The 115,343-nt window shown below is 75.4% G+C and carries 60 protein-coding genes (1 of these 60 cut by a window edge); 27 read left to right on the top strand and 33 right to left on the bottom strand.

Translation table 11 applies throughout. The features are described from left to right. From ACFCY1_RS01090 to ACFCY1_RS01055, 8 genes are all read right to left on the bottom strand, one after another. Nucleotides 1-860: the beginning of a DUF2264 domain-containing protein gene (locus ACFCY1_RS01090; protein WP_375873068.1), read on the bottom strand. The gene continues 1,201 nt to the left of window position 1, outside the view; only the first 860 of its 2,061 coding nucleotides appear in the window; it begins with the start codon at nt 858-860; its stop codon lies off the left edge, out of view. An 81-nt stretch (nt 861-941) separates the two neighbouring features. Beyond that, a complete protein-coding gene (locus tag ACFCY1_RS01085; protein WP_375873067.1) occupies nt 942-1,454 on the bottom strand; it encodes a GNAT family N-acetyltransferase in 513 nt (170 codons plus the stop codon). 93 nt (nt 1,455-1,547) lie between these two features. Beyond that, on the bottom strand, nt 1,548-1,751 hold the full coding sequence (locus ACFCY1_RS01080) for an MbtH family NRPS accessory protein (RefSeq protein WP_049649584.1): 204 nt from the start codon (nt 1,749-1,751) through the stop codon (nt 1,548-1,550). 80 nt (nt 1,752-1,831) lie between these two features. Then, the gene (locus ACFCY1_RS01075; protein WP_375873066.1) at nt 1,832-21,700 is read right to left on the bottom strand and encodes a non-ribosomal peptide synthase/polyketide synthase; all 19,869 of its coding nucleotides are present in this window, start codon (nt 21,698-21,700) and stop codon (nt 1,832-1,834) included. Nucleotides 21,701-21,713: 13 nt separating this feature from the next. After that, nucleotides 21,714-39,095 (bottom strand): non-ribosomal peptide synthase/polyketide synthase, encoded by a 17,382-nt coding sequence (locus ACFCY1_RS01070; RefSeq protein WP_375873065.1) that lies wholly within the window; start codon nt 39,093-39,095, stop codon nt 21,714-21,716. Nucleotides 39,096-39,237: 142 nt separating this feature from the next. Further along, the gene (locus ACFCY1_RS01065) at nt 39,238-40,605 is read right to left on the bottom strand and encodes a serine hydrolase domain-containing protein (RefSeq protein ID WP_375873064.1); all 1,368 of its coding nucleotides are present in this window, start codon (nt 40,603-40,605) and stop codon (nt 39,238-39,240) included. A 919-nt stretch (nt 40,606-41,524) separates the two neighbouring features. Continuing rightward, nucleotides 41,525-42,937 (bottom strand): glucose-6-phosphate dehydrogenase, encoded by a 1,413-nt coding sequence (locus ACFCY1_RS01060; RefSeq protein WP_375873063.1) that lies wholly within the window; start codon nt 42,935-42,937, stop codon nt 41,525-41,527. Beyond that, nucleotides 42,934-44,763, bottom strand: coding sequence for a glycoside hydrolase family 15 protein (locus tag ACFCY1_RS01055; RefSeq protein WP_375873062.1), 1,830 nt, complete (start codon nt 44,761-44,763; stop codon nt 42,934-42,936). Before ACFCY1_RS01055 ends, ACFCY1_RS01060 begins: the two co-directional genes overlap by 4 nt. A 251-nt stretch (nt 44,764-45,014) precedes the next feature. Between ACFCY1_RS01055 and ACFCY1_RS01050 the strand changes: the two genes are divergently transcribed. Then, nucleotides 45,015-46,061, top strand: a complete 1,047-nt coding sequence (locus ACFCY1_RS01050) for a lactonase family protein (RefSeq protein WP_375873061.1) — start codon at nt 45,015-45,017, stop codon at nt 46,059-46,061. A gap of 55 nt (nt 46,062-46,116) precedes the next feature. Here ACFCY1_RS01050 and ACFCY1_RS01045 read toward each other — a convergent pair whose 3' ends face one another. From ACFCY1_RS01045 to ACFCY1_RS01035, 3 genes are read right to left on the bottom strand one after another with little or no spacing between them, the layout of a single operon-like run. Continuing rightward, a complete protein-coding gene (locus ACFCY1_RS01045) occupies nt 46,117-48,864 on the bottom strand; it encodes an alkaline phosphatase family protein (protein ID WP_375873060.1) in 2,748 nt (915 codons plus the stop codon). A gap of 4 nt (nt 48,865-48,868) precedes the next feature. Further along, nucleotides 48,869-50,305, bottom strand: a complete 1,437-nt coding sequence (locus ACFCY1_RS01040; RefSeq protein WP_375873059.1) for an ABC transporter permease — start codon at nt 50,303-50,305, stop codon at nt 48,869-48,871. Next, on the bottom strand, nt 50,302-51,246 hold the full coding sequence (locus ACFCY1_RS01035) for an ABC transporter ATP-binding protein (RefSeq protein ID WP_117485993.1): 945 nt from the start codon (nt 51,244-51,246) through the stop codon (nt 50,302-50,304). Before ACFCY1_RS01035 ends, ACFCY1_RS01040 begins: the two co-directional genes overlap by 4 nt. Before the next feature lie 282 nt (nt 51,247-51,528). Between ACFCY1_RS01035 and ACFCY1_RS01030 the strand changes: the two genes are divergently transcribed. From ACFCY1_RS01030 to ACFCY1_RS01015, 4 genes are all read left to right on the top strand, one after another. After that, on the top strand, nt 51,529-52,287 hold the full coding sequence (locus tag ACFCY1_RS01030) for a trans-aconitate 2-methyltransferase (protein ID WP_049656014.1): 759 nt from the start codon (nt 51,529-51,531) through the stop codon (nt 52,285-52,287). A gap of 174 nt (nt 52,288-52,461) precedes the next feature. Then, nucleotides 52,462-53,973: a Y4yA family PLP-dependent enzyme gene (locus ACFCY1_RS01025; protein WP_375873058.1), complete on the top strand. Its 1,512-nt coding sequence runs from the start codon at nt 52,462-52,464 to the stop codon at nt 53,971-53,973. Then, nucleotides 53,970-55,304 carry a pyridoxal-phosphate dependent enzyme gene (locus ACFCY1_RS01020; RefSeq protein WP_375873057.1) on the top strand — a complete coding sequence of 445 codons (1,335 nt, stop codon included), beginning with the start codon at nt 53,970-53,972 and terminating at the stop codon, nt 55,302-55,304. Before ACFCY1_RS01025 ends, ACFCY1_RS01020 begins: the two co-directional genes overlap by 4 nt. A gap of 12 nt (nt 55,305-55,316) precedes the next feature. After that, nucleotides 55,317-56,516, top strand: a complete 1,200-nt coding sequence (locus ACFCY1_RS01015; protein ID WP_375873056.1) for an aminotransferase class V-fold PLP-dependent enzyme — start codon at nt 55,317-55,319, stop codon at nt 56,514-56,516. A 93-nt stretch (nt 56,517-56,609) separates the two neighbouring features. On the opposite strand, the gene ACFCY1_RS01010 is transcribed toward ACFCY1_RS01015, so the two are convergent. Beyond that, the gene (locus tag ACFCY1_RS01010; protein WP_375873055.1) at nt 56,610-57,452 is read right to left on the bottom strand and encodes a PIG-L family deacetylase; all 843 of its coding nucleotides are present in this window, start codon (nt 57,450-57,452) and stop codon (nt 56,610-56,612) included. A 175-nt stretch (nt 57,453-57,627) separates the two neighbouring features. Here ACFCY1_RS01010 and ACFCY1_RS01005 point away from each other — a divergent pair, with 175 nt between their 5' ends. Next, nucleotides 57,628-58,494, top strand: coding sequence for an SAM-dependent methyltransferase (locus tag ACFCY1_RS01005; RefSeq protein WP_375873054.1), 867 nt, complete (start codon nt 57,628-57,630; stop codon nt 58,492-58,494). An 11-nt stretch (nt 58,495-58,505) separates the two neighbouring features. Here the strand turns inward: ACFCY1_RS01005 and ACFCY1_RS01000 are convergent, their stop codons facing one another. Beyond that, nucleotides 58,506-59,585, bottom strand: coding sequence for an inosamine-phosphate amidinotransferase 1 (locus ACFCY1_RS01000; protein ID WP_375873053.1), 1,080 nt, complete (start codon nt 59,583-59,585; stop codon nt 58,506-58,508). Between the two features lie 308 nt (nt 59,586-59,893). Further along, complete coding sequence (locus ACFCY1_RS00995) at nt 59,894-61,747, bottom strand: ATP-binding protein (protein WP_375873052.1); 1,854 nt, start codon at nt 61,745-61,747, stop codon at nt 59,894-59,896. Between the two features lie 244 nt (nt 61,748-61,991). Between ACFCY1_RS00995 and ACFCY1_RS00990 the strand changes: the two genes are divergently transcribed. From ACFCY1_RS00990 to ACFCY1_RS00980, 3 genes are read left to right on the top strand one after another with little or no spacing between them, the layout of a single operon-like run. Continuing rightward, nucleotides 61,992-62,903 carry a CoA ester lyase gene (locus tag ACFCY1_RS00990; protein ID WP_117486016.1) on the top strand — a complete coding sequence of 304 codons (912 nt, stop codon included), beginning with the start codon at nt 61,992-61,994 and terminating at the stop codon, nt 62,901-62,903. 2 nt (nt 62,904-62,905) lie between these two features. Then, nucleotides 62,906-64,141: an aminotransferase class I/II-fold pyridoxal phosphate-dependent enzyme gene (locus ACFCY1_RS00985; RefSeq protein WP_199823146.1), complete on the top strand. Its 1,236-nt coding sequence runs from the start codon at nt 62,906-62,908 to the stop codon at nt 64,139-64,141. An 18-nt stretch (nt 64,142-64,159) separates the two neighbouring features. Continuing rightward, complete coding sequence (locus ACFCY1_RS00980) at nt 64,160-64,690, top strand: MaoC family dehydratase (protein WP_049655810.1); 531 nt, start codon at nt 64,160-64,162, stop codon at nt 64,688-64,690. A 108-nt stretch (nt 64,691-64,798) separates the two neighbouring features. Here the strand turns inward: ACFCY1_RS00980 and ACFCY1_RS00975 are convergent, their stop codons facing one another. Then, nucleotides 64,799-67,039: an MMPL family transporter gene (locus ACFCY1_RS00975; protein ID WP_375873051.1), complete on the bottom strand. Its 2,241-nt coding sequence runs from the start codon at nt 67,037-67,039 to the stop codon at nt 64,799-64,801. 279 nt (nt 67,040-67,318) lie between these two features. Between ACFCY1_RS00975 and ACFCY1_RS00970 the strand changes: the two genes are divergently transcribed. Further along, nucleotides 67,319-68,590 (top strand): sensor histidine kinase, encoded by a 1,272-nt coding sequence (locus ACFCY1_RS00970; RefSeq protein WP_375873050.1) that lies wholly within the window; start codon nt 67,319-67,321, stop codon nt 68,588-68,590. Nucleotides 68,591-68,599: 9 nt separating this feature from the next. On the opposite strand, the gene ACFCY1_RS00965 is transcribed toward ACFCY1_RS00970, so the two are convergent. Further along, nucleotides 68,600-69,580 carry a zinc-binding dehydrogenase gene (locus ACFCY1_RS00965; RefSeq protein ID WP_259316347.1) on the bottom strand — a complete coding sequence of 327 codons (981 nt, stop codon included), beginning with the start codon at nt 69,578-69,580 and terminating at the stop codon, nt 68,600-68,602. Further along, the gene (locus ACFCY1_RS00960) at nt 69,577-70,902 is read right to left on the bottom strand and encodes a peptide ligase PGM1-related protein (RefSeq protein ID WP_375873049.1); all 1,326 of its coding nucleotides are present in this window, start codon (nt 70,900-70,902) and stop codon (nt 69,577-69,579) included. The genes ACFCY1_RS00965 and ACFCY1_RS00960 overlap by 4 nt, the downstream gene beginning before the upstream one ends. Before the next feature lie 293 nt (nt 70,903-71,195). Here ACFCY1_RS00960 and ACFCY1_RS00955 point away from each other — a divergent pair, with 293 nt between their 5' ends. After that, nucleotides 71,196-72,239 carry an NAD(P)-dependent alcohol dehydrogenase gene (locus ACFCY1_RS00955; protein ID WP_375873048.1) on the top strand — a complete coding sequence of 348 codons (1,044 nt, stop codon included), beginning with the start codon at nt 71,196-71,198 and terminating at the stop codon, nt 72,237-72,239. A gap of 159 nt (nt 72,240-72,398) precedes the next feature. Here the strand turns inward: ACFCY1_RS00955 and ACFCY1_RS00950 are convergent, their stop codons facing one another. From ACFCY1_RS00950 to ACFCY1_RS00930, 5 genes are all read right to left on the bottom strand, one after another. Next, nucleotides 72,399-73,958, bottom strand: coding sequence for a carbohydrate binding domain-containing protein (locus ACFCY1_RS00950; RefSeq protein ID WP_375873047.1), 1,560 nt, complete (start codon nt 73,956-73,958; stop codon nt 72,399-72,401). 373 nt (nt 73,959-74,331) lie between these two features. Further along, a complete protein-coding gene (locus tag ACFCY1_RS00945) occupies nt 74,332-75,858 on the bottom strand; it encodes an FMN-binding glutamate synthase family protein (RefSeq protein ID WP_375873046.1) in 1,527 nt (508 codons plus the stop codon). Between the two features lie 351 nt (nt 75,859-76,209). After that, nucleotides 76,210-76,458, bottom strand: coding sequence for a hypothetical protein (locus ACFCY1_RS00940; RefSeq protein ID WP_049651741.1), 249 nt, complete (start codon nt 76,456-76,458; stop codon nt 76,210-76,212). 216 nt (nt 76,459-76,674) lie between these two features. Further along, complete coding sequence (locus tag ACFCY1_RS00935) at nt 76,675-78,108, bottom strand: M1 family metallopeptidase (RefSeq protein WP_375873045.1); 1,434 nt, start codon at nt 78,106-78,108, stop codon at nt 76,675-76,677. Between the two features lie 26 nt (nt 78,109-78,134). Further along, nucleotides 78,135-79,076 (bottom strand): M20/M25/M40 family metallo-hydrolase, encoded by a 942-nt coding sequence (locus ACFCY1_RS00930; RefSeq protein ID WP_375873044.1) that lies wholly within the window; start codon nt 79,074-79,076, stop codon nt 78,135-78,137. 142 nt (nt 79,077-79,218) lie between these two features. Here ACFCY1_RS00930 and ACFCY1_RS00925 point away from each other — a divergent pair, with 142 nt between their 5' ends. The 3 genes from ACFCY1_RS00925 to ACFCY1_RS00915 all read left to right on the top strand — a co-directional run bounded on the left by ACFCY1_RS00925 (nt 79,219) and on the right by ACFCY1_RS00915 (nt 83,262). Further along, nucleotides 79,219-79,968 carry a response regulator transcription factor gene (locus tag ACFCY1_RS00925; protein ID WP_375873043.1) on the top strand — a complete coding sequence of 250 codons (750 nt, stop codon included), beginning with the start codon at nt 79,219-79,221 and terminating at the stop codon, nt 79,966-79,968. After that, entirely contained in the window at nt 79,958-81,907 is a 1,950-nt protein-coding gene (locus tag ACFCY1_RS00920; RefSeq protein ID WP_375873042.1) for a sensor histidine kinase, read from the top strand. The genes ACFCY1_RS00925 and ACFCY1_RS00920 overlap by 11 nt, the downstream gene beginning before the upstream one ends. A 77-nt stretch (nt 81,908-81,984) precedes the next feature. After that, nucleotides 81,985-83,262, top strand: a complete 1,278-nt coding sequence (locus ACFCY1_RS00915; protein ID WP_375873041.1) for an alpha/beta hydrolase family protein — start codon at nt 81,985-81,987, stop codon at nt 83,260-83,262. A 30-nt stretch (nt 83,263-83,292) separates the two neighbouring features. Here ACFCY1_RS00915 and ACFCY1_RS00910 read toward each other — a convergent pair whose 3' ends face one another. Genes ACFCY1_RS00910 through ACFCY1_RS00895 form a run of 4 tightly spaced genes read right to left on the bottom strand, consistent with a single transcriptional unit; the run spans nt 83,293 to nt 89,494 of the window. After that, nucleotides 83,293-84,651 (bottom strand): protein kinase, encoded by a 1,359-nt coding sequence (locus ACFCY1_RS00910; RefSeq protein WP_375873040.1) that lies wholly within the window; start codon nt 84,649-84,651, stop codon nt 83,293-83,295. Beyond that, nucleotides 84,648-85,550, bottom strand: coding sequence for a tetratricopeptide repeat protein (locus tag ACFCY1_RS00905; protein WP_375873039.1), 903 nt, complete (start codon nt 85,548-85,550; stop codon nt 84,648-84,650). Before ACFCY1_RS00905 ends, ACFCY1_RS00910 begins: the two co-directional genes overlap by 4 nt. A gap of 31 nt (nt 85,551-85,581) precedes the next feature. Beyond that, nucleotides 85,582-88,881 (bottom strand): serine/threonine-protein kinase, encoded by a 3,300-nt coding sequence (locus ACFCY1_RS00900; RefSeq protein ID WP_375873038.1) that lies wholly within the window; start codon nt 88,879-88,881, stop codon nt 85,582-85,584. A 1-nt stretch (nt 88,882) separates the two neighbouring features. Beyond that, the gene (locus ACFCY1_RS00895; RefSeq protein ID WP_375873037.1) at nt 88,883-89,494 is read right to left on the bottom strand and encodes a hypothetical protein; all 612 of its coding nucleotides are present in this window, start codon (nt 89,492-89,494) and stop codon (nt 88,883-88,885) included. Nucleotides 89,495-89,725: 231 nt separating this feature from the next. Here ACFCY1_RS00895 and ACFCY1_RS00890 point away from each other — a divergent pair, with 231 nt between their 5' ends. From ACFCY1_RS00890 to ACFCY1_RS00875, 4 genes are read left to right on the top strand one after another with little or no spacing between them, the layout of a single operon-like run. Next, nucleotides 89,726-91,051 (top strand): alpha/beta hydrolase, encoded by a 1,326-nt coding sequence (locus ACFCY1_RS00890; RefSeq protein WP_375873036.1) that lies wholly within the window; start codon nt 89,726-89,728, stop codon nt 91,049-91,051. 50 nt (nt 91,052-91,101) lie between these two features. Next, the gene (locus ACFCY1_RS00885) at nt 91,102-92,160 is read left to right on the top strand and encodes a trypsin-like peptidase domain-containing protein (RefSeq protein ID WP_375873035.1); all 1,059 of its coding nucleotides are present in this window, start codon (nt 91,102-91,104) and stop codon (nt 92,158-92,160) included. 4 nt (nt 92,161-92,164) lie between these two features. Continuing rightward, nucleotides 92,165-93,274, top strand: a complete 1,110-nt coding sequence (locus ACFCY1_RS00880) for an effector-associated domain EAD1-containing protein (protein ID WP_375873034.1) — start codon at nt 92,165-92,167, stop codon at nt 93,272-93,274. Between the two features lie 5 nt (nt 93,275-93,279). Further along, entirely contained in the window at nt 93,280-97,374 is a 4,095-nt protein-coding gene (locus ACFCY1_RS00875) for an AAA family ATPase (RefSeq protein WP_375873033.1), read from the top strand. An 80-nt stretch (nt 97,375-97,454) separates the two neighbouring features. Here ACFCY1_RS00875 and ACFCY1_RS00870 read toward each other — a convergent pair whose 3' ends face one another. The 3 genes from ACFCY1_RS00870 to ACFCY1_RS00860 are packed head-to-tail and all read right to left on the bottom strand — an operon-like array spanning nt 97,455 to nt 99,903. Beyond that, entirely contained in the window at nt 97,455-98,141 is a 687-nt protein-coding gene (locus ACFCY1_RS00870; RefSeq protein WP_375873032.1) for a hypothetical protein, read from the bottom strand. 11 nt (nt 98,142-98,152) lie between these two features. Continuing rightward, a complete protein-coding gene (locus ACFCY1_RS00865) occupies nt 98,153-99,499 on the bottom strand; it encodes a DUF4062 domain-containing protein (RefSeq protein WP_375873031.1) in 1,347 nt (448 codons plus the stop codon). Next, nucleotides 99,499-99,903, bottom strand: coding sequence for a hypothetical protein (locus tag ACFCY1_RS00860; protein ID WP_375873030.1), 405 nt, complete (start codon nt 99,901-99,903; stop codon nt 99,499-99,501). Before ACFCY1_RS00860 ends, ACFCY1_RS00865 begins: the two co-directional genes overlap by 1 nt. A 677-nt stretch (nt 99,904-100,580) precedes the next feature. Between ACFCY1_RS00860 and ACFCY1_RS00855 the strand changes: the two genes are divergently transcribed. The 3 genes from ACFCY1_RS00855 (at nt 100,581) to ACFCY1_RS00845 (ending at nt 102,737) form a co-directional block, all read left to right on the top strand. After that, nucleotides 100,581-101,003 carry a BlaI/MecI/CopY family transcriptional regulator gene (locus ACFCY1_RS00855; protein WP_375873029.1) on the top strand — a complete coding sequence of 141 codons (423 nt, stop codon included), beginning with the start codon at nt 100,581-100,583 and terminating at the stop codon, nt 101,001-101,003. Next, nucleotides 101,000-101,947, top strand: coding sequence for a M48 family metalloprotease (locus ACFCY1_RS00850; protein WP_375873028.1), 948 nt, complete (start codon nt 101,000-101,002; stop codon nt 101,945-101,947). Before ACFCY1_RS00855 ends, ACFCY1_RS00850 begins: the two co-directional genes overlap by 4 nt. Before the next feature lie 208 nt (nt 101,948-102,155). Next, nucleotides 102,156-102,737 (top strand): MarR family winged helix-turn-helix transcriptional regulator, encoded by a 582-nt coding sequence (locus tag ACFCY1_RS00845; RefSeq protein WP_117486042.1) that lies wholly within the window; start codon nt 102,156-102,158, stop codon nt 102,735-102,737. A 48-nt stretch (nt 102,738-102,785) separates the two neighbouring features. Here ACFCY1_RS00845 and ACFCY1_RS00840 read toward each other — a convergent pair whose 3' ends face one another. The 4 genes from ACFCY1_RS00840 to ACFCY1_RS00825 are packed head-to-tail and all read right to left on the bottom strand — an operon-like array spanning nt 102,786 to nt 107,645. Then, nucleotides 102,786-104,264: an ABC transporter ATP-binding protein gene (locus ACFCY1_RS00840; RefSeq protein WP_375873027.1), complete on the bottom strand. Its 1,479-nt coding sequence runs from the start codon at nt 104,262-104,264 to the stop codon at nt 102,786-102,788. Continuing rightward, nucleotides 104,261-105,112, bottom strand: coding sequence for an ABC transporter permease subunit (locus tag ACFCY1_RS00835; RefSeq protein WP_375873026.1), 852 nt, complete (start codon nt 105,110-105,112; stop codon nt 104,261-104,263). The genes ACFCY1_RS00840 and ACFCY1_RS00835 overlap by 4 nt, the downstream gene beginning before the upstream one ends. After that, nucleotides 105,109-106,089 (bottom strand): ABC transporter permease, encoded by a 981-nt coding sequence (locus ACFCY1_RS00830; protein WP_375873025.1) that lies wholly within the window; start codon nt 106,087-106,089, stop codon nt 105,109-105,111. Before ACFCY1_RS00830 ends, ACFCY1_RS00835 begins: the two co-directional genes overlap by 4 nt. Continuing rightward, nucleotides 106,086-107,645 (bottom strand): ABC transporter substrate-binding protein, encoded by a 1,560-nt coding sequence (locus tag ACFCY1_RS00825; RefSeq protein WP_049651697.1) that lies wholly within the window; start codon nt 107,643-107,645, stop codon nt 106,086-106,088. Before ACFCY1_RS00825 ends, ACFCY1_RS00830 begins: the two co-directional genes overlap by 4 nt. A 375-nt stretch (nt 107,646-108,020) precedes the next feature. On the opposite strand from ACFCY1_RS00825, the gene ACFCY1_RS00820 reads away from it, so the two are divergent. The 6 genes from ACFCY1_RS00820 (at nt 108,021) to ACFCY1_RS00795 (ending at nt 115,236) form a co-directional block, all read left to right on the top strand. Beyond that, on the top strand, nt 108,021-109,010 hold the full coding sequence (locus ACFCY1_RS00820; RefSeq protein WP_375873024.1) for a TauD/TfdA family dioxygenase: 990 nt from the start codon (nt 108,021-108,023) through the stop codon (nt 109,008-109,010). Between the two features lie 59 nt (nt 109,011-109,069). After that, entirely contained in the window at nt 109,070-110,059 is a 990-nt protein-coding gene (locus ACFCY1_RS00815) for an ornithine cyclodeaminase family protein (protein ID WP_375873023.1), read from the top strand. Next, nucleotides 110,050-111,393 (top strand): Y4yA family PLP-dependent enzyme, encoded by a 1,344-nt coding sequence (locus ACFCY1_RS00810; RefSeq protein ID WP_375873022.1) that lies wholly within the window; start codon nt 110,050-110,052, stop codon nt 111,391-111,393. Before ACFCY1_RS00815 ends, ACFCY1_RS00810 begins: the two co-directional genes overlap by 10 nt. 49 nt (nt 111,394-111,442) lie before the next feature. Beyond that, nucleotides 111,443-112,474, top strand: coding sequence for a cysteine synthase family protein (locus tag ACFCY1_RS00805; RefSeq protein ID WP_375873021.1), 1,032 nt, complete (start codon nt 111,443-111,445; stop codon nt 112,472-112,474). Nucleotides 112,475-112,514: 40 nt separating this feature from the next. Beyond that, the gene (locus tag ACFCY1_RS00800; protein ID WP_375873145.1) at nt 112,515-113,957 is read left to right on the top strand and encodes an MATE family efflux transporter; all 1,443 of its coding nucleotides are present in this window, start codon (nt 112,515-112,517) and stop codon (nt 113,955-113,957) included. Between the two features lie 118 nt (nt 113,958-114,075). Further along, on the top strand, nt 114,076-115,236 hold the full coding sequence (locus ACFCY1_RS00795) for a CopD family protein (protein ID WP_375873020.1): 1,161 nt from the start codon (nt 114,076-114,078) through the stop codon (nt 115,234-115,236). Nucleotides 115,237-115,343: the final 107 nt, after the last annotated feature.

The raw sequence follows: 115,343 nt of genomic DNA, 5'->3' as shown, positions 1-115,343 counted from the left end.
AGCCAGCGGTACTGGGCGAGGAAGCGGTGCAGCCGTTCGCGGTACAGCGCCGCCCTGGCCCCGGCGCGTTCCCCGGCGATCCGCGCCCAGAGCAGCGGGTAGAGGTGGAACCCCCAGGCGTTGTAGTGGTCGAAGCGGCGGCCGGCGTCGTAGGCCGCTTCCGGGCCGACGGCGAACTCCCGCGGGCCGCCCGAACGGTAGTCGTGGCGGGTCTCCGGCCCGTCCAGGTACCAGCCGTCGCCGGAGTACCACGGCTCGATCCGGTCCAGCCGGTCCTCGATCTCGCCTCGGTCGTGCCCGGCGCCGACGGAGGCGAGGAACTCGCCGACCACCGCCTGGAAGAGCACGTGGTTGTTCTCCCGGACGCCCCGGCCGACCGTCCCGCCGAGCCAGCCCGCCACCTGCTCGCGCTGACCGGGGGTCAGCCGCTCCCAGATCCACGGGCGGGACTCGTGCAGGGCCACCGCGAGCGACGCGGCCTCGACGATCTGCTGGGAGTAGTCGGTGACGGCCGGCCAGCGCTCCGGCCCGCCGGGGTCCGTGCCGGCGAGCAGCCCGGCGGTGACCTGGTCGGCCAGCTCTCCGAGGCGGCCGCGCGCCGGCTCGTCGCCGGCCGCCAGCCGGACGGCGGCCAGCACCGCCGTCCGCGCGAAGCCCTCCAGGCCGTCGGTGTCGCCGCCCGACCAACTGCCGCGCCCCGGCGGCGAGATCCGCGCCCCGAGCGGGCTGCGGTAGGGCCGCAGGGACGCCAGCAGGTGGTCCGCGACGGCGATCCAGTGCCGACGGGTCCAGCCCGTCACCGGCGCGCCCGCCCGGTCCTCGGGCGGCAGGTCGAGCCCCGCGGTCGGTCGGTCCCGCATACGGCGGCCTCCTGGTGGCGACGGTGCCGGCGGCTCCGGCACCCTCACCGTACGGCCGGGCGTGCCGCGGGCCGGGGCGACTCAGGCCGGGTCGGCGGTGGAGACGGCGAGCAGCTTGGTCACCGAGCCGTCGTCCCCGACCACGTCGCGCAGGTGGCGGAAGCCGAGCCGGCGGCACATCGCCAGGCTCGGGGTGTTCTCCGCGCCGACCATGCCGTAGACCTCCTTGAGCCCCAGTTCGTCGCCGGCGTAGCGGATCAGGCCGCGGACCACCTCGGCGCCCAGGCCCCGGCCCCAGAACTCCGGGGCCAGCGCGGTGACCAGCTCGTGGCCGTCGACGTTCCCGGTGCGCTTGACCTCGGCGTGGCCGGCGTACGCGCCGTCCAGCCAGAGGCCCCAGATGTCGAAGAGGTGCTGCGGGTAGACGTCGGTCAGGATCGCGCGGAACAGCGTGCGGATGTCCGGCTCGGGCACGAGGTCCTGGCCCATCCAGCGGCACACGTCCGCGTTGCGGAGCAGGGAGACGAAGGCGTCCTCGTCCTCGGGCCGGTAGGGGATGAACTCCAGGTGCTCGGTGCGCAGCTGAGGGGTCATGCCGCTCTCCTCTTGGGTCGTGGTGGTTCGGTGGTGCGGCAGCCGTGGGGCGGGGCCGGTCGGCGCGGCCGGCGGCCCCGTCCCCGCGGCCGGTCAGGCTCGGGCGTTCTCCATGCGCTCGCGCAGGCTCTTCGGGCGCATGTCGGTCCACACCTCGTCGACGTAGGCGGTGCACTCGGCCTCGGTGCCCTCGGTGCCGACGGGCTGCCAGCCGGCCGGGACGTCGAGGTCGGCGGGCCAGAGGGAGTACTGCTCCTCGTCGTTGCGCAGCACCTGGTAGCGGGTGTTCTCGTCCATGTCGGGCTCCTTCGTCATCGTCGGTCGGTCTCGGCGGGGTCGGTACGGGTGCGCGGGTCCGGTACGGGTGGGCGGTGTCGTCACCGTCCTTCCCGGGCGTGCCGGGCGATCTGCCGCAGGGCGGCGGCGAAGTCCTCGGCGGCCCGGCGGACGGCCCCGGTGTCGTGGGCGGCGGGCCGGTGGTGCCAGGTGAAGGCGAGGCGTCCGTGCTGGGCCGCGCCGACCACCTCCAGCGGGTGGGAGCCGCCGTCCCGGGGGTCGTGGTCCTGGCCGAAGGAGCCGAGTTCGGCGCGGACCAGGCCGTCGCCGGCGGCCTCGGGCCGGGCGTCCCACTGGCCGAGGTAGTTGAAGACCACCTGGCCGTGGCCGCCGGCGGCGAGGCGCTCGCGGACCCCGGGCGTCCCGAAGGTGCGCAGGGCGCCGAAGCCCAGGCCGTTGCCGGGCACCGCCCGCAGCTGGCGGCGGACGGACTTCACCAGGGCGCGCCAGTCGCGGTCCGGGCCGGGCTCGGCCGGGTCGGGGACGTGGAAGGTGACGGGGTGGACGGTGGTGAACCAGCCGACCGTACGGGACAGGTCGACGCCGTCCAGCAGGTCCTCGCGGCCGTGCCCCTCCAGGTCCAGGCCGATCCGCTGCTGCCCGCTCCAGCGGGCCAGGGCGAGGGCGAGGGCGGCCAGCAGCACGTCGTTGACCCGGGTGCGGTAGGCGGCGGGGGCGGCGCGCAGCAGCGCCTCGGTGTCGGCCTCGTCGAGGTCGACGGTGACCGCCGCGGTCTCGGCACCGCCGGGCCCGGAAGGACCGCCGGGCCCGGACGGACTGCCAGGCAGGGCCGCCCGGGCGCTCACCGCCTCCTCCCAGTACGGGAGTTCGTGGTCCAGACCGCCCTCGGCGACATGGGCGGCGAGCCGCTGCGCCCAGTCCCGGAAGGAGGTGCCGCGCTCCCCCAGGGTGACCGGCCCGCCCTGGACGGCCTGGCGGTGGGCGCTCTCCAGGTCGTCGCGCAGCACCCGCCAGGAGACGGCGTCGACGACCAGGTGGTGGGCGACCAGGAGCAGCAGGGCCGGGTGCTCCGGGTGGCCGGTGAACAGGGCGGCGCGCAGCAGCGGGCCGCGGGCCAGGTCGAAGCCGGCGTGCAGCTCGTCGGCGGCCTTGGCCATGGCCGCGTCGGCGGCCCCGGCGTCCTGCCCGGTCAGGTCGTGGTGGACCAGGAGGTCCTCGGCGGGGGCGGGCGGCGGGTTGAACTGGTGCCAGCCGGCCTCGTCGCGGGTGAAGCGCATCCGCAGGGCGTCGTGGTGTTCCAGCAGGGCGTCGAGCGCGGTGCGCAGCGCCGCCGGGTCGGGGTCGGCGGCGAGTTCGAGCAGGGTGGACTGGTTGAAGTGGTGGTGGGCGGCGCGCGGGGTGGTCAGGAACCACTCCTGGATGGGGGTGAGCGGCACGCCGCCGGTCACCGGGCCGTCGTCGGCGCGCTCGGTGGCGGTGCGTACGACGGTGGCCAGTTCGGCCACCGTCTGGTGGCTGAACAGGTCGCGGGTGGCCAGGTGCAGGCCGTCGCGGCGCAGCCGGGAGACCACCTGCATGCTGAGTATGGAGTCGCCGCCGAGGAGGAAGAAGTTTTCGTCGGCGCCGACCTCGTCGAGGCCGAGGACGTCGGCCCAGATCCGGGCGATCCGGCGTTCGAGGTCGGTCTCCGGCGCCCGGCCGGGGCCGGCCGCGGCCTGGGCGGGACCGGGGTCGGGCAGGGCCCGCCGGTCGAGCTTGCCGTTGGGGGTGAGCGGGAGCCGCTCCAGCGCGACGAAGGCCGAGGGGACGAGGTGCGGCGGCAGCGTCTCGGCGAGGTGGAGCCGCAGGTCGAGGGCGGGGGCGCCGGCGGTGGCGTCGGCGGGGACGACGTAGCCGACCAGCCGGCCGCCGCCCGGGCCGTCGGCGCGGACGGTGACGACGGCGTCGCGCACCAGGGCGCTGCGGCGCAGGGCGCTCTCGATCTCGCCGGGTTCGATCCGGAAGCCGCGCAGCTTGATCTGCTCGTCGGCGCGGCCGGCGAACCGGAGCTGGCCGTCGGCGGCGCGGCGGGCGAGGTCGCCGGTGCGGTACATCCGCTCGCCGGGGGCGCCGTACGGGTCGGGGAGGAAGCTCCGGGCGGTGAGGCCGGGGCGGCCGAGGTAGCCGCGGGCGAGGCCGGGGCCGGCCAGGTAGAGCTCCCCGGTGACGCCGGGCGGCACCGGCCGCAGGGCGGTGTCCAGGACGTACGCGCGGGTGGCGCCGCTGGGGCGGCCGATCGCGGGGCTGCCGCTGCCGGGGGCGAGCGGGCCGGTCCAGGTGGCGACGACGGTGGCCTCGGTGGGGCCGTAGGAGTTGACCATGCGCCGGCCGGGGGCCCAGGTGTCGACCAGGTCGGCCGGGCAGGCCTCGGCGCCGACGACCAGGGTGCGCAGCCCGGTCAGGGCCGCGGCGGTCTCGGGTTCCAGGGTGGCCAGGGCGGCCGGGGGGATCAGGGTGTGGCTGATCCGGCGGGCGGTCAGGGCCTCGGCGAGCCGTTCGCCGACCAGCGGCCCCTCCTCGCCGGTGACGAGGGCGGCGCCGGAGAGCAGCGAGATGCACAGTTCCAGGACGGAGGCGTCGAAGCTGGGCGAGGCGAACTGGAGCACCCGGTCGCCGGGGCCGACGGCGTACTGCTCGGCGGCGGCGGCCGCGAAGACGGCGAGGCCTCGGTGGGTGACCAGGACGCCCTTGGGCGTTCCGGTGGAGCCGGAGGTGTAGACGGCGTAGGCGGGGTGGGCGGGGGTGAGGGCGGTGGTGCGGTCGGCGTCGGTGGGCGCGGTGTCCGGGCCCTCGGCGGACCAGACCTGGGCCGGGTCGTCGAGCAGCAGGTGGGCGGCGGCGTCGCGGACCATGAACTCCCGCCGGGGCGCCGGGTAGTCGGGGTCGACGGGGAGGAAGGCGCCGCCGGCCTTCGCGACGGCGAGCTGGGCGACCACCATGGCCGCCGAGCGGGGCAGGGCGAGGGCGACCAGCCGCTCGGGGCCGACGCCGCGCCGGATGAGCTGGTGGGCCAGCCGGTTGGCGGCCCGGTCGAGGTCGGCGTAGCTCAGCTCCCGTTCGCCGTCGAGCAGGGCCGGTGCCCCGGGGGTGGCGGCGGCCCGGCGCTCGAACAGCTCGGGCAGGGTCGCCTCCGCCACCGGCCGGAAGCCGCCGTGCGGCTCGGCGGGCGACTCGTCCGGGCCGGCCAGCGGCAGCGCGCCGACGGCGCGGGACGGGTCCTCGGCGACGGCGGTGAGCAGGGTGGCGAGCTGGCCGGCCATCCGCTCGACGGTGGCCGGGTCGAACAGGTCGGTGTCGTAGGTGAACAGGCCGTGCAGGGCGCCGCTCGCGGTCTCGACGAACTCCAGCACCAGCTCGAAGGGCGTCCGTACGGCGTCGGGCTCGATGCCGGTCACGTCGAGGCCCGGGAGGTCGGGTTCGGCGGACGGCGCGTTCTGGAGCACCACGTGGACCTGGAACAGCGGGCTGCGGCTGGTGTCGCGCACCGGCTGGACTTCGTCGACCACCTTCTCGAAGGGCACGTCCTGGTGGGCGAAGGCGTCGAGGACGGTCTGCCGCACTTCGCCGAGGAGGGCGTCGAAGGGCTGTCCGGGCTCGACCCGGGAGCGCAGCACCAGGGTGTTGACGAAGAATCCGACGAGCCGCTGGACCTCGGGCCGGTGCCGGCCGGAGGTGATGGTGCCGACGGTGATGTCGCTGTCCCCGCAGAGCCGGGCCAGGTAGGCCTGGGCGGCGGCGACCAGGGTGGTGAACAGGGTGGCGCCGCGCCGCCGGCCGACCTCGGCCAGCCGGCGGGCGGTGTCGGCGGGCAGTTCCAGTCGGACGGTGGCGGCGTTGGCGGCGTTGGCGGTGCGCACCGCGGGCCGGGGCCGGTCGGTGGGCAGCTGCGGCGGGACCACGCCGGTCAGTTGGCCCTTCCAGTAGGCGCGCTGGTCCCCGGTGGGGGCCCCGGCGGTGCGCTGCCAGTGGGCGTAGTCGGCGTACTGCACCGGCAGGGGCGCCAACTCGGCTTCGGTGGAGCCGAGTTCGGCGCGGTAGAGGTGGGCCAGGTCGGTGAGCAGCACGCCGGTGGACCAGCCGTCGGTGACCATGTGGTGCAGGGTCAGCGCCAGCACGTGCTCGCGGTCGGCCAGCCGGGCCAGGGTGGCGCGCAGCAGTGGTCCGCGGCGCAGGTCGAAGGGGCGGGCGCGGTCGGCGGCGAGCAGGTCGCGCAGGGCCCGCGGCCGTTCGTCGGCGGGCCGCCCGGAGAGGTCGTGCAGCGGCAGCGGCACGGCGTGCGGCGGGTGGACCAGTTGGACGCCGTGGCCGTCGACGCTGTCGAAGGTGGTGCGCAGCGACTCGTGCCGGGCCGTCAGGGCGTCCAGGGCCGCGCCGAGGGCGCCGGTGTCGAGGGTGCCGCGCAGCCGCAGCGCGAGCGCGACGTTCTCGGAGACGCCGGGCGTGAACTCCTCCAGGAACCAGAGGCGCTGCTGGGCGTGGGACATCGGGGCGGCGCCCGTGCGGGGCACCGGGACGACGGGCGGGCGGGCCGGGGCGGCGGGCTCCTCGGTGAGCAGCCGGGCCAGGCCGGCCGGGGTGGGGTGGTCGAAGACGGCGCGCGGGCCGAGCTCGGCGCCGAAGGCCTCGGTGAGGCGGGCGGCGAGCCGGATGCTGAGGATGGAGTCGCCGCCGAGGTCGAAGAAGCCCTCGTCGGTGCCGGGCGGGCGGATGCCGAGGACCTCGGCGAAGAGCTCGGTGGTGCGGCGTTCGGCCGCGGTGCGCGGTTCGACCCGCTCGCGGCGCCCGCCGGGCCGCTCCTCGGGGGCCGGGAGGGCGGCGCGGTCGACCTTGCCGTTGCGGCTCAGCGGGAGGGCGTCGAGCGGGACGAAGGCGGACGGGACGAGGTAGTCGGGCAGGGCGCGGGCGGCGAAGTCCCGCAGTTCCCCGGGGTCGGGGGCGCCGTCGGTGCCGACGGCGTAGGCGACCAGCCGGCGGGCGCCGGGCCGGTCCTCGCGGACGACCACGGCGACGTCGGCGACCAGCGGGTGGGCGGCGAGGGCCGCCTCCACCTCGGCGGGCTCGACCCGGAAGCCGCGGATCTTCACCTGGTCGTCCGCGCGGCCGAGGAACTCCACGGTGCCGTCGGGGCGGCGCCGGGCGAGGTCCCCGGTGCGGTACATCCGGGCGCCGGGCGGGCCGGAGGGGTCGGCGAGGAAGCGGGCGGCGGTCGCACCGGGGCGGCCCAGGTAGCCGCGGGCCAGCCCCTCGCCGGCCAGGTAGAGCTCGCCCGCGCAGCCCGGCGGGACGGGCCGCAGCCGGGCGTCCAGGACGTGCGCCCGGCGGTCGTCCAGCGGGCGGCCGATCGGGACGGTGTCGGGCACCGCGGCGGCGTCCGACAGGGCGTGGGCGGTGGCGAAGGTGGTGGTCTCGGTGGGCCCGTAGCCGTCCACCACGGTCAGCCCGGGGCAGGCCGCCAGGACGCGGCGCACGGCGGCGGCGGGCACCACGTCGCCGCCGGTCCACAGGGTCCGCAGGCCGCCGAAGCAGTCCGGCGCGTCCTGGGCGAGGAGCCGGAACAGCCCTGCGGTGAGCCAGAGCGCCGTCGGCCCGTCGGGGCCGGCGAGGCGGCGCAGCAGGGCGGCGTCCACCGGCCCGTCGGGGGCGACGAGCACGCAGCCGCCGTTCAGCAGCGGCGCCCAGACCTCGAAGGTGGCGGCGTCGAAGGCGACCGGCGAGTGCAGCAGCACCCGGGCGCAGCGGCCGCCGGTGAAGCGGCTGTCGGTGGCGAGCGAGGCCACGTCGCGGTGGCGGACGGCGACGGCCTTGGGCTCGCCGGTGGAGCCGGAGGTGTACATCACGTACGCCAGCCGGTCCGGGTCTGCGGGCGGCAGGTCCGGGGCGGCCGCCCCGTCGCGGGCGGCGGCGACCTGTCCGGCGGTCAGGGTCGCGGCCGCGCCGGCCCGCTCCAGCAGGGTGCGGCGGCGCTCCTCGGGGGCGCGCCGGTCGACGGGCAGGTAGGCGCCGCCGGCCTTGAGGACGGCCAGCTGGGCGACGACGAGTTCGGTGCCGCGGTCCATCGCCAGGGCGACCCGGTCCTCGGGGGCCAGGCCGTCGGCGAGCAGCCGGGCGGCCAGCCGGTCGGACCAGTCGTCCAGCCCGCGGTAGCTCAGCTCGCGCCCGCCCTCGCGCACGGCGGGGGCGTCGGGGGTGCGGCGGACCTGTTCGGCGAAGATCCGCAGCGGGCTGCGCGGCTCCGGCGGGCGGGCGGTGGCGTGCCAGGAGGCGAGCAGGTCGCGGTCGGCCGGGGTGAGCGGGTCCAGCGCGGCGAGGTCGCCGTCCAGGCCGTCGGCGAGGGCGGTCAGCAGCAGGGCCAGGCGGTCGGCGGCGTCCCGGGCGGTGCGCTGGTCGAAGAGCGCGGGGTCGTACGCCAGGTCGAAGGCGAGCTGTCCGCTCAGGTGGGCGCGCAGGCACCAGGGGAAGGTGGTGGCGTCGTCGGCGCGCACCTCGACCACCCGGACGCCGGTGCGGTCCGCGGCGGACTCGTCGACGGGGTAGTTCTCGAACACCAGCATGCTGTCGAACAGCGGCTCGCCGGCGGGCAGTTCGCTCAGGCCCTGGATCCGGGTCAGCGCCAGGTGGTCGTGGCCGCGGCCCTCGCTCTGCCGGTCCTGGAGGTCGCGCAGCCAGGGCAGCACGCCGCCCGAGGGGATCCGGACCCGGGCGGGCACGGTGTTGATGAACAGGCCGATCATCGTCTCGACGCCGGGCAGTTCGGCCGGGCGCCCGGAGACGGTGGTGCCGAAGACGACGTCCGCGGTGCCGCCGTAGCGGGCCAGCAGCAGCGCCCAGGCGCCCTCGACCAGGGTGTTGACGGTCAGTCCGGCGGCGGCGGCGTTCTCCCGCAGCCGGGCGGAGGCCGCCTCGTCCAGGACGCGGTGGACGGCGGCGGTGGAGCGGGCCCGGTGGGCGCCGGCGGGGCGGCGGTCGTAGGGCAGCGCGGTCCGTTCGGCGAACCCGGCGAGCGCGGCGCCCCAGTGCTCCTCGGCGGCCCGCCCGTCCTGCTCGCGCAGCCAGGCCAGGAAGTCCGCGAACGGGCGGCGGACGGGGCGGGGCGCCTGCGGGCCGCCGGTCAGCGCGGCGTACTCCTCGCAGACCTCGGTGAGCAGCTGGCCGGTGCTCCAGCCGTCCAGGATCACGTGGTGGGTGGACCAGAGCAGCAGTACCTCCTCGCCGGGCAGCGCGGCCAGGACGAGGCGGGTGAGCGGCGCGGTGCCCAGGTCGAGGCCGGCGGCCCGCTCCTCGGCGAGCAGCCGCTCGGTCTCCTCGGCGCGCCGTTCGGGCGTCAGGGCGCGCCAGTCCAGGTGGCGGACGGGCAGGGCGGCGCGGCGCGCGACCAGCTGGACGGGGTGCGGCAGGCCGCGCCAGTGCACGGCGGTGCGCAGCGCCGGGGTGCGGTCGGCGACCTGCTGCCAGGCGGCGGCGAAGGCCGCCGGGTCGCCGACGCCGGCCAGCCGGACGGCGATCCGGTCCACGTAGGCGCCGTCCTCGTCGACCAGGCCGTGGAAGAGCATGCCGGACTGCAGCGGGGTCAGCGGCAGCACGTCCGCGACCTCGCGGCCGTCGCCGACCAGGCCGTCCAGCCGTTCCTGGTCGAGGCCGGCCAGCGGGAAGTCGGACGGGGTGCGGCCGCCGGCGCCGGGGCCCGCGCAGTGCTCGGCCAGCTCGCGCAGCGCCTGGAGGGTCTGCTCGGCGAGGGCGCGGACGGCGGCCTCCTCGTACACCTCCGCCGGGTAGGTCCAGCCCAGTTCGAGCCGGCCGTCCTGGACGGCCCCGATGACGTCGAGCAGGTAGGGGCGGGGCTCGTCGGGGTCGGTGTCGCGCCCGGCCGGGGACAGCGAGCCGCGCAGCAGCCCGTCGGCGCCGGTGCGGGTGTCCCACTGGCCGTGGTAGTTGAAGCCGACCTGCGGCGCGGCCGCGCCTTCCGGGAGGGCGGACGGGAGCAGGTGGCGCAGCGCGCCGTGGCTGAGTCCGCGCAGCGGGACGGCGCGCAGCTGCTCCTTGACCGAGCGCAGGGTGTGGTGCCAGCCGGCCTCGGGGTCGACGCGCAGGGCGAGCGGGAACTCGGCGGTGAACCAGCCGACCGTCCGGGAGAGGTCCTGGTCGGGGAAGAGGTCCTCGCGGCCGTGGCCCTCCACCCCGATCAGCACCGTGTCCCGGCCGCACCAGCGGGCCAGGGTGCGGCCGAGGGCGCTGAGCAGGACGTCGTTGACCTGGGTGCGGTAGACCTCGGGGACGCGGCGCAGCAGCGCCCCGGTGGTCGCCTCGTCCAGCGTCACGGTGACGGTGGCGGCGGCGCCGTGGGTGTTGGCGCCCGGGCGCCCGGCGGGCAGCCCGGCCGGGGCCTCGCCGGTGCGGGTCCAGTACGCGGTGTCGCCGTCCAGGGCGCCGGAGCGGGTGTGCCGCTCCAGCCGGGCGGCCCACCGGGTGTAGGAGGTGCCCGGCTCCGGCAGCCGGACGGGCGCGCCGCCGCGGGCGGCCTGGTGGGCGGCTTCGAGGTCGGCCAGCAGGATGCGCCAGGAGACGCCGTCCACGGCCAGGTGGTGGATCGTCAGCACCAGCTGGCCGGGCCGGCCGGCGCCGCCGTCGAAGTACAGGGCGCGCAGCATCCGGCCCTGGAGCGGGTCGAGGGAGCGCTGGGCCTCCTCGGCGGCCCGCTGCACCTCCGTCTCCAGGACGGTCCGGTGGTGGGTGAAGACACCGTCCGGTGCCTGTTCCCGGACCTCCTGGTGCCAGCCGGCCTCGCCGTGGCGGAAGCGGGTGCGCAGCGCCGGGTGGTGCTCCACCAGCGCGAGCACCGCCTGCCGCAGCGCCGCCGGGTCGGTGTCCGGGGCCAGCACCAGCCGCTGGGTCATGGTGAAGCGCAGCGCCTCGCCGGGGCGGCGCCCGTCGAGGTACCAGTGCTGGATCGGGGTGAGCGGGGCCTCGGCGGGCTCGGCCTCCTCCGCTTCCGTCCGTACGGTCGACTCCCCGGCGCAGAGGGCGAGTTCGGCGACGTTCTGATAGCGGAAGACGTCCTTGGTGGTGAGGGCGAGTCCGGCGGCGCGGGCCCGGGAGACGATCTGGATGCTGAGGATGGAGTCGCCGCCGAGCGCGAAGAAGTTGTCCCGGGCGCCGACCCGCCGCACGCCCAGCACCTCGGCCCAGATCGCGGCGAGCCGCTCCTCGGTGCCGGGGCGCGGGGCGACGTACGGGGTGGTGCGGTCCGGCTGGGCGGGCGGGGCGGGCAGGGCGCGCCGGTCGGTCTTGCCGCTGGTGGTGCGCGGGACGCGGGCGAGCGGGACGAAGGCGGTGGGCACCAGGTGGTCGGGCAGGGTGCGCCGCAGCCAGGCGCGCAGCTCCTCGGCGGGCGGCACCCGGTCGCCGGCCGGCACCGGGTAGCCGACCAGCAGGGTGCGGCCGCCCTGTTCGCGGGCGGCGACGGCGCAGTCCGCGAGGTCGGGGTGGGTCAGCAGGGCGGCCTCGACCTCGCCGGGCTCGATCCGGAAGCCGCGGATCTTGACCTGGTCGTCGGCCCGGCCGAGGAACTCCAGCTGCCCGGCGGCGTCCCAGCGGGCGAGGTCGCCGGTGCGGTACATCCGGGTGCCGGGGGCGCCGTACGGGTCGGCGAGGAACCGGCCGGCGGTGAGCCCGGGCCGGCCGAGGTAGCCGCGGGCGACCTGCCGACCGGCCAGGTACAGCTCCCCCGGCATGCCGGGCGGCACCGGGCGCAGCGCGCCGTCCAGCACGTAGGCGGTGACGCCGCGGCCCGGCCGGCCGATCACCGGGCGCCCGGGGTGGTCGGCGCAGCGGGCGTAGGCGGCGTCGACGGTGCACTCGGTGGGCCCGTACAGGTTGTAGACGGTGACGCCGAGTCGGGCCCGGACCTCGGCCAGCTCCCGCCAGGTGGCGGCGGGGATCGCCTCGCCGCCGAGCTGGAGCAGCCGGGGGTGGTGCGGGGCGGGGCCGAACAGTCCGGCGGCGGTGAGTTCGCGCAGGTAGGAGGGGGTGACGTTGACGACGTCGAGCCGCTGCTCGACGATCCTGGCGCAGAAGGCCTGCGGGTCCAGCCGGACGTCCTCGTCGATCAGGTGGAGCTCCTGGCCGGAGACCAGCAGCAGCGGGCCCTCCCAGCTGGTGTCGAAGGAGAGGGAGGCGCTGAGGGCGACCTTCAGCCGGGCGCCGTCGGCGGTGTGCGGGGCGAGCATCCCCTCCCGGTGGTCGCGGCAGAGGTTGACCAGCTGGCGGTGCTCGACGACCACGCCCTTGGGGCGGCCGGTGGAGCCGGAGGTGTGGATCAGGTAGGCGGCGTTCCCGGGCCGCAGCGGGGCGGTCCGCTCGGCGTCGGTCAGGTCGTGGCCGGGCAGGGCGTCCCAGGGCACCTCGCGCAGGACCCGCTCGGTCAGCACCGTGCGCGGCCGGGTGTCCGCCAGCAGCAGGGCGGCCCGCTCCTCGGGCAGGTCCGGATCGACGAACTGGAGGACGGCCCCGGCCTTGAGCACCGCGAACAGCGCCACCACCAGGTCGGAGGTGCGCGGCAGCCGGACGGCGACCACCTGCTCCGGGCCGGCGCCGAGGGCCGTCAGGTGGCGGGCGAGCCGGTTGGCCCGGGCGTTGAGGGCGGCGTAGTCCAGCGTGGCGTCCCGAGCGACCAGCGCGGTGGCGTCCGGGGTGCGGGCGGCCTGCTCCTCGAACAGGGCGGTGAAGGTGGTGTCCGGCCCGGGCAGCGGCTCGCCCCGGCCCTGGCGCAGCACCTGCCGCCGCTCGTCCCCGCTCATCAGCGGCAGCTCGCCGACGGCCGTCCCGGGCGCCTCGGCGACGGCCGCCAGCAGGGTGGTCAGCCGGTGGGCCAGCTGCTCGGCGGTCCGCGCGTCGAACAGCCCGGTGCTGTACTCCAGGTAGCCGGTCAGGCCGCCGTCGTGCTCGGCGAAGTCGAAGGAGAGGTCGAAGGCGGCGCTGCGGACCGGCGGGGTGACGGGTTCGACCGTCAGGCCGGGCAGCGGGGGCGTCTCGGCGCCGAGGTTGTGCAGTGCCACCATCACCTGGAACAGCGGGGTGCGGCTGGTGTCGCGCTCCGGCTGGAGGGCGTCCACCAGCCGTTCGAAGGGCACCTCCTGGTGGGCCAGGGCGTCCAGCACGGCGTGCTGGGCGGCGGTCAGCAGCTCCTGGAAGGTCAGTTCGGGGCGGATGTCGCCGCGCAGCACCAGGGTGTTGACGAACATGCCGACCACGTCGTGGAGTTCGCCCTGCTCGCGGCCGGAGGTGACGGTGCCGACGGCGACGTCGCGCTGCCCGGACCAGCGGGCCAGCAGCACCTGGCAGGCGGCCAGCAGGACGGTGTAGAGGGTGCCGTCGGCCTCGCGGCCGCGCTCGCGCAGCCGGGCGGTCAGCTCGGCGGGAAGCGTGAAGGTCGTCAGCGCGCCCTCGCGGGTGCGCACCGCGGGGCGCGGCCGGTCGGTGGGCAGTTCCAGCGGGGCCAGGCCGTCCAGGGCCCGGCGCCAGTGGTCGAGGTCGGCCTCGGCGGCGGCGGTGCGGGTGCGCTGCCAGGCCGCGTAGTCGGTGTACCGGACGGGCAGCGCGGGCAGCCGGGGGCTCCGCCGTTCGAGGGCGGCGGCGTACAGCTCGCCGAGGTCGCGGCCGAGCACGCCCATCGACCAGCCGTCGGTGGCGATGTGGTGCACCGCCAGGGCGAGGACGTGCTCCTCGGCGGCCGTCCGGGCCAGGTGGGCGCGGAGCACGGGGCCCTCGGCGAGGTCGAAGGGGGCGGTGGCGATCCGCTCCAGGTGGGCGTCCAGCTCCGCCGCCGGGACATCCGCGCAGGGCAGCTCGACGGGGTGCGGCGGGCGCACCACCTGCCGGGCCCGGCCGTCCCGTTCGGCGTACGTGGTGCGCAGCGCCTCGTGCCGCTCGACCAGGGCGTCCAGGGCGGCGCCCAGGGCGGCCCGGTCGAGGGCGCCGCGCAGCCGCAGCACGGACAGCGAGGTGTACTCGGTGCTGCCGGGCTCGAAGCGGTCGAGGAACCAGAGCCGCTGCTGGGCGTAGGAGAGCGGCGCCTCGGCCGCCGGGTCGGCGGCGGGGATGACGGCCGGTGCGGCGCCGGGGCGGGGTGCGCCGAGCGCCTCGGCCAGGTCGGCGAGCACGGGGTGGGTGAACAGCACCCGGGGCGAGAGGTCGGCGGCGCCGAAGGCGGCGCGCAGCCGGGCGGTGACCCGTACGGCGAGGATGGAGTCCCCGCCGAGGGCGAAGAAGTCGTCCTCGGCGCCGACCGCGCCGGTGTCCAGGACCTCCGCCCAGGCCTCGGCGACCAGCCGCTCGGCGGGGGTGCGGGGCGCGGTGCGCCCGCGGCCGGCCGCGAAGCCGTCCGGGCCGGGCACCGGCAGGGCGCGCCGGTCGAGCTTGCCGTTGGGGGTGAGCGGCAGGGCGGCCAGCGGGACGTAGGCGGCGGGCACCAGGTAGGCGGGGAGCAGGCGTTCCAGGTGGGCGCGCAGCTCGGCGGCGCCCGGCGGCCGGGCCGGGTCCTCCCCGACGAGGTGGGCGACCAGCCGGCGGGTGCCGGTGGCGTCCTCGTGGACGCCGACGGTGGCCAGGGCGACGCCCGGGTGGGTCTGGAGGGCGGCCTCGATCTCGCCGGGTTCGATCCGGTAGCCGCGGATCTTGACCTGCTGGTCGGCGCGGCCCAGGTAGCGCAGGGTGCCGTCGGCCTGCCAGCGGGCCCGGTCGCCGGTGCGGTACATCCGGGTGCCGGGGGCGCCGAAGGGGTCGGCGAGGAAGCGGCCGGCGGTCAGGCCGGGCCGGTTGAGGTAGCCGCGGGCCAGCCCCTCGCCCGCCACGTACAGTTCGCCGACGGCGCCCGGGGGCACCGGGGCGAGGTCGCCGTCGAGCACGTACAGCCGCAGGTCGGCGATGCCGGTGCCGATCGGGCCGGGGCCGCCGGCGGTGGCGGTCGCCGGGTCCAGCGCGGTGTGGGTGACGTGCACGGTGGTCTCGGTGATGCCGTACATGTTCACCAGGCGCGGCGCGTCCTCGGGGTGGCGCCGGTACCAGTCGGCGAGCCGGGTGACGTCCAGCGCCTCGCCGCCGAAGACCACCGTGCGCAGCGCCAACCGGGCGGAGACGTCCGGGAGTTCGGCGTCGGCGCGGGCCAGCTGGTGGAACGCGGACGGGGTCTGGTTGAGGACGGTGACCCGCTCCTCGGCGAGCAGCCGCAGGAAGTCCTCCGGGGAGCGGGCGGTGTCCTCGGGCACCACGACGAGCCGGCCGCCGTGCAGCAGCGGGCCCCACAGCTCCCAGACCGAGAAGTCGAAGGTGTAGGAGTGGAAGAGCGTCCAGACGTCCTCGGCGCCGAAGCCGAACAGCTCCTGGGTCTGCTCGAACAGCCGCACCACGTTGGCGTGCGGCACCACGACGCCCTTGGGGCGGCCGGTGGAGCCGGAGGTGAAGATGGCGTAGGCGGGGCTGTCGGGCAGCGGGCGGTGGCCGGCGCCGAGCGGGCCGACCGGGCGGCGGGCCAGGTCGGCGCGCACCCCGGGGTCGGCCAGGGCGAGGACGGGCACCTCGACGCCGGTCGGATCGGCCGGGGCCTCCAGGGTGACCAGGGCCACCGGGGCGGCGTCGCGCAGCAGTTCGGCGCGGCGTTCGGCGGGCAGGCCCGGGTCGAGCGGCAGGTAGGCCGCGCCGGTCTTGAGGACGGCGAGGACGGCCACCACCAGCTCGGCGGTGCGGGGCAGCGCCAGGGCGACGTACCGCTCGGGGGCGGCGCCGAACCCGGCCAGCCGGTGGGCGAGCCGGTCGGCCCGGGCGTCCAGCTCGGCGTAGTCGAGGTGCTCCCCGCCGCAGGTGACGGCCTCGGCCCGCGGGGTGCGGGCGGCCCGCTCCTCGAACAGGTCGACCAGGGTGCGCGCGGGCCGGCCCTGCGCGGTGCCGTTCCAGTCGACCAGCAGCCGGCGGCGCTCCTCCTCGGTGGTCCAGGCCAGCGCGCGCAGCGGGCGGTCCAGCCCGGCGGCCAGCTCGGTGAGCAGCAGCCGCAGCCGCCCGGCGAGGGCGTCCACGGTCGCGGCGTCGAACAGCTCCGGGTCGTAGGCGAGGTCGAAGCCGACCTGCCCGCCCTGGTAGGCGCGCAGCACCAGCGGGAAGCTGGTGGCGTCCCGGGAGGAGACCTCGGCCAGGCGCACTCCGGTGCCGGCGGCGCGGGCGTCGTCGAAGGGGTAGTTCTCGAAGGCGACGATGCTGTCGAACAGCGCGCTGCCGGCGGGGACGTCGCTGAAGCCGGTGAGTTCGGCGAGCGAGACCGCCGAGTGCCGGCGGGCCTCGGCCTGGTCCCCCTGGAGCTCCCGCAGCCAGTCGGCGGCGGTGCGCTCGCCGTCCACCCGGACCCGGGTGGGCAGGGTGTTGATGAACATGCCGATCATCGACTCGACGCCGGGCAGCTCCTCGGGCCGGCCGGAGACGGTGGTGCCGAACAGCACGTCCGGCTCGCCGCTGTAGCGGGACAGCAGCAGCGCCCAGGCGCCCTGCACCACGGTGCCGAGGGTCAGCCCGGACTGCCGTGCGGTGCGGGCGAGTTGCTCGGAGACCTGCTCGGACAGGGCGGCGCTGAGGCTGCCCGCCGAGCGGGCCCGGTGGGCCTCGCGCCGCGCCCGGTCGGCGGGCAGCGGGGTGGCGGTGGCGAAGCCGTCCAGGACGGACCGCCAGTGGGCCCGGGCGGCCCCGGCGTCCTGCCCGGCCAGCCAGTGCACGTAGTCGGCGAAGGGCCGGCGCACCGCCGGGGCGGGGGCGGCGCCGGTGGTGAGCGCCGCGTACTCGGCGAACACGTCGGTGAGCACCTGGGCGAGGCTCCAGCCGTCCAGGACCAGGTGGTGGGAGGTCCACAGCAGCTGGACCCGGGCCTCGGGCAGCCGGACCAGGGTGAGCCGGGTGAGCGGGGCGGTGGCGATGTCCAGGCCGAGGGCGAGGTCCTCGGCCTTCAGCCGCTCCAGCCGTTCGGCGCGCTCGGCCGGGTCGACGGCCCGCAGGTCGAGGTGGGTCACCGGCAGCCGGACGCCCCGGCGCACCACCTGGAGCGGGGCGGGCACGCCCTCCCAGACCACGGAGGTGCGCAGCGCGGGCGTACGGTCGGCGACCCGCTGCCAGGCCAGGGCGAGGGCGCGCGGGTCGGCGACGCCCTCCAGCAGCAGGGCGGCCTGGTCCAGGTAGACGTCGTCCTCGCCGCCGACCAGGCGGTGGAAGAGCATGCCCTCCTGGAGCGGGGTGAGCGGCAGCAGGTCCGTCACGTCCCGGCCGTCGCCGACCAGCCGGTCCAGCGCGGCCTGGTCGAGGCCGGCCAGCGGGAAGTCGGAGGGGGTGCGGCCGCCGGCGCCGGGGCTCGCGCAGTGCTCGACGATGCCGGTGAGCGCGGCGGCGGTGGCCTCGGCCAGGGCCCGGACGGTCTCCTCCCGGTGCACCCGGTCGCTGTAGTGCCAGGTGAGTTCCAGCTCGCCGTCGGCGACGACGGCGGAGACGTCGAGCAGGTGGTCCAGCGGCTCGTCGGGGGCGAGGTCGCGGCCGGGGGCCTGCCCGGCGGGGGCGAAGTCGCCGCCCTCGGGGGCGGTCCACTGGCCGTGGTAGTTGAAGCAGACCTGCGGCAGCGGACGGTCCCTCAGCGCGGCGGCCGAGCCGAGCCGGGCGAGGGCCTCGTAGCCCAGCCCCCGGCGGGGCACGGCGCGCAGCCGCTCCTTGACCCGCTTGAGGGTGGCGGCCCAGTCCGTCCCTTCCGGCAGGTCCAGGGTGACGGGGTACTGGGTGGTGAACCAGCCGACGGTGCGGGAGAGGTCGAGGCCGTCGAAGAGGTCCTCGCGGCCGTGGCCCTCCAGCGCGACGGTGACCCGCCCGGTGCCGGTCCAGTCGGCGAGGGCCCGGCCCAGCGCGCTGAGCAGCACGTCGTTGACCTGGGTCCGGTAGGCCTCGGGGACCTTCCGCAGCAGCGCCTCGGTGGTGGCCCGGTCGAGCCGGTGGCGCAGGGTGCGCACCGAGCCGGCGGTGGGGGTGCCGGGCAGGTCGACGGGCAGCGGCCCCGCGGGGGCGGCGGTCTCGGCGGTCCAGTACGGCAGGTCCGCGTCCAGGCCGCCGGTCCGGACGAGTTCGGCGAGCCGGTGGGCCCAGTCGGTGAAGGCGGTGGGCTCGGGCGCCGGGTCGGGGGTGCGGCCCTCGGCGGCCTGCCGGTAGGCCTGCGCCAGGTCGGCGAGCAGGACCCGCCAGGAGACGCTGTCGACGGCCAGGTGGTGGGCGGTCAGGAGGAGTTGGGGCCGGGCGCCGTCGGCGGGCCGGAACAGCACGGCGCGCAGCAGCGCCCCGGTGGCCGGGTCCAGCTCGGCGCGGGCGGCCTCGGCGGCCGCCTCCCGCTCCGCCTCCCGGTCGTCGGCGGGGTCGGTGGCCGGGTCGAGGGCGGTCAGCAGCGCCCCGGCGTCCGCGGCCGGCTCCTGCCGCCAGCCGTCCCCGGTGCGGGTGAAGCGGGTGCGCAGCGCCGGGTGGGCGGCCACCAGCGCGCCCAGCGCCCGGTCCAGCGCGGCTTCGTCCAGCCCGTACGGCAGGTCGAGCAGCATCGACATGGTGAAGTGCCGCAGCGGGCCGTGGGCGGCGAAGAACCACTCCTGGACGGGGGTCAGCGGAGCGGGCCCGTCCTGGTGGTGGCGCGGCGCGGGGGCGGCCGGAGGCTCGGCGGTGCGGGCCGCGGCGGCCAGGTCGGCGACGGTCTGGTGGCGGAAGACGTCCTGGGAGCCGATCCGCAGGCCCGCCGCGCGGGCCCGGGAGACGGCCTGGATGCTCAGGATCGAGTCGCCGCCGAGTTCGAAGAAGTTGTCGGTGACGCCGACCCTGGGCACGCCCAGCACCTCGGCCCAGATGGCGGCGAGGGTCTCCTCCTCGGGGGTGCGCGGGGCGGTGAACTCCCCTTCCCGGACGTCGGTTTCGGGGGCGGGCAGGGCTCGGCGGTCGAGTTTGCCGCTGGTGCCGAGCGGCAGGGCGTCGAGCACGGTGAAGGAGGACGGCACCAGGTGGTCGGGCAGCACCCGGCGCAGGGCGGCGCGCAGGTCGGCGGCGGGGCGGGCGGCGCCGTCGGCGAAGACCAGGTAGGCGGCCAGCCGGTGGTGGCCGTGGGCGTCGGGGACGGCGGCCACGGCGGCGGCGCGGACCTCGGGCAGGTCGAGCAGGGCCGCCTCGATCTCGCCGGGTTCGATCCGGTGGCCGCGCACCTTGACCTGGTCGTCGGCGCGGCCGAGGTACTCCAGGCGCCCGTCGGCCGTCCAGCGGGCCAGGTCGCCGGTGCGGTACATCCGGGTGCCGGGCGGGCCGTACGGGTCGGCGGTGAAGCGGGCGGCGGTCAGGCCGGGGCGGCCGTCGTAGCCGCGGGCGACCTGTTCGCCGGCCAGGTGGAGTTCGCCGCTGACCCCGGGCGGCACGGGCTGGAGCCGGCCGTCCAGGACGTAGGCGCGGACGTTGGGCAGCGGGCGGCCGATCAGCGGCCGGTCCCCGCCGTCGATCCGGCAGGCGATGGCGTCGACGGTGCACTCGGTGGGGCCGTAGTAGTTGTAGGCGGCCGTCTCCGGGCGGGCGGCGAGTTCGCGCCAGAGCCGGGGGGCGACCGCCTCGCCGCCGAGCATCAGCACCCGGGGGCGGTGGCGGGGGTCGTCGAGCAGCCCGGCGGGCAGCAGTTGGCGCAGGTAGGAGGGGGTGAGGTCGAGGAAGTCGATCCGGTGGCGGACGACGTACTCGACCAGGGCGGCCGGGTCCATCCGGGTGGTCTCGTCGACGAGGTGCAGCGGGTGGCCGTCCGCGAGCAGCAGCAGGCCCTCCAGCGAGGTGTCGAAGGAGAACGAGGCGGTCAGGGCGACGTTCAGCGGGCCGCCGCCCGCGTCGGCGACGAAGCCGGCCCGGTGGGCGGCGAGCAGGTGGGCCAGGGCGCGGTGCGGGACGCTGACGCCCTTGGGGCGGCCGGTGGAGCCGGAGGTGTAGAGCACGTACGCGGGGGTCGCGAGGTCCGGCGTGGGAAGGACGACGTCGACCGGGTCGTCGTTGCCCGACAGGTCGCGCAGGGTGTCCTCGTCCAGGAACAGGGCCGGCCCGGCGTCCTCGAGCACGTAGACGACCCGCTCCCAGGGCAGCGCCGGGTCGAGCGGCAGGTAGCCGGCGCCGACCTTCCAGACCGCGAGGACGGCCACCACCAGGTCGGCGGTGCGCGGCAGTCGCAGCGCGACCAGCCGTTCGGGGCCGGCGCCGGTGGTGGCCAGTCGGCGGGCGAGCCGTTCGGCGCGGGCGTCCAGTTCGGCGTAGTCGAGGCGCTCCTCCCCCGCGACCAGGGCCAGGGCGTGCGGGGTCCGTTCGGCCCGGCGCCGGAGCAGCTCCGGCAGGCTGACGGCCTCGACGGGCAGTGCGGTGGCGTTCCAGCCCCGGGTGACCTGCTCGGTCTCCCGCGCGGAGAGCAGCGGCAGGGTGGCGAGCGGGCGGTCCGGTTCGGCGGCGGCGCCCTCCAGCAGGCGCAGCAGCTGCTCGGCCATCCGGCCCGCGGTGGGGGCGTCGAAGAGGTCGGCGCGGTACTCCAGGACGCCGGTGAGCGCCTCGCCGTCGGGGACGAACTCCACGCTGAGGTCGAAGGTGGCGGCCTGCCGGGGCACGGTGACCGGGGCGGTGGCGAGTCCGGGCCGGTCCCCGGCGGTGGGCGGGGCGGGGTGCAGCAGCACCAGGACGTCGAACAGCGGGTTGCGGCCGGCCTCGCGGGGCGCGCCGACCGCCTCGACGATCCGTTCGAAGGGCGTGTCGCCGTGTGCGAGGGCGTCGTTGCCGGTCTCGGTGGCGGCGGCGAGCAGCTCGCGGAAGGAGGCGTCGGGCGCCACCCGGGTGCGGAGCACCACCGTGTTGACGAAGCAGCCGACGGCCCGTTCCAGTTCGGTGCGGGTGCGCCCGGCCATCAGCGAGCCGACGGTGACGTCCTGCTGGCCGGACCAGCGGGCGAGCAGCGCCTGGGTGCCGGCCACCAGCGCGGTGTTGAGGGTGCCCTGCTGCTCGGTCGCGAGGGCGCGCAGCCGGGCGGTGAGCGGCGCGGGCACGGTGAAGGTGTGCAGGCCGCCGGGGCCGGCCTCCTCGCCGCGCCGCGGGTGGTCCAGCGGCAGGTCGGACGGCACGGCGCCGGCCAGCTTCTCCCGCCAGTGGGCGAGCTGCCGCTCCAGCCGGTCGCCGGCGAGCTGCTCGCGCTGCCAGGCCGCGAAGTCCGGGTACTGGGCGGCGACTTCGGGCAGTGCGGGGTCGGCGCCGCGGGCCAGGGCGTCGTAGGCGGTGCACAGTTCGTCCAGGACGACGCCCATCGACCAGCCGTCGGTGACGATGTGGTGGGCGGTCAGCTGCAGGACGTGGGACCGCGGCGACTCGGCGACCAGCAGGGCGCGCAGCAGCGGCCCCCGTTCGAGGTCGAAGGGCCGGGAGTACTCCTGGAGCAGGACGGCGTCCAGGCTCTCGCCCTCGGCCGGTTCGCGGACCGGCAGCTCCACCGGCCCGGGCTCCCGGACGGTCGGCACCGGCCGGCCGTCGCTCTCCGCGAAGGTGGTGCGCAGCGCCTCGTGGCGCGCCACCACGGCGGTCAGCGCCGCGGCGAGCGCGGTGCGGTCCAGCTCGCCGGTGAAGCGCAGGGCGACGGCGCTGTTGTAGCGCGGGTCCCCGGGGCGCAGCCGGTCGAGGAACCAGAGCCGCTGCTGGACGAAGGAGGGCGGCAGCGGACGGCCGCGGTCGGCGCGCGGGATGGCCCGCTCGGCGGCGGCCCCGTCGCCGCCGGACCGGCCGGCCAGCCGCCGGCGCAGGGCTTCGCGCAGGTCGGCGGGCAGGGCCGCGGCGCGGTCCCGCTTCGAGGGCGTCGGAGGCGTCGAAGGCGTCATGGTCGTCGGGTCCTCACCGTTCGTCATCGTCGGGGCTGCCGGGGGCGGCGGGTTCGTCGGGGCCGTCCAGCGCGGCGGCTTCGAGTTCGCTGAGCACCAGGTCCTCCACCAGGTCGGCCAGGGCGGCCACGGTGCGGGAGACCAGCACGTCGCGGGGGGTGAGCGTGACGCCGAAGGCGTCGTTGGCCCGGGAGGCGATCAGCAGGGCGCGCATGGAGTCGCCGCCCAGCTGGAAGAAGTCGTCGGTGGCGCCGACGGCGGTGCGCAGGGCCTCGGCCCAGATCTCCGCCACCGCCTCCTCGGTGGGGGTGCGGGGGGCCACCCGTCCGGCCGGCTCGGCCTCGGCCGGGTCGGGGGCGGGCAGGGCCGCGCGGTCGGTCTTGCCGCTCGCGGTGAGCGGGAAGCGCTCCAGTACCGCGAAGGCCGTGGGGACCATCGGGCCGGGCAGGGCGCGGGCGGCCAGGGCGCGCAGTTCGGCGGCGGTCGGCGGTTCGGCGCCGGGGGCGGCCAGCAGGTGGGCGACCAGCCGGGGCAGTCCGGGCTCGTCCTCCCGGATGCTCACCACCGCGTCCAGGACGGCCGGGTGGCGCGCCAGCACGGCCTCCACCTCGCCCGCCTCGATCCGGTGGCCGCGCAGCTTGAGCTGGTGGTCGGTGCGGCCCAGGTAGTGCAGTTCACCGTGGCGGTCGCGGCGCACCAGGTCGCCGGTGCGGTACATCCGGCCGCCGGGCGGCCCGTACGGGTCGGCGGTGAAGCGGGCGGCGGTCAGGCCGGGGCGGCCGAGGTAGCCGCGGGCCAGGGCAGGGCCGCTCAGCCACAGTTCGCCGGGGACGCCGTCGGGCACCGGCCGCAGCCGGGCGTCCAGGACGTACGCGCCGGTGCCGGGCAGCGGGCGGCCGATCGGCGGGGCGGCGCCGTCGGCGGTGAGCGGCGCGGACCAGGTGGCGACGACGGTGGCCTCGGTGGGGCCGTAGGAGTTGACCATCCGGTGGTGCGGGGCCCAGCGGGCGACCAGGTCGGGGCCGCAGGCCTCCGCGCCGACGATCAGGGTCTTCAGCGCGGGCAGGCTGCCGGGGGTGTCGGCCGGCAGGGTGGCGAGGGCGGCGGGCGGCAGCAGGGTGTGGGTGATCCGCTCCGCCCGGAGCAGTCCGGCCAGGTGGGCGCCGAGCAGCGGTCCGGGCTCAGGCACCACCAGCCGGGCGCCGTGCGGCAGGGCCAGGCACAGTTCGAGCACGGAGGCGTCGAAGCTGGGGGTGGCGAAGGCCAGCACCCGGTCCCCCGGGGCCACCTGGTAGTGGGCGGCCTCGGCGGCGGCGAAGGCGGCGAGGCCGCGGTGGGTGACCACGACGCCCTTGGGGGTGCCGGTGGAGCCGGAGGTGAAGATGACGTAGGCGGGGTCGTCCGGGTCGAGCGGGCGGGTGCGGTCGGCGTCGGTGGGGCGGTGGCCGGGGGCGCCGTCGGGGTCGGCGGCGAGCAGCTCGGCGACCTCCTTGGCGTCCAGGGTCAGCGCGGGCGCCGCGTCGCGCAGCATCGCCCCGATCCGCTCCTCGGGGTAGTGCGGGTCGACGGGCAGGAAGGCGGCGCCGGTCTTCGCCACCGCCAGTTCGGCGAGCACGGTGTCCGCCGAGCGGGGCAGCAGCAGGGCGACGGTCTCCCCGGGGCCGGCGCCGCGCGCGATCAGCCGGTGGGCGAGGCGGTTGGCGTGCGCCTCGGCCTCGGCGTAGGTCAGCTCCAGGCCGTCCGCGCTCAGCGCGACGGCCTCCGGCCACCGGTCCGCGGCGGCCTCGACCAGGGCGGGCAGGGTCGTCGGGGGCACCGGGGCGAGCGCCGGGCGGGCGGGGCCGTGCAGCAGCCGCTCCCGTTCGCCGGGCGGCAGCAGGTCGAGCCCGTCCAGCGGGGTGGCGCCGTCCGAGGCGGCCAGCGCGTTCAGGGTGTGCAGCAGCTGGTCGGCGAGCCGCCCGGCGGTCCGCCGGTCGAGGAAGCGCGGGTCGTGGCCGAGTTCCACGGCGAGCCGCCCGCCGGGCGAGACGACCACGGTGAGCGGGTAGTTGGTGGCCTCCCGGGCGTCCAGGTCGCGTACCAGCAGGCCGTACGCGCCGGCCGTGGCGTCGCCGACCGGGTAGTTCTCGAAGACCACCAGGCTGTCGAACAGCTCGGTGCCCGGCGGGACCTGACTCAGCCCGTGCATCCTGGCCAGCGGCAGGTGGTCGAAGCGGCGGTCCTCAGCCTGTTCCTCCTGGAGGGTGCGCAGCCAGTCGGCGCAGGGCTGCCGGCCGTCGACGGCGACCCGGGCGGGCAGGGTGGTGATGAACAGGCCGACGATGCCGTCGGAGCCGGCCAGGTCGGCGGGCCGGCCGGAGACGGTGGTGCCGAAGCAGACCCGCTGCTCCCCGCTCCAGCGCGACAGCAGCAGCGCCCAGGCGCCCTGCACCACGGTGTTGAGGGTGAGGCGGTGGCGGCGGGCGAACTCCTGGAGCCGCGCGGTCACGGCCTCGTCCAGCCGGTGCGAGAGCCAGTCGCCGGAGCGGGCGGTGTCGCCCTGGGCGGGGCGGCGGTCGTAGGGCAGCGGGGTGGGGGCGGCGAGGTCGCCCAGCACGCCGCGCCAGTGCTCGACGGCGGCACCGGTGTCGCGGGCGGCGAGCCAGCGGACGTACTCGGCGAAGGGGCGGCGCTCGGGCAGCTCGGGGCGCTCACCCCGGGCGAGGGCGGCGTGGGCGGCCAGCACGTCGGCGAGGACGTGGAAGACGCTCCAGCCGTCCAGCAGCACGTGGTGGAAGGCCCAGACCACCCGGACCTGCTCCGGGCCGAGCCGGACCAGGTCGAGCCGCAGCAGCGGGGGCCGGTCCAGCACCAGCGGGCGGGCCCGCTGCTCGGCGAGCAGTTCCTCCAGCCGGGCCGCGCGCTCGGCCTCGCCCAGCTCGCTCCAGTCGTGCTCGGCGACCGGCAGTTGCGCCTGGCGGTGGACCACCTGGAGCGGCACCGGCACGTCGCGCAGCGCCACCGAGGTGCGCAGCACCGGGGTGCGGTCGACGACGTGCTGCCAGGCGGCGGCCAGCAGGCCCGGGTCGCGGGCGCCGTCCAGGACGAAGGTGATCTGCTCGACGTAGAGGCCGTGTTCGGCCTCGTCCAGGCCGTGCACCACCATGCCGGTCTGGGTGGGGGTGAGCGGCTGGATCTCCGTCACCTCCCGTCCGGTGCCGGCCAGCCGGTCGACGCCGGCCTGGTCGAGGCCGGCCAGCGGGAAGTCGGAGGGGGTGCGGCCGCCGGCGCCGGGTTCGGCGCAGTGGCGGACGAGCTCCCGCAGCTCGTCCAGCAGTTCGGCGGCCAGCCGGGCGACCGTGCCGCTGTGGTGCACCGCGCGGGAGTAGGACCAGGTGAAGGAGAGCCGGCCCTCGGCGACCAGGCCGAGCACGTCCAGCAGGTGGGGGCGGCGGGCGGTGCGGTCCATGCCGCCGGTGAGCGGGCCGGCCGGGGCGTGCAGCAGGCCGCCGGGGGTGGCGGTCCAGTCCTGCCGGCCCAGGTAGTTGAAGCCGATCCGCGGCAGCGCCAGGCCCGGCACCGGCTTGAGGTGGCGCAGGGCGCCGTGGCCGAGGCCGCCGCCGGGGACGGCGCGCAGGCTCTCCTTGACGGCCTTCAGGGCGGTGCCGGGGTCGGCGTCCGGGGGCACGTCCAGGGCGACGGGGTACATCGTGGTGAACCAGCCGACGGTGCGGGAGAGGTCGACGCCGTCGAAGGGCTCCTCGCGGCCGTGGCCCTCCAGGGCGACCAGCACCTTGTCCTGTCCGGTCCAGCGGGCCAGCACCCGGCCGAGGGCGCAGAGCAGGGCGTCGTTGACCCGGGTGCGGTAGGCCTCCGGGACGTCCTGGAGCAGCCGGCGGGTGGACTCGGCGTCCAGGGCGAAGGTCAGCGACTCCTCGCTCTCCGCGGTATTGGCGCCGTCCAGGTCCACCGGCAGGTCACCGTCCACCAGGCCCTGCCAGTACGGGAGTTCCGCGTCGAAGCCGCCGGCCGCGGTGTGCGCGGCGAGCCGTTCGGCCCAGGCCCGGAAGGAGGTGCTCTTGGCGCCGAGGTCGGGCCGCTCGCCCGCGCTCAGCGCGTTGTGGGCGCGCTCCAGGTCCTCCAGCAGGATCCGCCAGGACACCGCGTCCACCACCAGGTGGTGCGCGGCCAGCAGCAGCACCGGGCGGGGGTCTTCGGCGAAGCGGCAGAGCGCGGCCCGCAGCAGCGGTCCGGCGGCCAGGTCGAAGCCCTCGGCCAGTCGCTCGCCGAGGTCCCGCAGGACGGTCGCGCGCTGCTCCCCCTCGGCGGCGGGCAGCTCGTGCGGGCGCAGTTCGGGGGCCTGGCCGGGTGCGGTGCCGTGCTGGCGCCACCGGCCGTCGGCGAGCGGTTCGTAGCGCAGCCGCAGCGCGTCGTGGTGGTCCAGGACGGCGGCCAGCGCGGCCCGCAGGGTTTCCTCGTCGGTGTCCGGGGCGAGGGTGAAGGAGACGGACTGGGTGAGCCGGGCCGGGTCGCCGTCCAGGGTGTCCAGCAGCCAGTGCTGGACGGGGGTGAGCGGGGCCTCGCCGACCACCGCGCCCTGGTCGGCGGCGGGCTCGGGCTGCGGTGAGCGCTCGGCGGCGCGGGCGAGTTCGGCCAGGGTCTGGTGGGCGAACAGGTGCCGGGGGGTCAGCGCCAGGCCGTCCCGGCGGGCCGCCGAGACGATCTGGATGCCGAGGATGGAGTCCCCGCCGAGGGCGAAGTAGTTGTCGTCCGCACTGACCTCGGGCACCCCGAGCACCTCGCGCCAGATGGCGGCGAGGACGCGCTCGGTGTCGGTGCGCGGGGACCGGCCGGCCTCCGTCGCGGGCGCGGCCCACACCGGCTCGGGCAGGGCGCGCCGGTCCAGCTTGCCGGTGGCGCCGAGCGGCAGCCGCTCCAGCGGCACCACCAGGGCGGGCACCAGGTGGCCGGGGAGGGTGCCGCCGAGGAAGGCCCGCCACTCGGCCTGGTCGGGCAGGGCGCCGTCGCGCGGCACCGCGTAGCCCACCAGCCGCTTGTGGCCGTCCTGGTCGACCACCCGGGCGGCGGCCGCCGACACCCGGGGGTGGCGGGCCAGCGCGGCCTCGACCTCGCCGAGTTCGATCCGGAAGCCGCGCACCTTGACCTGGTCGTCGGCGCGGCCGAGGTAGTCGAGGCCGCCGTCGGCGCTCCAGCGCACCCGGTCGCCGGTGCGGTACATCCGGGCGCCGGGCGGGCCGTACGGGTCGGGCAGGAAGCGGGCGGCGGTCAGGCCGGGGCGGCGCAGGTAGCCGCGGGCCACGCCGGTGCCGGCCAGGTACAGCTCCCCGGGCGCGCCGACGGGCACCGGGCGCAGCCGCTCGTCCAGGACGTAGGCCCGGGCGCCGCCGACCGGGCGGCCGATCGGCGGGTCGCGGTCCGGGTCGGCGGGGTCGCAGGTGTGGGCGGTGGCGTAGACGGTGGCCTCGGTGGGGCCGTAGACGTTCAGCACCCGGCAGCCGGGGACGGCCTCGCGGACCTGGCGCACGGTGCGGGCGGGCAGTGCCTCGCCGGCCAGCACCACGGTGTCCGCCGCGAGGTGCACGGCGCCGTCGGCGAGCAGTCCGCCGAGGGCCGAGGGCACCGCGCTGAGCAGGCCGGCCCGCCAGGGGCCGGGGCGCTCGGCCAGGGCCAGCAGGTCGCGCAGGAGTTCCACGCGGCCGCCGGAGAGCAGCGGCGCGAAGATCTCGAACACCGACACGTCGAAGTTGAGCGAGGTGGCGGCGAGCACGTGGGCCAGGCCGCCGTCGGCGAACTCGGCGGCGGCCCAGTCGGTCAGGGCGAGCACCGAGCTGTGGGCGACCACCACGCCCTTGGGGCGGCCGGTCGAGCCGGAGGTGTGGATGACGTACGCGGGGTGCTCCGGGCGCAGGGCGCCGTGCCGCTCCTCGTCGCGGACGGCGTCGGGGCGGGCGGCGGCCAGGCGCTCGCGGCAGGCGGGGTCGTCCAGCACGATCCGGGTGGACGGGCCGTCGGGCAGCCGGTCGGCGGTCGCCGTGCCGGTGACGACGGCGTCGGGCCGGACGTCCTCGAAGAGGTAGGCGATCCGCTCGGCCGGGTAGCCGGGGTCGACGGGCAGGTACGCGGCGCCGCTCTTGAGCACCGCGAGCAGTGCCACGGCGAGTTCGACGGTGCGGGGCAGCGCGAGCGCGACGAAGCGCTCGGGTCCGGCCCCGGCCGCGATCAGCAGCCGGGCCAGCCGGTTGGAGCGCTCGTCGAGCTCCCGGTAGGTCAGCTGCTCGTCGCCGGAGCGGACCGCCGGGGCGTCGGGGGTGCGGGCGGCCTGCCGGGCGAAGGCCTCGGGCAGGGTGCCGTCCGGTGCCTCGGTGAACGCCCCGCCGAGGCGGGCCACCAACTCGCGCCCCTCGGCCGGCTCCAGCAGCGGCAGTTCGCCCACCGGCCGGTCGAGGCCGGCCGCCATTCCGGCGAGCAGGGTGCGCAGGCCCGCGCCGAGCCCCTCGACGGTGGCGGTGTCGAAGAGGGCCGGGTCGTGGTCCAGGCCGACCTCGATGGACTCGCCGGGCGCCACCACCACGCTGAGCGGGTAGCTGGTCGGCTCCAGCACCTGCTCGGTCTCCACGCCGAGGCCGTGCCGGGTCAGCGACTGGGCGTCGAAGGGGTAGTTCTCGAAGACCACCAGGCTGTCGAACAGGGCGGTGCCGCCGGGCAGTTCGCTCCAGCCCTGGAGCTGGGCCAGCGAGACGGCGTCGTGCCGGCGGGCCTCGGACTGGTGGTCCTGGACCTCCCGCAGCAGCTCCCGCAGCGGGCGCCGGGGGTCGATCCGCACCCGGGTGGGCAGGGCGTTGATGAACAGCCCCACCATCGAGGTGACGCCGGGGAGTTCGGCGGGCCGGCCGGAGACGATGGTGCCGAACACCACGTCGTCCCCGCCGCCGTAGCGGGAGAGCAGCAGCGCCCAGGCACCCTGGAGCACGGTGTTGACGGTCAGCCCGGCCTGCCGGGCGGTGTCGCGCAGCCGCTCGGACAGCTCGGCGCCGAGGGCGACCCGTACCGAGGCCGAGGAGGAGGCGCGGTGGGCGCCGGCCGGGCGGCGGTCCCGGGGCAGTTCGGTGGGGGCGGGGAAGCCGGCCAGGGTGTCGCGCCAGTACCGCTCGGCCTCCGCCCCGTCCTGGCCGGCCAGCCAGCGCAGGTAGTCGGCGTAGGGCGCCCGTTCGGCCGGAGCGGGGGCGCGTCCGGCGGTCAGGGCGGCGTAGCGCTCGCACACCTCGTCGAAGACCTGGGCGGCGCTCCAGCCGTCGAGCAGCACGTGGTGGAAGGTCCACACCACCCGGACCCGGGTCGGTGTCAGCCGGATCAGGGCGAGGCGCAGCAGCGGCGCGCCGCCGAGGTCGATGCCGGCCGCCCGGTCCTCGGCGAGCAGCCGGGCGGTGTCCCGCTCGACCTGCTCGGCGGGGCGGCCGGTCCAGTCGTGGTGGGCGACCGGGACGGCGGCCCGGTGCTGGACGACCTGGAGCGGTTCGGCGCCGTCCTGCCAGCTGAGCCGGGTACGCAGGATCGCGTTGGCGTCGGCGGTCCGCTGCCAGGCCTCGGCCAGCGCGTGCGGGTCGGTGACCCCGTCCAGCACCAGCTGGACCTGGTTGACGTAGGTGTCGCCGTCCGGGTCGAGCAGGCTGTGGAAGAGCATCCCGGCCTGCATCGGGGTCAGCGGGTAGACGTCGGCGACCGCTCGGCCGTCCCCGGCGATCCGGTCCACGGCCGCCTGGTCGAGCCGGGCGAGCGGGAAGTCGGCGGGGGTGCGGCCGCCCGAGCCGGGCTCGGCGCAGTGGGCGACGATCTCCTCCAGGGCGCCCAGCATGGCGTGGGCGAGCCCGGTGACGGTGTCGGCGCGGTGCCGGCCGGAGCTGTAGTACCAGCCGATCTCCAGCTCGCCGTCCTCGACCCGGGCGACCACGTCCAGCAGGTGGGGGCGCTCGGTGCCGGGCGCCTCCGCGCCGCCGAGGCCGCCGGGGACGGCGCCGACCAGGGCGGCGCCGTCGGCGGACCAGTCGAAGCGGCCCAGGTAGTTGAAGGCGACGCCGGGGGCGGGCGCGTCGGCGAGCGCCACGTCCCCGGCGAGGTGGCGCAGCGCACCGTACCCGAGGCCGCGGTCGGGCACCGCCCGCAGCTGCTCCTTGACGGCCTTCAGGGCGGTGCCCCAGTCCCCCGCCGGGACGTCGAGGGCGACGGGGAAGAGCGAGGTGAACCAGCCGACCGTGCGGGACAGGTCGAGGCCGTCGAACAGCCGGTCCTCGCGGCCGTGGCCCTCCAGGCCGACGGCGACGGTGCCGCGCCCGGTCCAGTCGGCGAGCACCCGGCCGAGCGCGGTGAGCAGCACGTCGTCGATCCGGGTGCGGTAGACCGCGGGGACCTGGCGCAGCAGGGCGTCGGTGCGGTCGCGGTCCAGCCGGACGGTCACCTCGCGCAGGTCGGCGGCGGTGTTGGTACCGTCGCCGTCCACCGGCAGCGGGGTGGCGCAGGCCCGGGCGGCGGCCGCCCAGTGGTCCCGCTGCCCGTCGAAACCGCCGGCCGCGGTGTGCGCGGCCAGGCGGCGGGCCCACTCCCGGACGGAGCTGGTGCGGGCGGGCAGCCGCAGCGGGCGGCCCTCGACGGCCTGCCGGTAGGCGGTCTCCAGGTCCTCCAGCAGCACCCGCCAGGAGACGCCGTCGACCACCAGGTGGTGGACGGCCAGCAGCAGCCGGTCGGGCCGGGCGCCGTCGCCCCGGAACAGGCGGGCGGTGAGCAGCGGGCCGTCGGCCGGCCGGAAGGAGGCGTGGGCGGCCGCGGTCACCGCCTCCTCGGCGCCATGGCCGTGGACCTCCAGCAGCTCGGGCGCGGCCTCCTCGGCGGGGGCGCAGTGCTGCCGCCAGGTGCCGTCCTCGGAGCGGGTGAAGCGGGAGCGCAGCGCGTCGTGGTGGGCCCACAGGGCGGCCAGGGCGCGGCGCAGGGCCCGGGGGTCGACGGCGCCGGGAGCCTCCACCACCAGGGACTGGTCGAAGTGGTGGGCGTACGGCGGGTTCGGGTCGAGGAACCAGTGCTGGATCGGTGTCAGGCCGACCTCGCCGCCGACCGGTTCGGTGCCCGCGACGGTGACGGCGCTGCCGGCGGCCGCGGCCAGGGCGGCGACGGTGGGGTGCCGGAACAGGTCGCGCGGGGAGAGCGCGAGACCGGCGGCGCGGGCCCGGGAGACCACCTGGATGCTCAGGATGGAGTCGCCGCCGAGCAGGAAGAAGTCGTCGTCCAGCCCGACCCGTTCGACCCCGAGCAGCTCGGCCCAGATCGCGGCGAGCAGCCGTTCGCGGTCGGTGCCGGGGGCGCGGTGGGGGCGGTCGCCGCCCGCCGCCGACCAGTCGGGGGCGGGCAGCCGGCGGCGGTCCACCTTGCCGTTGGCGGTGATCGGGAGTTCGGGCAGGGTGACGAAGGCCGCGGGCAGCATGTAGTCGGGCAGGTCGGCGGCCAGGTGGGCGCGCAGCTCGGCGGCGCCGGGCGGCTCGGCGCCCTCGGCGGGCACCAGGTGGGCGGCGAGGCGCTTGCGTCCGGCGTCCTGGTGGAGCGAGATTACGGCCTCGGCGACAGCCGGGTGGGCGGTGAGCCGGGCCTCGATCTCGGCGGGTTCGATCCGGAAGCCGCGGATCTTGATCTGGTCGTCGGCGCGGCCGACGAAGTGCAGTTCGCCGTCCGCGCTCCACCGGACGGTGTCGCCGGTGCGGTACATCCGGGCGCCGGGCGGGCCGAAGGGGTCGGCGAGGTAGCGGGCGGCGGTCTCGCCGGGGCGGCCCGCGTAGCCACGCGCGAGCCCGGCCCCGGCGATGTACAACTCACCGGTGATGCCCGGCGGTTGGGGCTGGAGCGCGCCGTCCAGGACGTACACCCGGGTGTTGTCCAGCGGGCGGCCGATCGGCAGCGTGGCGGGCAGCTCGTCGCCCTCGCGGAAGGCCCGGCGGGTGGCGAAGGTGGTGGTCTCGGTCGGCCCGTAGCCGTCGACCACGGTGAGGCCGGGGCAGGCCGCCAGGACCTTGCGGACGGCGGCGCCGGGCACCGCCTCGCCGCCGGTCCACACCTCGCGGGCGCCGCGCAGGCAGCCCGGGTCCTCCTGGGCGAGCAGCCGGAACAGCCCGGCGGTCAGCCACAGGCAGGTCACGCCCCGCTCGGTGACGGCGTGCCGGACGGCGGCGGCGTCCAGGTCCTCCGGCGGGGCGAGGACGGCGGTGCCGCCGCGCAGCAGCGGCACCCAGAGCTCGTAGGTGGCGGCGTCGAAGGCGTGCGGGGAGTGCACCAGCACCCGGTCGTGGCCGGTGAAGGCGCGGTCCAGGGCGAGCGCGGCGACGTCCCGGCGGCGCACCGCGACGCCCTTGGGGGTGCCGGTGGAGCCCGAGGTGAACATCAGGTACTGGACGTTGTCGGGGTGGACGGCCGCCGGGGGCGCGGCCGGCGCGCCGGTGCGGTCCGGCCGGTCGACGCGCAGCACCCGCTCGGCGGGGCGCAGCTCGGCGGCGGTCTCCGCCCAGCGGGCGTCGGTGAGCAGCAGCTCGGCGCCCGCCTCGGCCAGCATCCGGTGCAGCCGCTCGCGCGGCGCCCGGCCGTCCAGCGGCACGAAGACGCCGCCGGTGCGGACCAGTGCCAGCTGGGCGACGACCAGCTCGACGGAGCGCTCCATCAGCACCCCGACCGGCTGCTCGACCCGGACCGCGTGCGCGGCCAGGCGTCCGGCCAACTCGGCGGCCCGGGCGTCCAGTTCGCGGTAGGTCAGGCGCTCGTCGCCGGCCTCCAGGGCGACCGCCCCGGGGGTGCGGAGCACCTGCTCGGCGAACAGCTCGGCGATGTCGGCCGCGGGCTGCTCGGCGGCGGTGGCGTTCCAGTCGACCAGGACGCGGTGCCGCTCCTCGGCGGTCAGCAGCGGCAGCCGCGCGGGCGGGCGGTGGGCGCCGGCGGGCAGGCCGGTCAGCGCGGCGGTGAGCTGACCGGCCAGCCGCCGCACGGTGGACTCGTCGAACAGCCGCGGGTCGTAGCAGAGCCGCAGGGACAGCTCCGGGCCGGGGTAGGCGAGCAGGGCGAGCGGGTAGTTGGTGGTCTCGATGCCGTCCAGGTCGCGCAGCCGCAGGCCGTGGGCGTCGGCCGCGTCCTCGTCGACCGGGTAGTTCTCGAAGACCACCAGGCTGTCGAACAGGCCGGTCTGCTCGGGCAGTCCGGTGCCGGCCCGCATCCGGGTGAGCGGGACGAAGCCGTACCGCCGGTCCTCGCTCTGCTCCCGCTGGAGGGCCTGGAGCCAGTCCAGCAGGGTGCCCTCGGCGGGCACCGTGGTGCGGGTCGGCAGGGTGGTGATGAACAGGCCGGTCATCGACTCGACGCCGGGCAGCTCGGGCGGGCGCCCGGAGGACGTGGTGCCGTACACCACCTCGGCACGCCCTGCCTGGCGGCCCAGCAGCACCGCCCAGGCGCCCTGGACCAGGGTGTTGAGGGTCAGCCCGGAGCCGCGCGCGAGGTCCTCCAGCGCCCTGGTCGCGGCGGCGGGCAGGGTGAACGGCACGGCCCGGGTGGACTCCGCGCGGTGGCTCTGCACCGGCTCGCGGTCGTACGGCAGCGGCGTCGCCTCCACCAGCCCGGCGAGGCGGGTGCGCCAGTGCCGTTCGGCCTCGGCGTGGTCGCGCCCGCCCAGCCAGGCCAGGTAGTCGCGGTAGGGCCGGCGCTCCGGCACGGTGCCGTACGGGACGTCCGCTCCGGGAGCGGCCAGGGCGCCGTGCACCGCGAAGACGTCCGAGAGCACCTGGAACAGGCTCCAGCCGTCCAGCACCAGGTGGTGGAACGACCAGAGCACCCGCACCCGGCTGTCCGAGAGGCGGATCAGCAGCAGCCGCTGGAGCGGGGCCCGCGCGAGGTCGAGGCCGCGGGCCCGGTCGCGGTCCAGCAGCTCGGCCAGCCGGGTGCGGCGCTCCTCCTCGGGCAGCGCGCGCCAGTCCAGGTGGCTGACCGGCACGGCCACCCGGCGGTGCACCACCAGCAGCGGCTCGGGCACCTCCTGCCAGCGGACGTGGGCGCGCAGCACCGCGGTGCGGTCGGTGACCCACTGCCAGGCCTCGGCGAGGCGGGCCGGGTCGGGCACCCCGTCGAGGACGAAGTCCAGCTGCTGGAAGTAGGCGCCGCTGTCCTCCTCGGCGAGGCCGTGGAAGAGCATGCCGGACTGGGTCGGGGTGAGCGGCAGGACGTCCTCCACCGCGCCCGGGTCGGCGCCGGTGATCAGGTCCACCGCCGGCTGGTCGAGCCGGGCCAGCGGGAAGTCGGACGGGGTGCGCCCGGCGGCGCCGGGGGTGGTCGCGTGGCGGGCGAGGTCGGCCAGCTCCTCGGCGAAGCGCCGGGCCAGTGCCTCGACGGTGGCACTGCCGTGGACGGCGGCGGAGTGGAACCAGGTGAACTCCAGCGCGTCGCCGTCCAGTCGGCCGACCACCTCCAGCGGGTGGGGGCGCTCGACCGCCGGGTCGGCGTCCAGCTCCAGCGGCCGGAAGGTGCCGCGGAACAGCCCGTCCGGGTCGTCCGGCAGGGCGATGCGGCCCAGGTAGTTGAAGCTGATCCGGGCGGCCGGCACCTCGGGCGCGGTGCCGGGGCGGCCGAGGTGGCGCAGCGCCTCGAAGCCGAGGCCGCGCCGGGGGACGGCGCGCAGCTGCTCCTTGACCTGCTTGAGGACGGTGTCCCAGCCGGCTCCCGCGGGGACGGCCAGGGCGACGGGGTGGCGGGTGGTGAACCAGCCGACCGTACGGCCGAGGTCGAGGTCGGCGAACAGCTCCTCGCGCCCGTGGCCCTCGACGTCCACCACGACCCGCTCCAGCCCGCTCTCCCCGCACAGCGCCCGGCCCAGCGCGCTCAGCAGCACGTCGTTGGCCTGGGTGCGGTAGGTGTCGGGCAGGGTGCGCAGCAGTGCGGCGGTGTCGGCGGGGCTCAGCCGGACGGTGACGGAGCGTTCGGTGGCGTAGCTGTCGGGGCCGTCGAGCTCGGCGGGGAACGGCTCGGCGGCGGGCCGCCCGGGCTCGGCGGCGGACTGCCCGGGCACGGCCTCGGCCCAGTACGCGGTCTCGTCCTCGAAGCCGCCCGCGGCGGCGAAGGCGCTCAGCCGCTCGGCCCACTGCCGCAGCGGCGAGGACTTCGCCGGGAGGGCGGCCGCGCCGTCCCGGCCCTCGCGGCGGGCCCGGTACGCGGTGTCGAGGTCCTCCAGCAGGACCCGCCAGGAGACCCCGTCGACCACCAGGTGGTGGACGGCCAGGTGGAGGACCGGGGGCCGGCCCCCGGCGCGCTCGTGCAGGACGGCGCGCAGCAGCGGGGCGCCGCCGGCCAGGTCGTACGGGCCGAAGTGCGGGGTGTCCTGGTCGGGGCCGGTGTGCCGGGCCAGGGTGGTGCGGGCCGTCGGCTCCTGGATCCGCCAGCGCACCGCGCCCGCGCCGTCCGGGGCCGTGAAGGCGGAGCGCAGCGCGTCGTGGTGGGCGACCAGGTCGTTCAGGGCCTCCTCCAGGGCCGCCCGGTCGAGGTCGCCGGGCAGCAGCAGGGAGACGGCCTGGGCGAAGTGGCCGGCCCGGCCGGTGGCCCGTTCGAACCACCAGCGCTGGATCGGGGTCAGCACGGCCTCCCCGGTGGCGGCCACCGGCGCGGGCGCGGCGGGCGCCTCGGCGTCCTCCGCGGCCAGGGCGAGCGCGGCGACCGTCTGGTGGCGGTAGAGGTCCCGGGAGGTCACCGCCAGCCCGGCCTGCCGGGAGCGGGCCACCACCTGGATGCCGAGGATGGAGTCGCCGCCGAGGTCGAAGAAGTTGTCGTCGGCGCCGACCCGCTCCAGCCGCAGCACCTCGGCCCAGATGCCGGCCAGCGCGCGTTCGGCGGGGGTCCGGGGGGCGACGTGGCGGGGGGCGGCCGGCGCAGGGGCCGGGTCGGTCTCCCCGCCGCGGGGCTTCGCCCGCTCCTCGACCCGGCCGAGGTGCTCCAGCCCGCCGTCGGCGGTCCACCGCACCAGCTCCCCGGTGCCGTACATCGCCTCCCCCGGCGCGCCGTACGGGTCGGGGACGAGCCGCTCGTCCGGCTGCTCCGGGAGGTAGCCCGCGAGGTACAACTCGCCGGGCACCCCGACGGGTTGGGGGCGCCGCGCGCGGTCGAGCACGTGGACCCGGCTCCACCCGGACGGCCGGGCCGGGTCGGTGCCCGGGAGCTCCCGCGGCGGCTTCCGGGAGGCGAGCAGCGCGCGCTGCTCCTCCTCGGGGATCATCGGCAGTTCGGCGAGGGTGCGCCGCGGCCCGTCCGCCATCCCGGCCAGCAGCCGGTGCAGGTGGCCGGCCAGCGCGGTGACCGTCCGCCGGTCGAACAGGTCGGTGTCGTACTCGACCGTCAGCGTGCAGCCGCCGTCGGCCTCGTCGGGGGTGAACTCCAGCACCAGGTCGAAGCGGGCTGCCGGGCGGGGCAGCGGGTGGTCGGTGAAGCGCAGCCCGCCGGCGGGCGCCGGGGCGGCGGGGGTCTGCTGGACGACGGCGACCTGGACCAGCGGGGTGCGGCTGGGGTCGCGGGGCGGGGCCAGTTCCTCGACCACCCGGTCGAAGGGCACCTCGGCGTGGGCGAAGGCGTCCAGCAGGGTGGTGCGCATGGACTCCACGAAGCGGTCGACGGTGGCCCGCTCGTCCACGTCGCCGCGCAGCACCACGGTGTTGACGAAGAAGCCGGTCACCTCCTCCAGCTCGCGCCGCTCCCGCCCGTTGACGACGGTGCCGAGGGCCACGTCCCGCTGGCCGGAGTGGCGCGAGAGCAGCAGCGCGGACGCCCCGGCGAACAGGGTGAACACGGTGGTGCCGCGGCCGGCGGCGAGGTGGCGCAGCCGGTCGACCAGCTCGGCCGGGAGGTGGTGGCGGTGCGCCGCGCCGTGGCCGGCGCGCTCGGCGGGCCGGGGGCGGTCGGTGGGCAGCCGCAGGGTGGGCAGGCCGGCCAGGGCGCGCTTCCAGTAGGCGAGTTCGGGGGCGTGGTCGGCCGGGCGGTGCTGCTCCCAGTGGGCGTAGTCGGGGTACTGGAGGGCGGGGGCGGGCAGGCTGTCGGGTTCGCCGGTGGCCTCCGCCCGCAGGAGGGCGGCCAGTTCGCGGGTGAGGACGCCGACCGACCAGCCGTCGGTGACGATGTGGTGCTGCGCCAGCAGCAGCAGGTGCTCGTCGGCGGCGAGCCGGACCAGCAGCGCCCGGCTGAGCGGGCCCCGCGCCAGGTCGTAGGGCCGCTCCAGTTCCTCGGCGAGCAGGCGGTCGGCCGCCTCGGCGCGCTCGCCGGCGGGCAGGGCGCCGAGGTCCTCGGTGCGCAGCGGCAGGTCGGCCCGCTCGGCGACGTGCTGCTCGAGCCGCCCGTCGACGGCGGTGACGGTGGTGCGCAGCGCGTCGTGCCGGGCGGTGAGCCGCCGCAGGGCCCGGCCGAGGGCCTCCCGGTCGAGGTCGCCGTGCAGCCGCAGGGCGACGCCGGTGTGGTTGCCGGTGCCGCCGGTGGCGAGGTCCTCCAGGAACCAGAGCCGGCGCTGGGCGCTGGAGAGCGGCAGCGGCTCCCCGCGCGGGGCGGGCGGGACGGGCCCGGTGGGCGCGGCGGCGGCCGGCCGGTCGAGCAGCGGCGCGAGGGCGGCGACGGTGCGGGCGGTGAACACGTCCCGCAGGGTGAGCCGGACGCCGAGGCGTTCGGTGATCCGGGCCAGGGTGCGGGCGGCGAGGACGGAGTCGCCGCCGAGGTCGAAGAAGTCGTCCTCGGCCCCCACCGCGTCGAGGCCGAGGACCTCGGCCCAGACGGCGGCCAGGGCGCGCTCCCGTTCGGTGCGCGGGGCGAGCCCGCCGCCGGCGCTCTGCCGGGCGGGCGCGGGCAGCGCCCGCTGGTCGATCTTGAGCTGCGGGGTGAGCGGGAAGGCGGGCAGCACGACGACGGCGGCGGGCACCAGGTGGGCGGGCAGCGCGGCGGCCAGGGCGGTGCGCAGCGCGGCCGGGTCCGGGGGCAGTTCCGGGTCGGCGGGCGTGGCGTAGCCGACCAGCCGGGTGTGGCCCGGTTCGTCCTCGCGGACCACGACCACGGCCTGGTCGACGGCGGGGTGGGCGCGCAGCGCGGCCTCGATCTCGCCCGGCTCGATCCGGAAGCCGCGGACCTTGACCTGCCGGTCGAGCCGGCCGAGGAACTCCAGCTCCCCGTCGGCGGTGAACCGGGCCCGGTCGCCGGTGCGGTAGAGCCGGGCGCCGGGCGGGCCGAAGGGGTCGGCGACGAAGCGGGCGGCGGTCAGGCCGGGGCGGCCGAGGTAGCCGCGGGCGACGCCCTCGCCGCCGAGGTACAGCTCGCCGTCGGTGCCGGCCGGCTGGGGCCGCATGGCCTCGTCGAGCACGTACACCCGGGCGTGCGGCAGGGCGCCGCCGATGGTGGGCGCGCCGGTGCCGGCGGTGAGCGGGCCGGTCCAGGTGGCGACGATGGTGGCCTCGGTCGGGCCGTAGGAGTTGACCATGCGCCGGCCGGGCGCCCAGCGGTCGACCAGCTCGGCGGAGCAGGCCTCGGCCCCGACGATCAGGGTGCGCAGGTGGCGGCCCGCGCCGGCCGGGACGGTGGCCAGGGCCGCGGGCGGGATCAGGGTGTGGGTGATGCGCTGCCCGTCCAGGACGGCGGCGAGCTCCTCCCCGAGCCACGGGCCGTCCGGGGGGATCACCAGGGTGGCGCCGGTGAGGACGGAGACGAACAGCTCCAGGACGGAGGCGTCGAAGCTGGGCGAGGAGAACTGGAGCACCCGGTCCCCCGGCCCGACCGCGTAGTTGTCGATCGCCGCCGCCGTGAAGCCGGCGATCCCCCGGTGGGTGACGACCACGCCCTTGGGCGTCCCGGTGGAGCCCGAGGTGTAGATCACGTACGCCGGGTGGTCGGTGCCGTCGGCGGCCGGGAGGTCGGTGTGGTCCCGGTCCTCGGGGCGCTCCGTCTCCAGGGCCGCGCGGACGGCGGCCGGGTCGTCCAGGACGAGCGCGGGGGCGGCGTCGGCGAGCATCAGCGCCCGCCGCTCGGCGGGGTAGCCCGGGTCGACGGGCAGGAAGGCGGCGCCCGCCCGGACGACGGCCAGCTCGGCGGCGACCAGCTCCATGGAGCGCGGCAGGACCAGGGCCACCGTCCGCTCCGGCCCGGCGCCGCGCCGGCCCAGGTCGCGGGCCAGCCGCTCGACGCGTTCGGCCAGGTCGCGGTACGTCCAGCTGCGCTGCCCGTCGGTCAGCGCGGGCGCGTGCGGCGTGCGGGCCGCCTGGGCGGCGAACAGGGCGTCCAGGGTCCGGGGCGCCGCCGACGGTGCGGTGGTGCCACCGGCCGGCGCCTGCGGCGGGGCGGTCGGGCGCACGGGCTGGGCAGGCCGGTCGGCCATGGCGGAAGGTCCTTCCGAGGGGGGCGACGACGAGGGCGGCGGGGCAGGCGGTGGCCGGCCCTCGGACCCGGGGAACGGTGCGGGTTCGGTGCGGGGGTGGGGTCGGTGCAGGGGTGGGCGTACGGCGGCCGGGCCGGTCGGCTCAGTCGGCGGCGGCCCGGCGGGCGGTGCGCCCGGAGACCTGCACCCGGTCGATCCGGCCGGTGGCCGGGTCCCGGTGGAAGCGCCCGCCGGGTTCGGGGCGCCCGGTGTCGGGGGCGATCAGGTCGTAGGAGAGGTCGGCGTAGCAGCGCAGTGGGATCGGGAGGTCGCCGTCGACCGAGAGGGTGGCCGGTCCGGCGCCGGCCGGCTCGACCCGGTAGCGGATGGCGCCGTTGCGGTAGTCGCCCGCGCACTCGGCCAGGGCCGCCGGGGCGGCGAGCAGCACGGGTCCGCCCGCGCCGACCGGTTCGATCCCCGCGGGCACCCGTACTCCGGCCAACTCCTCCAGGTCTGACGCGAGTTCGCGCCAGAGGGCGGTGGCGGCGCCGGCGTTGCCGGTGAAGGCGACCACGAGGCCGCTGTCCGGGTCGGCCCGCAGATGGCAGGAGGTGCCCATGGCGTTGCCGTCGTGGCCGCACCACAGCCGCCCGTCCTGCCGATAGAGCGCCGCGCCGGCACCCCAGCCGTCGGCGAGCGCTCCCGGCCGGGCGCCGGGCTCCGGGCGGCGCATCAGCTCGGCGGTGTCCGGGGGCAGCACCTTGGCGCGGCCGACCAGGGCGGCGCCGAGCGCGGCGAGGTCCGCGGCGCTGGCCAGCAGGGCGCCGGCCGGGGCCTCCAGTGGGGCCAGGTTCTGCCGGACGGCCCGGGGCAGGCCGGTCGCGGCGTTGAGCGCGTGCCCGGCGGCGACCGGCCGTCCGGGGGCGGCGGTGTCGACGAACACCGGCCCGGTGCCGAAGGGTTCGAGCAGCAGGGCGCGCACCGCCTCGTGCCAGGGCATCCCGGTCACCGTCTCGACCAGGCGCCCGGCGGCGACGTAGCCGGCGTTGGAGTAGGAGAAGTCCGTCCCGGGCGGGAACAGCGCGTCCGGGGCGGTGCAGACGGCGGACAGGTAGCGGGTCGCGGTGGTGCGGGCGGCGGCGTCGGAGTCCGGTCCGGTGGGCAGTCCGCCGGTGTGGCTCAGCAGCTGACGAATCGTTACTTCAGGCAGCTGCCGGAACTCCGGAAGGTGCTCGGCGGTCGGCTCGTCGAGGTCGAGGTCGCCGTCGTCGGCGAGCAGCATCACCAGGGCGGCCGTGTAGGGCTTGGTGAGCGATCCGACCGGAACGGCGGTGTCCTCGGTGAACGGTACCCCGGTGCCGGTGTCGGCCACCCCGGTGTGCAGGACGACGGCCTCCGGGCCGGTGTCCAGCACCAGTTGGGCACCGGGCACCCGGTGGGCGCGCGCGAGCGTGTCGAGCCGGTGCTGCAGCTCGCCGCGCAGGAGGAGCGGCGACCGCTCGCGGGCGGGCGCCGGACTGGCGTACGGCATGGCGGAACTCCCGTTGACTGGTTCTCGGGTGCGGGCGCGCCGGGCGCCCGCGGTGGAATCGCGGATTGGGAGGCGGCACAGCGGGAATTCCCGGCCGTCGTCGCCTGCTTCAGGACGCGCGGGAACGGAGGGAATCGGCGTCGGCCCGGCCGGCGGAGGCCGTCCGGCCCCGGGAACGGGAATCCCCGGACGCCCGCGGCCGGGCACCGCACCCGCCCTCGCGGAGCCGTTCCGCGGTCGCGTCGGCGCGCCCGGACCGGGCGGTGCGAATACGATCCGGATTTCCCTCCGCGCGATGAACGGCGGACCGGATCGCGGTGAACCGCGAGCCTCCGAATACTCTTACCCCGCCGGCACGTTCGAACAGAAAACCGTCCCCCGGCGGCCGGCCGCTCTCCCGGCCCCCACCTGCGCAACGGCCGTACCCGGCATGCCCATTCCCCCTTTTGGCGATCCACCCCCGCAACCGCCGCGCGGAACGCGCCGACACGGTCGGGGAGTCGCACAATCCCTGTCGTCCCGAACGTCCGGACGACGAACGCGCAACAGTCTTCACGGCGGGTCAGCCGCTCGCAACCCCTTCCGATTGAACGGAGAGCGACCGCCGTCGGTAATCGGAACGCCAAAATCCCAGGTGCGACTCCCGGCCGCGCCCGGAACGCCCGAGAACGGGCGCGAATTCTTTGGCCGAAAATATAAGGTTCGGATCCCACCAGCCACTCGAACAGTCATTCGTCGAAATAGCCGAGTGATTTACCGGGCGCCTGTGACGAATGTGGTGACTGTGATGCATGGGATTGCTGTGCCGGAATGCGACGGAATTCACCGGGCGGGCCGCGAGTGGCACTGCCCGGGGCCCGAGCGCCCGGGCCCCGGCCGACCGGCCCCCCACCGGCCGGTCACCCGGGCACCGGCGCGGCTACCACCAGTGCGGCGGCGGCCCCTGCGAGCCCGCCGGGTACTCGTCCAGCGGGACGAGCCCCCGCTCCCAGGCGGCCAGCACCGGTTCAAGCACCCGCCAGGCCTCCTCGGCCTCGTCGCCGCGGATGGACAGCGCCGGATCGCCGTTCAGGACGTCCAGCAGCAGCCGCCCGTACGCGGGCAGGTCCTGCGGCTCCATCCGCGCGGTCAGCGAGAGCGGGACGAGCTCGTGGGCGTGGGCGCCGATGCCGGTCAGGTCCAGGGCCAGCCCCTCCGGCTCCAGCTCGAACCGCAGCACGTTGGGCCGGGCCTCCCCGCCGTGGCCCTCCCCGCCGGAGCCCTTCCCGCCGTGGCTCTTCCCGCCGTGGCCGAACGGCAGGTGGGGCACCGGGCGGAAGTGCACCGCGACCTCCTTGCGGTCCGCGCCCAGGGCCTTGCCGCTGCGCAGCCGGAACCGCGTCCCGGCCCACCGCCAGCTGTCCAGCTCCAGTTCCACCTCGGCGAAGGTCTCGGTGCCGCGCGCCGGGTCCACGCCCTCCTCCTCGGCGTACGCGGGGACGTCGCGGTCCCCGATCCGGCCCGGCAGGTAGCGGGCCCGCCGGGTGCGGTGCACCACGTCGTGCTCGGTCAGCGGCCGTACGGAGCGCAGCACGTCCACCTTCCGGTCGCGCAGGTCCCGTTCGCCGAGCGTGAGCGGCGGTTCCATGGCCACCAGGCAGAGCAGTTGCAGCAGGTGGTTCTGGACCATGTCCTTGAGCGCCCCGACCCGGTCGTAGTACCCGGCCCGGCCCTCCAGCGCCAGCGTCTCGTCCCAGGTGATGTCCACCTCGGCGATGTGGGTGCTGTTCCAGAGGGGTTCGAGCACCCGGTTGGCCAGCCGGCTGCCGAGGACGTTCTGGACGGTCGTCATGGCCAGGAAGTGGTCGACCCGGAACACCGCCCGCTCCGGCAGGAGTTCGGCGAGCAGCCGGTTCAGCTCCCGCGCGCCGGCCAGGTCCTCGCCGAACGGCTTCTCCAGGACGATCCGGCTGCCCTCCGGCAGGCCCGCCGCGTGCAGGGCGGTGACCGCGGCGGGGAAGAGCGCCGGTGGGAGGGCGAGGTAGACGGCCACCGGCCCCTCCCCGGCGACGACCGCGGCCACGTCGGCCGGGTCGGTGACGTCGGCCCGCCGGTAGTCGAGGGCGGAGACCACCGCCTCCCCGGCCCCGGCCGGGAGGGCGCCGCCGTGCCGGTCGAGCCGCTCCGCGGCCCACGCCCGGTACCGCCCGGTGTCCCAGTCCTCCCGGCTCGCCCCGGTCACCCGGAGCGCGTCGCCGGTGTGCCCCGCCGCCCGCAGCGCGGCCAGCGCCGGCAGCAGGAAGCGGGCGCTGAGGTCCCCGGTCGCGCCGAGGATCGCGAGCCGGTCGATCATGCCCGTCCCCCCGCCCTCGCCCGGGCCAGGTTCACGCCGCTGGAGATGATCCCGATGTGGCTGAACGCCTGGGGGAAGTTGCCCATGAACTCTCCTGTGGAGGGGTCGATCTGCTCGGACACCAGCCCCAGCGGGCTCGCCCGGGAGCACAGCGAGGCGTACAGCTCCCCGGCCTCGTCGGTCCGGCCCTGGCCGACCAGGTTGTCGACCAGCCAGAAGCTGCACAGCACGAAGGCGCCCTCGTCGCCCGGCAGCCCGTCCGGGGACTCCTCGTGCAGGTAGCGGTAGAGCAGCCCGCCGCCCGCCGACAGGCGCTCGGCGACGGCCGCCGCGGTCGCCACCATCCGCGGGTGGCCGGCCGGCACCACCCGGCGCAGCGGGAGCGCGAGCAGGCTCGCGTCCAGCGTGCCCCCGCCGTCCAGGTGGGCGCTGAGGGTCTTGGCGTCCTCGTCCCAGGACTGCTCCAGGACGAGCCGGCGCAGCTCCTCGGCCGAGGCGCGCCAGCGGTCCGGCCCGTCGGACCGGCCGAGCCGCTCGCCGATCCGGGCGGCCCGGTCCAGGGCCACCTGGCACAGGCCCGCCGAGTACGTGAACACCCGGCCCTCGCTGCGCACTTCCCAGATGCCCTGGTCCGGCTCCCGCCAGGCCTGCCGGGCGGCGTCGGCCAGCTCGGCCAGGCCGGCCCAGAGCGCGGGCTGGATCTCGCCGCCGGAGCGCAGCCACTGGTGGGCGCAGTCCAGGATCTCGCCGTAGACGTCGTGCTGGCGCTGGTCGGTCGCGCCGTTGCCCCAGCGGACCGGGGCCGAGCCCTGGTAGCCCTCCAGTTCGCCGTCCACGACCTCGTCCGGCACCGGGCCGCCGCGCAGGTCGTACATGATCCGGGGCCGCCGGCTGGTCTCGAAGGCGTCCAGGACCCAGCCGAGGAAGGCGTCGGCCTCGCCGCCGAAGCCGATCCGGCGCAGGGCGAACACGGCGAACGCCGCGTCGCGGATCCAGCTGTAGCGGTAGTCCCAGTTGCGGATCCCGCCGATCGGCGCGGGCAGCGAGGAGGTGGGGGCGGCGACCAGCGAGCCGTTGGCCCAGTCGTCGCAGAGCTTCAGCGTGATCGCGGCCCGCCGGACCAGGGGCTCCTGGGGGCCGTCGTACGCGAAGTGCCCCATCCAGCGGCGCCAGGCCTCGGCGGTGGCCTTCAGCGTCGCGTCGGTGTCGAAGCGGTGGTGGCGGTGGAAGCGGCCCCAGGACAGCACCAGGTCCAGGCGTTCGCCCTGCCGCAGTTCGTGGGTATCGCGCAGGCCGGTCAGCGGGCGGTTGGAGCGCAGGTGCAGCCGCAGGTCCGGACGGCGGTGCGGGCGCACCTCCAGTCCGCTGAACAGGGCGCGGGCCTGCGCGCCGCCGCGCGGCTCCAGCTCCGCCCGCAGCCGGACCGTCCCGTCCAGCACCACGGCCGAGCGCACGAGTTCGCCCCGGTCGGCCGGCGCGTCGTCGGTGAGGTCGGCGCCGGAGCGCAGGGTCAGCGCGTCGGTGACGCGCACCAGGCCGGTGGGGCCGCGCAGTTCGGTGACCAGCACGCCGGTGTCCGGTTCGTAGCGCTGCCTGGCCTCCACCAGGCCCTCCGGGGCGAGGGTGAAGTGCCCGCCCCGGGCGTGGTCCAGCAGGCCGCAGAACAGCGGCTCGGAGTCGAAGCGGGGCAGGCACAGCCACGGGATGGCGCCGTCCAGGCCGACCAGCGCGGCCGTCGCGCCGTTGCCGATCAGGCCGAGGTCCTCCAGCGGCGGGTAGCCGTTCCGGCGGCGGACCGGCCGGAACGGTGGGTCGGGGTCGTACATGCCGCCTCGCTTCCGCAGCGCCAAGGGGGGTGGTCGAAGGGGCGTCGTCCCGGTGCGGACCGCCGGGCCGACGGCGACCCGGCCGCGCGGCCAACGGCTCCCACGTTCCCGGGGATCGGGCCGGTCCGCGATCCGGCCGCTCCGGCAGCGGTGCTTTCCAGTGAAAAAGCGCTCTCCGGCGAAAGAGCCCGGACGCCGCACCTGCTAGCGTTCGAGCCCGGACGGCGGATGGTGGACGACGGAGGTTTGCGGTGGCGGACAGCGGCGCGGAGCGGGCCTTCATCGGGTCGTTCACCTCGGAGGGCGGGCGCGGGATCGTCCTGGCATCGCTGGATCCGGACTCGGGGGCGCTGACCGCCACCGGTGTCGTCGAGGCCGTCGACCCGTCCTACCTCGCCCTCGGGCTCGCCGCCGGCGGCCCGGTGCTCTACGCCGTCTCCGAGACGGAGCCGGGCGCCGTCACCGCCCACGACCTCGCCGCTCCGGCGCCCCGCCCGCTCGGCGCCCCCGTCCCGGTGGACGGGGACCACCCCACCCACCTGAGCCTCAGCCGGGGCCACCTGCTGACGGCCAACTACGGCTCCGGCAGCGTCAGCGTGCTGCCGCTCGCCGACGACGGCACCCCGCGGCCCCCGGCCACCGTGCTGCGCCACCGGGGCAGCGGGCCGCACCCGGACCGCCAACGGGCCCCGCACGCCCACCAGGTGCTCCCCGACCCGTCGGGGCGCTGGGTGCTCGCCGTCGACCTCGGCACCGACGCGGTGCGGGTCCTCGCCCTGGACCCGGCGACGGGGGCGCTCACCGTGCACGCGGAGACCGCGCTGCCGCCCGGCACCGGGCCGCGGCACCTCGCCTTCCACCCCTCCGGCCGGCACGCGTACGTGCTCGGCGAGCTGCGCCCCGTCGTGACGGTCTGCCGCTGGGACGCGGCGGCCGGGGCGCTCGAACCGGTCGCGGAGGTCCCGCTGTTCCCGGACGGCGTCGAGGGCCCGGTCTCGCCGTCGGCCCCGGTGGTCTCCCCCGACGGCCGGTTCCTGTGGGCGGCCGAGCGCGGCACCGACACCATCGTGGTGCTCGCCCTCGACGCGACGGGCGAGCGGGCGCACGTGGTCACCTCGGTGCCCTGCGGGGGCCGCTGGCCGCGCGACCTGGTGCTCGGCCCGACCGGCACCCGGCTGTACGCGGCGAACCAGCACTCCGGCGACGTCACCTGGTTCGACCTGGACGCCGCCACGGGCGTCCCCCGCCGGGCGGGCTCGCTGGCCGTCCCGGCGGCGTCCACCGTCCTGTTCGCCTGACGCGCGGGCCCCGGGCCGGGGAAGCGGCCCGGGGCCCGGTGCGGGCGCGGCGGGATCAGCCGTCGCTCTCCGGCGAGGGCAGGTAGGCGCCGGGCACGTCGTCCGGCGCGAGGATCGTGCTCTCCCCCGGGTACGGCGCGGTCCAGTTGTGCGTCTGGTACCAGACCAGGTGCTCCATCTGCGCCGGGTTGGCGTGGTCCGCCACGGCGTTCGGGCCGGTCAGCCGCTGGTGCGACTTCCAGGCCTCCCACCGGTCCACGACCGGCTGCTGCGCGGCCGGCGGCGCGGTCGTGACCGGCGCCGCCGCCCGGAGGTCCTGCTCCCCGGGGACGTCGAGGCCGCAGGAGGGCGGCGTCTTGAGGCCGTCGGTCAGCGAGGTGCGGTTGGGCACCGCGGTGAACGGCGTGTAGTCCGGCCGGTCGGTGAAGGCCCCGGTCATCGGGCTGGCGGCGCTGTCCTTCTGGTTCATCGGGTGGATGCCGAGGATCTGCTCGATGGTGCGGACCATCGTGATCTGCGAGTAGTAGCGGCTGTCCACGGCCCCGTGCTGCGCCCAGGGGCTGATGATCTGGATCGGGGCGCGGTGGCCGTCCACGTGGTCGAGGCCCGCCTGGGAGTCGTCCTCGACGACGAAGATCGCCGAGTCCTTCCAGTACGGGCTGTGGGTGATCTCGTCGACGATCCGCCCGGTCGCCAGGTCGTTGTCGGCGACCTGCGCGGCCGGGCTGGCCGGGCCGCCGGTGTGGTCGCTGGACAGCCAGAGCATGTTGAGGTTCGCCGGGCCGTTCCGCTCGAAGTCCTGCTTCCAGACCTGGTAGCGGTACAGGTCCGGCACGTCGGTGTCGAACCTCGGGAAGCCGGGCACCGAGACGCTGTTGAGCGAGGGGATCGGCGAGGAGGACTTGAGGGCGTAGGCGCTGCCCTGCCCGGTCGCGTCCATGGTCCTGGCGTCGCAGTACAGGTTCTGCCAGGTGGCGTCGGCGGGCTTGTCCAGGAACTGGTGGAACTCGCCGAAGTCGCGCACGGTCTTCCCCGCCGCCTGCGCGCCCGTCCACAGGAAGCCGGAGCGCTGGTGGCCCAGGGCGTCGTCCTCGGTGTCGTAGCTGCGCTCGTACTCGCCGGCCGAGGACTCGGTGTACTCCGGGTTGTCCGCCTGCATCAGCCAGTTGTGGCCCTCGGCGGAGTTGGTGCCGATGTCGTAGGTGTTGTCGTAGAGCCCGAACTGCTCGGCCAGGGCGTGCTGGTTGGGCGTCACGGCGGCGCCGAACTGGGCCAGCTTCGGGTCGCCGTCGCCCTCGGCGACGTCGCCGAAGACCTGGTCGTAGGTCCGGTTCTCCTTGACGATCAGGAAGACGTGCTTGATCGGCGACGGGTCGCCGATCCGCTTCGGCACCACCTCCTCCTTCGCCTTGTGGCCGTTCGCGAGCTTGACCGCGTTGTTCGTCCAGCCGTTCTGCTGGAACACCTTGGCGGTCTGCGCGCGGATCACCTTGTCGCTCGGCAGCGTGAACCGGGTGAGGCTGGAGGTGGTGTCGTGGGTCTTGTGGGCGCCGGTGCTGTTGGGCCGCCGGGCGTCGATGCCACGGGTGTTGGAGACGATCACCTCCGAGCCGACGGTGGCGACCTCCGCCGGGAAGTAGTCCGTGGGCAGCAGGCCGACGTAGCTGACCGGCTCCTGCGCGCCGGCGAAGCGGTAGACGGCCACCGCGTTGGCCCGGCCGAGGGTGACCAGCAGCCGGCCGTCCTCGGTGAGCGTCACCGCGGTGGGCTCGTAGCCGACGGAGGCCTCCGGCCACGGCTTGGTGGAGACGGTCTGGACGACCTTGTCGTGCGCGGTGTCGATCACCGACACCTCGTCGCTCGCGGTGTCGGCGACGAACAGCACCCCGTTCTTCGCGTACAGCGCGGTCGGGTGCAGGCCGACGGCGATGGTGCCGACGGCGGCGGCCGGGTCGGCGAGGTCGATCACGCTGACCGTGCCGGTGGTGGTGGCGGCGGTCGCCGGGTCGGCCGGGACCTGGGTGCCGTAGGAGTTGATCGTGGTGTCCCCGGCGGTGGCCGCGCGCCCGCCCTCGTTCGAGACGTACAGCTTCCCGCCGACCCGGACGACGCCGCGCGGTGCGTTGCCGACCGTCCAGCTCCGCTGGACCGCGCCGGTCGCCGCGTCGATCGCGACCACCCGGTTCTGCCCGTTGACGGCGGCGTACACCGTCGAGCCATCGGCGGAGAACACCGCCCCGGAGGCCAGCGCGTGCTTCTCCCCGTCCGCCGGGATCTTCACCGCCACCGGGGCGGCGAGGGTGCCGTCGGGCTGCACGGTGAACCGGGTGTAGCCGTCCAGCTGGCCCAGCCACAGCTGCTTGCCGTCCGGCGAGTAGACCGGGGACTCCTGGCCGACCGAGCCGTTGGGGATGCGCAGTTCGTCCGCCTTGTTGGTGCCGACGCGCTGCTTCACCTTGCCGGTCTTCAGGTCCACCACGACCAGCGCCGCGTCGCCGTCGGTGACGGCGGCGGCCAGGTGGGCGCCGTCCGGGCTGACCGTGGAGCCCATGATCTTGCCGTTGTCCAGGACCTGACGGCTGCCGTACGGGGCGAGGTACTGGTCGCTGGAGATCACCAGCCCGTTCTCGGTGGTCTGGCCGACCTGGTCCTCGTCGAACTGGTGGGTGCTCGCGAAGGCCGTGCCGGTGGCCACGGCCACCGCCGTGACACAGGCGGTGGCGAGTGCGGCCTTGCGGCCCACCCGGCGGCCGAGGAGGACCACGTGGGCGTTCCGGCTGCGTCGACGACGCGTTACCTGCATGGCGTCAGCCCTTCGTTGAGTTCGTCGTGCTGGTGGGGGAAGCGAGCAGTGCGACCTGGCCGTCGAACTGCCAGAGCGGGTTCGGCACGTCCCCGGTCGGGGTGCGCACCAGGAAGTAGCCGTTCACTTCCTTCGGGCCGTCGCCGTCGGCCGTCAGCCGTCCGTCCGAGGCCACGTCGAGCTGGTAGACCGCCGTCCCGGGCGCGTCCGTGCCGGGCAGGTGCCAGGTGACCACGCAGCGCCAGTCGTTGCCCGGGCCCTGCGGCTCGACCTGGCCGTCGCCCCGCCGGCAGTCCGCGGTGGCCCGCAGGTCGGCCTCGGTCACGGCGGGGCGGTGCAGCTGCTCGGTCTGCAGCCGGTACAGGTGCGCGAACACGGTGGCGACCTCCTGCTGAACCTTCGTCTGCGTGATCCCCGAGCCGCTGGAGGGGGTGGCCACCGCGAGCGCGCCGGTGGTCAGCGCGAGCAGCCCGGCCAGCGGCAGCACCCCGGCGAGGAGCGTGCGGCGCCCCACCCCGTCCTCGCTGCCGGTGGTGAAGTCCCGCCGGACGAAGAGCAGGTAGGCCGCCGCGGTGGCGGCCGCCGCCCAGAGCAGGGCGACCGCGACGGCGATCAGCGGCTCGTCGAGCCGGCCCGGGTCGGCGAACAGCCCGTTCCAGGCGACGAAGGCGTACCCGGGCAGGGCGAGGCGCAGCGCCACCGGCAGCGGCAGCAGCTGGGCGAGCTGCATCGCGACCGCCGCCAGCGCGGGGACCAGCAGCCCCATCGGCGAGCGGCCCAGCAGGACGGAGCCGAGCAGTCCGAGCGCCGCCAGGGCCAGGGTCGGCGCCAGCGCGCACGCCCAGGCCAGCAGGACGCTCACGGCCGCGTCCGACGGCGCCAGCAGGTGTCCGTCCACGCCGACCAGCGGCTCGTCGCCGACCGCCGCCAGCCCGCCGACGGTGCTCGACGCCGCCAGGCCGGCCGTCAGCAGCACGATCACGGTGGCGCCGGCCAGCGCCTTCGCCGCGAAGATCCGCCGCGGCGAGCGGACCGTCACCAGCAGGTGCCGCCAGGTCCCGAGCCGGTCCTCGGCGGCGAACACGTCGCCCGCGACCACCGAGGTCAGCAGGGGCAGCGCCCACGAACCCGCGAAGCCGAGGACCACCAGCGGCCCGGCCCAGCCCGTGGCGTGCATCCAGCGGCCGAACAGGGTGTCGGAGGGCAGCGTCCCCTGCTGGGCGACGGCGGCCGTGAACAGGCCCGGCGCGCTCCAGCAGGCCAGCACCAGCAGCCTGATCCGCCACTGCGAGAGCAGCTTGACCAGCTCGAAGCGGTACACCCGGCCCACCGGCACCGGGCGCGCCCCGGGGGCGACCCCGGCGGCGGCCGCCGCGCGTCCGGCCGTGACCGTGCTCGTCCGCCCGCCCCGCTCGATGACTCCCTCGCCGCGCTCGCTCATCGTCCGTCCTCCTGTTGCTCGGTCAGGGCGAGGAACGCCGCCTCCAGGGGCGGCACCACCGGGGCGACCTCGCGCACCCGGACCTCCGCCCGCACCAGCGCCGCCACCAGCTCCTCGACGGCCGGGCCCGGCGCGCGCACCATCAGCGCCCCGGCCGCGCGTCCCGTCCCGGCCTCCGCCGCGACCCGCACCCCGGCGACCCGGGCGGCCACCCGCCGGGCGGCGGCCGGATCGGAGGTGAGCAGCCGGTGGTCGAGCGCGCGGTCGTCCGCGGCCAGCTCGCCGAGCGGGCCGGAGAAGCGGACCCGTCCGGTCGCCAGGATGGTGACCTCGTCGCAGAGCGCCTCCAGGTCGTCCATCCGGTGGCTGGAGAGCACCACGGTCACGCCGTCGGCGGCGAGCCGGCGCAGCGCCCCGTGCACGTGCTGCTTGCCCGCCGGGTCCAGGCCGTTGGACGGCTCGTCGAGCACCAGCAGCCGGGGTTCGGTGAGCAGCGCCGCGGCCAGTCCGAGGCGCTGCCGCATGCCGAGCGAGAAGCCCCGCACCCGGTCGTCGGCGACGTCGCTCAGCCCGACCTCGGCCAGCACCTCGTCGATCCGCCCGGCCCGGCCGTCCTGCCCGCGCAGCGTCGCCAGCGCGGCCAGGTTCCGCCGTGCGGTCAGCGACGGGTAGAGCCCGGGCCCGTCCACGAAGCCGGCCACCCCGGGCGGCGCGGGCCGGGCCCGGCCGACCGGTCTGCCCAGCACCTCCAGGTCGCCCTCGTCGGCGGCGGCCAGTCCGAGCAGCAGCCCGAGCAGCGTGGTCTTCCCGGCGCCGTTGGGCCCGGCCAGTCCGTGGATCCGCCCGGGCGCGAGCTCCAGTCCGACGGCGTCGAGCGCGACGACGTCGCCGAAACACTTCGTCAGTGCCCGTGCGCGTACGGCAGGTTGGTTTTCCGTCATGGCTCCTTCTCGCGGTTCCCCAGGGAACCTAGGGGGTTGACCGGGCGCCGTCAGGTGCGCCCGGTTGAACTCCGGCGGAACAGCAGCGGCCCGCGCCGTGGCGGTCCTGCGAGCATCCTGCGGGCGCACCGGGTGGAAACCTTCACATGAAAACGGATATCGTTTCGCTGGCCGGGCACGATTCGCCGGGCCCGCGCCGGACCGGTTGCGGAGCCTGGTGAACATGACAAACATGGGCGGAAGGCGAAGCCTCGAATGCGCACGGACACGGCGGGAGTCGGGATGCGAGTGGACGCCGCTCTGGCCGGGACCTGGGTGGACCGCTGGGAGCGCCAGCAGGAGCGGTACGCGGTGGAACGCGAGGAGCGGTTCACCGTCATCGCCGACGTACTGGAACAGACCGTCGGCCACCGCGCGCGGCCGCTCGTCGCGGACCTCGGCAGCGGCCCCGGCTCGCTGTCGGCACGGGTCGCGGCCCGCCTGCCGCACGCCGAGATCATCGCGGTCGACATCGACCCGCTGCTGCTCGCCCTCGGCCGCGCCCGGCACCCCCGCGTCGCGCGCTGGGTCGAGACCCTGATCGGCCGCCCCGGCTGGATCGGGGACCTCGCCCTCGACCGCCCGCTGGACGCCGTGGTGTCCACCACCGCGCTGCACTACCCGCCGCCGGACGCCCTGCTCGGAATCTACCGCGACCTCGCCGGCGCGCTGCGGCCCGGCGGCGTCCTGGTCAACGGCGACCACCTCATCCCCGAGGAGCCGCCGCTCGCCGAACTCGCCCTCGCGATCGGCCGCCGCCGCGCCCAGCGCAAGGGCACCGGCGCCGCCGAGGACTGGTCCCAGTGGTGGGCCGCGGCCGGGCGGGTCCCCGAGTTCGCCGACCTGCTGACGGCCCGAGAGCGGCAGCTGCCCCCGACCGACGGCCCCGGCAACGGCCTGTCGGCCGCCCGGCACGGCGAGCTGCTGCGGGAGGCCGGCTTCCGCCAGGCCGGACCGGTGTGGCAGTACGGCACCAGCTCCGTCCTGGTGGCCCTGCGCTGACCCCGCCCCAAGTGCCCATGCGGGAAGCCGGGTTCCGCATGGGCACAGTCTTTGCGAGGGCGTGACAGAAAGCGCCCTGTTGATCACCCAGGGAAACAGTTACCGTTTCCCTCGGTCGCCGACGTCCCTGCCGCGCACGCCTCACGCCGACTTCTCACGGAGAGCTGGTTTCGCATGCGGTCCTCACCGCTGTATCTCGAACCACGGTTGGAGCCCCCGCTCCGGTCCCTCCTGGCGGAACGCGACCTCCTGCACACCCTGACCGACGCGCTGGGCTCCCCCCTCAACCTGCTCCTGCCCGAGCAGATCGCGGACAACCTGGCACGCTTCCGGGCCGTCTACCGCAAGCACCGCCTCACCGGCCGGATCCACTTCGCCCACAAGGCGAACCGCTCCAGCGCCCTGGTCCGCCGGCTCGCCGCCACCGACGCCGGACTGGACGTCGCCTCGCTCGCCGAGCTCCAGCACGTGCTCGGGGCCGGCTGCCCGCCCGAGCGGATCATGGCGACCGGCCCGAAGAACCGCGAGTACCTCTGGCTGGCGGCCCGCACCGGCGCCACCGTCCACCTGGACTCCCGCGCCGAACTCGACGCCCTGGCCGGCCTCGTACGCGCGCACGCCCTGCCCCCGGTGCCCGTCATGCCGCGGCTGTCGGGCTTCCGGGCGCCGGGCACCACGGTGCTCACCCGGCCGAGCCGGTTCGGCACCGACGTCGCCGAACTCGACGGCCTGCTCGACGCGCTGGAGCGCCACCGGGACGCCGTCGAGACGACCGGGGTCGCCTACCACCTGGACACCACCGGCGTGCCGGAGAAGGCCGTCGCCCTGGAGACCTGCGTCACGGTGCTGAACGAGTGCCGGCGCCGGGGCCTGAACCCCCGCACCATCGACATCGGCGGCGGGTTCGGCGTCAGCTACCTGGCGGACGCCGCCCAGTGGGAGCGGTACACCAGCGAGCTGACCGACGCCGTCCTCGGCCGGCGCCCCGCCCTCACCTGGCAGGGCCACGGCTACGGGCTGCGCGCCGAGTCCGGCCGGCTGCGCGGCGCCCTCGGCCTCTACCCGGCGCACCGCCCGGTGGCCGCCGAGGCCTACCTGGACGAGCTGCTCTCGACCCCGGCGCCCACGCTCGGCCGGCCGCTCGGCACGCTGCTGCTGGAGAACCTCTACGACCTGGCGGTGGAGCCCGGCCGGGCGCTGGCCGACCAGTGCGGGGCGACACTCGCCCGCGTCCTGGAGGTCCGGCACACGCCGGCCGGCGAGCGCCTGGTCCGGCTGGAGATGAACGCGCGGGACGTGGGCCTGGAGGAGCACGGGGTGCTGATGGACCCGCTGCTGGTCCCCCGCCCCGGCGCCCCGGCCGCGGCGGACGGCTCGGAGGGCCCGGACTCGCCGGCCGGACCGGTCGGGGTGTACCTGATCGGCAACCTCTGCCTGGAGACCGACCTGATCACCCGCCGGACGGTCTTCCTGCCCCGCCTCCCCGCCCCCGGCGACCTGCTCGCCTTCGCCAACACCGCGGGCTACCTGATGGACTTCAGCGCCGGCTCGGCGCTGCGCCAGCCCGTCGCGCGCAAGGTCGCCGCGTACCGGCAGGACGGCGCCTGGCGGTGGCGCCTGGACGAGCAGTACTGGCCCGTCGACGTGACGGCGGGCGCGGAACACCGGGGGGACGGACACGCATGAGGTACGACAGCATCACCGACGCCATAGGCAACACCCCGCTGGTCCGGATCGACCCGGCGGTCACCGGCCTGCGGCACATCGACCTGTACGCCAAGCTGGAACTGCTCAACCCCTTCGGCTCGGTCAAGGACCGCGCCGCCTGGAACATGACCCGCGAGGCGATCCCCGGCGCCGTCGAGCGCGGCGACACCGTCGTGGAACTGTCGAGCGGCAACACCGCCAAGGCGCTCGCGCTCATCGCCGGCCTGCACGGACTGCCGTTCAAGAGCGTCACCAACCGGATGCGGGTCCCCGAGATCAAGGACCTGCTCCTGCTGCTCGGCGCGGAGATCGAGGAGCTGCCCGGCCGCACCGAGTGCCTCGACCCGACCGACACCGACGACCCGCTCACCCGCATCCACCGGATGCTCTCCGAGGCGGAGTCCGGCTACCTGCACACCGACCAGTACTACAGCCGGCTCAACCTCGACGCCCACCTCACCGGCACCGGCCCCGAGATCGTCCGGGACCTCGACGGCCGCGCCCCGGACCACTTCATCGCCTGCGTCGGCACCGCCGGCTCCTCCACCGGCGTGGCGGCCGTGCTGCGCGCCCACGACCCGGCCGTCGACGTGCTCGGACTGGTCGCCCACAAGTCCGACTTCATCCCGGGCATCCGCACCATCGACGAGGTGCACGAGGTCGGGCTGTTCGACCCCGCCACCTACGACACCATCGCGACGGTGACCGCCGACCAGGCCATCGACGGCATGCTCACCCTGGTGCGCCGCTGCGGCCTGCCGGCCGGCCCGACCGGCGGCGGCGCCTTCTTCGGCGCGCTGCGCCACCTCCGCGCCGTGGACGAGGAGTTGACACAGCGGGGCTCGGGCGAGCGGCGCACCGCCGTGTTCATCGTCTGCGACCGGGTGGAGAGCTACCTGAGCTACATCCGCAAACGGCGGCCGGAGCTGTTCAACCAGCCCGCCCGGCCGAACACGGTGGCCACCGTGACGCCGGCCGAACTGGCCGCCGCCCGGGTCGTCGAGGTCGACGCCGCCCGGAAGTGGATCGCCGAGGAGCGGCCGCTGGTGGTCGACCTGCGCGGTCCGGCCGCGTACGCGGCGCTGCACATCGAGGGCTCGGTCAACATCGTCGACGAGCTGTTCGACGAACTCCTGCACGGCGGGCTGCCGTTCGGCACCCGGCAGCCGGTGCTGCTGGCCTGCCCGGTCGGCGAGAAGTCGGCGGTCTACGCGGCGCTGCTCACCCGGATGGGACACCGGGACGCGCGCAGCCTGGCCGGCGGCGTCATCGCCTGGCGCGACGCGGGCGCGCCGCTGGTCCGGGACTGAGCGGGGCCGGCCATGACCACCCCCGACGAAACCCTCGGCGAACTCCACGACTGGCACCGCGCGTTGCGGGACCAGTTCCCCATCGTCACCGGCCACCCCGACCAGGCGTACCTGGACAGCGCGGCCACCTCGCAGAAGCCCCGGGCGGTGCTCGACACCGTCCAGCGCTACCTGACCACCGCCAACGCCAACGCCGGCCGCGGCACCTACACCTGGGCCAACGCCACCACCGCACTGGTCGACCGCACCCGCACCCGGGTCGCCCGCTTCCTCGGCGACCCGGCCCCCCAGCAGCGCTCCGGCGTCCACTTCGTCAGCGGCGCGACCGAAGGGCTGCGCGCGGTGGCCCGGGACTGGCTCCCCCACCACCTGCGGGACGGCGACGAGATCATCGTGCCCTTCGCCGACCACGAGGCCAACGCGCTGCCCTGGCTGGAGGCCCGGCAGCTGCTGGCCGACCGGGGCGTGCGCGTCACCGTGCGCGAACTGCCGTACGACCCCGCCTCGCAGGACTACGACCACCGGGCGCTGGCCCGGCTCGTCACCGAACGCACGGCGTTCGTCGCCGCCACCCACGTGCACCACGTGTACGGCGCCGACATGAACGTCCACCGCATCCGGGCCGCGGTCGGGCCCGAGGTGCCGATCTGCCTGGACGCCGCGCAGAGCGTCGGCCACCTGCCGGTGGACGTCGGCACCCTGGACGTCGACTTCGTGGTCTTCTCCGGGCACAAGGCGCTGGCCCTGCCCGGCACCGGCGCGGTGTGGGCCCGCAACACCCGCGGCCCGGCCTTCACCCCCGGCGGCTGGGCCGGCACGCCCAACACCGCCGGGATCGCCAGCCTGGAAGCCGCCCTGGACTGGCTCGACGCCGCCGGGCCGGACCGCATCCGACGGTGGAACAGCGCGCTGGCCGCCCGGCTCACCGACGGGCTGCGGACCCTGGCCCCGTACGAGGTCCTCGGCTGCCAGCGGAGCCTGGCCGCCGACTCCGAGGTCCAGCGGCGCGAGGGCATCGTCACCTTCCGGCACCGCGGCATCGGCTCCAACGACCTGGGCTTCATCCTCGCCAGCCACGGCCTGATGGTGCGCGCCGACGGCCACTGCCAGGCGCGGGCCGGCGAGAGCGAGAGCTCGGTGCGGGTCAGCCTGCACGTCTACAACTCCCCGGAGGAGGTCGACCTGCTGCTCTCCGTGCTGCGCGGGCTGTAGCGGCCTCGGTGCCCCCGAGTGACTTCGGTGGCTCCGTACCGTGCCGGCGGCGGGGCCGATCCGCCCCGCCGCCGGCACACCGCTGCCCCGGGCTCAGCGCAGGCCGGCGAAGAGGTCGTTCTCCGGGAGGGCCGCGCCGGTGGTGTCCCTGACCCGGACGAAGGTCTCCACGCCCATCAGCTCGGTGAACCGCTCCTTGCCCATCCGCAGGAAGAAGATGTTGTCCCCCTGGCTGGCGTGCGCGGCCAGGGCGTCGAACTTCCGGCCGCCGAAGGCGGTGGTGTCCACCCAGGTGCTGATCTCCTCGTCCGGCAGGCCGATCTCGGGCAGCTCGGCAGCCTCCACCGGCTCCACCGGCTCCGACTGCTCCCCGTCGGGGCCGGACTCCCGCATGACCTCCCCGAACCGCCGCACCGCCGAGTGCGGCACCGTCGTCCAGTAGACCTTCGGCGACAGGTCGACCAGTTCCAGCGCCGCCACCGTGATGCGGTGGGCCTGGATGTGGTCGGGGTGGCCGTAGAACCCGTTCTCGTCGTAGGTGACGACCACGTCGGGCTGGTAGTACCGCATCAGTTCGGCGAGCCGGGCGGCGCCGTCCGCCACCGGCGTGCTCCAGAACGAGCCGGGCGCGTCGTTGCTCTCCCAGCCCATCATCCCGGAGTCGGCGTACTCCAGCAGCTCCAGGTGCCCGACCTCCAACACCTCGCAGCTGGCCTCCAGTTCCTTCCTGCGCATCGCGGCGACGGCCGCCGGGTCGTGCCCGTCCTCGCCGGGCTTGACCCCTCCCGGGCCGTCGCCGCACCTGCCGTCCGTACACGTCACGAGCACCGTACGGATGCCCTCCGCCGCGTACCGGGCCAGCACACCCCCGGTCCCGCTCGCCTCGTCGTCGGGGTGGGCGTGCACTGCCATCAGCGTCAAAGGCCGGTCAGCCATGGAAATCCATCCTCAGATCCGAACAGTTCTCGCCCCAGTCTGCGTCACACGGACGGGTGACCGCTGCCAATATCCGGTGCGGCGGCGGCCGCCCGGCGGCCGGGGTGACGGGCCGGGGCGCGACGGTTCTCCTACGATCGAGGCGACAACGGACCCCAGGGACGGGCAGGTTCCCATGACCGACGACAGCACCGCCGGGATCGACCGGTCGAAGCCGAGCATCGCCCGGGTCTACGACTACCTGCTCGGCGGCACGGACAACTTCGCCGTCGACCGCGAGGTCGGCGACTTCTTCCTCCGGGAGCTGCCCGGCTCGGTGGCCTTGCCGTTCGCCAACCGGCAGGCGCTGATCCGCGCCGTGGGCGCGATGGCCGGCGACGGCGTCCGCCAGTTCGTCGACCTGGGCAGCGGCCTGCCCACCGCCGACAACGTGCACCAGGCCGCCCGGCGGCACGACGCCGGCGCCCGCGTCGTCTACGTCGACAACGATCCGACCGTGCTCGCCCACGGCCGTGCCCTGCTGGCCGCCGACCCCCGCACCACGCTGGTCCGGGCGGACCTGCGCGAGCCGGAGGAGATCCGCCGCCATCCCGAGGTGCGGCGGCTGATCGACTTCGACGAGCCGGTGGGGGTCGTCTTCAGCGCCGTCCTGCACCACCTCGACGACGCCGAGCGGCCCGCCGACCTGGTGCGCTGGTGGGTGGACCGGGTCCCGTCGGGCAGCCTGGTCTACGTCTCCCACTTCCGCTCCGTCGGGAGCTCCGGCGGAGAATCCGTCGGGGACTCCGGCAGGAGCTCCGGCGGGACCGAGGAGCGCCGGCGCGCCGAACGGAAACTGCGGGAGAGCTTCGGTCGCGGCCGCTGGCGCACCGACGAGGAGATCCTCGGCCTGCTCGACGGCCTCGACCTGCTCGAACCGGGGCTGGTGCCCTGCCCGCTGTGGCGTCCGGAGCCCGCCGGCACCGGCGGGGTGCCGGCGGACGAGGGCGACCTGTCGGTGTGGGAGCGGCTGATCTCCTGCGCGCTGGCCCGCAAGCCCTGAGCGGCGGCGGGTCAGGACAGGTAGTCCTCCAGTCCGCCGTCGCGCCGGGTGTCCAGGGTGACGCAGTGGAAGCCGCCGCCGAGCACCCGGGAGTGCCGCAGCCGGTGCGGCAGGACGGTGATCCCGGCGTGCTCCAGCAGCTTGATCAGGCCCTCCTGCTCGGACTCGACGATCGCCGTGTCCGGGGAGACCATCAGCAGGTTCATGCTGATCCAGCTCTCGCTGAGCGCGTGCTCGGGCGCGTCGCCGGTGGGCTCGGCCGGCGGGCACCACAGGACGTCCCAGCCCTTCAGCGGCTCCGGGACGGTCTCCGGGCTGATCCGCTCGGGGTTGAGCAGCACCAGGCCCGGGCGCAGCAGCGCGATGGTGCTGTCGATGTGGGTGTAGCCGTAGATGTCGCGCAGCGGGTGCAGCCGCAGGCCGCCGTCGCCGAGCAGGCCGAGGGTGGACTCCAGCCACCGCAGGCCGAGTTCGTTGCCGCTGCGGGAGACCTGGTAGAACACGTCCCGGCCGAGCCGCAGCACGTTCGCGGCGTCGAAGACCGGCTCGGCCTCGCCCAGCAGCGGGAGGCCCGCCTCGTCGAACTCGAAGAGTTCGTCGGCCAGTTGCGGCCGGGGGGCGGCCAGCCAGCGCGCGCCGCGGCGCAGGTAGTCCTGGAAGAGTCCGCGCAGGCCGAAGGCCTCGAAGTAGCGCTGCCGCATCGGGCTCGCCACCTCGATCAGCGTCTCGCCGACGACCAGGGTCAGGTCCCGCGGACAGTAGGAGTGGAAGCCGCCGTCGGCGTTCCAGAGCGGGGAGGCGAACTCGGCCGCGTGGTCGACCGGATCGGGCCGGTGGACGGTGACGCCGAGGCCGCGCAGGGTGGCCACCAGGTCGTCCAGGTCCTCCTCGGTCTCCTCCACGACCTGCCGCGAGTAGGGGCCGGCCTCGATCGAGGCGAGGTCGGCGGCGTTGGTCTTCGGGAAGCAGGACAGCCAGGAGGACGGCTCGGTCTGCTCGGGCAGCCGGGCGCCGACGGCGGTCCCGACCACGATCTCCCGCAGTGTGGTGAACTCGTCCCAGCTCTGGACCGGACGGGCCGAATCGGACATGACTCTCCCTTGACACGGGTTTGGGGGAAACACGGAGACGACGGCGGAGGCGACGGCCTGGAACCGTGCGGACGGATGCGCCGGACCGGCTCCGGCCGGCCACGACGTACGGGAAATCACCGGCGGGGCAACCGAGTTCGCCGCTACGAAGGGCCGGGATCGATCGTCAAGCTACCCGGACGACCGACGGCGACGCAAGGACCGTGATCGGCACCGGGAACACCCCGCCGACCGGCCGCCCGTTGTTCGACCCGCTCCCTCCGACGCTGATCAACACCGGTGGGAGGCCCCGCTCGCCGGACCGGCGCTCACCACCGCCAGGCCCGGCGGATCCGGCTCCCGCCCGCCAGGGCCAGCAGCGCCCCGCCCGCCGCGGCGACCCCGGCCACCGCCAGGTTCTGGCGCTGCGCCCGGCGCCGGTCGGCGACGGCCGCCCGGGACGAGGCCGCCAGGAAGGCCCGCTCGACCCCGGCCGCGGCCAGCTCGCCGGCCGCCACCCGCCGCACCAGCTCCTCCAGCCGGACGCCCCGGTAGAGCAGTTCCGGGTCCTGGTCGGCGGCGGCCCAGCCCCGCGCGGCCGCGGTGAGCCGGCACTGCTCCCCCAGCGCCTCCCGGCCCTCCGCCAGCCAGTCCCGCAGCCGGGGCCAGGCCTGCGGCAGCGCCTGGTGGGACAGTTCGACGGTGTCCCGGTCGACCACCACGAGCCGGGCCCGGACCAGCCGTTCCATCACCTCGGGCACGCCGGGATCGTCGAACTCGGCCCGCCGGGCCGGCTTGCGGGTGCCCTCGTCGCCGCCCGGCACCAGTTCACCACCGGGCAGCGGCCCGCCGCCCGGCGCCAGCCCGTCGCCCAGGGCCGCCGGACCGCCGGCGGCGTCCTCGCCGGCCCCGAGCAGCTCCCCGCCGAGCCGCAGGAACACCGCCCGCGCCCGCGCCTGGTCGGGCGCGTCCAGCCCGTTGTAGAGGGCCTCCGCCGTCCGGGCCAGCGCGCCCTCGAACCCTCCGGTGGCCTGGAACCCGGCCAGGGTGAGCGCGTTGCCGCTGCGCCGCCGCCAGGTCTCCAGCAGGGCCGCGGACAGCAGCGGGAGCGCGCCCGGCTGCTGCGCGGCGGTCGAGATGAGGACGGCCAGCAGGGCGCCCTCGACGGTACAGCCGGACCGTAACGCCGGTTCGGTGATCGCCCGGCGCAGCTCGTCCGGCGCCGGACGCCCCACCGGCAGCACCCCGTGGCGGCCGGCCTCGGCCAGCCCCGGGTGCTCGGCGAGCAGCGGGCCGCACTGGTCGGAGCGGACCACCAGCACCACCCGGCACCGGGCCGGCGCCGCCACCGGCAGCCCGTCCGACGCCCCGTCAGGATCGCCCGCGGCGGTCGCCACCAGCGCGTCCAGGAAGCGCGCCCGCTCGGCGGCGTCCCGGCAGCGGGTGCGCAGCTGCTCGGCCTGGTCGACCACCAGGACCGGGTCCCCGGCCGTCGGTCCGGACCCGCCGCGCCTCGTCTCCCCGGCCCGCTGCCCGAGCCGGGCGAGCGCGAGCGCGTACGCCTCCATGGGTCGTTCACCGGGGGTCAGCAGCGCCACCGGGACACCGCCGTCGGCCGGGGGCCGGCCCGCTCCGCCCCCGGCCCCGGGTCTCCCGGTGGTGGCGCCGGTGACGGCACCGGTGGCGGCGGGCGCGCCGAGCCGGGCCAGCAGACCGGCTCTGACCAGCGAGGACTTGCCCGCCCCGGACGGCCCGGAGACGATCACCAGCCGCCGTTCGGCCAGCAGGGCGACCAGCCGGTCCAGCAGCGCCTCGCGGCCGAAGAACCGCTCGGCGTCGGCCGCCTCGAACGCGGCCGCGCCCGGGTAGGGGGCCCGTCCGACGTCCTGGGCGCGCCGCCGGGCGCACTGTTCGGCGGCCAGTTCGGCGGCGAGCAGCTGCCAGCGGTGCCGCCACTCCCGCACGTCCCCGCCGCAGGCCTGCACGTAGGCGAGGGTGACGGCGAGGCTGGGCAGCCGCCGCCCTCCCGCGGCCACCGACAGGCTGGCCGCCGAGCAGTGCGCCCGCAGGGCGAGTTGACGGTACGGCGGACGTCCGGCGCGCTCCCGCAGGGCCCGCAGATCGCCCGCGAAGCGCAGCAGCGGCCCGTCCCCGGGGTCCAGTGGACTTTCCCGACGCGGCACGACGGCCCCCCTTCTCCGTTGAAGCGGTGTCCTGAAACCTTGAGTGCCCACGCGCCACACGCGCCGCGTGCGCCTCGTGTCCATCCCCCCGTTGATTCATCATGCACAGGACCGTTGGCGTCAAACAATGGTGCGTACGGGTCGGTTGTTCCGAGTTGATGTTCAATGTCCAGCCGTACGGCGCCGAACAAAGCCGGTGGGATAGAACCGGAACCCGCAGCCCTCGCTGACTTCGGAGACATCCATGAGGTTCACGCGGTACTGCCGTTCCCTCCTGTCCACACCCGCGATGGCGGTGGAGCGGTACACCAAGAGCCACCAGTCCGGGGCCGACATCGCCATGGTCGATCTGGAGGATTCGGTCCCACCCACCCGGAAGGAGGAGGCCCGCCGGCTCGCCGAGGAGTTCTTCGCCCTCCCGTCCACCAAGCTCGCGCGCAGCGCGGTGCGCATCAACACCCTGTCCGGGCCCGACGGTCTGCGCGACCTGATCGCCATCGCCCGGTACCGGGTCAAACCGGACCTGGTCCTGATCCCGATGACGGAGTCCCCCCGGGACATCGAGATCGCCGCCGGCGCGCTCGGCGCGGACTGCCCGGAGACGGAGTTCCTGGCCGTCGTGGAGACCCCGCTGGGCATCGAGAACGCGCCCGCCGTCGCGGCCGCCGGGCACCGGCTGCGCGGGCTGGTCTTCGGCTCGGCCGACTACGCCTTCGCGGTCGGCGCCCGGCTCTCCTGGGAGGCCCTGGCCCACGCCCGCGCCCGGGTGGTCAACAGCGCCCGCGCCGCGGGGGTGGAGGCGATGGACGCGCCGTTCTTCGAGGTCACCGACCTCGACGGGCTGCGCCGGGAGGCCGGGCTCGCCCGGGACTTCGGGTTCAGCGGCAAGATCGCCGTCCATCCGCGCCAACTCGAGCTGATCAACGCGACGTTCAGCCCCGACGAGGAGCTGCTGGCGCGCGCCCGCCGGGTGGTCGCGGCGGGCCTGGAGAACGGCCGCTCGGTCACCGTGGTGGACGGCGTGATGGTCGGCATGCCGTTCTTCGAGGCCTCGCAGCGCCTGATCGAGCAGTTCGACCCGCCCCGGCCCGGCGGACCGCACGACCCGCAGCACCACGCGCCCACCGACACCCCGAACCACACGACGGAGAAGTGACGATGACCGAAGAATCCATCCTCGGCCCGCGCCGGTACCGCAACGCCGAGGCCATGCTGGCGAGCGCCGACCCGGTCTGGCAGGCGGCGGCCGCCAACGGCCTGATCGGCGTCACGGTGGACTCGGAGTCCAACAACCGGCTGACGGTCCGCGAGACCGGCCACGAGTTCGCCAACATGGTCTCCTGCTCGTACCTCGGCCTGAACAACCACCCCGCGGTCCTGGCCGGCGCGGTGGACGCGCTGACCGAGGCCCGCGGCACCTCGCTGGTCCTCTCCACCACCAGGATCCGGCACAACCTGCTGGTGCGGCTGGAGGAGGAACTCGGCGAGCTGTTCGGCGCGAACATCCTGCCGGGGGCGTCCTGTACCACGCTCACCGCCGGCATCCTGCCGCTGATCGCCTCCGGCCACCTGGACGGCACCTGCCAGGGCGGCGGCGGCCCCCGGGTGATGGTCTTCGACCGCTTCTGCCACTTCTGCATGGCGTACATGAAGCCGATCTGCGCGGACGAGTCGCTGGTGCTGACCTGCCCGCACAACGACCTGAACTACCTGGAGGACATCTGCCGCAAGTACCCGCGGGTCGCCTACGTCGCCGACGGCGCCTACTCGATGGGCGGCACCGCGGCCCTCGACGGGCTGCTCGAACTCCAGGACCGCTACGGGCTGTTCCTCTACATCGACGACTCCCACTCGCTGTCCATCGCGGGCGAGCGCGGCGAGGGCTACGTCCGCTCCCGGCTGGAGATGAACCCGCTGACGGTGATCACCGCCAGCCTCGGCAAGGCCTTCGGCACCAGCGGCGGCGTCGCGATGCTCGGCAACCGGGAGCAGTTCGAGTTCCTGCACCGGCACGCCGGCCCGATCGGCTGGTCGCAGAACATCCCGCTGCCGATGGTCGGCGCCTCGCTGGCCAGCGCCGCCATCCACCGCTCCCCCGAACTGGCCGAGCTCCAGGGCGCGCTGGCCCGCAACATCGAGCTCTTCGACGAGCTGCTGCCGACCACCTTCGCGGGCAACGGCCTGCCGGTGCGCCGGGTCGACGTCGGGGAGGCCGAGCGGGCGGTCAAACTGTCCGCCCAGCTCTTCGAGCGCGGCTTCTACAGCTCCGCGGTGTTCTTCCCGATCGTGCCCAAGGGCGAGGCCGGGCTGCGGCTGATGCTGCGCGCCGACATGGACGAGCGGCTGATCCGCGAGTTCGCCGGCCACGTCAAGGAACTCACCGCCGACCTCTAGGACCCGGGAGCAACCGCCATGGAAGGAACCGAACCCGCCGGCTACCGGCGGATCGGCGAGCGCCGCTACCGCGAGGTGGTCGGGCGCTACTACGAGGAGTTCGAGGTCGGCGAGGTGGTCGAGCACCGCCCCGGACGGACCGTCACCGAGCTCGACAACGTACTGATGAGCATGCTGAGCATGAACGACGCCCCGCTGCACATCGACGCCGCCTACAGCGCCCACACCCCCTGGGGGAAGCCGATCGTCTCCAGCCTGGTGACGCTCAGCATCGTCGGCGGGATGACCGCCCGCTCGACGAGCGGGCGCACCATCGCCAACCTGGGCTGGGAGAACATCCGGATGACCCACCCGGTGTTCACCGGCGACACCCTCTACGCGGAGACCGAGACCCTCGCCAAGCGGCTCTCCAAGAGCCGCGACGGGCAGGGCATCGTGAGCTGCCGCACCACCGGGACGAAGTCCACCGGCGAGCCCGTCGTGGTGTTCGACCGCAGCTTCCTCGTCCCGCTGCGCGGCCACGGCCTGGACGAGGTCGCCGGGTACTGACGCCGTGCCCCGTCGTGGCGCGGCACCGGGCCCGGCGGCTGAAGCCGTCGGGCCCGGTGCCTCCGGACGCCCGGTCCGGATCGGGTGCGGAGCTACCGGCGGGCGCCCTCAGCGGCCCGGCGTCAGCCGGTAGGGGTCCGGGGCGGAGCCCATGTCCGGCTCCGGCTCGTACGCCCCGTCCTGCGGGTGGCGGCGGGCCGCGGCGCGCCCCGGGCGGACCGGCCACCAGATGCCGCGGCCGAACAGCGCGGCCAGCGCGGGCACCAGCACCACCGACAGCAGGAAGGCGGACAGCAGGATGCCGAGCGCCAGCGCGAAGCCGACCTGACGGCTCGCCGGGGTGGCGGCGAGGGTGGCGAAGGAGCCCGCCAGCACCAGGCCCGCCGTCGCGATGGCCGGGGCGGTGTGCCGCACCGCCCGGGCCACGGCCGCGCGGGCCGGCCCCGGCTGCTCCATCTCCTCCCGGATCCGGTCGCTGATCAGGATGTTGTAGTCGGTGCCGAGCGCGACGACGAACAGGAAGAGCACCAGCGGGAGCGTGAAGTTGACGCCCGGCTTGTCCAGGCCGTGCTGGAAGAGCAGCGCCGAGGCGCCGAGCGTGGCCGCGAAGCAGAGGCCGACGGAGACCATCAGCACCACCGGCGCCAGCAGGCTGCGCAGCAGCATCAGCAGGATCAGCGCGATCAGCGCGGCCGCGACCGGGAAGACGAGCCGCAGGTCGTGGTCGACGGCCTTCGAGATGTCGGCGAAGACCGCCGGGGTGCCTCCGACGTGGGCCGTCGTCCCGGCGGGCGTGTGCGCGGCGACGGCGGCCCGCAGCGGCCCCGAGACCACGTCACGGGCCTGCTGGGACTGCGGGTCCGCGGTCAGGTAGAGGTCGATCCGGGCGGCCCGCCGGTCGTCGGCGAGGGCGGTCCCCGCCACCTGCCCCACGCCCGCGACCTGTCCGAGCGCGCGGGACAGGCCGTCGAACCGGTCCGCGCTGAGCGTGCCGCCGTCCTTGGCGGTGAGGTAGACGGTGGTCGGGTCCGACACACCGGCCGGCAACGCGCGGGAGATCTCGGCCGCGGTGGCGGCGGCGGCCGTGCGCGGGCCTTCGGCGCCCTGGCCGTAGTCCATCCGGATCCCGACCGTCCCGAGGGCCAGCGCGCCCAGTGCGGCGACGGAGGCCACCGCCAGGGCCAGCGGCCGGCGCGCCACCAAACCGCCCAGCCGGGCCGACACGCCCTCGCGCTGCCGGCTCTGGAGCGCACGGGAGGGCCAGAACATCCCGCGTCCGCAGGCCGCCAGCAGGGCGGGCATCAGCGTCAGGCTGCCCAGCAGCATGACCAGGACCGAGACGGCGATGGCCGGGCCGAGCACCCGGAACTGCCCGAAGCTCGCCACCCCGAGCGTGGCGAAGGCCGCCACGATGGTCAGCGCCGCCGAGGTGATCGCCGTGCCCACCCGCCCAGAGACCTCCGCGGCCACGACCCGGACGGGCGTTTCGGGTCGCGCCCGCAGCTGCTCGCGGAAGCGGAACAGCAGGAACAGCAGGTAGTCGATCCCGATGCCGATCAGGACCACCTGGATCAGCGACGGGGTGCTCGGGTCGATCCTGATCCCGGTGAGCATCGCGGCGCCGACCACCGCGCCCAGTGCCACGCCACCGATCAGGGCGACCGCGAGCAGCGGCAGCAGGGCCGCCAGCACGCTGCGGAACACCAGCACGTTGAGCAGCACGATCAGCCCCATGGTGAGGGCTCCCATGACCTTCGCCATGGTCTTCCCGTCGTCCTTGGTGTCCACCGTGCCGGCCAGACCGCCGGTGAAACCGGTGCGCAGCCCCGCGTCGTCGAACTGGGCCCGCGCCGAGTCCCGGAAGGCCCGGAAGAGGTCCTGCATCCCCGGCTCCTCGGGGTTGCCGACCAACCCGACGGAGAGCAGCTCGAAGCTCTTGTCCGGTGCCACCATCGCCGGGGAGACCGCGGGGGTCTGCGAGTGGTCCCGCGCCAGGAAGGACGGCCCGTCCTCCTCCTTGGGCTTCGGCATGGTGACCCGCTGCCGGCCCAGCTTCTCGGCCAGGGTGCCGATCCGCTGGTGGTCCGCGGCGCTGAGCGGGCCGCCGTCCGAGCGGGCGACCAGCACGGTCACCGTGTCGGCGTCGGGCTTCACGCCGAACCTGTCCTCGGCGATCTTCAGGGCGGCGGCCGAGTCGTAGCTCGCGGGCAGGAAGTCGCCGACCCGGGTCTGTGTGACGCGGAAGATCAGCGCCCCGCTCAGGGCGGTCAGCGCGACACCCAGCACCGTCCAGAGGGCGATGACCTTCCATGGGTTTCTCGTCGAGAATCCGGTCAGGGCGCGGATCAAAGTGTTCTCCTGCGTGTCGACTTGCGGGTGGACTCGGCACCGGGTTCCCGGCCGGTCTCCAGACGATCACGCGGCACCCCCCGGATTCGTCCGGGCACAGGATGAACGGAAGCGGGGCCCCAGGGTCCGGCAGCCGTCCGGGACCAGGACCGTGGTCCCGGTCCCGGACCCGCCTCAGGGGCCCCGTCGCGGCCGGTCGGCCGGTGCCAGAATGGGTCGATCACCACAGCCCGGCCGCGCCGCACCGGTCCGGCGGGCCACGAGCAGGGAGACGCACAGATGCGCCGGCGCCGACACCCCGAGCAGCCGATCTCCGGCGGGCCGCCGGCCTCCGACAGGCTGCCGGGCGCCGACAGGCCGAAGGGCGGCGACGCGGTGCCGTGGACGCGTGACGACGCGCTGGTCGCCGTCGCCGCGGCCGCCCTGGACCTGGTCGGCTACTCGCTCGGCAGCGTGAGTGGCGACGGTGGGCCCGGAGGCGGCGGTGCCACGGCGCTCGGCGTCGTCCTCATCGTGCTGCCGGCCCTGCCGCTGCTCTTCCGGCGCAGCCACCCGGTGTCGGCGCTCGCGGCCGTACTGGCCCTGGGCGCGGCGGAGAACCTCTCCGCACCGCCGTCGACCCACTTCGGCTTCGCCCTCTCGGTGGCCCTGTACTCGGTGGCCAGGGTCCGCACCGCCCCGGTGACGGCGCTGATGTCCGGCGCGACGGCGGTGGTGACGCTGCTGAACCAGAGCCACGGGCGGCTCCCCACGGGGGCGAACGTCCTCTCCGCCGTCCTCGCGGTCGCGGTCGTGGTCGGCACGGCCGTCGTGGTCAACCGCTGGCAGCAGCAGGTGGCGGCCCATCGCAGGCTGCTCGCCGACCGTGCGGTGGCCGAGGAACGACGCCGCATCGCACGGGAGTTGCACGACATCGTGGCCCACCACATCACCACCATGCAGCTGATGGCCGGCGGCGCCCGGGCCAACCTCGGGGGCGACACCGAGGTGGTCCGCGACGCCCTGGTGACCCTCGAGTCCTCCGGGCGGATGGCCCTGCGCGAGATGCGCCAGCTCCTCGACGTCCTGCGGGCCGACGAGGAGCCCGAGGCCGTGCCGAGCCCGCCCCAGCCCGGCGCCGACGACCTCGACCGCATCGTCGACGAGTCCCGGCTGGCCGGCCTGCCGACCGAGTTCGAGGTCAGCGGCCGCCCGCGACCGCTGCCCCCGACGGTGGGCCTGACCGTCTTCCGGATCGTCCAGGAGTCCCTCACCAACACCCGCAAGCACGCCGGCCCGGCCAGTGCCCACGTCCGGCTGACGTACCGTCCGGACCGGGTCACCGTCGAGGTGCGCGACGACGGCGCGGGCACCGGGACGGGCCCGGCCGGGGCCGCGGGCGGAACCACCGCCGGGGCGGCGGCCCGGACCGGGCACGGCCTGATCGGCATGCGCGAACGCGTCACGCTGCACGGCGGCACCCTGGAGACCGGCGGGCTCGCCACCGGCGGCTACCGGGTGGCCGCCAGCCTGCCGCTGGCCCCGGGCGAGGCGGAGGAGGCGCTCCGCTGATCCCGGCCCTCACTCCTCGCGGTGGACGTCCACCAGCACCTTGCCGATGGTCTCCCGCGCGGCCATCGCCCGGTGCGCCCCGGCCACCCCGGACAGCGGGACGGTCCGGTCGATCCGCGCCACCACCCGCTTCTCGGCGGCGAGCCGGAACAGGTGGTCGGCGACGCCCTCGAACAGCGCCCGGTCCGTCAGCACGTGCTTGAGCCAGAAGCCCTGGGCGCCCGCCGAGCGCTCGGTCAGCTCGCCCATCGTGAAGGCGTCCTCCACCCCGCCGCGCGCCCCGACCGACACCAGCCGCCCGAAGGGCGCCAGTCCGGCCAGCCCGGCGCGCAGCACCGGGCCGCCGACCGAGTCGAGGAACAGGTCCAGCCCGCCCGATTCCGCGAGCCGCCCGGCCAGGTCGGGGTCGGCCGGGTCGAGCACGGTGTCGGCGCCCAGCGAGAGCAGGTACTCCCGCTTCTCCGGGGTGGAGGACAGGGCGACCACCCGGCTCGCGCCCAGCTCCCTGGCCAGCTGCACCGCCAGGTGCCCGACCCCGCCGGCGGCCGCGCTCACCCCGACGGCGTCGCCCGGCCGCAGCCGCCCTGCCAGGGTCAGCGCGCCGTAGGCCGTCGCCCCCTGCTCCAGCAGCCCCAGCGCCTGCTCGTCGTCCACGCCGTCCGGCACCTCCACCGTGTGCGCCGCCTCGGGCGCGGCCACGTGGGCGTACCCGCCGCCGGTGCGCAGCAGCGCGACGACCCTCCGGCCGTCCTCCCGGCGCCGCCCAACCACGTCGACGCCGAGCACCGCCGGCAGCGGGAACCTGAGGTACTCGCCGGTGCGGCACTCCAGGTCGGCGTAGTTGAGCCCGGCCAGGGTGACGTCGACCAGCACCCGGCCCGGGCCGGCCTCCGGTTCCGGCACCGTCTCGACGCTCAGCTCCTCCGGGCCGCCGTAGCGGTGGATCAGCGCGGCGCGCATCATTCCGTTCTCCTCCAGGTCGGGACTCATCCGGCGAACAGCGCGAGCAGGGCGCCCTCCAGGGCGCGGGCGGCCTCCGGGCCCTCGGCGACCGCGCAGTACATCACCGAGCCGTCGGCGGGCCCGAAGTCGGAGCTGAACAGCACGCCGGTGCCGCTCTCCCGGTCGAAGGCCAGCCCGGCCGCGCCGATCGCCGCCACCGCCTCGGCGAAGGACGGCACCTTGAGGCCGGCCAGCTCCAGGAGGTGGCGCGAGCCGCGGTGCTCGGGGCGCAGCAGGCGGCCGGCGTAGGCGTGGTGCAGGTGGCTGGAGCCGGTGAGCCGCGCGTTGGTCTCGTGGAAGTAGATCTCGCCCTCGGGGGTCAGCACGGCGTCCGCGCTGACCGTGCCCCGGTAGCCGATCACCCGCAACGCCTCGCACAGCCGGGCGGCCTCGCGGACGAGTTCGTCCCGCGCTCCGGCGTCCGGGGTGACCGGCGGGGTGATCTCCCCGACCACCACCGGCCGCATGACCATCTCGCCGCAGCCGGAGAGCACGGCGCCCGTGTCCCCGATGACGAACTCGGCGTACAGCGGCGCCGAGTCGGCGAAGTACCGCTCCACCACGACCCGCTGGCCGCGTCCGCCGGTCAGCCAGGTCCACCGCTCGGCCACGTACGCTGCCACCGCCGCCCGGTCCGGCAGCGGCACCACCCGCTCGGCGCCGACCGGCTCCACCTTCTCGTCCCGGGCGAGGATCTCGTTGCCGAGGCCGCCCGCCTGGTACTCGACCTTCACCATCACGCTGTGCCCCCGCGCCAGCAGGTCCTCGATCGCGGCCTCGACCTCCGCGGGCGAGCCGGCCACCCGCCCGGGCGGGATCGGCACCCCGGCGCCGGCGGCCAGCGCCCGGAACCCCGCCTTGCTGTTGACCAGGGCGTTGCCGCCCTGCGCGGCGAAGGGCCGGCCGGGCATGGCGTGCCCGATCCCGAGCGCTTCCGCCAGCTCGGCCACCGCGCCGTTCGGCGAGACGGCCAGCACCTCGTCGACGGTGCGCCCGTCCAGCGCGCGGCGCAGCTCGGCGCGGAAGCCCGGGTCGGCCAGCCGGTCGGCGGTGAGCACCTGGTCGCCGTGGGCGCCGGGCGGCGGCACCACGAAGGCCAGGCTGTCGGCCCGTACGCCGGTCAGCCCGGTGACGTACGCCAGGTACTCCGGGTCGGGCCCCCAGGGCAGCACCAGGACGTCCCCGTCCTCGGCCCACCAGAGCATCCGCTGCGCCCCGCACCCGGCGAACAGCAGCTCCGCCGGCGGCGTCCCGGCGAGGTCCCCGACCATCTCCTCGGTGCGGTTGTTCGCGATGCAGAGCGTCGTCATCTGGTGAACCCTTCCGGCCTTCGCCGCTGTTGCGGCCCTGGTCCCACGTGCGGCACGGGTGTGGCGTGCGCTACCGGTGTAGCGCACCGGGGTTGTTCTGGTTCGGCCCTCGGTCATTGAACAAAACACCGAACAACCGGCGGCCCTCCGACCCGTGCCGGTCACCCCCCGGAGCGGGCACCGCCCCAGCAGGGCGCACCGGCCCCAGGAGTACCGTGGGTGTGCTGTTCGACCGTCCCGGTCCGTCCGACCCGACCGGCCCGGCTCCATCCGCAGAGAGGGTACGAACTCCCATGACCACCACCGTCGCCGCCTACGCCGTGCCGGCCCCCAAGGCCCCGCTGGAACGTACGACCATCGCGCGCCGCGCGGTCGGCGAGCACGACGTGCTGATCGACATCGCCTTCGCCGGCATCTGCCACTCCGACATCCACCAGGCCCACGAGGGCTGGGGCCGGGCGGTCTTCCCCATGGTGCCCGGGCACGAGATCGCGGGCGTCGTCGCCGAGGTCGGCCCCGGCGTCACCGGCTTCGCGGTCGGCGACCGGGTCGGCGTCGGCTGCATGGTCGACTCCTGCCGCACCTGCGACAACTGCCGGGCCGGCCTGGAGCAGTACTGCGACGAGGGCCCGGTGTGGACGTACAACGCCGTCGGCAAGGACGGCCGGCCCACGTACGGCGGCTACGCCAAGACCGTGGTCGTCGACGAGAACTACGTGGTCCGCGTCCCCGAGGCGCTGCCGCTGGACAAGGCCGCGCCGCTGCTGTGCGCGGGCATCACCACCTACTCCCCGCTGCGGCACTGGAACGCGGGCCCCGGGAAGCGGGTCGCCGTGGTGGGCCTCGGCGGGCTCGGCCACATGGGCGTGCAGATAGCCCACGCGCTCGGCGCCGAGGTCACCGTGCTGTCCCAGTCGCTGCGCAAGAAGGACGACGGCCTGCGGCTGGGCGCCGACCACTACTTCGCCACCAGCGACCCGGCGACCTTCCAGAGCCTCGCGGGCACCTTCGATCTCATCCTCAACACCGTCTCCGCGCCGATCGACTTCGCCGCCTACTTCTCCCTGCTGCGCACCGACGGGGCGATGGTCAACGTCGGCCTCCCGGAGGAGCCGCTGGAGGTCGACATCCGGGCGCTGGGCGGCCGGCGGCGCAGCATGAGCTCCTCGGGCATCGGCGGCATCGCCGAGACCCAGGAGATGCTGGACTTCTGCGCCGAGCACGGCGTGGCGGCCGAGATCGAGCTGATCGGTGCCGAGAGGATCAACGAGGCGTACGAGCGGGTCCTCTCCAGCGACGTCCGCTACCGCTTCGTCATCGACACCGCCACCATCTGACGACCGGCCGGGCCGGGCCCCTTCGGAGGGGCCGTGCGACCGATCCTGGCCACCGGGGCCGCCGGCCGCGTCGTCCGGCGGCACGCCGACCGCTTCACCGGCTGACGACGGCCTCCCGCGGTCCGGGCCGCGGGAGGCCGTCGTCAGCTCAGCCGGGGATCAACGCCCCTGGAGGCGCTTGACGTTGTCGCCGAAGCTCCAGCCCTTCGAGCCGTCCCAGTTGATCGACCACGTCATCAGACCCTTCAGCGAACCGCTGAAGGCGTTCCACGCCTGGCCGACCGACCCCGGGTCCATGTAGCCGCCGCCCGCGCCGGGCTGGGCCGGCAGGCCGGGCACCTGCTTGTCGTACGGCACCCTGATGGTGGTGCCCTGGATGGTCAGTCCGTTGTTCAGGCAGGTGGTCTGCGCGGTGAAGCCCTGCACGGTGCCGGCCTGGTAGGAGTCGCCGGAGCAGCCGTACATGCTGCCGTTGTAGTACTGCATGTTCAGCCACCACAGCTGGCCGTTGTCGGCGTACTTCTTGACGATCGGCAGGTAGGCGCCCCAGATCGACCCGTAGTTGACGCTGCCGCCGGTGACGTACGCGGTCTCGGGGGCCATCGTCAGGCCGAAGCCCGCGGGCATCTGGGCCAGCACGCCGTCGATGATGCGGATCAGGTTGGCCTGGGAGGCGGACAGCGTGTTGATGTTGCCGCTGCCGGACAGGCCGGTCTCGATGTCGATGTCGATCCCGTCGAAGTTGTACTTCTTGAGGATCGGGACGACGGTCGCCACGAACTTGTCGGCCACCGTGCTGGAGCTCAGGTCGATGCCCGCGGCGGCGCCGCCGATCGACATCAGGATCGTCGCCCCGGCCGCCTTGGCCTGGCACATCTCGGCGGGGGTGGAGACCTTGACGTTGCTGTCCATGCCGTCCTGCCACAGCACGGTGCCGTCCGAGAGGATCACCGGGAAGGCGGCGTTGATGACGTTGTAGCCGTGTGCGGCCATCCGGCTGTCCGTGATGGGGACCCAGCCCATGCCGGGGTGGACGCCGTTCAGGGCGCCGTCCCAGTTCTCCCAGTAGCCCTGGAGGACCTTGCCCGACGGCTTGGGCTTCGTGGGGCAGGTGTCGCTCGGCGGCGTCGTGGTGGGCGGCGTCGTCGTCGGAGGCGTGGTGGTGGGCGGGGTGCTGGTCGGCGGTGTCGTCGTCGGCGGCGTGCTGGTCGGCGGCGCGGTGGTCGGGGTGGGGCTGGGGCTGCTGCCGCCGGGGCCGGTGAGCACCACGTCGTCCGCGTAGAACGCGGGCTGCCCGTACCAGCCGTGCAGGAAGACGGTCACCGAGGTGGTGTTCGCCCCGGTGGTGAAGCCGACGCTGAGCTGGCTGTACGAGGGGCTGCTCGCCGTCCAGGTGGAGGCGTTGGTGACGCCGGTGCCGGTGGCGCCCAGGTAGACGTAGCTGCCCTGGACGTAGGCGCTCAGCGTGTACTGGGAGTTGGGCTGCACGCTGATGGTCTGGGTGCACTGGGCGGTGTCCTGGCCGGTCGGCGTGGCCTGGAGCGCCGAGGCGCCGGCGTGCACCGGGCTGCCGACGGCCGCGCCGGAGCCGCCGGAACAGGTCCAGTCGGAGAGCCCGTTCTCGAACCCGGGGTTGGACACCAGGTTGGGGGTGGCGGCGCCGGCCGTGACGGTGCCCGCCACGGCGATGCCGGCGCCGATCACGGCGGCGGCGCTCACCCCGGCGAGGGAACGCGTCAGGACGCTCGACCCGTGCCGGGCGCGGCCGGTGCGGGGGGCCTGCGACGCGCGTTCCACGGGCGCCTGCTGCGGGCGTGGACGACTCGGCCTTCGACGGAACATGTGGTGCTCCCTTCCCGCCGAGCGCCATGGACATGACCGACGCGTGGGGGCGCGACGCCCGGCTTGGGTGAGGTGGGGGGACATGTGGGGCTGTGCCGGTCCGGATCGTAGGAGGGGCGGCGGGGCCCGTCAATAGGTCTGGACCATTTAAGGTCTGGACCAATCCCCCGGGGAGCGCCGAACCCCCGTACGGTCGGCGCTCCGGGTCGCGGTCGACCTGACGCCGGCCGACGGGGGTCGGCAGGGTGGATCAGACGGCCGGCCCGGCGGTCATCAGCGCCGTGATCTCCTCGGCCAGCTCCGGGCCGAGCTCGCCCCAGCCCTCCTTGTAGCCGTACACGCCGGCCAGGGTGCGGGCCTCGTAGTCGCCGTTCAGGATCTCGATGTCGTCGGCGGTGATGAGCGCCGGGTGGGCGACGCCGACGGCCGACGAGACCTTCATCAGCTCCTTGCGCAGGGTGCGCAGGTAGGCGGCGGCCCGGTCGGCCTTCGACGTCGGGTCCAGGCCGCGGGCGAGCCACGCGTTCTGGGTCGCGATGCCGGTGGGGCACTTGTCGGTGTGGCACTTCTGCGCCTGGATGCAGCCGATCGACAGCATCGCCTCCCGGGCCACGTTGATCATGTCGGCGCCCAGGGCGAAGGCGACCGCGGCGTTCTCGGGCAGGCCGAGCTTGCCGGAGCCGATGAAGGTCAGGTCGTCGGTCAGCCCCAGCTCGGCGAAGGTGCCGTAGACCCGGGAGAAGCCCATCCGGAACGGCAGCGACACCGAGTCGGCGAACATCCGCGGCGCCGCGCCGGTGCCGCCCTCGCCGCCGTCGACCGTCACGAAGTCGACCCCGCGGTCGCCGCGGGCCATCAGCGTGGCGAGCTCCTGCCAGAAGCCCAGCTCCCCCACCGCGCTCTTGACCCCGACCGGCAGGCCGGTCTCGGTGGCGATCAGCTCGACGAAGTCCAGCATCGAGTCGACGTCGCCGAACGCGGTGTGCCGCGACGGGGAGGCGCAGTCCTGGCCGACCGGGATGCCGCGGATCCCGGCGATCTCCGGGGTCACCTTCGCGCCCGGCAGCATGCCGCCCAGCCCCGGCTTGGCGCCTTGGGAGAGCTTGATCTCTATCGCCTTGACGGGGGCGCCGGCGACGACCTCCTTGAGCTTGTCGAGGTTGAAGGCGCCGTTCTCGTCGCGGCAGCCGAAGTACGCCGTCCCGAGCTGGAGGACGAGGTCACCGCCGTTGCGGTGGTACGGCGAGAGGCCGCCCTCGCCGGTGTTGTGCATCGTGCCCGCCAGCGCCGCGCCCTTGTTGAGCGCCGTGACGGCCGCGCCGGAGAGCGAGCCGAAGCTCATCGCCGAGATGTTCACCACGCTGGCCGGCCGGAAGGCCTTGGCGCGGCCGCGCGGCCCGCCAAGCACCTTGGCCGAGGGCAGCGGTGCCTGCGGGTCGTGGGCGTCGGGGAGGGCACCGGCGAAGGTGCGCTGCTTCAGGTAGGCGTGCCCCTGGACGTGCTCGACGTCGACCTCGGTGCCGAAGCCGAAGTAGTTGTTCTCCTCCTTCGCCGACGCGTAGATCCAGGTGCGCTGGTCACGGCTGAAGGGGCGCTCCTCCTCGTTGGAGGTCACGATGTACTGCCGCAGCTCCGGCCCGATCGTCTCCAGGAGGTAGCGGGCGTGGCCGACCACCGGGAAGTTCCGGAGGAGCGCGTGCCTCTTCTGGACGAGGTCGCGGGCCGCCAGGACTGCCACCGCTGTCGCGGCGACCGCGCCGATCTTCCGGGCTTGCATGAACGTTCCTCCTAGATGCACGACTCCAGCGTCTGCGGTGGAGTCGTGGTGCCGTGTGGGTGTCGGACGGCGATCCCCCCGGCCACAGCGGCCAAGCGGGCGGCACCGTCCGTCGGAGAATCCGACACGATGGTAAAAGGCCACCCGGACAGGCAAACGGCCAGGGGGTACGGCTGCCGCTCCGGCGGCGGGCCCACCGCCGGAGGCCGAGCGCCGCGGCGGAGCGAAGAACTCCGCCGCGAACGCCCCCGACTCCTCACCCGGACCTGCCGGTTCAGCCGGAGTCACACCGCCGGACACCCGCCGCAGCGGACGTCAGCCCGGACCCCGTACGGCCCCCGGCAGGCGGTCTCAGTAGAACCAGACCGAGAGCCGGGCCGTGGTCGGGGCCACGTCGCAGAAGTAGCTGACCGCCTCCCCCCGGGCCACGTAGGCCCGGCCGGCGGCGTCGCACGCGGCGCCGCTCGGGTACATGCCGATGTAGGTGTATCCGGTCGTCCTCGTCGTGGACGCCTGGGCGGCGGGAGCGGCCGCCAGGCCACCCGCAACCGTCAGCAGTCCGGCCAGGGCCATGGTGGAAACCGCTGTGCGCAATGCCATCTCGGTGGATCCTCCCTCGGGCGAGAACGCCGGAGTCCGCTTCCCGGCGCTCGGCGGCGAGCCTTCCGGAATCCCGGATTCGGGGCAATGGTAGAGACCAATTTGGCAGAAAACAGCCCACCGGCACGGCCTGGACCGTCGCCGCTGCCGCACCACGACGGAGGGGCTGTCCCCGAGCGGGACAGCCCCTCCGCGGGCACGGTCGTCAGCGGGCTGCTACCGGCCGGCCAGCGGGGCCAGGGAGCCGGGGTAGAGGTACTGCTGCGGGGGGATCGTCGTGCCGTGGGCCCAGGCGTCGAAGAAGCCCTTGAGGTCCTTGCCGGAGACCTTCGCGGCGAGGGCCTCGAACTGGGGGAAGGAGGCGTTGCCGTAGGCGTGGTCGGCGGTCCAGCGCTTGAGGGTGCCGAAGAACGCGTCGTCCCCGACGGTGCGCCGCAGGGCGTGCATCATCAGCGAGCCCTTGAAGTAGAGGGCCGGGGCGAGTTCCTTGCCCTGGCCCGGGTCGTACAGCTTGGTGGACCAGAACTCCGGCTTGTTCCGGTTCTCCTGGACGGTGGGGGCGTAGAAGCCGGTGTCGAGGTCGCTGCCCTGGTGTTCGTCCCACAGCTGGTTGGCGTACTGGGCGACGCATTCGGCGATGCAGCCGTCGCGCCAGTCGGTGAACGAGACGCTGTCGCCGAACCACTGATGGGAGATCTCGTGGACCGCCGCGGCGTCCCAGAAGTAGTTGGTGTAGGTGGGCCGGCTCTGGGTCTCCAGGTCCGGCGCGCCGGTACCCGACTCCTTGGTCCAGCTGCGGACGATGGCGCCCGCGGAGGAGAACGGGTACGGGCCGAACCTGGAGGCCAGGAAGGCGATGATCTCCGGCTGCTGGGCCTCCGTCGCCTTGGCCACGTCGTCGATCGGCACGTCCGGGCCGTAGGCGGTGATGACCGGTGTCCCGTCGGCCAGTTCCGAGCGGTGGACGGTGAACCTGTCGATGGCGACGGTGCTGAGGTACGTCGCCATCGGCTTGTCCTCGCGCCAGCGGAAGGTCGTCGAGCCGTCCTTGCCGGTGGTCGGGCCGGGCCGGCCGTTGCCGATGGCCGTCCAGCCGTCGGGGACGGTCGCGGTGAGCGAGAAGGTGGCCTTGTCGGACGGGTGGTCGTTGGACGGGAACCAGGAGGTCGCGCCGTGCGGCTCGCCCATCGCGTTGACGCCGCCGGACACCAGCTGGTGCCAGCCCTCGGGGTCGGGCTTGCCCGCGTACACGACCCGTACGGCGAAGGTGGCGCCGCCGGCCACCCGGCGGGCGGGCTCGATGTCCAGCTTGTGCTCGCCGGAGCGGGAGAACGACCTGGCCGGGGCGCCGTTCACGGTGACCGAGGCGACCTGGAAGCCCTTCAGATCCAGGGAGAGGCGGTCGAGGGGGCGCAGGGCCCGGGCGGTGACGGTGGTGTCGCCGTCCAACCGGTCGGGGTGCGCCGGGTCGTAGGCGATCCGGACGTCGTAGTTCGCCACGTCGTAGCCGGTGTTGCCGTCCTCGGGGAAGTACGGGTCCCCGATGCCGGCCGCTCCCGCGGGGGCGGCGGTCAGGGCGACGCCGAGGGCGGTGGCGGCCGCGACCAGGGTGGCGGCCTTGCGGCGGTGGTGGCTCAGTGGTGCGCGCATCTGTGGCTCCTGGAGACGACGGGGAATCAGGGTCGGGCCGTGGCAGCGGAGGCGGCGTACTGCCACACCACGCCGATCAGCGCGTTGGTGCTGGTCGCCTGCGTCGCGGGGTCGACGTTGGCGAGGTCGTCGCACGCGCTGTGGAGGCAGTCCGAGACGCCGCTGCTGAAGCCGGACGTCGGGATGCCGGCCTTCCCGAACGACTCGGTGTCGGAGCTGTCCAACGGGATGTCGAAGGTGGCGAAGCCCCGGCTGCCGAACCAGTTCTCGAAGGCCTTGAAGGCCGCGGCCCCGCCGTTCTTCTCGTCCTTCACCACGAGGTACTGCTGGAGGTTCTTGCTGCCCGCCTGGTCGAGGTTGAGGTACAGGTCGATGGCCTTGCGGTCGTCGGCGGACAGGTTCTTGACGTAGTCCGCCGAGCCGACCAGCCCCGCCTCCTCCGCTCCCCACCAGGCGAAGCGCAGGTGCCGCTCGGGCTTCAGCTTGGCCTTGGCGACCTGGAGGGCGGTGGTCAGGACGGCCGCCGAGCCGGAGCCGTTGTCGTTGATCCCCGGGCCCATCGGGACGCTGTCCAGGTGGGCGCCGGAGAGCAGCACGTGGTCCGGGTCGCCGCCCGGCCAGTCGGCGATCAGGTTGTAGCCGTCCTTGCCGTCGTGGGAGAAGCGGCGCAGCTGCGTCTGGAAGCCGGCCCGGTCCAGCGCCCGCTTCACGTACGCCACCGACTCCGCGTACCCCCGGGTGCCGTGCGCGCGGTTGCCGCCGTTGTGGTCCGCGATCCGTTGCAGAGCCTGGAGGTGCGGCATCACCTCCGCCGCCGTGACGGTCGGCGCGGCGGCGGGAACGGCCGTGGCGGCGGCGGGGGTCGGCCCCTGGGTGGCGGCCGTCGCCGCGACGGCGGGGACGGTGGAGAGCAGCAGGGCCGCCCCGAGGGCGCGGGCGGTGAGGGACACCGGACGGGAGGAGGGCATCAGGCGGGCGCCTTTCGCAGCAGGGTCCGGGACACGTGCCCCGGCGGATTCCCCCACCCTGGTCCGGAGATGTCAGGAACTTGTCGGGAGGCCGTCCCGAACCGGTGGGGGTGCCCTCCGAAGGCGCTTTACGATCATGGTCATGTGCGCACACGTCGTGGTTGCCGAGGACGATCCCAAGCAGGCGGACCTGGTCCGGCTGTACCTGGAACGGGAGGGTCATCACGTCGTCGTCGTCCACGACGGCCGCTCCGCGCTGGAGGAGGCCCGCCGAGGCCCGACCCAACTCCTGGTCCTCGACGTGATGATGCCCGTCATGGACGGGCTCGACGTCTGCCGCGCCCTGCGCGTCGAATCCGCCGTCCCGGTGCTGATGCTGACCGCCCGCACCGGCGAGGAGGACCTGCTGCTCGGCCTCGACCTCGGCGCCGACGACTACCTCACCAAGCCGTACAGCCCCCGGGAACTCGTCGCCCGGGTCCGCGCCCTGCTGCGCCGCGGCTCCCGACCCCTGCCCCAGTCCCTGCCCCTGGACTCCGCCACGCCCCCGGCCACGCCGACCGCGCCGCAGCCGGGCGTGCTGACCGCCGGGGCCCTCACCGTCGACCCGCTGCGCCACGAGATCACCGCCGACGGACGGCCCGTCAGCTGCACCCCCGGCGAGTTCCGGCTGCTGGAGGTGCTGGCCGCCCAGCCCGGCCGGGTCTTCACCCGCGCCCAGCTGCTGGAGCAGCTGCACGGCATCGACCGGTACATCACCACCCGCACCGTCGACACCCACGTGATGAACCTGCGCCGCAAGATCGAGCCCCAACCACGGCGCCCCACCCGGCTCCTGACGGTCTACGGCATCGGCTACAAGCTCGCCGAGGAGCCGCACGGTGCGTCGTGACGCCCCTCCCCGCCGGACGCTGCTGCTCCGGCTGCTCGCCCTCTCCGCCCTGGTCTCCCTCTGCTCCATCGCCGCGACGGCCTGGCTGACGGCCCGCACCACGACGGGCGCGATCCGGCAGGAGCAGCACCAGGTCCTAGCGGACCAGGTCCGGATCTACCACGAACTGCTCGGCTACGCCGCGACCCACCCCGACTGGACGGGCGCGGAGCCGACCGTCCGGAGGCTCGCGGCCGACACCGGGCAGCGCATCCTGCTGGCCACGCCGCGCTTCGACCCGGTCATCGACTCGGCGGCGGCCACACCCGCCGCGGCCCCCTCGGCCACCGCCGCCCGGGACACCGCCGCCGGCCGAACAGCCCTGCCCCGTACGCCCACCACCACCGTCGACCCGCTCTCGGTCGACCTCGCCATGCTGCCCGACGCCCCCGCCGACCGGATCGACGCCCGCGCCCTGGGCCCGTTCCGGATGACGGCCGCCGAGCGCGCCGCCATGGAGGAAGCCGCCCGGGACCGCGCCGACTGCCTGCGGTCGGCCCTGGGCGTCGAGCCGACCGTCACCGACGACGCCGCCGGACACCCCGTGGTGAACGTCCCCGGCGGCCAGGCCGCCTCGGGTGTGCGCTGCGCGTCGCCGCAGGTGCTGGACGCCCCGACCGGCACCGAGAGCGCCGCTCTCGCCGACCTCACCGGGCTGGTCAACGCCTGCCTGGAGCGCCAGCGGATCCGGCCCGTCCAGCTGTCCCTGTCCCTGCGGTGGACCCCGTCCCTCGACCGGGAGCAGGACCAGGTGGTCTCCGCCTGCCTCGCCAACTCCCGTCGCCAGCAGCTCGTCCGGTACGTGGCTCCGCCCGTGCTGCTGTTCGTCGGCGCGCCCTCCGGCACGGCGGAGCCGGCCCCCGTCCTGTCCGCGCCCCACCGCGGGCGGGTCGTCGAGGTCGCCGCGCTGGTGCTGGCCGTCACCGTGGCGATCACCACGGCGGTCGGCCTGCGGCTCTCCCGACCGCTGAACGCCCTCACCCGGGCCGCCCGGCGGATGGCCGACGGGGACCTCTCCGCCCGGGTGACCGCGACCGGCCGGGACGAGATCGCCGGACTCGCCGCCGCCTTCAACGCCATGGCGGAGCGCCGCGAACAGCTGGAGGAGCTGCGCCGCGCGATGGTGGGCGACATCGCGCACGAGCTGCGAACCCCGCTGAGCAACATCCGCGGCTGGCTGGAGGCCGTCGAGGACGGCGTCGTCACCGCCGACGGCGCCCTGACGAGTTCGCTGCTGGAGGAGGCCCTGCTGCTCCAGCACCTGATCGACGACCTGCGGGACCTCGCCGCCGCCGACGCCGGCGAACTCGCCCTGCACCGCGAGCCCGTGGACGCCGAGGACCTGCTCGCCCAGGCCGCCACCGCGCACGGCGCCCTGGCGCAGGCGTCGGGCGTGACCCTGGTCGTCGACACGGACACCGCCACGGCCCGGTACGAGCTGTCCGCCGACCCGGTACGCCTGCGCCAGATGGTCGGCAACCTGGTGGCCAACGCCGTCCGCCACACCCCGGCGGGCGGCACCGTCACCCTGCGGACCCGTCCGGAGGCCGACGCCCTGCTCATCGAGGTCGCCGACACCGGCAACGGCATCGCCCCGGCGGACCTGCCGCTGGTCTTCGAACGGTTCTGGCGGGCCGAGAAGTCCCGCAACCGCCAGAGCGGCGGCAGCGGCCTCGGCCTCGCCATCGTCCGCAAACTCGCCGAACTCCACGGCGGCGCCGTCCACGCGGCCAGCACCCCCGGCACCGGCTCGGTGTTCACCGTATGCCTCCCCGCACGGCGGCCGCCCCACCGGAGGCCCTCGGCAGCGGACGGAGCGGTGGAAACCGGGGAATCACCTGACACTCCGGAACGCCCCGTCATACCGGGGTACTACAGCGGACTTGGCGCCCCTGTATGACGGCGTCCGCCCCGCCTCGCCCGTACCGTCGCCCGTGTCGAAAGCGACGACGGAAACCGAACGAGGGGGAGACGACGATGAGCGGGCGAGGACGGGCCGTGGCGGCGGTGCTGCTGGCGGCGACGGTGACGTTGGGCGTGGTCGGCGCGCCGGGCGCGGTGGCGGCGCCGGGGCCGGGCACCGGGCAGCAGGCCAGGGCCTGGCTGCCGCAGCCCACCGGGCCGTACCCGGTCGGCACGACGTCCCTGCAGCTCACGGACGACCGCCGGGACGATCCCTGGAAGCCCGGGCAGCACCGCAAGCTGATGATCAGCCTCTGGTACCCGACCCCCCGGGCCGCCACCGGCGACGACCGCGCGCCGTACATGGTCCCCGCCGCCGCCGAGCACTTCGGCAGCGCCGGGAGCGTCGGCCAGAGCGACTACCGGTTCGAGCCCGGCCGCACCGACTGGGCGGGAATCCGCACCCACGCCCGCGCCGACGCGCCCGCCCTCCCCGGTGGCAAGCGGCCCGTCGTGCTGTACTCGGCGGGCTTCGGCGACCCGCGCACCTGGGGCACCGGCCTGGTGGAGGACCTCGCCTCGCGCGGCTACGTCGTCGTCACCGTCGACCACACCTACGAGGCCTCCGAGGTCGCCTTCCCCGACGGGGACCTCGCCACCTCCGTCTTCCCCGCGCTGCTGGCCCAGCCCGGCCTCGACATGAGCGCCCTCCTGCGCAGGATGCTGCAGAGCCGGGTCGACGACACCCGCTTCGTCCTGGACCGGCTCGCCGGGCTGCGCCACGACGAGCGGCTGCCGGCCGGCCTCGCCGCCTCCCTCGACCTCGACCGGATCGGCATGGTCGGCCACTCCGGCGGCGGCTCCGCGGCCCTCCAGACCATGCACGACGATCCGCGCCTCAAGGCCGGTGTCAACCTCGACGGCCAGCTGCACTTCTCCAACCCGGACGGCTCCGGGGTCCAGCTGCCCCTGCCCACCGCCGCCGAGGACGGCCTCACCCGGCCCTTCCTGCTCATGGGCACCCAGGACCCCGAATCCGGCAGCTACCACCGGCAGCCCGGCTGGGACGCCCTGTGGCGGCACAGCACCGGCTGGCACGCCGACGTGACCCTCACCGGCTCCCGCCACGGCTCCTACACCGACGCGCAGTCCCTGCTGCCCCAGCTCGCCCGCCAGGGCGCGATCAGCGGGACGGACCTGACCGGCGCCGTCGGCGACGTTCCCCCGGACCGCGCGGTGCTGGCCACCCGCTCGTACGTCGCGTCGTTCTTCGACCGCTGGCTGCGCGGCCACGACGACCACCTCCTGGACGGCCCGTCGCCGCGCTTCCCCGAGATGGTCTACGAGCGGTAGCGGCCGCCCCGGGTGCCGGGGGCGGGCCGGTCAGAGCACCTCCCGGAGGGCCGCCGCGAAGGCGGCGGCGTCCGGGAAGCCGATCGCCGGCTGCTCGCGGAGGGCCTGGTCGACCACCTCGGCGAGGCGGCGCGGGAGGTGCGGCGCCACCTCCCGCAGCGGGGTGGCCGGGGTCTGCAGGACGACCTGCCACGGGTCGGTGCCGGGCGGGAAGGGGCGGGGGTAGCGGCCGGTCAGCATCTTGTAGAGGCAGGCGGCCAGTCCCCAGACGTCGACCTCCGGGGTGGCGTAGCGGAAGTTGACGATCTGTTGGCGGGGCATGCAGGAGGGCTTGCCGGCCGTGGTACCGGTGCGGGTCAGGCCGCTGAGGCCCGCCTGGTCGAAGGCCTTGGCCAGGCCGAAGTCCGCCACCTTCGCCACCGGTCGGCCGTCCGGCCCGTGGTCGAGCAGCAGGTTGCCCGGGCTGAGGTCGCGGTGGACCACGCCGGCCGCGTGGGCGTGGGCCAGTCCCGACAGCGCCTGGAGGGCGAGCGGTACGGCCTCGTCCGCCGGCAGTCGCCCGCCGCGTCGGCCCAGCAGGTCCTCGACGCTGCCGCCGCGGCAGTACTCGAGGGTGAAGAAGAAGGTGCCGCCGGCGAACCCGACCTCGTGCAGGGTGACGATGTTCGGGTGGTGCAGGGTGCGGGTGACGGCGACCTCGCGCAGGAACAGGGCCCGCGCCCGGGTGCCGGCCGCCACCTTGGGCAGCATCAGTTTCAGTGCCACCTCCCGGCCGGTCCCCCGGTGGCGGGCCAGGTGGACGGTGCCCATCCCGCCCCGGCCGAGCTGGGCCGACAGTTCGTAGTCGGCGAGCGAGGCGACGGCCCCGCCGCCCTGGCGGGCCAGCGCGAGCAGTTGCCGCAGCACCATGCCGGGTTCGGCGCGGCAGGTCGCGCAGACGTAGCTGCCGTCCCGGCCGTCGGTCTCGTCCGCCGTGTCCCGGCCGCAGGCCGCGCAGCGGGCCGGTCGCAGGCGCAGGGTGGGGGCGGACCGGCCGACCCGGAAGACGGTGTCGCCGATCCGGATCTCGTCGCCGTCGGCCAGGTCGTGCTCGGGGAGGTCGAGTTCCGCGCCCTCCTCCGGGCTCTGGTTCCGGGCGCGCTGACCGATCTTCCTCCCGTTGACGTACGTCCCGTTGAGGCTGCCGAAGTCGCGGATCCGGATGTCGGGCGGGTTGATGTCGAGCAGGCAGTGGTGCCGGGAGACGGTGCGGTGGCGCTCGTCGTCCGGCAGCCGCGGCATGCACTCGGCGGCCCGGCCGAGCAGGCAGGTGGTGCGCTCGGTGAAGACGTGCTCGTCGCCGGTCCCGGGGCCGCCCACCTGGTGCAGGACGACCGTGGCCTCGCTCATGCGGGCCGCCCCGGGCCCTGCTCCGCCATCCGCGTCAGATGCCGCTGCGCCTTCGCCGATCCCCGTCGGGCGGCCTGCCGGTACCACTCGGCGGCCCGCTCGGGCGAGCCGGCCTCCAGCAGTTCGCCGAGGTTGAGCATGCCCATCGGCTCGCCCGCCTCCGCCGAGCGACGGAACCACTCCTGCGCCTCGGCCACCCGGTCGCTGTAGCGCAGGACGGTGCCCAGGTTGTTCATCGCCTGCGGGTGCCCCTCGTCGGCGGCCCGCCGGTACCAGAGCTCGGCCTCGGGCTCGCGTCCGGCCCCCTGCACCAGGTACGCCAGCGAGTACATCGCCTCCGCGTTCTTCTTGTCGGCGGCGGCCCGCAGCCACCGCTCGGCCTCGGCGGTGCGGCCCGCCTCGGACAGCAGCACGCCCAGGATGTACGCGGCCTGGTCCTCGCCCTGGTCCGCCGCTCCGCGGAACCACCGCTCGGCGTCGGCCAGGCGGTTCTCGTCGACGGCGCGGAAGCCGGCGCCGACCATGGCGGGAGCGCAGTCGAGTTCGGCGGCGCGCTGCTGCCAGGACGCGGCCTCGGCGGCCCGGCCGGCCTTCCCCAGCACCACGGACAGGTTGTGCATGGCCAGCGGTTCGCCGAGCTCGGCGGCGCGGCGGAACTGCTGTTCGGCCTCGGCGTCACGGCCCTCGTCGAGCAGCCGGGCCCCCAGACGGATCAGGGCCTCGGCATCGCCGGACCGCGCCTGCCGCTCCTGCCGGGCGACCCGGCTGTCCAGCCCCGGGTCGCCGCTCAGCTCCATGATCGCCCGGGTCAGCGGCGCCAGGTCGCTCCCGGCCTTCCCGGACGCCTTCGCAGACGCCTTCTCGGACGCCTTCTTGTTGCGCTTACGGCCGAACCACACGACGGCCTCCCCTCTCTCCTCGACGCTCCCGTCATGATTGCCGACGGACCGCCAGCTCCCAGTCCAGGCACCAGAGTTGAACGGAACCGTCACCGCGGACGCACACCGCCGAGCCGCCGTCCGGGCCCGGTTCGACCCCGGAGAAGCCGGCCGGACGGCCGGCCAGCACCCGCAGGCAGCGGCCGGTGCCGAGCTCCCAGACCCGCAGCGCGCCGTCGTCCTCGCCGAGCGACAGCACGAACCGCCCGTCCGGGCTCAGCCGGAGCGCCCCGGTGCCGCCCGGCTGGTCGTCGAGGACCCGCAGACAGGCCCCGGTGCGCAGGTCCCAGACCCGGATCGCGCGGTCCTGGCCGCAGCCGGAGAGCAGCACTCCGCGGTCGGCGTCGACCAGCAGCTCGGTCACGGTGGCGGTGTGGCCGTGGAACTCCCGCAGGCGGCGGCCGGTGGGGACGTCCCAGAGCCCGATGGAGTGCTTCGGGCCCGCGGTGACGGCGGTGCGCCCGTGGGGGGAGAGCCAGAGCGCGGGCCCCCAGAGGTCGGGCCCCCGGCCGTGGTCGCCCTCCAGGGTCCGGCGGCAGGCGCCGGTGGCCGTCTCGAACAGCCGGATCCCGTCGTCGGCGCCACGGGCCAGGACGAACCGCCCGTCCGCGGTGAACCAGGCCGTCCCCGCGCCCAGGGCGAGCCGGGCCGAGCTGAGCCGGGCACCGGTCGCCGCGGACCAGGAGCCCAGGGTCCCGTCGCCGCCCGCGAACAGCACCGTCCGACCGTCACCGGTGAAGCGGAGCCTGCCGTGCACCCGCGACAGGCCCTCGATCAGCGGCCCGCGCTCACCGGTCTCCGCACCGAGCAGCTGGATGCCCCCGGACACCCGGACGGCCACCGTCCGGCCGTCCGGCGCCAGGGCCGGCGCGCCCCAGGCGCCGTCGTACAGCACCCGGGCGGGCCAGGCCGCCCGCAGTCCGGTGCGGGTCACCCGCCGGTCGCGGGCCAGCTCCTGCCAGGCGGTCAGCACCCGGGGATCGCGCTCGTGGCCGGGCAGGGCCCGGGCGCGGATGAGCAGGTCGAGGGCGGCGGCGCAGCGGCCGGCCGCGTGCTCCCGCCCGGCCCGCTCGACCAGCGCGGCCAGCCGGCTGCTCAGGTCGTCCAGTTCGGCGTGCCGACGGGGGCGGCTGAGCCGGGCCGCGGCCGGGTGGGGCTCGGGCAGCGGCCAGCGTCGGGCGGTGCCGTCCCGCCCGGCGGAGAGCAGGTGCCTGCCGTCGGCCAGGAACACCACGGCGTCGACGTGGCCCCGGTGCCCGCGGAAGGTGCGCAGGCAGCGGCCGGTGTCCGGTTCCCAGAGGCGGACCGCGCCGTCCAGGCCCCCGCCAGCCAGCAGCCGCCCGTCGGGGCTCAGGGCGAGGCGGTGCCCGGCGCCGTGGCCGGCGGCGATCTCCGCGTCGAGGCCCGGGCCGTGCACCCGGAGCCGGTCGCCGACGGCGGCGGCCACGGTGCGGCCGTCCCGGCTGAGGCAGCACGGTTCGTGCGCGTAGCGGCGTTCCAGCAGCGGGGTCTGTTCACCGGCGCCAGCTGGATCGCGCACCGCGACCACTCCCTCGGGACCGTCGAAGACCAGCAGCCGGCCGTCCGCGGTCGCCTCGACGGTGCCGCCCGAGAAGCCGTCCAGGATGAAGCGGGCCCGGCCGGTCGTCAGCTCCCAGCCCAGGACCGTGCCGTCGCTGGTGCCGCCGACCACCAGGCCCGCCCCGGCGAGCAGCCGCAGCGGGCGGACGGTGGTGCTGCCGGACCGGTAGTACGGGGTGAAGACCCGCAGGCAGCGGCCGTCGCCGAGGTCGAACAGCCGGACCAGGCCGTCGGAGCCGACGCCCACGGCCCGCCGTGCCTCGGCGTCGAGGTCCACCGTGTGCCGCAGCTCGTCCAGCTTCCGCAGGCACCGGCCGGTGGCCACCTCCCAGAGCTTGACGGCGCCGTCGCAGGCCGTGAGCGCCAGCCGGCCGTCGGGGGTGGGCCGGATCTCGATGTCGGGTGCCGCCCGCCGGGTCCGGCCACCGTCCCAGGGCGAATCCGTCCAGCGCTCGTACTCGTACCAGGGCACGGTCCAGGTGGTCGGCTCGGCGGCGGGGCCGGCGGCGCCGCGTTCGCGCTGCACCGCGTCGATCAGCGGCCCCAGCCGCGCGGCGCCGCCGTCCGCCCTGGCCGCGTCCAGGGCGGCGAGCAGGTCCTCGTCGGTGAGTCCGCCCTGCCGCCAGTCCATCAGACCGGAGTTGTAGGTCGCCTCCGGGTGGCGCGGGTCGGCGGCGAGGGCCGCGCCGAAGGCTGCTTCGGCCTCCGGCGCGCGGCCCAGGTCCAGCATCGAGACGGCCCGGTTGTTGAGCTCGTCGGCGCGCAGCTCGGCCTCGCGCGGCTCTCCGCGGTCGATCGCCCGCCCCGTCAACTGAAGGTGGATGTCGGCGAGTTCGTCGGCCACCTCGGCCATCGAGGCGGGCCGGTCGGCCGGGCGCTCGCGCAGGCAGCGGGCCAGCAGCTCGGCGACCGGCTCCGGCAGCGGCGGCGGGCCGTCCCCTTCCGGACGCCAGGTCGAGCCGGGCGTGAACCCGCGACCGCCACCCGACCGGTAGGAGGCCAGCGCCTCGCCGACCACCGGGCCCATCAGCCAGGTCACCTCGCCGGTGAACATCTCCACCACCGACACCGCGAAGCTGTAGAGGTCGGTGCGATGGTCCAGCGGTTCGCGCCTGGCCTGCTCCGGCGAGGCGTACGCCATGGTCATCCCGCCGCCGGACACCCGTTCACCGCCCGTGGCCCGCGCCTGGGCCAGCCCGAAGTCGGTGACCTTGGCGGTGCCGTCCAGGTCCAGCAGGACGTTGGCGGGCTTGACGTCCTGGTGCACCAGGCCGCGTTCGTGCGCGTGCCGCAGGCCCCAGGCGGTCTCCACCGCCAGGCGCAGGATGCGGGCCGTGGACTCGGCCGGGCCGCCCGCGTAGAGCCGCCGGTCGTCGATCCACTCCCGCAGGCTGCCGCCCGGCAGGTACTCGGCGAAGACCCGTGGCAGCCCGTCCAGGACACGGACGTAGTGGCAGCCGCAGACGTGCGGGTACAGACCGAGCGACACCCAGGTCTCGGCCTCGCGGACGAACCGCTCCTGCTGCTCCGGCGTGCCGAACAGCTCGGGGCGCGGGCACTTCACCGCCAGGTCGACGCCCCACTCCAGGTGCCGCACCCGGTAGACCACGCCCATGCCGCCCTCGGTGTGCACCCGCAGCACCCGGTACTGGTCGGCGACCACCTCGCCGACCGTCCAGGGCGCCGGAACCCCGACGGCCGGTCCGGACACCTCAGGCGGCCCGGTACGGCGGCAGCGCGGCGAACGCCGGTGCCACCACGGCCGTCCGGCACACCGTCCGGGCCCAGGCCCGGGCCAGCGAGAGGGCGTGCCTCGGGAACATCGGGTCCCAGTCGGCGGCGTGGCTGCGCTCGTACGGCAGCTCCGGGTCGTACGGGTGGCCGCCGCTGTCCGTCCCCGCCGGGTCGAGCTTGAGGCGCACCATCGACTCGCGGACGCCGGTGACGCCCGACTCCTGGAACTGGCCGGTCAGCACGGCGGTGACGGTCGACCTGGCGAGCAGGAACGAGCCCCGGAACCGGAAGCCGGTGCGGGAGCCGGGCAGTCGTTCGGACACCAGGGTGTAGAGCGCCGGAACACCGCCCAGCGACACCGCCGCCGCCTCCAGCAGCGAGCCGCCGGCCGCGGCGTGGCCGCGCGCCAGGGTCACCCGCAGCGCCTCGATCCCGTCCAGCCAGACGGGGGCGGGCGGCAGCGCCTCGCGCACGCTCAGCACCACCACGTCGTTCCAGGTGTCCGGGACGAACCACCGGCCCTCGTCGAGCGGTTCGAGGCCGGCGGTGTCGAAGGCCAGCGGGAGCGGGAGCGGAGTTGATGGGGACACGATCGGAAGCTAACACGCGGCCCTGTCAACCGTCAGGCGTGCTCCGATTTCTGATACATCCTCAGATTCTCCCCGGTACGCGTTCGTGACAGTGGCCCGATCCGGCACCGGACCTGGGCGAACCGCCCGCGCGCGGCCCTCCACGACCTATGATGCGAGCGATCCGGTTCGACACGTGCTGTCGCGTTGTCACGCCGTCGGGTACGTCGTGAACAAGCCAGGTGGGGGACGATGGTGGACATGTGGGAGGTGCTGGAGCCGGCCGTCGCCCGGGTCTGGCCGAAGGTGCCCGACAGCCTGTCCGAGGCCGAGCGCGAGCGTCTGGAGGCGGAGGTCCTGGTGGCGCTGCGCGCCCTGGAGAGCGCGCGCGGCGGTGCGCCGTCAGCCGGGACCGAAGGGGCCGACGGGGCCGATCCCGTCGAGGAGGCCGCCCAGGCGGTGGCCGCCGCCTTCGAGGCCTACCCGCCGCTGGGCGACCTCCTCGTCGCCGCGTTCGACGCGCTCGTCGACGGCCAGGAGCGCTTCGGCCCGGACGCTCCCCCGCCCTCCTGGGGTGCGGCGCTGCGCTCGCTGCTCGTCCCCGTCCTCTACGCCACCGACCGCGCGCCGGCCGGCGGGAGCGGCACCAGCGCGGCCTACGGCGGCGACCGCGGCCAACTGTCGTACGGGGAAGCCCTGGTGAACGTCCCCGACGACCACCGCATCGGCGCCGTCGAGAAGCCCCGCTGGTGGCGGCTGCGGTTCCGCACCAACCCGGCCCGGGACACCCAGCTCGGCGACGTCAGCCCGCTCACCGCCGCCGGGTTCGCCGAGCGCGCCCATGGCCACCACCTCCCCGGGGGCGGCGAAACCCCCCGATCGGCACTGGTGTTCGTCCACGGATACAACGTCTCCTTCGCCGACGCCGCCGTCCGCGCCGCCCAGATCGCCTACGACCTGAACTTCACCGGCCTCCCCATGCTGTACAGCTGGCCGTCCAAGGCCTCCGTCACCGACTACGCGGCCGACGGCAACGCCGCCCGCCGGGCCGTCCCGTACTTCCAGGAGTTCCTGCGGCACGTGCTGACGGACACCGGCGTCGACGAACTGCACGTCGTCGCCCACAGCATGGGCAACCGGGTGGTCGTCGACGCGCTGGCCGACCTGGACACCACCGCGCTCCCCGAGGGCGCGGGCCGGCTCGGTCAGGTCGTCTTCACCGCGCCCGACGTCGACGCCGAGGTGTTCCGCCAGCTCGTGCCCCGGATCGTCAACCAGGCGCGCGGCTGCACCCTCTACGTCTCCGCCAACGACCGCGCGCTCGCCGCCTCCCGCCTCCTCGCCGAACACCCCCGGGCGGGCCAGGCCGGCCCGGGCGTGGTGGTCGCGCCCGGCCTGGACACCGTCGACGTCTCCGAGCTCGACACCGGCCTGACGGGCCACTCCTACCCGGGCGACCACCGCTCCGTCCTCTCCGACCTGTACGGGCTGCTGCGCCACGGCCACCGGCCGTCCCAGCGCTACGGACTGGCCCGGGTCCCGCACCCGGACGGCGCGTACTGGGCCTTCCAGCCGTAACGATCCTCGCAGCACGACCTCCCCCTCTCCGACGAGCGAGCACACAGGGCATGGCGACGACGAACCCCGAACCGCGAACGACCCACTTCCTGGACAGCTACCCCTTCCGGTGGACCGACCCCGGTGCCGTCGAACTCCGCGACCTGCTCGCCTCCGTCCACTTCCGGGTCAACCCGGTGCTGGAGCTCGCCCAGCAGGCGGGCATCGCCCCGGCCGAGGTCAACTGGGACCAGCCGATGTCCCTGGTCTGGTTCGACCTCATCACCGTCGCCCGGAAACAGGAGAAGCTCCGCCCGCTGCTCGACCGGATCGCCGCGGGCCCCGACCAGGCGCTCGCCGCCCGCGTCCGCGAACTGCTCGCCGCCCGGCCCGTGCTCCCCGCCCCCGAACCGGAGCTCCCGTCGGGCACCTGGGCCGCCTTCCGGGACCCCGACGAACAGGAACGCCAGATCTTCCGCGCCTCCGGGTTCCAGGACGTCGCGTTCCTGCGCCGCGGCGCCGAACTCGCCACCGCCGTCTGCCGCCTGCTGGTCACCCACCCCGACGGCCAGGCCTGCTACGGCACCGCCTTCCGGATCGGGCCCGACCTCCTGCTGACCAACCACCACGTCCTGTACTCCGACGACCGGCCCGCCGAGGCGGTCGAGGCCTGGTTCGGCTACGAGCAGGACCTCGACGGGCGGGAGCTCAGGTACCGCACCGTCCGCTGCGACCCCGCCACCGCCGTCGGCCGGCCCGAGGGCGACTGGGCCGTGATCCGCACCGCCGATCCCCTGCCCGAGGACGCCCTGGTGGTGCCGATCCCCGACCGGGCCACCGTCGCCGAGGGCGACCGGGTCTGCATCATCCAGCACCCGCACGGCCTGGTGAAGAAGCTCGCCGCCCGGCACAACGTCGTCCGGCACGTGGACGAGCAGGTCGTGCAGTACTGGACGGACACCGAGTACGGCTCCTCCGGCGCACCCGTCTTCGACGAGCGCTGGCGGCTGGTCGCCCTGCACCGGGGCCACGTCCGCATCGGGCAGCGGCTCAGCGCCTCGGAGTTCCGCAACGAGGGCCTCCGGATCGAGCGGGTGGCCGAGGGCCTGGCCGCCGCCGGGGTGAGGTGAGCCGGTGGCACTGCTGGACCTGCGCGCGTTCCCGAACGAGGACCCCAGAGCCGGGGAACTGCTCAGGGCCCTCATGTACACGTACGGCCTCCCGCAGCCGGCCCGGCAGGTCGTCGCCCGCGCCGGCATCGCCGAGGCCGAGATCGCCTGGCAGGGGGCGATGCTCGACGTCTGGCCGGACATCGTCGAGAAGGCCGCGGCGACCGGACGGCTGCGCAGGCTCGTCGAGGTCGTCGCCGAGGACCCGAACTCCCGGGCCGCCTCACCGGTGTTCGCGTACCTGCTCGCCGAGCAGCGCACCTCGCGACCCGCCGAACAGACCACCGACCCGTTCGGCCACGGGCTGATCAACGACCGGCAGCGCGCCTTCTTCGACCGGACGTCCCTCCGCTCCCGGCTGCGGGAGATGGTCCTCGACCGCGGGCACCGCGTGCTCACCGTCGAAGGCGGTCCGCGGACCGGCCGGACCTTCACCTGGTTCCTCATCCACCACGTGCTCGCGAGCCAGGGGATCCACCCCTGCCGGATCCGGATGAGCGAGTACACCGAGCCGGTCCGGGTGGCCGAACTCACCGGATTCCTCAACGACGAGTTCCGGGAGTGGAGCGTGCAGATCGACCACCACTCCTCCGAGGACCAGCAGGCGGACCGGCTGGTCAGCCAGCTCAGGGGCCGGATGCGCGAGGAGCGGCGGTCCGTCCCTGCGCAGCCCCGGCACTGGCTCGTCTTCGACGACTCGGAGTCCGTCCGCTTCACCGAACCCGCCCTGCGCGCGGTCGTCCGGCTGGTGCAGGCGGTGGTCGAGGAGGAGATGGCGGACCGGCTGCGGATCGTGCTGCTCGCCTACGACGGCTGGCTGCCGCCGGACGTCGAGGGGTACACCGCCCGGGAACAGCTGGGCCCGATCGGCATCGAGGACCTCCACGACTTCTTCCGGACGGTCGCGGCGGAAGCTGGCCGCCCGATCGACGCCGACACCGCCCGCGGCCTCGCCGCCAAGGTGCTGAGCGAGACCGGCCACGACGGCTGCCTCCCCGACGGCCCGCTCCCCCTGACCACCGCGATCCAGCACACGGCCGCCGGCCTCGGCCGAAGCCTCTACCAGGGATGTTGACGACGGTGACCGAGACCCTCGCCCCGATGCCCGACGCCGTCTACCGTGAACGGACCGTCCTGCTGGGCGCGTTCACCGCCGAGAGCCTGGCGGCCACCACCCCGGGCGCGGACGCGGCCGAACCCGGCGCGCTCCTGCGGGACTTCCTCACCCAGGACTGCGAACGGGCCACCACCCGGGACGGCCGCCGCTGGCGGCTCACCCCCGAGGTCCGCACCCACACCATCGAGACCCTGGGCCGTCCGGAACGCCTGCTGGCCACCCTCACCGCCGCCCCGCGTACGGAGGGCGACGCCGCACGCGACTGGGCCGAACGGTTCCTCGCCGCGCGGAACCCGCCGCTGGAGGCACAGGACTTCGACGAGCTGTACGCGGCCCTCACCGTGGTCGGCTGGTTCCGCGACGCCCCCCGCGCCCGGGCCGCCCTCGCCGACCACGGACTCGACCTGCCGTCCGCCGACGAGGTGCAGCACCACCTCAAGCGGGCCCGGCTGCTCCAACCGCTCCAGGCCCTCGCCGACGAGAGCTTCACCGGACGGGAGGACGAACTCGGCACGCTGACCGACTACGTCGACGCCAGGAACGGCTACTCCCCCTGGCTCCTGGTGCACGGGCCGGGCGGCGTCGGCAAGTCCACGCTGCTGTCGCGCTTCCTCCTGGACCGCGCCGGAGCCGACCCGGCCGCCCACGTCTACCTGACCTTCGAGCGACCCGAGCTGGCCCCGGAACGCCCGCTCACCGTCCTGGTCGAGGCCGTCCGCCAGGTCGCCCTGCTGGCACCGGCCATGCGCGAGCCGGCCGACGCCCTGGAGCACTCCCTCCGCCGCACCATCGCCGCCGACCTCCGGTCGGAGCGGGACCGCAGCTCCTCCTCCGGGCGCCGGACCTCACGCCGCCACGACACCGACGTACTGCTCCACCGGGTCGGCACCTTCCTGGCGGCCTTCGGGACCGACCACGGCGGCCGGGCGCCGCTGCTCGTCCTCGACACCTTCGAGCGGGTGCAGCGGCGCGGCCAGTACGCCCAGCGCCGCCTGCTGCACGCCCTGGACGACCTGCGGTGGAGCTGCCCGAACCTGCGCGTCATCGCCGCCGGCCGCGCGCCCGTCGACGACCCCCGCTTCCGCTCCCTCCCGCTGGAAGGCTTCGACCCGCCGACGGCCCGCCGCTACCTGCGCCGCCAGGTCGCCGAACTCGCCGGGCGCACCGACGAGGAACTCGACCTCGTCACCGACACCGTCGGCCGGAGCCCGCTCAACCTCAAGCTGGCCGCCGCCCTGCTCCGCCGCGAGGCCGACGCCCTGCGGGACCCGGCGCTGCACGACCAGCTCCGGCGGAAGCTGGAGGCCGAGACCGTCCAGGGCGTGCTGTACCGGCGCATCCTCGACCACCTGGAGGACCCGGACCTGCGCCGCATCGCCAGTCCCGGCCTGATCGTCCGGAAGGTCACGCCGGAGGTCATCCGCCACGTCCTGGCCGAACCGTGCGGGCTCGGCGCCGTGGACGAGGATCGCGCGTGGGGCCTGTTCCACCGCTTCCGGGACGAGGTCTCCCTCGTCGAGGAGGTGCCGGGGCAGGACGCGGTCCTCCACCGGGCCGACGTGCGCGCCGTCATGCTGCCACTGCTCCGCCGCGACCACGCCGAGGTCGTGGAGCTGATCCACTGGCGGGCGGCCGCCCACTACGAGGACGTCGGCGACCGGGTCGAGGAGCTGTACCACCGGCTCGCCCTCGGCGAACCGACCGCGACCCTGGACGCCCGGTGGGAGGAGGAGGCGGGCCGGCTGCTGGAGCCGGCCAACGACGAGCTGCCGCCCTGTTCGCAGGTCTACCTCGCCGAGCGGATGGGGAACATCGCCCCCGCGGAACTCCGGGCGCAGGCCGACGACCTGACCTGGCTCCGGCAGGCGGTGCGGGCCGGAGACCAGCTCCTCGTGGACGACCGCCCGGAGGAGGTGTTGGCACTCCTCCGGGAACGACCTCACATCCGGGCCTCCGGCTTGCGCATCAGGGCCCTTGCCATCCTGCACCGCTGGGACGAGGTGGACGCCTTGTCAGACGACATCCTCGCCGCCGACCCCACTCCGGTCACCGCAGCAGCGGTACTCACGCTGCGTGCCCACAGTGCCATGAGTCGTGGTGACTTCAGCTCGGCCCACGATCTACTCAACCAGGCCCTGCGGGCGGCAGACGTCATTCAGAACACAATGATCACTCTCGGGATCATTGTGACCCACCTGCGTCTGCACAGGGATGGCGGTTCCCTCGACTCACTCGACGCCCGGCAGCTGCGCGTCCGCGCACTCGCGCTCGTCGACGACCTGAACCTGCACGACGTCGCTCAGGATCCTGAACTCATCCGGCTCATTGCCGCCGAAATCGGTGACGAAGCGCCCGAGTTGATCGCCCTCACTGCCCGGCAGTCCGGCGTCGGCCTATCCGACGGCGGCGACGCCGCCCTGCTCGAATCCCTCACCCCGGAGGAGCTGCGGGACTTCACCCGGGCCACCGGCGTCAACGTCTCAATCCCCACGGACGACGCCGACACCGAACCCTCGGGCCCCGCACTCACCAGCGTGGACTTCGGCGATGCCATCAACACCTACCTCGGCGCAGGAGGCAAGCACGCCGAGGCCCTGAACAACGCCGTGGTGGAGAACCTCCGGCACGAGGTGGACTTCGCCTCGCCCTCCGCCCCCGCCCGCGACACCACCCACGACGCCGTCGTCCTCCTCCCCGGCCACATGGGCAGTTCGCTCCTCGACACCGAAACCAGCCGGCACGTCTGGGGCGACCTCAGACCCACCACCCTCCTCCGGCTGAGCCTCACCGACGACTCCTCGCTGCGCGTCACCCCCGACGAGCGGGCGGGCCGGACCGGCCGCCTACGCCCCGACGGCCTGCTGCGCGCCCCGGCCTGGCTCTCGGCGCTCGGCGGCCTGGAGACCTACCAGCCCCTGCTGGACGCCCTGCACGCCACCGTCCTCCACGAGGACGCCGTCCTGCCGTTCCCCTACGACTGGCGGCTCTCCGCCGAGGTGAACGCCCGTCTGCTGGCCGAGGCCGCCCACCGCCACCTGGCGGCCTGGCGCGCGAGCCCGCACCGCCGTCGGGCGGGGGTGCCCGACGAGGAGCCCCGGCTGGTCTTCGTCGCCCACTCCACCGGCGGACTCGTGGCCCGGGCGGCGCTGGCGGCCGATTCCCGGCTGGCGGCGCTCACCCGCGACCTGGTCACCATCGCCACGCCCTTCCACGGCACCCCCGCGGTCGCCGAGATGCTGGGCGGCCGCCGCCGGTTCCTCCCGCGCCCGCTGTCCGGGCTGGCCGCCACCCTGCCGGGGGTGTACGACCTGCTGCCGACCTTCCGCTGCGTCGAGACCGACGACGCGCTGCGCCGGCTGGACCTCGACGACGTCCGCCGCCTCGGCGGCGATCCGGAGCTCGCCGCCGCCGCCATGGCGGCGCGGGCGGCGGAGTCCCGAGCGGCCTTCCTCCCCCGCACCCGCGCCGTGGTCGGCATCGGCCAACCGACCGTGCAGGGCCTGCGGTTGGCCGGGGACGGCCTCGAACCGGTGCTGACGGCACCGCGCGCCCACGACGACGGCCGCCCGTACCGGAGCGAGTCCGGTGAGGCCGTCCGCTGGGACCGCGGCGGGGACGGCCTCGTCCCGCGCGACGCCGCCGCGCCCTCCGCCTCGAACGCCGTGCTGTTCGTGTCCGGCCGGCACGGCACCCTCTGCTCCGATCCGCACGTCCTGGAACTCGTCCGGTCCGTGCTCACCGACCGGCGGCCGGCCGCCGTGCGGCCCCGCCCGGTCAGCCACGCCCTCCAGCGCCCGGGCCTCGGCCTGTCCCTCCCCGAGACGACCGTCCCGGGCCAGCCCTGGCCGCTCATGGTGCACGGCGCTTCACCCGACGACGCCGTCTGCCGCATCACCGACGAGGCCACCGGGGCGACCGTCGCCACGCCCCGGCTGCTCCTCAGCGACGCGACCCTGGTCGCCGCCGTCACCCTCCCCCGCCCGGGCCTCTACCGGGTCACCGTCACCTCCGGCCCCGACCGCGTCAGCGACCTCCTCCTCACCACCGGCCCCGACTGACCCCACCGGCGGACGGGCGGCCGGAGCCCGCAGCTCCAGCCGCCCGCTCCGCCGCTCCGCCGCTCCGCCTCCGGCGGGTGTCAGCCCGTCGAGGGGCGGCGGTCGGAGCGCAGGCGCTCGGCGCCGTCCGAGCCGGGGTCCTGGAGCGTGTCGTCGGTGCCCATGACCTCGGGCACCGCGACCAGGAGTTCGTAGAGGAAGTCGTGGAAGCCCTCCGGCGTCGGCGCCGTGTGGGTCAACGGGTAGACCCCGAACTGCAGGTAGTGCAGGGTCTTGCGCATCATCTGGGCCGGCGAGCAGACCGAGACGAGCGTGCCGAACTCCCCGTCCCTGAAGTACGAGGCGGCGACGAAGCACTCGTCGGCGGAGCCGTAGACGCCGGCCTCGCCCTTGTACCGCTCGTTGAGGTCGTCGCCGCGCACGGCCGGGGCCGGCACGCCGAGCTTCTCCAGGAACTCCCCGCCGGCCCGGCTGAGGCTGTTCTCGTCCTCCACCCCGAGGTGCCGGTGGCGACTGCCCGGCACGTAGACCTCCACCGGCCGCCCGGCCTCCAGGTAGCCCCGGTAGAGCTCGTGGCCGCGCCGCAGCCGGGCCTCGAACTCCTCGCCCGGCACGGCCCGGTCGGCCAGCGGGTGCTGGGCCGCCACCTCGATCAGCACGCCCGGCAGGTGGCGCCGTGCCCGCATGAAGGCCTGGGCCGTGGAGAGCCGCTCGCGCCACCGCCCCGCTGTAGCAGGGGACAGGGCCGCCGTGTCACGTAAGTCCATCGCAGACCGCCTCACGATATCGTCCTCACTTCGCCGCGCTCCTCGACGATGGCCCAGGTCCGGTCGAAGTGCTTCCAGCAGGCGTCGATCAGACCGAAGTCCCGCGTCCCGCGCAGTTCCAGGGACGGGGTCTCCGGGGCCCGCGCCGGCGGCAGGGTCAGCGTGACCCATCCCCAGGTCCGGTCGCAGAGAATCATCGTGGACCGCAGGTGCGTGGTGAAGAACCCGATCTCGATCGATCCGGCGGCCGTGCTGCGCGCCCCGGCCTCGCGCACGATCGACCGCAGCCGGGCCTCCACCTCGCGCACCTCGGCCGCGATCGGCGAGCGCTGGTCCCACAGCGACTCGGACTCGTCGACGTCGGCGAGGAACTGCCCGTCGGGCGTCGGCACCAGGACGCGGATCCGGGAGCCGGCCGCGAGCGCCTTCGTCAGGTAGGGCGTCTGGATCTCGATCAGCCGCTTTCCGCTGGTGGACATGATCCCGATCGACGAGGCCTTCCCGAGGTTCTCGCTCAGGGCGTTGCCGGCCTGCCCGTCCACGCTGATCCGGGCCACACCGATCTGCGTCCCCGGGGCCACCAGGTTCTGCCATTCGGCGGAGAAGGTGTGCGCGATCGAATTGCCCTTGACCCAGCCGGGCTGGGGAGTGTGCCGGACCGCCAGCCGCAGCGCCCTGGTGACGTCGTTGCGCAGGTCAGCGACGGTGCGCCAGGACCTCCAGAGCCGCTCGCGCCGCACCTTCTCGCGGAAGACGGCCAGCCGCTGCGCGTCCTCCGGCGTCGGCTGCCAGCTGTCCGTGTGCAGTTCGACGGGGTCGGCGTGGACGAACACCAGGATGGGCTTGTCCAGCGAGCGGGCGTGGTCGTACTCCCGTTCCGTGAAGCTGACGGTCCCCGCGCCGACGTCCCCGTACCGCGCTCCGAGGATGAGGACGAGGTAGTCGCAGTCGTTGATCACCCGCTCGACGACCTCCCAGGCGCCCTCCGCCCGCGCGTCGAACAGTTCCATGCCGGAGGGGATGTACCCCTCCTTGACCAGCTCGTCGATGACGGCCTCGCGGTGCTGCTTCAGGTCCAGGCTGGTCGAGCTCACGAACACCTGGTAGCGGCGCTCGTCAGGGGCGGTGCCGGCCGGCGGCGCGGTGCCCGACGACGCCGGGGCGCCGGGGTGGGCGTCGGACTCCGCCGGCCCGTAGTAGTTGAAGTTGTTCGTCACCGAGCTGCGCGGGCCGATGGCGTTGCCGGCGACGTCGGCCCCGGCACCGACCCCGCCGCCCCGCACCTCCACGTGCTCGGCCGGCCGCTCGGGCTCTCCCGGGTCCTGCGGCCTGCGCCGCCGGAAGCGCGACCCCGGCATCAGCCGGCCACCTCGCCGCCCTCGCCCAGCGCGTTCCCGGCGACATCGCCCCCCGCGGCCACCGCTCCCTCGCCCTCGGCCGACACGGCCCGCCCCGGCCCGGACACCCCGCGCGGGGCCGGCGGCGTCCCCGTGACCCTGCTGTCGGCGCCGATCGCGTTGCCCGTCACGCTCCCCCCGGCGGCGACGGCACCGCGTCCGCCGGCCCGGACGGCGCCGCCGTCGTCCTGCCCGCCGCGCCGCAGCGCGTACACCGAGGCGACGAGCCCGGCGAGTCCGACGACCGCCCCGACGACGGCGCTCGCCCGCTCGGCCCCGGCGGCGTCCCCGAGCACCGCCCACAGCGCGAGCGCGACCGCAACACCCGTACAGGCCGAGGCCGTTGACCAAAACAGCAGGCGCATGTGCGATGCCCTCCATCACAGCGACAACCCGGTGAGACCGTAGTACCCGGCCCCCGCTCGCACCACGCTCCGGAGGCGCCTCGAACCGGGTCGCGCATCCGGCGACGGATACCGCCGCGCCGTCGGGACCGGCTCACGGTGCGCCGGGTGGCCCGTACGGGGTGCCCGGAAAGGAGGGTGCGCCGGGCGGCCGGGATCGGCGCGCCCGGCGTCTTCACACCATTCGGTCCGCCCCGCTCGCCGACGACTGGTACACCCAGTGGAAGAACACCACGGCCGATCCCGACGCACCGGTGAAAGAAAATCCGACCGAAACTGACCTGGCGTTCGGACCAGGACGTCCTCTGGCGGGGGTCCAACCGGACCCCCGAGGTCATCTTCGCCGACGGGCTGCGACCACAGGGGGAGAAGACATCCGAGGACCAGCGCCAGTACAACTGGGTCAGCCCGAACGGCTCGGCCTGACGGCACTCCGTGGACACCGCGCTGCCCGGGGGACCGCGTTCGACGGTCCCCCGGGCAGCGCGATGCCAGCGGCCCGTAAAGTTAGCTTAGGCACACCTAATATCGAGGGCGCTTCGCCCTCGGCGCGGACAGCGGCGGTACGGACCTCACATCCCGACGCGCGCGGCCCGCTCCGGTGTGCCTGCCGGAGAGCTGCGAGAACGGGAGTGGAGATGCTGGGTGGCGGTCGGGACGCCAGACGTCCGCACGGGGAGCTGGTCGCGGACGTGCTGGCGGTGCTGTGGGCGGCCGGGGAGCCGCTGACCGCCCAGCAGGTCAAGGAGACCCTGAACCAGGGGCTGGCCCGCACCACCGTGGCGACGATCCTCACCCGCCTGCACGAGAAGGGCACCCTGGTCCGCTCCCGCCCCGGGCGGTCCTTCGCCTACGCCCCCGTGGAGGACGCCGCCGGACTGGCCGCCGGGCGGATGCGCCGGGAGCTGGAGAAGGAGCCCCAGCGCGACCTGGTGCTGAAGCGGTTCGTCTCCTCGCTGTCCGAGGACGACGAGGACGTCCTGCGCCGCCTGCTCCTCGACACCCGCCCCGAGGCCGAGGCCACTGCTGGAGCAGCCGCCGAGCCCGAGGACGGCGCATGAGCCTGGTCCTGGTGCTCGTCGCCCTGGCGCTGCTGGTCCCCTGGGCCGCGGTGCCGGCGGCCCGCCGCCTGGCCGTCCTGCTGCCGCCGCGCGAGGCCTCGTTCACCCTCGCCGGCGCGGCCGTCCTGCTGGCGGGCGGCACCGCCGCGGCCCTCGTCGGCCTGTTCCACGTCCCGTTCCTGGCGGGCCTGGAGCACCTGCCGCTGTCCCGCGTCCTCGCCCGGTGGCCCGCCGTGGTGCCGGTGTCGGGCGCCGCCGGGGTGCTGCTGGCCGTCCAGGCCGTACGGCTGGGGCTGCGGTGGCGCAGGCAGCGCGCGCTGCTGGCCCGCGCCTGGGAGTTGACCGGCGGCGCGACCAGCGACGGCGACCTGCTCGTGGTGGCGGGCGAGGAGGCGGAGGCCTTCGCCCTGCCCGCCCACCGGGGGCGTCCCGGCCGAGTCGTCGTCTCGGCCGGCATGCTCCGCGCGCTGGGGCCGACGGAGCGGGCGGTGCTGCTCGCCCACGAGCGCGCCCACCTGCACGGGCGCCACCACCTGCTCTCGGCCGCGGCCGACCTCGCCGCCGCCGTCCACCCGGCGCTGGGCCGGCTGCGGGCCGACCTCGACTTCCACCTGGAGCGGTGGGCCGACGAGCAGGCCGCCCGCGCGGTCGCCGACCGGCGCACCGCCGCGACCGCCATCGCCCGGGCGGCCCTGGCCGGGTCGCCGTCCGTCCGCCACGCCACGGGCCCGCTGCTGTCGGTGAGCTCCGGTCCGGTGCCCCAGCGCGTCCAGGCGCTCCTGGGCCCCGCGCCCGCCCGGCCGACCGGCCACCGGGCGCGGGCCGCCGTCGCCCTGCTCGCCGCCGTCGCGGTCGCGGCCCTGCTCGGCGTGGGCCTGGCCTACGGGCTGCACGAGTACGTCGAGTACGCGGCCCGGGCCCTGCTGGCGCACGGCACCGTTTGACGACATCGATGTAGACCAACTGTTCGGGCCCGGGTATGGTGAGCCTCGGCTTGCGCGCGCGGGCCGTGCCGCCGTCGTCCGTCGACGGTCAGCCGTCCGTCGGGGACCGTGTCCACCCGGTCCCGGGGCCCGGCGCTCCCGTGCGGATGCCACCCCTGTGGCCCCCGGCCCGAGAACACGGCGGCCTTCCCGGACGATTGGACCTGCTGTGTACGACGGGAGGACGGGGTCGACGAGCCCCTTCGAACAGACCGTCTACCTCCTGTCGACGGCTGGCCGGGCGGCTGACCGCCTGCTGGCCGACCGCCTCGGCTCGCGCGGGATGGGCCGCGCCCACCAGACGCTGCTGTCCGCGCTCGCCCAGCTGGGGCCGCACGGGCGCCACGACCTCGTCGAGCGCGCCGCCGCGACCGGGACCGACGCCGACCAGGCGCTGGACGACCTGCTGTCGGCGGGCCTGGTGCACTCCATGGTCGTCCACATCGGCGGACGGCAGGAAGTGCTGACGATCACCCCGGCCGGGCAGGCGGCGCTGGACGTGCTGCACGAGGACGCCTCCGCCGTCCAGGAGGACCTGCTCGCCCCGTTGACGAAGGGCCAGCGCGCCGAGCTCAACTCCCTGCTGCGGCGGGTGTGCGCGGCGGCCGGCCGCGGCGCGGGACGCCGTACGCCCGCGCGGCCGGGCCCCCGCTGGGTGCTGACCGGCGGACAGCGCCGGAGGTGGGTCGTCGAGCAGGACGCCGCCGCCGGTGCGGCCGCGCGCCCGGACAGGGCCGCGCCCGGCCGGTGAGCACGGCGCCGTGACCGGCGGGGCTCCCGTAGCCGGTGCGGCGCCGGGTCAGCGCACGCTGCCCGCGGGCTGCTTGCTCACGGACGGTGCGGACAACGGACCCCCGAGCGGCAGGACGTGGTCGGCGCGGCCGGTGACCAGGGGAAGGTCGTGGCTGACCAGGACGACCGCCAGGCCCCGGCCGGTGCGCAGGCCGTCGAGGAGGTCCATGAGCGCGGCGGCGGTGTCGGTGTCGAGGGCGGAGGTGACCTCGTCGCAGAGCAGCACGTCGGGTTCGGCGGCCAGGGCACGGGCCAGGGAGACCCGCTGGCGCTGCCCGCCGGAGAGCTCGTGGGGGTGGCGGGCCGCGTAGTGCGCGGGCAGGCCGACGGCGTCGAGCAGTTCGGCGACGCGCTCCTCGCACCGGGCGGCGGGCAGGGCGAAGTGCAGCTTCAGCGGCCGGGTGAGGGTGGCGCCGACGGTGCGGGCGGGGTTGAGGGCGCCGAGGGGGTTCTGCGGGACGAGCTGGATGCGGCGGCGCTGGTCGCGGGTGCGGCGCCGGTAGGAGGCGGCCAGCGGCTGGTCGTGGAGCGTGAGGGTGCCGGTGTCGGGCGTGTGGAGCCCGGCGAGGGTGCGGACCAGGGTGGTCTTTCCGCAGCCTGACGGGCCGACGATTCCGGTGAGGGTGCCCGGGGTCAGGTCGAGGTCGACGTCCGCGAGGACGGTGCGCCGGGTGCGGCCGCTGCCCGTGTGGGCGCCGAGTGCCCGCACGCTCAGCACGGGGCCGCCGCCCTCGGCAGGCCGGGGCCCGCTCTCGGCCACCACCGTCACCGGGCGGGCCGGCGCGGCCGGCGCGGACGGCGGGGCCTGCGCGGGCCACAGGGCGAGGGCGTCGTCGGCGCAGCGGGCGACGAAGTCGGGGTCGTGGCTGGTGAAGGCGATGGCGATGCCGTCGCGCTCGGCGATGGCGCGCAGCAGCTCGGCGATGTCGTCGCGCAGGGCGGCGTCGAGGCCCGCGGTGGGTTCGTCGAGCAGGAGGATCTCCGGCCGGCGGGCGAGGGCACGGGCGAGGGCGACCCGGCGCTGCTGGCCGCCGGACAGCCCCGCGGTGCGGCGGTGTTCGAGGCGCTCGTCGGCGGGCAGCCGGACGGTGCGCAGCAGTTCGGGTACGGAGGTGCGGCGGCGGTCGGCGGCGGTCTCGGTGACGAGGCGCTCGACGCGCATCCGCGGGTTGAGGCCGGAGCCCGGGTCCTGGCCGACGAAGGCGAGCCGGTGGCGGCGGAGGCGGCGCAGTTCCTCGGGCGGCAGGGCGAGGATGTCCTGGCCGAGGACGTCGACGCCGCCGGCGCTGACGCGGGCGCCGGGCGGGAGGGCGCCGACGAGGGCGCGCAGCAGGGTGGTCTTGCCGGCGCCGGAGGGGCCGGTGATGGCGTGGACCCGGCCCGGGACGAGGGCGAGGTCGGCGTCGGTGAGCAGGGGCGTGTCCCCGAGCATGACGGTCAGGCCGGTGGCGCGGGCGGCGGGGGTGCTCACAGCGGGGGTGCTCACAGCGGGGTCTCCGGGGTGGGCCGGGCGGGGGCGAGGGCTTCGGCGGCGAGGTTGACGCTGATGGCGAGCAGGCCGATGGCCAGGCAGGGCGCGCCGACGGCCCAGGGGTTGAGGGTGATGCCCGCGGCGTTCTCGCGGATCATCAGCGCCCAGTCGGCCTCGGGTGGTTGGGGGCCGAGCTGGAGGAACGCGGCGACGGAGACGATGTAGACGCCTTCGACGAAGCGCAGGCCGAACAGCGCCAGCAGGGTGGAGCGCAGGTTGGGCAGGACCTCGCGGAGCATCAGGTGCCCCAGCCGTTCGCCGCCCGCGGCCGCCGCCTCGATGTAGCCGGTGGCGGCGATGGGGGCGGCCGCGGCGGCGACGATGCGCACCGCGTACGGGATGCCCAGGAGGACGGCGGCGGCTGCGACGGCCAGGCGTCCTCCGGCGGGCCAGGCCAGGGCGATGAGCATGATGGCGAGGACGGAGGGCAGGAGGATCGTCAGGTCGGCGAGGCGTTCGATCCACCGGCCCAGCCGGGGCCGCAGGGCGGCGAGGATGCCGAGGGCGGTGGCGGCGGCGGTGACGACGAGGGCGATGGCCAGGGCGGTGGCGATCAGGGGCGCGCCGCCGGTCAGCAGGCGGCTGAGGACGTCGCGGCCGAGCTGGTCGCCGCCGAGCGGCGCGTCGGCGCCGGCCCCGGCGTAGGGGAAGGTGACCGGGGTGTCGATCGGGTGGGGCGCCAGGAGCGGCCCCACGAGGGCGAGGAGGACGAGGAGCAGCGCGGGGACGGCGCGGACGAGGGCGCGCGCCGTGCGCCGGGTGGCGGGCGCGGGGGCCGCTGCTGTCGGGGCGTCGGCGGTCATCGGCGCTCCTCTCCGAGGGCGGTGGTGCGGACGAGGTCGGCCAGCAGCAGGAGCAGGCTGATGGCGGCGCCGGCCGCGGCCACGACGCCGGCGATGAGCGGGGTGTCGCGGTCGGTGATGGCTCCGGCCAGGACGGCGCCGATGCCGGGGTAGTTGAAGAGGGTCTCGACGACGACGGTGCCGCCCAGCAGCATGCCGGCGGAGGTGGCGATGCCGACGGCGATGGCGGGCAGCGCGCCGGGGAGCATGTGGTGGCCGAGGACGCGCCGGCGCGGCAGGCCGTCGAGGACGGCGGCCTGGACGTGCGGCAGCGCGGCCTGGTCGGCGAGGGCGCCGCGCACGATGCGGGTGTTCCAGCCGATCTGGGGGACGGCCAGGGAGAGCAGCGGCAGGACGAGCATGGTCCACGATTCGGGGGCGCCGTCGGGGCCGGTGAGGGTGACGGCGGGCAGCCAGCCGGTCCACTGGGAGAGCAGGAGCAGCAGGGCGACGGAGACGACGAACTCCGGCAGGGCGAACGCGGCGGTGGAGAGCGCGTCGACGGCCCGGTCGGTGCGCCCGCCGGGGCGCAGCGCGGCCCAACTGCCCAGGGCGAGGGCGCCGATGGTGCTCAGGGCGAGGGCCAGGGTGCCGAGCAGCAGGGTGTTGGGGAAGGGGCCGGCGAGGACGTCGGTGACGTGCTGGCCGCGCGCGGTGGTGCCGAGGTCGCCGGTGGGCAGGCCGGTCATCCACTCCCAGAAGCGTTCCACGACCGGGCGGTCGAGCCCGAGGGCGGTGCGGCGGGCGGCGAGGTCGGCGGCGGTGACGCCGCGGTCGGAGGTCGCGCCGGCGGCGTCGCCGGGGAGGAGCTCGACGGCGGCGAAGACGCCGGCGAGCAGGACGACGAGCATGGCCAGGCGCCGGGCGGCCTGCCGGGCGACCCGGCCCGCACCGGGGAGGATGCGGGCCGGGACGCCGTGCGGCTGAAGGGTGGTCAACGGGACAGCCAGGTCTTCTCGAGCTGGACGCGGCCGTAGCCGGGGAGCTTGGGCAGGTCGCGCACGGCGGCGCCGGCGAGGTCGATGCCGTCGGCCATGCCCCACAGCAGGTAGCCGGACCTGGCGAACTCGATCTCCTGGAGCTGGTGCAGCAGCGTGCCGCGCGCGGCGGCGTCGGCGGTGCCCATGGCGGTGCGGTAGGCCTCGTCGAAGGCGGGCTCCTTGAAGCCGGACTCGTTCTGGCCGGCGTCGGAGAGCATCGTCTTGGAGGCGAAGAAGACGACCGAGTCGTTGGTGCCCCAGTACGTCGTGTAGAGCGTGCCCTTGAGCCAGGTGGCGTCCCAGAACACCTTGGAGTCCTGCTTGACGACGTTGATCTTCACGCCGGCCTCGCGGACCTGGGTGGCGAACAGGGTCGCGGACTCGGCCAGGCCGGAGATGTCCTCGGTGGTGATGAGGTCGTAGGTCCGGGAGGTGTCGAATCCGGCGTCCGCGAGGAGCTGCTTGGCCTTGGCGAGGTCGCGGGTGCGCTGGGGGATGTCCTTGGCGAGGGCGGGGTCGCCGGTGCCGAGGATGTCGTTGGCGACGCTGCCGTAGCCGGAGAGGACCTGCTTGACCATCGCGTCGCGGTCGACCGCCAGCTTCAGCGCCTCGCGCACCCGGGGGTCGGCGAAGGGGCCGTCGGCGGTGCGCATGACGATCGGCATCGCCATGTCGTTGGGGCGGCGCAGGATCTGAACGTCCTTGCGGGCCTCGGCGGTGCGGGCGGCGACGGCGCCGACGTTGGAGGCGACGTCGATCTGCCCGGCGAGCAGGGCGTTCGCCATGGCCTGGGGGCTCTCGAAGAGGCGGACCTCGACGGCGTCGAGGAGGACCTTGCCGCCGTACCACTGGTCGTTGCGCACCAGGCGGGCGTTGCCGTCGCGGTACCAGTCGAGCTTGAACGGGCCGGTGCCGGGGGCTCCGGCGATCGCGTCGTCCTTGGTGTCCTTCTTGAGGACGAAGGTGGTGAGGCGGGTCTGCAGCGGCAGGTCCGCGTTGGGGTAGTCGGAGACCAGGACGACGGTCTTCGGGTCCTCGGCCCTGATGCCCTCGGGCTGGATGCCGGGCAGGCGGCTCTTGCCGGCCGGGGTGTCGCGCAGGCGCCGCAACGACCAGACGACGTCGTCGGCGGTGACGGGGGTGCCGTCGTGGAAGACGGCGCCGTCGGCGATCGTGAAGCGCCAGGTCGTCAGGTCCTCCGACGGCTTCCAGGAGGCGGCCAGGCGCGGGACGGTGTTGGCGGTGTCCCCGGGTATCGCGAGGGTGTCGTAGAGCAGACTGATGATCAGGTAGTCGCTCTCGTTGGCCTGGGTGCCGTGCGGGTCGCGGGTGATCGCCGAGGCCTTGCCGAGGGCGCCGACCTTCAGCGTTCCCCCGGCGCGGGGCTGTGCGGACGCCGTACCGGCCGGTGCGGCGTCCTTGGATCCGCCCGTGCCGCTGCCGCAGGCGGCCAGCGCACCGGCCGCCCCGATACCGGCACCGGCCCACAGCAGCTGTCGTCGGGTGACGCGCACGTTCGTTCCTCGTTTCGGGTTGAGCTCGTTTTGCTTAGGCTTACCTACCCTAAGTTCGAGGCCGCTCGCAACCCGCACGGCGGAGCGCACGCTCATCCCGGCCATGCGCCCCTCACTCCCAAAACACCGCGTGAGCAGCAGGATTGACCCTGCGCGGCCTGTGCGCCGCCGCCGGAAGCCGAGACTACGTAAATGTAGACATCCGATTTGGGTAAGGCTTGCCTTACTTCGAAGTCGTTGTTACGTTCATGTCGTCCGGCCGTTCGAGCCGCCCCGGACCCCACGCCCCACGCGCTGCTCCCGCCCGTCCCACACCGGTGCGGTGATGCCGCGTGCTCGCACACCTCTCCCGTCCCGCCCCCGGAAGGTCCCGCCGTGCCCACCTGCCCTGCCCCGGTACGCCGCCTCGACACCGCCACCGCCCAGGAACTGACCGACACCGCCGCCGAGTTGCTGGCCCACCACGGCTCCGCCACCAGCCCCGACCTGCTGGCCGACCTGCCCGCGACCCGCACCCGGCTCAGCACGGAACTCCGGCACGCGCTGCGCCCGGTGGACACCGCCGACGGCCTGTTCGTGCTGCGCGGCCTGCGCCCCGACGACACCGAACTCGGCCCCACCCCCGGCCACTGGTCGACCGTCGGCGACGCCGGCGCGCTGTGGGACGTGACGCTGCTGCTGGTCTCCGCCCTGATGGGCACCCCGATCGCCTGGGACGGCCAGCAGGACGGCCGGTTCGTGCACAACATCGTGCCCTCGCCCGGGCACGAGAGCGAGCAGACCGGCGCCTCCAGCTCCGTCCTGCTCACCCCGCACACCGAGGACGCCTTCCACCCCGGCCGCGCCCACCTGCTGCTGCTCTGCTGCATGCGCAACCACGACCGGATCGCCACCACCGCGGCCGGCGTACGGCTGACCGCGCTCGCCCAGGCCGACCTGGACCAGCTGAAGCGCCCCGTCGCGCCGATCCTGCCCGACGACGCCTACGAGCAGGCCCAGCAGTTCCCCGGCCGGCCCGCCCCGGTGCCCACCCTCTTCGACTCCCCCGACGGCCTGACCATGCGCTACGACCCCGCCTACACCCCACTGGAGGGGACGGACGAGGCCTGGCGCGGCGCCTACGAGCGCCTGGGCGAGGAGCTGGCCCGGGTGTCCGTCGCGGTGAGCCTGGAGCCGGGCGACGTCCTGGTCGTCGACAACGACCTCGTCGTCCACGGCCGCGTCCCCTTCCGGGCCCGCTACGACGGCACCGACCGCTGGCTCAAGCGCGCCTCCGTCCGGGTCGAGGACCGCCCCACCCGCCCGCTCGCCGAGCACGACGAGCACGGCTACGGCCAGGCCGCCCTCACCGCCTGGGCCTCCTGACCGCCCGCTCTCCCCCTGCTTTTCCAGACGCCGCCTCACCGAACCGAAAGGGCACCCGCGTGGACCGGGACGACACCACCCTGCGCGTACTCTCCACCAGCGACCTCGCCGGCCTGGACATCACCCTGGCCGACGTCGTCGACACCGTCGAACAGGCCTACCGCACCCTGGCCGCCGGCCGGTCCGACAACCCCCGCAAGCTCACCGTCCGGCCCGCCGACGGCCACTCCGTCTCCTACGCCATGCTCGGCCGCGACGGGGTGCGCAACGTCGTCGCGTTCAAGACCTCGTACAAGCACGGCCTGGACAAGGGCCGCGACGAGCAGCACTACTACACGACCCTGACCGTCTACGACGACGTCACCGGCCTGCCGGTCGCCATGATGGACTGCTCCCGCATCGGCTCGCTGCGCACCCCGGCCGTCTCCGCCCTGCTGGCCCGCGAGTGCGCCTCCCCCGACGCCGCCACCGCGCTGGTGATCGGCACCGGCACCCAGGGCCGCCTCGCGCTGCCGTTCCTGCTCACCACGCTGCCCGGGCTGAAGCGCCTGCTGCTCTCCGGCACCCACCCCGACGGCATCGCCGCCGTCCGCCAGGAGCTGGAGCGCCACTTCCCCGGCCGCGAGCTGGAGTTGGTCACCGACCTCGAGGCGGCCGCCCGGGACGCGGACGTCATCGTCGCCACCGCCGGCGGCCACACCCCCGCCGCCGTCGAGGCCGACTGGCTGAAGCCCGGCGCGACCGCGATCCTCGTCGGCCACGGCCTCGCCCCGTCCACGCTGCACCGCGCGGACCGGGTGATCGCCACCAGCGAGGCCCAGATGCGCGTCACCGGCACCGACATGGCCGACGCCGACGGCACCCTGCCCGCCGTCGACCTGGAACTGCCCGCCGCCGTCTCCGGCGCCTCCAACGCCCGTACCGCACCCGACCAGCGGATCTTCGCCTACAACAGCGGCCTGGTCGTCACCGACATCGCGCTCGGCCACCGCTTCGCCCAACTCGCCGCCGAGCAGGGCCTGGGCACCGAGGTGGACCTGTGGCACTGACCCTGCCCGCCCACCCCGACCCCCTCGCCGAGCGCCTCCACGCGAGCGGCCTGCTCCACGAACTCGCCCACGGCCTCGGCGGAGGGTTCCACTACCTGCTGCCCGAGCGCTTCGACGCCAACCTCGCCGCGTTCCGCGCCGTCCTCGCCGACACCGGCGTGGACGGGCGGGTCTACTTCGCCAAGAAGGCCAACAAGGCCGCCGCGTTCGTCGAACGCTGCGCCGCCACCGGGGCCGGGGTCGACGTCGCCTCGCTCGGCGAGCTGCGCGAGGCGCTCGGCCACGGCGTGCGCGGCGAGGACCTCGTCGTCACCGGCCCCGCCAAGTCCGAGGCCCTGCTGCGCATCGCGGCCCTCCAGGGCGCGCTGATCGCCGTCGACGCCCTCGACGAACTGGAGCGCGTCCTGCACCTGGACGTCCCCCGGCCCGTCCGCCTCCTGCTGCGCCGTCACCCGCCGGCCCAGCCCCGCAGCCGCTTCGGCCTCGACGACGACCAGCTGGACGCCGCGCTGTCGCGCTGCGCCGCGGCCGGTGAGCGGGTCCGGATGGAGGGCTTCAGCTTCCACCTGTCCGGCTACGAGGTGCGACCGCGCACCGACCTCGCGGGCGAACTCGTCGACCTGTGCCTCAAGGCCCGGGCGCTGGGCCTGCCCGCGGACCGGATCAGCATCGGCGGCGGCTTCGCCGTCGACTACGTGCCCGCCGACGCCTGGGAGCTGTTCCTCGCCGAGCAGGAGCCCGGGCACTACCACGGCGGCCGGACGTTCAGCACGGGCGACTTCTACCCCTACCACTCCCCCGTCGCCGGGGCCGACGCGCTGCGCTCGGTCCTCACCGGCCGCCCGGGCGGGCACGGGGCCGACCTGGCCGAGCGGCTGCGGGAGGCCGGCGTGACGCTGCTGCTGGAACCCGGACGCGCGCTGCTCGACCGGGCCGGCTCCTCCGTCTTCGTCGTCCAGGGCGTCAAGGACCGGGCCGGATACGGCATCGTCACCGTCGACGGCACCAGCCTGAGCCTGTCCGAGCAGTGGTTCAACAGCGAGTACCTGCCCGAGCCCGTACTCCTGCCCCGCTCTCCCGGCCAGCCGGCCGAGGAGTACCGGGCGTGCGTCGGCGGCGCCAGCTGCCTCGACTCCGACCTCCTGACCTGGCGCAAGATCCCCTTCCCCGCCCGGCCCCGGGTCGGCGACCTCCTCGTCTACCCCAACACCGCCGGCTACCAGATGGACTCCAACGAGTCCCCCTTCCACGACCTCCCCCTGCCGGCCAAGGTCGTCGTCCAGCACGAGGACGGCCGACCGCGCTGGCGCCTCGACCGCCGCCCCGCCCTCTGATCCCACTGATCCGACGCCACCCACCGCGCTCACCAGGAAGCCCCCCGCCATGACCGACGCCCTGCACCGCCCCCCGGTGGTCACCCGGATCTCCGACCTCATCGGCTACACCCCGCTGTTCGAACTCGCCCGCGCCGACAACGGCGCCCGCCTGCTCCTCAAACTGGAGATGTTCAACCCCACCGGCAGCGCCAAGATCCGCATGGCCCGGCAGATGGTCCTCGACGCCGAGGAGCGCGGACAGCTGCGCGAGGGCGGCCACATCATCGAGTCCACCTCCGGCAACACCGGCCTCGGGCTGGCCGTGGTCGCCGCCGAACGCGGCTACCGCTTCACCGCCGTCGTCGACAACCACGCCGCCGCCGACAAGCTGCGCGGCATGAAGGCGATGGGCACCGAGCTGGTGTACGTCGATGCGGACACCGACGGCGAGGAGCTGCACACCGCCGCCCGCGAGGAGCTCGCCGAGGAGATGGCCCGCGGCAGGGACAACACCTTCTTCACCGAGCAGCACAACAACCCCAGCAACGCGGTCGGTTACCACGCGGTCGGCCGGGAGATCGCCCAGGCCCTGGACAACCGGGTCGACGTGCTGGTCGGCGCCGTCGGCACCGGCGGCGGGCTGTGCGGCACCGCCCGCGAGCTCAAGGCGTACGTGCCGGACGTGACGGTCGTCGGCGTCGAGCCGAAGGGCTCCATCGCCTTCGGCCCGCCCGCCCACGACTACTACCAGTCCGGCACCGGCACCCCCGAGGGCGCCACCATCGGCCTGCTCGTCGACTACGACCTCATCGACGAGGGCGTCAAGGTCGGCGACATCGAGGCCTTCGCCACCGCCCGCGTCGTCGCCCGCCGCACCGGGCTGCTCATCGGCGGCTCCGCCGGCGGCGTCGTCCATGACGCCCTGGCCCGCCTGACGACCCTGCCGCCGGACGCCGTTATGGTCGCGTTCATCAACGACGGCGGGGAGAAGTACCTGGACACCGTCTTCAACGACGACTGGATGACGGCCCGCGACCTCCTCGACGAGGCCGTCGAGACCGGCATCGACGAATCCCTCGCCAAACTCCGTAGGCCCTGACACCTCCAGAGACGTGACACCCAGAGACGTGACACCCACCATGCAGCAGCTGACCACCCTGGCGCGCGACAGCCGCGCGCTCGCCGCCCTCGCCGTACCGCTCGCCCTCACCCAGCTCGCCCAGGTCGCCCTCACCACCACCGACACGATCATGATGGGCGTCCTGGGCACCGAGGCCCTCGCGGCCGGCGGCCTCGCCCTGGTGATCTTCAACCAGCTCCGCACCATGGGCGTCGGGCTGGTCACCTCCGTCGGCAACCAGGTGGCGGCCGCGGCGGCCCGGGCCGAACGCGCCGGAACCGCCGAGCCCACTGGAACCGACGCCGACGCCGACACCGACGCCGCCGACCAGGAAGTCCGGGGCCTGGTGCGGGCCGCGATGGCCGTCGCCACCCTCGCCGGCCTGGCCGGCGCCGTCCTGATGGTCCTCATCGGCCAGGCCGCCACCTGGCTCGGCCAGGACGCGGAGGTCGCCCACCGCGCCCAGGGCATGCTCGCCGCCCTCGCCCCCGGCCTCGTGCCCTGCCTCTGGTTCCAGGCGATCCGCCAGTTCACCGTCGGCATGCGCCGCCCCCAGGCGCTGCTGCGGATCACCCTCGCCTCCGTCGCCGTCAACGCCGCCCTCAACTGGGCCTTCATCCACGGCACATGGGGCCTGCCCCGGCTCGGCCTCACCGGCATCGGCGTCGCCACCAGCAGCGTCTACCTGCTGTCCTTCCTCGCCCTCTACGCCTCCGCCCGCCGCGACGACCGGCTGGCGCCGCTGCTGAGCCTGGACTTCTGGCGCGCCGACGCCGCGACCGTCCGCCGCCTGCTCGGCCTCGGCACGCCGATCGCCGCCACCTACGGCTCCGAGGCCGGGTTCTTCTCCGTCACCGCGCTGCTCGCCGGCAGCTTCGGCCCCGCCGCGCTCGCCGCCCACACCGCCGTCAACCAGCTGATCTACATCGTCTTCCAGGTCGCCGTCGGCCTCTCGCACGCCGCCTCCATCAACGTCAGCCGCGAACTCGCCCTCGGCGAGTACGCCGCCGCCCGCCGCATCAAGAACACCGCGCTCGCCTGCGGCGCCGTGGTGATGACGGTCGTCGGCACCCTCTACCTCGCGCTCCCGGACCTCGTCCTGCGCCCCTACTTCGACCCGAACGCGCCCACCGACCAGCAGGGCCTGGAGATCGCCACCGGCCTGCTCGTCGTCGTCGCCGTCCTGCAGTTCTTCGACTGCGCCCAGAACATCGGCGTCGGCCTGCTGCGCGGCCTCGACGACACCAGGAGCGGCTTCCGGATCACCCTCGTCGGCTACTGGGCCGTCGGCCTGCCCGCCTCCTGGCTCCTCGCCTACCCCCTCGGCGGCGAGACCCGCGGCCTCTGGTTCGGCCTGCTGATCGGCCTCGCCACCACCGCGGTCCTCCTCCTGCGCCGCTACGGCCGCGCCCTCACCGCCAGGGCCGCCGCGGCACCCGACGCCGTCGCCGCCGGAGCCTGAGAGCCCGTCGGCGGTGCCTGACAGCCCGTCGGCGGTGCCGGAGGACGGGTGCCACCCCGCCCGCCCTCCGGCGCACCACCCTGCTCCGCATCCACCCACCACCACGTGAGACTCCCCCATGCACGCTGCCTCGCTCGCCGCCACCGCCACCCCGTACGTCCTGCCCCCGCTGTGGCGCCTCCTGACCAAGGCCGGCTACTTCCTCGGCCTCAGCGCGGCCATCGGCACCACCGTCACCTACGCCACCACCGTCCGCCCCGCCCTGCGCGGCGCGGACCCCGACGACTCCAGGGTCCTGCGCGCCAGGGCCGCGACCTGCCTGGCCGTGTCCGGCGTGGTCCTCCTGGTCGCCGGCTACTTCCAGCTCGCCGCCCGCCTCGCCCGCGCCGGCAAGGGCATGCCCTTCGGTGACGCCCTCGCCCCCGGCAGGCTCTGGGACTACCTCCAGGCCCCGGCCGCCAAGGGCGCCTGGATCGCCCAGGGCACCGTCCACCTCGTCCAGAACGCCGTCCTGGCCGCGACCGCCGTCCTGCTGGCCGCCCTGTTCGTCCCGGCCGTACGCCGCCACGTCGACGCGATAGCGCTCACCGCGCTGCCGGCCGCCCTCGCCGTCAGCCTGATCGCCGCCGTCCCGACCACCACCCCCGCCGGACTCGACCGCTGGCTCGACCTCCTCCTCGACCAGGCGCACATCGTCTCGGGCACCGTCTGGCTCGGCGGCCTCGCCCTGCTCGTCGCCCTCGCCGGCACCCGCGGCCGGCTCGGCACGGGCGCCGGCCTGCTGTGGGCGGACCTGTGGCGCCGCTTCAGCCTGGTCGCCATGGTCTGCGTCGCCGCCGTCACCGTCTCCGGCCTCTGGCTCAGCTGGAAGCACGTCGGCGCGGTCTCCCAGCTGTGGACCACCGGCTACGGCCTCGCCCTGCTCGTCAAGGTCCTCCTCGTCCTCGGCCTCGTCACCGCCGGCGCCTTCAACCAGTTCTGGCTGATGCCCCGCATCGCCCACGCCCGGCGCACCGACGACACCTCCTCGCTCCTCCACCTCACGCTGCGGCACTTCCCGAAGGTCGTGTGGGGAGAGGTCGCCCTCGGCGTCGCCGTCCTGGCGGTCGTCCCGTTCATCACCGGATCGGCGCGCGCCGAGGCCGCGGACGCCAAGGCCGTCTCCTCCGGCACCGTCTTCGCGGCCGGCGCCGCCCTCGTGCTGGCCCTCGGCGTCTCCCTCTACGCCACCGCCAAGGCCTCCGACGCCCTCGCCCGCCGTCAGGGCGCCACCGCCTGACGACGGACGTGGGGCCGCCGCCCCCGGGGGGCGGGCCCCCCGGGGCCGCCCCCCCCCCGGCGGCGACCCGGGCCCGACCCCCGCCGCCGCCCGGGGGAGGGGGGGGT

The sequence above is a fragment of the Kitasatospora sp. NPDC056273 genome (assembly GCF_042268845.1).
In the GTDB taxonomy this organism is placed as follows: Bacteria; Actinomycetota; Actinomycetes; order Streptomycetales; family Streptomycetaceae; genus Kitasatospora.
The sequence above is the reverse complement of the archived record's forward strand: the minus strand, read 5'-3'. Positions and strand labels throughout refer to the sequence as shown.

Excerpts from the sequence above, each read along its gene's own strand:
- ACFCY1_RS00915 (WP_375873041.1), top strand. The coding sequence starts at position 81,985 with ATGAGCGGGCGAGGACGGGCCGTGGCGGCGGTGCTGCTGGCGGCGACG.
- ACFCY1_RS01085 (WP_375873067.1), bottom strand. The coding sequence starts at position 1,454 with ATGACCCCTCAGCTGCGCACCGAGCACCTGGAGTTCATCCCCTACCGG.
- ACFCY1_RS00935 (WP_375873045.1), bottom strand. The coding sequence starts at position 78,108 with ATGCGCGCACCACTGAGCCACCACCGCCGCAAGGCCGCCACCCTGGTC.
- ACFCY1_RS01070 (WP_375873065.1), bottom strand. The coding sequence starts at position 39,095 with ATGGCCGACCGGCCTGCCCAGCCCGTGCGCCCGACCGCCCCGCCGCAG.
- ACFCY1_RS00980 (WP_049655810.1), top strand. The coding sequence starts at position 64,160 with ATGGAAGGAACCGAACCCGCCGGCTACCGGCGGATCGGCGAGCGCCGC.
- ACFCY1_RS00940 (WP_049651741.1), bottom strand. The coding sequence starts at position 76,458 with ATGGCATTGCGCACAGCGGTTTCCACCATGGCCCTGGCCGGACTGCTG.
- ACFCY1_RS00990 (WP_117486016.1), top strand. The coding sequence starts at position 61,992 with ATGAGGTTCACGCGGTACTGCCGTTCCCTCCTGTCCACACCCGCGATG.
- ACFCY1_RS00945 (WP_375873046.1), bottom strand. The coding sequence starts at position 75,858 with ATGCAAGCCCGGAAGATCGGCGCGGTCGCCGCGACAGCGGTGGCAGTC.
- ACFCY1_RS00835 (WP_375873026.1), bottom strand. The coding sequence starts at position 105,112 with ATGACCGCCGACGCCCCGACAGCAGCGGCCCCCGCGCCCGCCACCCGG.
- ACFCY1_RS00930 (WP_375873044.1), bottom strand. The coding sequence starts at position 79,076 with ATGCCCTCCTCCCGTCCGGTGTCCCTCACCGCCCGCGCCCTCGGGGCG.
- ACFCY1_RS00955 (WP_375873048.1), top strand. The coding sequence starts at position 71,196 with ATGACCACCACCGTCGCCGCCTACGCCGTGCCGGCCCCCAAGGCCCCG.
- ACFCY1_RS00870 (WP_375873032.1), bottom strand. The coding sequence starts at position 98,141 with ATGGACTTACGTGACACGGCGGCCCTGTCCCCTGCTACAGCGGGGCGG.
- ACFCY1_RS00855 (WP_375873029.1), top strand. The coding sequence starts at position 100,581 with ATGCTGGGTGGCGGTCGGGACGCCAGACGTCCGCACGGGGAGCTGGTC.
- ACFCY1_RS01045 (WP_375873060.1), bottom strand. The coding sequence starts at position 48,864 with ATGCAGGTAACGCGTCGTCGACGCAGCCGGAACGCCCACGTGGTCCTC.
- ACFCY1_RS00925 (WP_375873043.1), top strand. The coding sequence starts at position 79,219 with ATGTGCGCACACGTCGTGGTTGCCGAGGACGATCCCAAGCAGGCGGAC.
- ACFCY1_RS00970 (WP_375873050.1), top strand. The coding sequence starts at position 67,319 with ATGCGCCGGCGCCGACACCCCGAGCAGCCGATCTCCGGCGGGCCGCCG.
- ACFCY1_RS01035 (WP_117485993.1), bottom strand. The coding sequence starts at position 51,246 with ATGACGGAAAACCAACCTGCCGTACGCGCACGGGCACTGACGAAGTGT.
- ACFCY1_RS00800 (WP_375873145.1), top strand. The coding sequence starts at position 112,515 with ATGCAGCAGCTGACCACCCTGGCGCGCGACAGCCGCGCGCTCGCCGCC.
- ACFCY1_RS01080 (WP_049649584.1), bottom strand. The coding sequence starts at position 1,751 with ATGGACGAGAACACCCGCTACCAGGTGCTGCGCAACGACGAGGAGCAG.
- ACFCY1_RS01010 (WP_375873055.1), bottom strand. The coding sequence starts at position 57,452 with ATGGCTGACCGGCCTTTGACGCTGATGGCAGTGCACGCCCACCCCGAC.
- ACFCY1_RS01040 (WP_375873059.1), bottom strand. The coding sequence starts at position 50,305 with ATGAGCGAGCGCGGCGAGGGAGTCATCGAGCGGGGCGGGCGGACGAGC.
- ACFCY1_RS00985 (WP_199823146.1), top strand. The coding sequence starts at position 62,906 with ATGACCGAAGAATCCATCCTCGGCCCGCGCCGGTACCGCAACGCCGAG.
- ACFCY1_RS01075 (WP_375873066.1), bottom strand. The coding sequence starts at position 21,700 with ATGACGCCTTCGACGCCTCCGACGCCCTCGAAGCGGGACCGCGCCGCG.
- ACFCY1_RS01055 (WP_375873062.1), bottom strand. The coding sequence starts at position 44,763 with ATGTACGACCCCGACCCACCGTTCCGGCCGGTCCGCCGCCGGAACGGC.
- ACFCY1_RS01065 (WP_375873064.1), bottom strand. The coding sequence starts at position 40,605 with ATGCCGTACGCCAGTCCGGCGCCCGCCCGCGAGCGGTCGCCGCTCCTC.
- ACFCY1_RS00860 (WP_375873030.1), bottom strand. The coding sequence starts at position 99,903 with ATGCGCCTGCTGTTTTGGTCAACGGCCTCGGCCTGTACGGGTGTTGCG.
- ACFCY1_RS00795 (WP_375873020.1), top strand. The coding sequence starts at position 114,076 with ATGCACGCTGCCTCGCTCGCCGCCACCGCCACCCCGTACGTCCTGCCC.
- ACFCY1_RS00910 (WP_375873040.1), bottom strand. The coding sequence starts at position 84,651 with ATGAGCGAGGCCACGGTCGTCCTGCACCAGGTGGGCGGCCCCGGGACC.
- ACFCY1_RS00805 (WP_375873021.1), top strand. The coding sequence starts at position 111,443 with ATGACCGACGCCCTGCACCGCCCCCCGGTGGTCACCCGGATCTCCGAC.
- ACFCY1_RS00965 (WP_259316347.1), bottom strand. The coding sequence starts at position 69,580 with ATGAGTCCCGACCTGGAGGAGAACGGAATGATGCGCGCCGCGCTGATC.
- ACFCY1_RS00890 (WP_375873036.1), top strand. The coding sequence starts at position 89,726 with ATGGTGGACATGTGGGAGGTGCTGGAGCCGGCCGTCGCCCGGGTCTGG.
- ACFCY1_RS00885 (WP_375873035.1), top strand. The coding sequence starts at position 91,102 with ATGGCGACGACGAACCCCGAACCGCGAACGACCCACTTCCTGGACAGC.
- ACFCY1_RS01015 (WP_375873056.1), top strand. The coding sequence starts at position 55,317 with ATGACCACCCCCGACGAAACCCTCGGCGAACTCCACGACTGGCACCGC.
- ACFCY1_RS01060 (WP_375873063.1), bottom strand. The coding sequence starts at position 42,937 with ATGATCGACCGGCTCGCGATCCTCGGCGCGACCGGGGACCTCAGCGCC.
- ACFCY1_RS01025 (WP_375873058.1), top strand. The coding sequence starts at position 52,462 with ATGCGGTCCTCACCGCTGTATCTCGAACCACGGTTGGAGCCCCCGCTC.
- ACFCY1_RS01020 (WP_375873057.1), top strand. The coding sequence starts at position 53,970 with ATGAGGTACGACAGCATCACCGACGCCATAGGCAACACCCCGCTGGTC.
- ACFCY1_RS00850 (WP_375873028.1), top strand. The coding sequence starts at position 101,000 with ATGAGCCTGGTCCTGGTGCTCGTCGCCCTGGCGCTGCTGGTCCCCTGG.
- ACFCY1_RS01000 (WP_375873053.1), bottom strand. The coding sequence starts at position 59,585 with ATGTCCGATTCGGCCCGTCCGGTCCAGAGCTGGGACGAGTTCACCACA.
- ACFCY1_RS01005 (WP_375873054.1), top strand. The coding sequence starts at position 57,628 with ATGACCGACGACAGCACCGCCGGGATCGACCGGTCGAAGCCGAGCATC.
- ACFCY1_RS01030 (WP_049656014.1), top strand. The coding sequence starts at position 51,529 with ATGCGAGTGGACGCCGCTCTGGCCGGGACCTGGGTGGACCGCTGGGAG.
- ACFCY1_RS00960 (WP_375873049.1), bottom strand. The coding sequence starts at position 70,902 with ATGACGACGCTCTGCATCGCGAACAACCGCACCGAGGAGATGGTCGGG.
- ACFCY1_RS00865 (WP_375873031.1), bottom strand. The coding sequence starts at position 99,499 with ATGCCGGGGTCGCGCTTCCGGCGGCGCAGGCCGCAGGACCCGGGAGAG.